Genomic DNA, 99159 nt, shown 5'->3' with positions numbered 1-99159 from the left:
AAGCTTTTTTAGCTTGAGCTTTTTGAGCAGCAGAAGCTTTAGAAGCCACAGAAGCAGCTGAAGCTTTTTTAGCTTGAGCTTTTTGAGCAGCAGAAGCTACAGAAGCCGCAGAGGCTTTCTTAGCAGGAGCAGCTACTGCGAAAACTGAAGCAGCAGCAAATACGGTAGCGATAACGCCAGCAGCGATCTTGTTCATCTTCAAAACTCCACAAAAATTCTTTTCGCGGTATTCGGCATTGAATACCTTTAACGACGCGGATTATGCGACTCGCCATCGCGGCTGGCGATGCAGGCTTGGTGTGATTGTGTAACCGAAAGTACGTAGTAAAGCTACAGTGCGCTACGAAAGGCAGCAATACAGTCCCGCTCGACTGAAAATCGATCCTTTACTCGGCCACGCGCAGCGGCGTGGGCCAGCTTAAACTCAGGCGCGCACCACCACTGGGCGCATCCAGAATACTCACCGCGCCACCATGCCCGCGCATAATCATCGCCACAATCGCCAGCCCCAAGCCAAAGCCACCGGTGGCTTTGTTGCGACTGCCTTCCAGCCGGGTAAACGGCTGCAGTAGGCGCGCGCGATCTTCTTGCGGGATCCCTTCGCCATTGTCATCGATGTGCAGCACCGCGGTGCCGTCCTGCCACAGCAACGTCAGCTCGATTTCCTTGCCGCCATAGCGGCGGGCATTCGAGAGCACATTGCCTACCGCGCGGCCGAAGTAATAACTATCAACGTCGAGCAGCGGGCTGGGGTTGCCGGTGAGGTTGTGCAATTTAGGCATCGTGCCGTCCAGCGCGTATTCAGCCAGCAAGCGCTGCAGCCACGGCATGACTTCCAGTGGCTGGACTTCCATGCGCAATTGCGGGCTATCCAGGCTCGACATTGTCAGCCATTCATCAATCAGCTGATCAATCTGCCCCAGATCACGCTCGATGGCTTCCACCTGCGAGGCGCTATTGGCGCCGGCTTTGATCGCCTCCAAGCGGTAACGCAAGCGCGCCAGTGGCGTGCGCAAATCATGCGAGACCGCATCGATCATCGCGCGGCGCGAAGCGGTGAGTTCTTCAATATCATGCGCCATGCGGTTGAAATTGGAGCCCAGCGCCGCCAGCGGCGAGCTGTCTTCCAGGCTCACCCGCACGGTAAAGTCGCCCGCCCCCAGCCGCCGGCTCTGACGAATCACCTGAATCAGGTCGCGCCAGAAAGGCCGTAGCCACAGCCAGGTCGGAATCCCCAGCGCCAGACACATCAGCACCAGCGCCACGATATCCATCCATGAAATACCTTCCAGCGATTCCAGAAATGAAATCGGCCCCAGCACCACCATTTGTTGGGTCTGGTGAATGCGGTGCAGATACAGGCCGCGGTCTTTCAACAAAATAATATCGCCGCGCTGTAGCGCGGTTTGGTTTTCTTCCGAGAGCGAATACGCATTCAGTGCTTCGATATCCACCGGCACCGGCAGCTTACCGCGCAGGCGCGAGGCTTCGTCATGCCACATAGATGGCGGTAGATCGCCCAGCTCTTTTTCGATCAGCGATACGGTCGAGAGAAACATATCGCTCAAATAGCGCTGATTGGTGCGCTCGATCATCTGCTTGTAAAACCCGCCGATCAGCAGCGAGGAGAGCAGAAAACACAACACCACCGTCAGGTAGAAGCGAATAAACACTTGGCGCATCAGCAAGCTTCCCAAACATCACCCAAGCCGGGCGAGAAAAAGGCCCAGCTGCAACAACAGTGGGCCATTTATTAGATACATCCCCGGGTATATCAGTCTTCCTGCCACCAAATATCGGCTGCGAAGAGATACCCCTTGTTGCGGATGGTTTTGATTTTTTGCGGATCCAGCGGATCATCATCCAGCTTTTTACGCAGCCGGGAAATCGCCACATCCATACTGCGATCAAGCCCATCGTATTCAATGCCGCGCAGTTTTTTCAGCAAATGATCGCGGGTGAGGATTTCGCCGGCGTGGCTCGCCAGCTCCCACAGCAAATCAAAATCCGATGTAGAGAGCCCCATCGGCGCATTACGGTATTTGGCGCTGCGATTGCGCAAATCGATCTGCAGCTTGCCAAAATTGAGTACCGATTGCTCTTTGGCCGGCGCATTGGCCAAGAGATCCGCCCCCTTTTGCCCCGCCGTGCGCAGATGGGCGCGAATGCGCGCCAGCAACACCGACGGCGGTGTGGTTTTCACCACGTAATCGGTCGCGCCGATTTCAAAGCCCAGAATCTGATTCATATCGCTATTAAGCGAGGTCAGCAAAATAATCGGGCCGGCGTAAAACTCGCGCAGCTCGCGGCACAGCGTGAGGCCATCTTTGCCGGGCAACATAATGTCGAGCAAGATCAGCTCGGGCGGATTGCTTTTCACACTGTCGATCACGCCCAGCCCATCGGCCAGGACATCTACCGTGAATTCAAACGAGCGCAAAAAGCCGCCAATCAGCTCGGCCAGATCGGCATCGTCTTCAACAAACAAAACCCGCGTGGTATTCATTGCTTGGCTAATCCTTGCAGTAATAACTGTAATTGCTGCGTCACGGCGGCCAGATCTTGGCCAGCCTGCGCAAAAGGGTAACGCATCAGGGTGTCGCCCCGGCGTAGATCAAGGCCCTGCGCATCGATCCCAACCAGCTCCGTCTCGGCAGGGCAATGCGCGGCAAAATCCTGCAGCAGGGTGGCCTCGGCTTCGAGCGGCAGCACATAGTGGCGCGCCCAATCGGCTGCTTCTACCCAGCCCATTTTACCAAAGCCGGCGATATAGCGTGCCCGCACGAACTCAAGCTGCCACAGCGCAAAATCCCCCAGTGCCAGATATTTCACCAGCCCCGGCGCATAGCGCTTCAGCCGCGCCAGCACCAAGGGCTCGGCCGCCAGCGGGCGCAACTGCCCCAGTACGGTGGCGCGCGCTTTGCTCAAGGCCATCTCGCCTTCGTGCAACAGGAAACTCACGGCTGGATGATGGCGGACATTCTGGGTGTGCTCGGCCAGCTCGCTTATCACCACAATCGGCATCCCATTGGGCGCGGGCACCAGTGGTAGCCACGACACATGTGGATAGCCGGGCATGGCATGCGAATGCGTGCCCAACGAGCCATGACGACTCTGGCGCAATAGCTGCAACAAATCGGGCAATAAATCAGGCGCAGACTCAGACACGCAACTCTCGGCTTCACAACACAATCAGCCGATTGTAACCTGAGCCAAGGGCCGCGTCAGTGGTGGATTTACCATAGCGTGGTCGAGGCTGCGCCACACTTGGCTGCGGTCGATTACGCCACCAGCGCAGCTGGCCGCTGGCGAGCGGGCAAGACAGGTTTCAGGCTTTGGGCCTGCTGCTGCATGGCCTGCAAGGTGTGATCCAGATGCAGCCAATCTTGAGTGGCCGCACGCAGCGAGCTATCGACTTTCAGTACATCGTAAATGCTGTTCAGCCCTTCGGCCTGCCCACGAAAATCGCGGAAGCACTGCCGCAAGGCCAGCCACGCCTGATCCAGCTGGCGGGCGTGTTCATGCAGCTGGGTTACTGCATGCTGCAGATTATGCAGCTGATTTTCCAGCGCATGCAGCAAGACCTGATCGGGATGCAGTGGCCACAGGATTTGATAGTGTTGCGCCAGCTGACTGCTATTGGCCGCCAGCTGCATCGCGCTGGCATTTAATTCACCCATGCTGCCCAAGCCTACCGTCGCGGCCGCGCCCAAGAGCTGCACCGGCCCTTGCTCACCGGGCAAGCTCACCAGCTGATTGATCACCAGCGCAATCACCGCGCCGCCCACCGTTAGCGACGAGCGCGCCATCGCGGCTAGATCTTGCCGGATAGCTTGCTGGCGCAAAGTGAGCTGGGCCACGGTCTGAGTCGCCAGCGGCAAGCTCACCGGCCACTGGCGCCGATATTGCGCCGCAAATTGCGCCAAGCCGGCTTGCTGATCATTCACCGCATACACATAGCCGGCCAGATATTGGGTAAAAGTCTGCACCTCGGCATGATTGGCCTGCGCCACTTGCTCCAGCTCATACAGGCAGCTTAAAAAACGGCTGCGATTTTTAGGCTGGCTCAGTAGCGTGGCCGAGCAATCGGCTAGCGTGTGCTGCTGAGCCTGAAATTGCTGGGCAAACAGGCCCACCCGCTGCAGCAGGCGCTGTAATTTGGGCTGCAAGACCTGCAGATAAATATCGGCATTACGCTGCATGGCGTTTTGCTGGTGATACAACTGCCGGCCCAGTACCGCATCGCGGCACTCGCTCCAGAGGCTGGGCTGCGCCTGTAGCTGGGTACTGTACAGCTGTAACTGCACCAAAGCGGCGAGCACCTCGGCCAAGGGCTGGCGAAAGGCATCCGGGCTCAGGGTTTCACCCAAGCTCTGTTCGGTGGACAGGTAATACAGATAATACACTTCCGACATGCAGCACCTCCGGCAAACACCCTCGCCCGGCTAGGCAAGTGGTAGTGCAGCGTACGCAAGCTGGCATGAGGGCGCTGGCTGAGTTTGGTATCAGATGCGCAGGCTAAGCTCGGCGCCGTAGCGCCGCCACGCGATGGCCGCTGGGCAATTAGCCGGCCTGCGTGCGGTTTTAAACCACCAGCTCGGCCCAGCCCCACTCTTGCGCCTGCTGCTGCGCGCGCTGCAGCAAGGCCACGCTGCCCTGCTCTGCCGCCACAGCCAGCGCTTGCCGCAAGGCAGCTTTAGCGGCAGCCGTGTCACCGCGCCGCTGGTGCAGCTGCGCTTGCCAGCGCCACGCCTCTGGCAGGTAATACACATCTTGCAACTGACCGGCGAGCGCCATCCAGCGCTGTAGCTCGAGCTCGGCGGCGCGCTCCGCCTCGGCGTGCAACAGCGCCTCGATCAGAAAGCCGGCAAATGTCGGCTCGATGCCCGACATGGCCTTGCGCGCTTCGGCAAGGCTCAAGGCCACCTGTTCCAGCGCTGCGGCATCCCCTTGCATTGCCCGCGCCCAGCCCTGCAACGCAAAGCCCGCCGCCAGCCACAATGACAAACCCTGTGGTTGCGCCAGCGCCATTAGCTCGGTACACAGCGCCTCCGTCGCGGCCGGCGCCTGCGCAAAGCGCTGCAGCATGGCGGCAAAGGTCAGCGCAAAACACTGGGTATGCGCGTGTTGCAACTCCGCCGCTTCGCGCAACGCCTGCTGCATGCAGCCCTCTGCCGCAGATGCATCACCCTGAAACCAGTGCACCCAGGCCAGAAAGGCCCGCGCCGAAATATTGGTGTCTTCGCCAAAGCGGTTGATCAGCGCAAACGGCGACAGATCTTCGCCGATTGCCAGCGCGGCCTGCAGGTGTTCGGCCGCTTCGGCATAGCGCCCCAGCCAGAAAAAATTATTGCCATAGGCATAGTGCACCTGCATGGTTTGCGCCGGATCGTCGCTCAGCGCCGCAATTTCGGCCAGCTTGTGGGCCAATTCCAGCGGCGCAGCTTCCGGCGCACTGGCGCGCCCGCCCAACCATAAGCCCCACACCACCGGGAACAAGGCCTCTTGCGCATCCAGCTGATGAATGAGGGTATAGGCCTGAGCGTAATAAGATTTAGCTTCTTCCGAGCCATACCCCTGCAGTGTTTGCAAAATCGACGCCAGTGCAGCGATTAGATTAATCTGTACCAGCTGCGCGCTCGGTGCCGCCCAATCGGCCACCGCGGCGAGCCCGGCGCGCAACAAGGCCACCGCTTCCTGATTGGCCGACTGCTCGGCCGCCAGCCGCCCCGCACGCAAAAACCCCTCGGCGGCAGCTAGCTTTTGCCCTGCCGCCAGCTGATGCTGGGCCAGCTGTTCCCATTGCGCCACGCGCCGCAAGGGCTGCGCGGCCAGCGCTTCGGCCACGCGCAAATGCCAATGCTGGGCCTCCAGCGGCGGCAGCATCTGGTAGGCGGCATCGCGCAGCAAGGCATGATGAAAGCGATATTGCCCATCGGCAGCCAACCAAATCCCCGCCTGCACCAAGGTCTGGCAGGCGGAGGCCAACACAGTGGCTTCCCCGCGCCAGACCGCCTGTAATTGCGCATGGCTAAATTGTCGCCCCAGCACCGCACCGGCCTGCAGCACTTGGCGCGCCTCGGCAAAGGGCTCTAGCCGGCTCGCCAGCAGCCCCCACAATGAAACGGGCAAGCCGGCGCGCGGGCCTTGCGCCAGCGCTTTACTCATTTCTTCCACAAACAGCGGCACGCCCTCGGCCTGCGCGAGCACCGCAGTGAGCTCATTGACGCTTAGCTCGGCCGGACTCCATTGCCGGGCCAGCGCCAGCGCTTCCACAGCCGAAAGCGGCGCGAGCGTCAAGCTCAGCAAAGTAAACGGCAACACCACCGGCGGGCGGGCACTCAGCACTAGCAAAATGGGCGTTTTGCGCAGCATGAGGAGTTTGTGCAGCACCTCAGCGGTGGATGGATCTAGCCAGTGCACATCTTCCACCACCAGCAACAAAGGCCCGCGCTGGGCCAGCATTTGCGCCAAGGCCAGCAAGGCGGCTTCGATTTCACGCCGCGCCTGCAAGGCTGGGCGGGGTACGGCCGGCGCCGGCAACAGCCCGAGTAAATCGCACAGTGCCGGTAAATGCAGCTGCAGCTGGCTGCCCGGTGGTGCCAGCCATTGACTTAGCCGCGCATATTGCACTTCTGCCGAATCACTGGCTGGCCCCAGCGCCGCCAATTGCTGCTGCAACAGCTGAATCACCGGATGGTAAGGCGCATGCACGAGCTCCTGGCTACAGCGCAATATCCGCACCTGCCCGCCGCCCTGCGCCACCTCGGCCATTAGCGCCCGGAGTAAACGCGATTTACCAATGCCCGCTTCACCCTGCACCAGCACGGCATTCACCCGGCCCGCGCTGGCCGATTGCCAATGGCGCCGCAGTGTAGCGAGCTCAACCTCCCGCCCGATCAGCGGCCCTTCCTGCCGCTGCAAGCCCAGCAGCGCCGCACTGAGCGAATAAAAACCCCGCCCGCCGCGGCTGAGGCGCGCGCTGTATAAATACGCCCCTTCCCCCTGCGCCAAGACTTGCGGCGTAAGCAAAATCTCGCCCGGCTCGGCCAACACCACGCCAGCTTCGGCTTCGCGGCTGATCTGCCCGCTGGCATCGGGCCACGGATAGCGCGGATCAGACAGCATCCAGCCCTGATGAATGGCCTGGCGCAAGGCCCAGGCCGGCTGTTGCGCCAGCCAGCTACGAATACCCAAGGCGGTATCGAGCGCTAGATCATGCATTTTCTCGCTCGCCAACGGATACCCCCAGTAGGCCAGTACCTGCCCCAAAGCGCGTGGCCAGCAATATGCGCCTTGCTGCTGCAGCCTTTCGAGTAGGTTTTCATGCAGCATCCCCAGCACATCCAGCCGCTCTGTGGCGGCCATGCCGGGGCGCAGCTCGATCTGTACGGCCAGCACATACACCGCGCGCCGCTCGGCCGGACCGGTGGCCGCGCTGGGTAAAGCGAGCGCCGGCGCTAGCTGCGGGGCGGCACTCAAGCGAGCATACAGCGCGGCTAATTCTGCACTTGGGCTTTGCCCGCATTCCTGCTGCAGGCGCAGGCATAGCTGCTCGTACAGCGTCGCCGCTTCGGCGCGACGCCCCTCGGCCAGCAAGGCGGTGAACAAGGCCGGATAGGGCCGCTCATGCAGTGGCTCTAGCGCCACCTCGGCCAAAAGGCTCTCAATCGCCGCGCTTTGCTCGCCGGCGGCCAAGTAATAATCACTGAGCTGCTGCTGCACTTGCTGGCGTTGCCGCCAGCAACGCTGGCGCCAGATTTGCAACCAGCGCTCGAACTCGGGCGCGTCGCTCAGCACCAGCCCCGCCAACAGTGGCGCCACTGGTGCGGCCAGGCGCGCGGTGGCCGCCGCCGGTAAGTCCGCCGGCAACACCGGTTGCATTAAGCGCCAGACATCGCACTCCACCGCCGCGTTGCTCGCCCAAGCCAGCTCCCGGCGGTTAATCTGCAAGCCATCGCTTAACGCTGGCCACGGCGCCAGCACCCGGCGCAAATCATGCAAGGTGCGGCGCAGATTATTGCGCGCAGTTTCGGCACTGACCTGTGGCCACAAAAGCTCGGCCAAGGCCTCGCGGGGATGGCTACGCTCACGCTCCAACAGCAGATACGCCAGCAAAGCACGCACCTTGTCATACGGAAACGGGTCTTGCGCCGGCTGCCCCGGCGCTGCCAGCCGGCAACGACCTAATAAAGACAGCTGAACAGGCGCAGCATGAACAAGCGACATCGGGGCTCCAGAGATCCTAGCGAACGATTGGCGAACGAATGCGCGTTATTATCTGGCTTGCATGGCGCCAACGCCAGCCCTACCTGATTGCTCCGCCTTACTGAATCGAGAATTGCATGTCGCAGCCAGTGCAAGAATCCAGCCCTCTCTCCGACGGTCGTGTCGTGCTCGACTCAGAGCGCCTGAAACAGCTGCGCCGGCAAAGCGGCCTCAGCCAAGAAGCCTTGGCCCAGCGCTGCTTCGAGCAACGGCTGTGTGTATCGATTGCCTCGATCAAGCGGGCAGAAACGCTCAAACCCGTGCTCTACCGCACCGCCCGGCATTTGGCGAGCTTTTACAGTGTGACGCTGGAAGAACTACTAGCCAGCCCACTTGCCCCCGCCAACGCACCCAGCTCGCACAGCCCCACAACCCGCAGCGCCCCCGAAATCGCGTTTCATGAGCAGCGCGATGTGGTCTGCCTGCAACTGAATGGCCCGCTCAGCACGGCCGAGCAGCAACAATTAACCGAGCTAGTGCAGCAATTTGGCGGCACCGCCGCCGCGCAAACCGCCAACGCCTGGCGGGCGGTATTTGGCCTGCCCTGCGCTTATCGCAGCGATGCCCAGCGCGCGGTGCGCTGCGCCGAATTGATCCAGCAGCAACTGGGCGCCCAAGTCAGCCTGCAGTTGGGGCTCACGGCCTGGCCGCTGCCCGCCGATGGCTCGCACTGGTGGCCACAGCCAGCCACCACCGCCAGTGGCATCCGCCTGAAAACAGGCCTAAGCGCCCTTTTGAGTCAGGATTACACCTTAAGCGCCGCCGAGCCCGGCTGGGAATGGCTCAACGGCTACGTCGATTCGGCCCATGAGGCCTTGCTGCCGCTGTGTGGCCGCTATCTGGAAATGCAGCAGGTGAAGTCGATTCTGGATTACACCCGTCAGGATCAGATTGGGCATATCTTGTATGTGCGCGGCGTGGCCGGCATCGGCAAAAGCCGGCTGGTGGCCGAATGTCAGGAGCTGGCAGCCAGCCAAGGCCTGCATAGCTGGCAAGGCGCGGTGCTCGATTTTGGTGATGATAGTGGCCTGAATGCACTGCGCGAACTGCTGTGCAGCTTGCTTGCGCAGGCCAGCAAAACCACGCCTTTGCCGCTGCAAATCCTCGCGCCCGAGGCCGCGCTGTGCTTGCGCATGCTGCTGGGCGAAACGCTCAGCGCCGAACAGGCCACGCTGTACAGCGCCATGACCCAAGCCAGCCGTTTGCAGCATCAGGTGGCCGGTTTGCGCGAGCTCTTGCTGCGGCAGGCCATTTTGCGCCCGCTCTTACTCACGCTTGAAGATCTGCACTGGGCCACGCCCGCGCTATTCGAGCTTTTGCTGCCGCTGCTGAATCTGGTTGATGAAGCGCCGATTATCTGGCTACTCACGTCGCGCTTCGAGCAAGACCCGCTCGAACATTACCTGCGCCCGCAGCTACTGGGCCTGCCGCTCACCCAGCTGGATTTAGCCCCGCTGCGGCCCGCCGAAGCCGCCACCATGGCGCAGCAATTCAGTCAGGTAGATGCCACCTATCGCCAGCAATGTATTAGCCAGGCGCAGGGGCATCCACTGTTTCTTAGCCTGCTGCTGCGCAGCGGCCGCAGCCGGGTGCTACCCGATAGCGTGAAACACCTGATCCAAACCAAGATGGATCAATTCACCCCCACCGATCGGCAGGCCCTGCGGGTAGCTGCCGCAGCTGGCGCGCAAATTGAATTAAGCATGCTGCGCGAGCTACTCAATGACGAGGGGTATACGCCAGAAATGCCGATCCGGCATTATCTGATGCGCACTACCTCCCCAGGGTATTTGGTGTTTATTCATGATCTGATTTTGCGCGGCATTTACGAATCGATGATCAGCGCACAGCGCGAGCATATTCATGCCCGCATCGCCGATTACTACGCCCCGCGCGATCTGGCGCTGCAAGCCCAGCACTTGCTCAAAGCCCGCCATCCACAGGCGCCGCAAGCCTTTGTGCGGGCCATTGAAGACAAACTGCAGCGCCAGCTGTATGAGCAAGCCTTCGAGCTCACCCAGCGGGCCTTGGCCATCGATTATGTCAGCCCCGATCTGTGCACACTCAATCTGCTGCGCGCCCAGGCCGCCAGCAAGCTGGGCCTCACGCAGGAAGCGCGCATCTGTTTTCAAGCGGCCAAGCAGCATGCCCAGCAGATCAGCCAAGTGCTCGAAGCCGTGGTGGGGCTCGCGCAAACGCTCAATCTACTGGATGAGCTTGCCGCCGAAGAGCAGCTGCTGGATGAATACCTGCCCGCCGCGCTCACCGCGCAGGACTATCGCCGCGCCGCAGAGCTGAGCTATCTGAAAGGCAATCTGTACTTCCCTCGTGGCGATTTCGCCCGCTGCCGCGCCCAGCATCAGGCGGCGCTGGATTTCGCCCGCCAAGCCGGCGCGCTGGCGATTGAAGCCAAGGCGCTGGGCGGCATTGGCGACTCGTATTATGTCGAAGGCTGGATGAGCAAAGCCGCCGAGGCAATCCGCGCCTGCTTGGCGCTGTGCGAGCAATATGGCTTTGCCGATACCGAAGCCGCCAATCGTTTTATGCTCGGTACGGTACGCCTGTATGCCAATGAAACCGTACCCGCGCTGGATGACGCGCTGGCCGCCGCCGAGCTGGGTCGCTCGGTGGGCAATCGCCGCGCCGAAGTCGTTTCGCGGCTCACGGCGGGCTGGGCGCTGCTGTCTTTGCTGCGGCTGAGCGAAGCCGAGCAGCAGATCGAACAAGGCCTCGCCGTGGCGCGGCAGATTGGAGCCGGCCGGTTTGAGCCGTTTTTACTGGAAAGCCTGGCCCGTATTCGCTATCTGCAAGGGCAAACCGATCAGGCCCGGCATTTGATCCAGCAAGCCTGGCAGCAGGTCGAGCGCTTTCGGCTGCAACAGTTTATTGGCCCTTGGGTCTTGGGCACCCTGGCCCTGCTGGATGAACGTGCGCTGGTGCGCGAAGACGCGCTAGCACAGGGCGAAGCGCTGCTGGCTGCCGGTTGTGTCGGCCACAATGCTTACCGTTTCCGCGTAGCCGCGGCCGAAAGCTGCATTTTGGCCGGGGAATGGGCAGCGGCACAGACGCATATCCGCGCACTGGCCATGCTGTCTAGCCGCGACCCTTGCCCGTGGGTCGATCACCATGTTGCGCTGCTCGAGGCCTATGTGCAGCACGGCGAACAAGGCCATAGCCCACAGCTGGCCAGCCTGCAGCAACGCGGCGCGCAGCTGGGGCTGGCAGGGGTGCTACCCCGCCTGCATACCGAGCTCAGCGCCGTTTAGGCGGGCGCCGCAGCCGCCTTTAGCGCAGCAGCGGGCTGAGCCACTGCGCAATTAATTCGGCCTGCGCCAAGCATTGCTCCTGCAAACCCGCCCCGTGCGTCCAGCCGCCGCTAAACAGCACTGGCACGGCGGGGCGCTGGCTATGCTCTAGCTGTGCCGCCACGCGCTGATTGTGGGCCAGCATTGCGCGCTGCGCGCGGATGCACTGAGCATCGAGCACATTGTGCTTAAAGGTGGTCCAGGCTTTTTGCTGCAAATCATTGGCCGGATCGCTAACCCGGTAGGCGCTCGGCTCCAAAATCCCTTCCAGCTGGCGGCGAGTGGCTTGCGGCAAGGCGGCCAGCATGTCGGCGGGAATCGACGCCGAATCGAGCACCCGATCGAGCATATGCTGGCGCGGAATCAGATTCAGATCGTCGACCAGTGAGACAAAAAATTGCGGCAGGCCCGCCCGATCATAGCGGGGGTTGAGCGGGTCGTTCTGGTGCAAATTGGCCACGTAATCAATCCGATACGGAAACAGCGAATCGCCGGCATCACGGACATGAATATTGTAAGTACGCCACAGCGCGCGATTAGCCGGCAAGCGCGCCGCATGGGTATGCGCCACGGCATAGCTATCGGTATAGCGCACTGAGCTAAGTATTGATTTGATTTGCTGGCCATACTGATGCAGGGTATCGCCAAAACTCAGGCCTTTTAAGGCATCATCGGCATGCGTGGCCATCACCACCCAGTCGGCGGGTATCGCCTTTTCGCCCACGTGCACCATCGCCTGCCCGGGCTGCGCCACCCGCACCGTAGCCGCCGCCCCCGTCACCAGCTCAAAGCGAAAGTGCGGGCCATTTTGCGCCAGCAAAAATGCCGCCAGCGCCTCCAGCCAGGTTTGCGAGCCATGATCAAAATAGCGCCGATCCGGAGCCTCATTACCGCCTTCCTGCACGCGGTAGTATTCAAACGGTGCTTGCAGCGGCATGCCGGCCGGGCCCTGATCGTCGGTGAAATACATCGCCGAAATACGCGGGTAGTAGATTTCATCACGCACGCGCTGCAGTCGTGCTGGCAGGACCGGGTCGGCCCAATCGAGCTTGATTTTGAGCTCTTGCGCAGCTTTACTCAGCAGCGCCTGCGGGTCATCGAGGCAATCCTGAAAAAAGCGCCCGACGGTGTAATCCAGCCGATCTTGCGCCTGCTGCTCGAATTCCGACAGCGTATTGAGCGCCGTGCGATGCACCACCTGAATCAGCTGCGCCAAGCGGCCCTGATCGGCCGCGGCGAGGTTAAAAGTGGGGTCGGTCACGCCATCGCACAGGTATTTATCGTCGGTAAGCGCCACGCGCAAATCACTACTGGCATAGCTTTCGGTGTCTTGCAGCGGCTTCATATTATCCAGAAAACCGATCTGCTCCATCACTGCCTTCAGCCGTTGATAGGCCGTGAGGTTGACATCATTTACCCCCAGATCGGCCCAGCGAAAATACGGTACCGCCTGACCCGCTCCCGTTTGCAATTCGCCCAGCTGCACCACCACGGTATCGGCATTGCCGCCCAACTGGTTTTTCTGTTCGTACAGGCGAATGTGCAATGGCCGGCCACTGCGCTGCACGGTTTGCCACAGATAGTAGGCGGCGCCCAGCCCCGATACCCCGCCCCCGATGATTGCTACTGATGTACTGTGCATGCCGCTCTCCCTGTGCTGTTGGTCTAGGTTTAGTCGTGACCTTCCGTGATCCGCGCACGCGCAGCAAGTGATCGCGCCAGCCTGATACTGAACTGATACTGATTGTCGCAGCCGGGCTGCGCAGCTGCCGCAGATCAAGATCGCCGCCCATTGGCGCGGGTATAAAGCAGCATTGTTTTGGGCGATCCATGATGCACGATTTAATACCACCCTTGCTGCACGAGCGCCGCTATCTGCCCTGGCATGATCTAGTGCGCGCCAAAGCGGGCGGACGAGTGCAAAAAATCTCGGTCGCGGCCGGCTTTAGTTGCCCCAATCGCGATGGCCGGCTCGGGATTGGGGGCTGCACATTCTGTAATAACCGTGGGTTTACCCCAGGGTATGTGACTGAACACCTTGATAATCTTCACGCGCAGATCGATACCGGGCTGGAGTTTCTGCAGCGGCGCTATCCGCGCACTCGGCAGTGGCTGGCGTATTTTCAGGCGTATAGCAACACCTACGCACCACAAGCCGCCTTGCGGGCAGCTTATCAGCATGCGCTGGCTCACCCGCGCATCAGCGGGCTGGTGATCGGCACCCGCCCCGATTGCCTACCCGACGCCACCCTAGACTTGCTGGCCGAGCTAGCACAGAGCGTGACCATCGAGCTGGAAATCGGCGTGGAATCCACTTCGGATGCGGCGTTGCGCCGCGTTAAGCGCGGGCATGATTATGCCTGCAGCGTAGATGCCATTGAGCGCGCCGCCGCACGCGGCCTCACGGTCAGCGCCCATCTGATGCTGGGGCTACCTGGCGAAAGCCGCGCCAGTATGCTGGACGGCGCTACACATTTATCGCGCCTACCCCTTGCGGCGCTGAAACTGCACCAGCTGCAGGTGGTGAAAGGAACGCAGCTGGCCAACCAATGGCGCCGCAGTCCGCTCAGCGTGCCGCTATTGGAGCAGGACGAATATTTGCAATTGCTGGTGGAATTTCTGGAGCGGATGCGCCCTGATCTGGCGCTACAGCGCTTGGGCAGCGAAGTACCGCCCCGTTTGCGCCTCGCGCCCAATTGGTCGGTTCGTCAAGAAGAGCTGGGGCGGCTACTCAGTGCGGAGCTCGTGCGGCAAAACAGCTGGCAAGGGCGCTTGTGGACGGGCTAAGGGCATACGGGCCTAAATTCGTGCGGCCCAGCAAGCTGGCAATTCAGCATAAAAAAGAGCACCCGCAGGTGCTCTTTTTTTGCGACCCAAACTTGTCGCCCGGAACCGCATTACAACCGGAAGCGGGTCACCGCCGAGCGCAGCTCGCTGGCCAATTGCTCCAGCCGGCGCACATTCTCATTGGCCGCACGGACAGATTCGGCCGATTCTTCCACCATATGCGTAATGCGCTCCACATTAACCGCCAAGCTGCTACTGGCCATACTTTGCTCGGAAGTGGCATTGGCCACATCGCGGATTTTCGCCAGCGTTTCAGAAGCGCCATTGCTAATTTCACGCAGGGTTTCGGCGCCACGATCGGCCATTTCCACACTGCGCTCCACCTGTGGTTTGGCTTCATCCATGCTCGCCACGACCGACAAAGTATCTGACTGCACCGCATGCACCATGTGGGTAATTTGCCCGGTGGCTTGCGTCGTGCGCTCTGCCAGTTTACGCACCTCATCGGCCACCACCGCAAACCCGCGGCCTTGCTCGCCGGCACGGGCAGCTTCAATCGCCGCATTCAGTGCCAGCAAATTGGTCTGGTCGGCAATTTCTTTAATCACGCTAGCGATGCTGTCGATTTCGCGCGAGCGTTCAACCAGCCCGCCAATCAGATCGGAGGCGGTGGCGATTTGCGTCGCTACGCGCTGAATTTCACCGGCGGCTTGCGATACCAGCCCTTCCCCTTCGTTGGCCAGCTGCGCCGAGCGGGAAGAATTGGCCTCGGTTTCACGCGCGCTTTGCGAAATATGATCAATGCTGACCGACATTTCCTCAATCGCCGCCGCACTCGATTGCGTGGCATCCGAAGATTGGCGTGAAGCTTGGTTGATGGATTCCATTTGCTGGGTCAGGCCACTGGCCGCGTGCTTGAGTTCTTCGGCACCACGCTGAATGCCCTGAATCATCTCCCGCAAACTGGTTTGCATACTGGAAACCGCGCCCAGCAGACTATCCGGGCGGAAATTACCCGTGACTTTGCGCCCCAGATCCCCTTGTGAAATCGCTGCCGCGACTTCGGCTGCATAATCCGGCTCGCCGCCCAACTGCACAAGTAGCTTGCGCACACTAGCCAGCAAGATCATCGCCACCACCGCCGAGATGATCAGACAGATCACCACCTGCCAGCGGGCATTGCTCCAGAAGCGTTGATCGGCCTCAGCAAAGCTCACGCCATTACCCACAATCCAGTGCCAGCGCGGAGTTTGAACTGCGACCGACAATAGATCGACCACCTTGCCTTCGCGCTCGCTAGTCCACCAGTATTCGGTCAGCGCACCGCCCGATTTTTGCAGCGCCTCGACCGCTAGCGCACCCACGCTCTTGCCTTGAGCGTCTTTAAATTCATTAAAACTGGTGCCGTGCAATTGCGGATCGAGCGGGGTGGAAACGAAGTTGAGCTTCTCATCCACAACATAAACATATTCAGACTTGTGATACTTGTTTTGCCGCAGCAGCTGGGTGGCAATCGCCTTGGCCTGCTCTTCGCTCATCTTGCCCGAAGCGGCCATGTTTTCCAGCTCAACAATCGTCAGGTAGGTACTGCGCAGCAATTGCTGAATCCGCGCTTTATTGTCTTCATTGGCGGCAGTTTTCATGGTCGACAGGCCGACCACCATGACCCCTATCAGCGCCACCATCACTACGATGGATAAGAGCCATGCTTTTGCTTTAATCGTCATTACGGCACCCTAGCGAGCAGAACAAATCGTTTTTCAGAATAGGTCGCAACTGCGGCTTATTCCAGTCAGAAAATAGTTTTTACCTAGCCATCTGCGCCACAGCCGAGCGCGGGCATCCCAAGCTGAAGCCAGATTCATCGCAGGCTTTCTCGCCACGAAATGTTACCCATCCGCAGTAGCCTTATGCAGCGTACGAGCAGCCAGCACAACTAAATTACTATTTCATTAAATTCTAACACGATGTGCAATCTCGCCCGAATTCAGTGCAGCAGTCGTGCGACAGTCTGAGCCACCATCGCGCTAAATTCGGAACACGAGAACGGAATCACTTTCATTCTCGTGCTATATTCAAAAGCCAGCACACCACAGCTTGGCAAAAAAAGCCGTATTTACCCATGAATTCAAGCAATTAATTATCTACGGTAATTTATTGTAAACAAATCTGGCAAAGCATCTCAATTTGCTAACAAACCCTCAGCAATAACCAATTCAACACCGTGTAGCTAATTGCAAATCACTACATTTCAACCGTATTTCAGCCCTTTTCATTGCTATTCGCACCTTATTGAGCCATCCAACCCGGCCAATATCGGCATTTTCCTTTCGTAAGGATTAAGCATACAGTCCTCTTTCCGGCAGGCCCTGCGCACTGGCCGTGCGGGGCGTGTCTTTTTTCCGATCGAGAGGAGTGCACACTATGCAGGCCAAACTCGCCAACAGCGAAGAATTACCCCTATTAAGCTCACTACGCGGCCTTGCGGCCATTATGGTGATGCTCTTTCATGCCCGACTGATTCTGTTTCCCCAAGCCAAAGAGCTGATCGCCAGCCATAGCTTGTTGCTGGAAAACGCGTACCTGTTTGTCGATTTATTTTTTATTCTCAGTGGCCTGGTACTGGCGCATGTGTACGCCCACAGCTTGCAAGGCCCGCGCAAAAGCGTGAGCTACTGGCAGTTTTTAGGTTTACGCCTGAGCCGGATTTACCCGCTGTTTTTGCTAACCCTGCTAATTTTGCTGGGCTGGGAAAGTATCAAGGCTTTAGCCGGGCGCGGATATTATGGCGGGCCGCTATTTGCCAGCTGGGGCATGATCGATATTCCGGCCTTTGCCGGCCCGTTTAACCGGCTGGATGCGCTGGGCTCGCAGTTTTTCCTGCTACAAAGCGTGCTCAATGACAGTCTGTCTTGGAATGTATCGTCGTGGTCGCTCAGTATTGAATGGCTGTGCTATTTGCTGTTTCCGCTCTTGTTGCCCCTGACGCGGCAGCGGGCTGGCTGGCGCTGGCTGGCTGCGGCACTGGCTTTGCTCGCGCTGGGGCTGGTGCACCACCAACTGGGCTCGCTGGATGCCACCACCGGCTGGCCCGCAGTGGCGCGTGGCCTAGCGAGTTTCACACTGGGCCTATGTCTGCTGCCTGCCGTGCGTTCGCGGGTGGCGCAGCATTGGCTGAATAATGATCCAGCACTCGGGGTTGCGCTGGCACTGCCGCTGGTACTGCTGCAATTACCAACTAGCCTCGGCATGAGCTTGGCGCTGATCGTGAGTTTTGCCGGGCTGGTTTACACCGCGGCGATTCAATCGCGCCGCAATGGTTTGCTGACTTTGCTAGATGGTCGGCTGGGGCGCTGGCTGGGTGACATCTCGTTTGCGGTGTATCTGTGGCATACCGTGCTATTGCTGGTGGGGGTGGAAGTGCTGCACTGGCTAGCGCCGGCGTTCCTGGCTAGCTGGTATAGCCAAACCAGTGCCGGCCTGCTGTTGCTGGGGATTATGCTGTTTACCTTCTTGACCTGCGCGGTGGCGACGCTGAGCTACCACGGCTTTGAGCGGCCAATGCAACGCTATCTGCGTCAGCGGCTAGCTTTGCGCCCGACACGGCATACTTCCCTTGCGGCCAACTCGCTGACCATGCCAGCGATCGAAGGCAAGAATACTTAAGGTATATCGCTGAGGAGCTTATTGAGAATAACCTTCAAGGCGATACCCACACAGGTATAACCTTGAAGCCATTCGCTGAGTTGGCCACGAGCAGCGCGATGAGGAAGCCATTGTGGTGTATCGCAATGGCATCGCTCGGGCCGCGCTGGATACCAGTCGAACCTAAGCGCTAGTGGGCACTATTACGGCGCTTAACCAACTGGCACATCAGGCGACTTCGCGCCACAAAGCCTTGCGCCACAGCCCTGCCCTAGCCCGCCATCGGCGTACATAGCTCCACCACCACGCCGAATGGGCAACGCACATAGGCCACCGTTTGTCCCCATGGCTTGCTAACGGGCGCGGCAAGCTCGCTGGCCCCTGCGGCCAGCGCCTGCGCATAGGCCGCCGCTACGTCGGCTGTGACAAATGCAATTTCAAACCCCAAGGGTTGCGCCGACTGATCGGCCGCCACATGCCCGCCGGTAAAATTAAGCTCCGCCAAGGTATGCGCGGCAAAGGCTAGCGTGGTCTCGCCGGTCGCTAATTCGCCGTAAGTTTCACTCTCATGCATAAACCGCGTGGCCAAGCCAAAGGCGCGGCTGTAAAAATCTAGTGCGGCCGGTACATCGGCCACATAAATGATCGTATAGCCCAGTTTCATGTTTTGCCTCAGCGCAATTTATTCGCCCGCCCAGCATACACCTAGCCGCTAAATCCCCGCAGCAAAATACATTTACCCAGTTGAATAAAAAGGATAATTCTCATTTACCCCGCCAAGGGGATTATTACCATTTATGAAGTTGTAATAGGGTATTTATTCAGGCCAATGAGCGGGCGTAGGATAAAAACATCGAGTTTGTGTTGTGGGAGCCCGCCATGAAAAAACCACTTTTTGCGCTATTGGCGCTGAGTATTATCAGCTGGCTGGGCAGCATTTGGCTTAATCCACCGCCGCAAATCGATGTGTGGTGGCTACGCAGCGAAGGCATGAATCTCACCGGCATCCTGTCATTTGAGCTGATGGGCCTGATTATGTTGCTGGCGGTGCGCCCGGTCTGGCTGGAAAAGCCGCTGGGCGGGCTCGACCAAATGTATCACCTGCACAAATGGGCCGGTATTTTGGCCATTAGTCTGGGCTTGCTACATTACCTGCTGAAATTATCCGGCGGGCTATTGCACCAGTTTTTTACCCGCCCACCGCGCAGCCCACGGCCGGAGTTCTGGCTGGATGCTTTGCGCCACCCCGCCAAAGACCTCGGTGAATGGGCGGTTTGGCTGCTGGGGATTATGCTGATCATCACCCTGTGGCAGCGTTTTCCGTATGTGATCTGGCGGGTGGTACACAAAATTCTGGCCGTGGTCTTTATTGTGCTGGCGCTGCACAGCCTGGTTTTGATGCCGCACAGCTACTGGCTGCAACCCGTGGGTTGGCTGCTTGCCGTCACCGCCATGATGGGTACTGCCTGCGCCATAATGTCGCTCAGCGGCCAAATCGGCCGCAAGCGCACGCACCGCGCAACCGTTAGCGCCGTAACCCCGATCAGCGCCAATACTCTGGAACTAGAATGCACAGTTAGCGGGGCTTGGCAGCATCAGCCGGGGCAATTTGCCTTTTTACGCTTGGCAGGCTGGGAAGGCGCGCACCCGTTCACGATTGCCAGCGTCCCCAATGCAGCGCAAACACTGCGCTTTTCGATCAAAGCGCTGGGCGACTTTACCCGCCAGCTGCCGCACAAAGTGCAAGTGGGTGACGTAGTTAGCATTGAGGGGCCATATGGCTGCTTTATCGGCGCGGCATGCCAGGAAACACCCCAAGTCTGGATTGCCGGCGGTATTGGCATTACGCCTTTTTTAGCGTGGCTAGAAGCGCTGGCCACCCAAGGAGCCGATGCCCCCACGGCCACGCTGCACTACTGCGTACGCGATGCACAAGATGCCATTTACGCGCCCCGCCTGCAGGCGCTGTGCGCCAAGCTGCCCTCGATCACACTCAAGGTGCATTACAGCGCCCAAGCCGGCCGCCCCACGCTGGCCAAGCTCGGCATCGCACCACAAAATGGCCAATGGCCTAGCATCTGGTTCTGCGGCCCCGACGGCCTCGCCAAGCAGCTACGCCATGAGCTCAACCAGCAAGGCATGCCGGCACAGCACTTCCACCAAGAGGCATTTCAGATGCGCTAAGTGCGTCGCATCAGCGCGCGCCTCTGTCCTACCACCTTCACCAGCCCAGCCAAAAGCGCTGGGCGAGCCAGCCTTTTAGCCGTCTGACAATACAAAAGTGGCTGGATGGGCGGGCTTGGGTACACGGCCCACTTGACTGTCATTTAGTCTGTAGCTGCACACAATTTGCAGTACCCACGCCAAGACTTCGCCTCCACCTTCACCTGAAAAGCCTTTTAAGCCAGCAGCTTAGCGCCAAGGCCAACTTCAGTTCCGGCTCTGATTGTGAATATTTACCCCCACCAATCATCGCGGTGCGCTTGCCTCGATGTAGTGAGTGGGCGCAGACTACGTCCATTACGTTTAGTAATTTGCTTGTTTTGCTAAACAATCACACAGGGGCATAGCCATGTCGGTATTGATTTTCCATGATGACTCTTACCCACAGCCCGGCGAGCAGCCGCCAGACTTGACCATGCCAGTGGGCGCGCAAGTGGTGGCGGCGCAGGCATTAAGCGCGGGGCTGGATGCGGCCACGATGCCCTGCGTGTTGCTGCATCTGCATGGCCCGTATTTTCCCAGCCCGGCGTGGCCTGCCCTGCAGCGCTTTCTGGCACGCGGCGGGCATTTAGTCAGCTTGGGCGAGCAGGCCTTTAGCGCGCCGGTCGATGAAGACGGCTACAGCCAGCCGCGCGCAGCGCTGTTTCGCCAGCTTGATATTCAGGAAATCCAAACCGTGGCGCTCGGTGCGGACTATCGGCTAGCTGCGGGCCGCCAATTTAGCTGGCTGAGCGAGCATCTGGCGTGCTTTACCGCCGCCAACATCAGGCAGACCGATAGCTTTGTGCTGATGCCAACCAAACACAAAGACCAGCCGCAAGACTCCGGCTCGGCCGGGCCGATGGATGCGCGCATTTATAGCCTGCTGCAGTGCCAGCAAGCGCATCCACAGCTTGATTTAGCGGCGCAACACAGCGCCAGCCCAGTGGTGATGATCGAGCGTTTGCGCGGCGAGATGGCCGGATCGCGGCAGATTTTTGTCAATCTGACGCCCAACGCTGCGTTCTGGCAGCACGGCGGGATGGCGATGCTGTTGCAACTGGCCCGCCATGCGCTGTGTGGCGTGACCGAATGGTGGCTCAAGCCCGATTTTGCCTGCTACGAGCCGGGCGAAATGGCCACGCTCACCTTGCAAGCCGAAGCACTGGGCGCGGCGCAAGCCGCTGTCTGGCAAGCCAAGATCAGCGTCCTTCACCATACTCAACAGGGGTATATCGCCAAAGAGATGTATCAAAATAGCGTTCAGCTTGATACCCATGATGGTGGTATTCAATCGTTACGCTTTACCCTGCCCACGCCGATTCAAGCTGGCCGCTACAGCATCACGGTCGAGCTGAGCAATGACTTGGGCGACAGCCAAACTTTGCAGCAAGGCTTTTGGGGGCGTGATCAGGCTTTGCTCGCGCGCGGCAGCCAGCTGCGCGCTGGGCGCGATTATTTTGAACGCGATGGCGAGATCATGCCGATTGTTGGCATGACGTATATGGCCAGCGATGTGCATCGCAAGTTTCTGCAGCTACCGAATGTGGCGCTGTGGCAGCAAGATATGGCCACGCTCAAAGCGATGGGCGTGAACTATATCCGCACCGGCATCTGGAGCGCTTGGCGGCAATTGATGTTTGTCGATGGTCATGCGCAAGAAGCCTTGCTGCGCGCGATTGATGCCTTCATCCATACCGCCGCCAGCCTTGATCTGGAATGCTGCTTTACCTTTTTTGCCTTTACGCCCGAGGCCTGGGAAGGCGCAAACCCCTATCTCGACCCGCGTAGCCGCGCCGCGCAAAAGCGCTTTATTCGCAGCATTGTTGCACGCCATATCGACACCAAACGCGTGCACTGGGATTTGATCAACGAGCCTTCGCTATTCGATCCAGCACGGATTTTTGTCGGCCCGCGCAGCTTGGGCGATGCGGATGAGACGCGCGCTTTTGTCGCCTATCTGCAAGGCATTAACGCCGATATTCGCCACTGGCAATCAGCGTGGGATTTAAGCCCCAGCCAGTTGCCCGACTGGTCGGCCGTACGCGCGCCGCAGCCCGACGACATTGGCATGAACACCACCGAAATCCGCCCCAAACAGCATGGTATCTGGCTTGATTACGCGCTGTTTACCCAAGCCGCGCATCGCGCATGGGCGGCCGATCTGGCCAGCAGCATCCGGCAAATCGCGCCGCATGCGATGGTGTGTGTCGGGCAGGATGAAGCGCTGGGGCAGCAGCGCCCGCACCCGTTCTTCTATGCCGATGTCGTGGATTACACCAGCGTGCATAGCTGGTGGCTGAACGACGCGCTGGCGTGGGATAGCCTGTTTAGCAAAACGCCCCAGCGGCCAAATCTGGTGCAAGAAACCGGCATCATGCACGTCGAGCGCGCCGATGGCCGCTCGCGCCGCAGCGAGGCCGAGCTGATGCAGCTGCTGGAGCGCAAATATGCCTACGCCTACAGCTATGGCAATGCCGGCGCGGTGCACTGGATCTGGAATTGCAACTATCACATGGATAATCTGAACGAGTCGCATATTGGCGCCTGCCGCGCCGATGGCTCGCAAAAACCGGAAGCCGCCATCACCGCCGCCTTTGGTGATTTCTTTGCTAAGACAGGGGTATATCTGCAAGAGCGAGAGCTAGCAGACATTGCAGTCATATACCCTTTTAATAACGATTACAGCAATCGCCGCAGCACGCTGGAGGCCACGCAAAATCTGGTGCGCCAATTTGGCTTTGAACTGGGCCACAATCTGCGCGCGGTCAGCGATCAGGATTTCAGCCATCTGCACGCCGCACCACCCAAACTGATCATCTGGCCAGCACCGCAAAATATCGCCCCGGAGAGCTGGCAAGCGCTGAGCAAATTACTGGCCGAGCAGCCGATCACCGTCTTGCTCACGGGCCCGGCCACGCTCGATCAATATTTCCGCGCCTGCCCACGGCCAGAGCTCACTGAAGCACACACTCGCAATCTCAGCCGCGAAGAGCAAATCGACATCGCTGGGCACACCTATCGCGCCAGCTTTGGCGGCGAATGTATTGCGCGGCTCGATACTGGTTGCGGCGCGGCGGCTGAAGGCGTGCACGTACAGCGCATTGCGCTCGGGCGTGGGCAAATCATCTGGAGCCCTTTGCCGCTAGAGCATAACGCGCGCCCCGAACCATTACTGGCACTGTACCAACATGTGCTGCAGCTGGCGCAAGTCACACCAGACTGGCAATGGCTGGGGGCGGCCCCGATCGGGGTGTTTTTACAAGCCCAGCATTTTGCCGCCCACACGCTGTGGATTGCCATCAATGAAAGCCAGCTTAGCCAGACCATCGCGTGGCAAGACACGCACACGCAGCAGCGCTATCAAACCCAGCTACCGGCCGGCCGCGCCCGCCTGTGGCTGACCGACGCACGAGGCGTGGTCAATCAGAGCCTGTGGCAACACCCAGTGGAGTGCATCTTATGAGCCTTAATCAACGCCCTGCCCAAGCGCAATTTAGCTCGCCCATCATCGAGGCCACACTGCGCCAGATTGCAGAGCAGATTAGCGATCCCGCGCTACGCCAGCTGTGGCTCAATTGCTACCCCAATACGCTCGACACCACGGTGTTTTACCGTGAAGACGAACAAGGCCAGCCCGATACATGGGTGATTACTGGCGACATCAATGCACTGTGGCTGCGCGATAGCAGCGCGCAGGTCTGGCCCTATCTGCCGTTTGCCCGCCATGATGCCGCGCTCGCCAAATTGATCGCCGGGCTGATCCGGCGGCAGGCGCGCTGTATTTTGCTCGACCCCTACGCCAATGCTTTTAGCTGGCCCGACGATTTTCCGCGCCCCAGCACCGTGAGCAAAATCGAGAGTGCACAAGCAGATCAAAGCGGCGAATGGCTGGGTGATCACACCACGATGTTGCCGGGCGTGCATGAGCGCAAATGGGAGCTCGATTCGCTGTGTTACCCGATCCGCTTGGCGCATGGCTATTGGCAGGCCACGCAAGACGCCAGCGTCTTTGATGCCAATTGGCTGGCAGCAATGCGCTTGGCGGTGGGCACGATGTTGGCGCAGCAACGCAAGCACGATGCCGGGCCGTACCGCTTTACCCGCACCACGCACTGGCAATCCGATACCTTGCCGTGCAATGGCAGCGGTAATCCGCTGCAAGCTGTGGGCCTGATTGCGTCGATGTTCCGCCCATCGGACGACGCCTGCATCTTGCCGTTTCTGGTGCCCAGTAATCTGTTTGCCGTGGTGAGCCTACGCCAGCTGGCTAGCTTGCTCGATATTCATTTCCCAGCGGCGCTGGCCGAGGAAAATGGGAGTGAAGACGGGGATGACATTACCTTGGCGCAGCGCTGCCGCGCGCTGGCTGATGAAGTAGAAACGGCCTTGCACCAACACGCACAAGTACAGCACCCCAAATACGGCACGATCTGGGCCTATGAAGTGGATGGCTATGGCAATGCGCTGATGATGGATGACGCCAATGTACCCAGCCTGCTTTCGCTACCGTATCTTGACGCAAGCCTCGCCAATACTGAGATCTACTCCAATACCCGTCGATTTATCTTATCCAGCGACAACTCCTGGTATTTCCACAGCGCCGATCAGCAGTTGGCGGGCGTCGGCAGCCCGCACACGCTGGCGCCGCGCATCTGGCCGATGAGCATCATTATGCAAGCGCTGACCAGCACCGATGCCAGCGAAATTCGTCGCTGTCTGGCCATGCTGTGCGCCAGCGATGGCGGTACGGCGCTGATGCATGAGTCATTCCACCCCGATGCGCCCAGCGACTTTACCCGTGGCTGGTTTGCGTGGGCGAATACCTTGTTTGGCGAGCTGATTTTGCAGCTGGCGCACCAGCACCCCGCGCTACTGGCCATGCCCGCGCAGGAGGCCGCATGAGCATTAGTTTGCGGCAACTCGCTCAGGCAGCCGGCGTTTCGGTCGGCACCGCCTCGCGGGCCTTGAAGCATCAGGGCGGGGTTTCGGAGCAGACCCGGCAACAGATCTTGCAGTTGGCGGCTGAGCTGGGCTACGAGGTTACCCGCTTACACACCAAGCCCATACAGCGGGTGTTATTTCTGGTGCACCCAGAGCACGCCACCGCGGCAGCCGCGGCATTTTACGCAGACGTCCAAGCCGGGGCGGCGGCGGCCTGTCAGCCCGCGGGGATCAACCTGCAGCCATTTAGCCTGAATCCGGCGCTGTCAGTTCGGCGGCAAATCCAGCAGCAGGAAGTCGATGCGATTCTGGTCGCCGGCTTTATCGAGCCCAGTACCCTCAGCGCGGTGCAGGCCTTGGGTAAACCGCTGGCGATGGTGGATACCGCCGCAGTCAATCTGCCCAGCGTGAACCCTGACAATCAGGCGGGCGCTTATGCGATGACGCAAGCGCTGATCGCGGCAGGCCGCCAACGTATTGCCTTTGTGTCCGGCTCGCTCGCGCATCACTCGATTAGGCTGCGCGAGCGCGGCTACCGCTTGGCGCTGTTTGATGCACAGAGCTTGGCCAACCCGCAGCTGGAAGTGTTAATTCCGGCAGGGCTGAGCTTGGCAGAAGGCGTGCAGCGGGCGCTAACGCAGCTCCTGGCGCTGCCGCAGCCACCCGATGCGATTGTGGCCTACAACGATGTGTGCGCTCTCGAGATCATGGCGCAACTGCACGCACGTGGTATCGCGATCCCAACCGAAATTGCTGTCGCCGGTTTTGACAACATCGCCGCCGCCGCGCGCCATCAACTTAGTACCGTCAGCGTGAACAAAGCCCTGCTGGGTCGGGCGGGCATTCAGCAGTTGCTCGCACACACCCAGCGTCACCCGGTGCAGGACGAACTGCACCCGGTCGAACTTATCTTGCGCCACAGCACCGCCCACTAAGGAGCTTGTTATGCATTTACCTGATTTCAAACAGCCGGCAACGCTGATCAATCATATCCGCCACACACTGGCTTTTTATCATCCGCGCGCCATCGATGCGAGCGGCGGTTTTTATCATTTTTATCGCGACGACGGCACGGTATATGACGCCAGCACCCGCCATCTGGTCAGCAGCACCCGCTTTGTTTTTAACTATGCGATGGCCTATCGGCAATTTGGCGATGCGGATTATCTGGCCGCCACGCGCCACGGGCTGGCGTTCTTGCGCGAGGCGCATCGCAACCCGCGCACCGGCGGCTACGCGTGGCAATTGCAATGGCAAAACGGCCAAGCGCAGATCGACGACGACACCAATCACTGCTACGGCTTAGCTTTTGTTTTGCTCGCCTACGCGCACGGCCTGATGGCCGGGGTCAGCGAGGCGCGCGATTGGCTGGAAGAAACCTGGCAAGTCATGGAAACACGCTTCTGGCAAGCCGAGTTTGGCCTGTATGCCGACGAGGCCAGCGCGGATTGGAGCCTAAAACCCTATCGCGGGCAAAACGCCAATATGCATGCCTGCGAAGCGATGCTGGCGGCGTTTGAAGCCACTGGCGAACTCAAATACCTCGATCGCGCTGAGCTACTGGCCGAGCACATTTGCAACCGCCAAGCGGCCCTGGCCGGCGGCCTGATCTGGGAGCATTACCACGCCGATTGGTCGGTCGATTGGGATTACAACCGCGACGATAAAACCAATATCTTCCGGCCCTGGGGTTTCCAGCCGGGCCATCTGACCGAATGGGCCAAATTACTGCTGATTTTGGAGCGCCACCGCCCCTTGCCGTGGCTGCTGCCGCGGGCTGAAACACTGTTTACCACCGCGATGCAACGCGCCTGGGATGCCGAGCACGGCGGGCTGTATTACGGCTTTGCACCCGACTTTAGCATTTGCGATAGCGATAAATATTTCTGGGTGCAGGCCGAAAGCCTCGCCGCCGCCGCCCTATTCGCCCAGCGCACTGGCCAGCCCGCCTATTGGGCTGATTATCAGCGGCTGTGGGCGTATAGCTGGCAGCATTTTGTTGACCATCAGCACGGCGGCTGGTGGCGCATCCTCACCGCCGACAATCGCAAATACAGCGATGAAAAAAGCCCAGCCGGCAAAGTGGATTACCACACGATGGGCGCCTGCTATGAAGTGCTCAATGTGCTTTAGGTAGGTATAGCTTCCAAGGTCTTAATTTGTCTTGTTTATGAAGCAATACCAATGGGGGTATTTATGTTTCCACACTTTATCGCCGCCGGTGAGGCACTCACTGATCTGCTACGGCGCGATGCGCAAAGCTGGGAAAGCAAGGTCGGCGGCGCCACTTGGAATGTAGCCCGCGTGCTGGCCAAGCTGGGTGTGCCCAGTGCCTTTGCCGGTGCGGTAAGCCAAGATTGCTTTGGCGATGCGCTGCTGCAGGCCAGCCAAGAGGCGGGGCTGGATTTGCGCTTTATGCAGCAACAGCCCTACTCGCCACTCTTGGCCATCGTGCACCAAACCCAGCCACCGGCGTATTTCTTCGTTGGCGACAATAGTGCCGATCTGCACTTCAACCCCGAAGCACTCCCCGCAGGCTGGCTCAGCGCCAGCTGCTGGCTACATTTCGGCGGCATTAGTCTGGCGCGCCCGCAATTAGCGCAGAAGTTACTGAGCATGGCCCGCCAGGCGCGCGCCGTGGGTGCGCGCATCAGTTACGACCCGAATTTTCGGCTACTGATGGATCAGCACTACGACCCGGTGTTGCACGAAATGAGCGCGCTGGCCGATGTGATCAAAGTCTCGGACGATGACCTGCGCGGCCTGTTTCGCACGGCAGATGAGGCAGACGCCCTGCAACAACTGCGGGCGCTGAATCCCAGCGCACTCATCCTCTACACCCGCGGTGCAGCAGGTGCCAGCCTGTTGCTGGACGGCGGTGCTTGGCACCTCAAACCACCCAAGCTGGCCGTGATCGATACCGTGGGCGCGGGTGATGCCAGCATGGGCGGGCTGATCTGGAGCATGTACCAGCAAGCCGACGCCCCACCGCAACAGCATCTGGCATATGCCGTCGCCGCAGGGAGCTTGGCCTGCACTGCCGCTGGGGCTCACCCTCCGGCGCTGGCAGATCTGCGGCAACTGGCGGCGCAGATGATGGCCAGCGCAAAGGCCTCGCCTGATGATTTAAACGCAACATCATAAAAACATGGAGATCATGATTTAAACGCTGCAACGTTTTAAATTTAATTGGAGTCGATTATGAAAACAGCAAAAACAACCCTCGTTCTGTGCCTGAGCAGCATGGCCATGATCAGTTTGAACGCGCAAGCCGCAACGGAAGTCGAATTCTGGTCCCACGCGCTGGGTGGCACTTACGATCAGTATCATAAAAATATCGTCGACAAATTTAATGCCTCACAAAAAGAAATTAAATTAGTACATAAAGATTTATCCTGGGGTGGCATGAAGCCAGCCGTGGTGGCCGCCATTGCCGAGGGTAAGGCGCCGGGCCTCGTGATGGTGCCGGCCGAATGGATGAATGAAATGGCGCCAAAACTGTTAACGCCCATCACCAAAGAAATAGCGCCCTTTAAAGCACAATACACCGATGCGGCACTGGAAAATGCCAGTAAAAATGGCGAGATTTATGGCTTTCCATCTTATCAAGTTACAGCCGTCATGGTTTACAACAAAGACATGCTGGCCAAGGCTGGCGTAAAACCAGAATTCAAAACCATGGATGATGTCTTTGCTGCCGCCAAAAAAATCAAAGACAAAACGGGTAAGCCGGGCTGGGCGCCCAAATTGCAGGATGGTTTTCAAACCTGGTTTATGTTCCAGAATCTGCCATTAGTCAAAGACAATAAAGCCGTCTTTAATAGCCCGGCCCACGCGGCCTTGGTACAGAAATTTGCCGACGCCTATAAAGCCGGCATTATTGTCAAAGACACCAGCCTGACTTTCGATAAACAAATTGCCGGCTTTGCCAACAATAGTATTGGGATGTTTGCGGAAGGTGGCCATGCGGTCATTAAAATCAAAGACGCCAACCCACGCGCCTACGCTGCGGCAGGGGTGACTAGCTTTCCGCTCAACGATGCGAAGACCGCTTCATTTGGGGGCTGGAGTACGATGTATGTCGTGCCCAAAGGACAGAAAAACCTGGCAGCGGTGGTCAAAGCAGGCCAATACATCACCAGTGATGAGGTGCAATATGAATTTTCAAAAGCCTCGAACACCTATGCCTCAACCAAACAGGCCAATGCCCGCCTAGCCAATGATCCTGCGATGAAAAATGCCACCGATCTGGGCAAGGTAGCATTCCGGATGGGGGCGCTAACTATTGATAAATCGCGGCATTTCATGATTCGCGATGTGCCCGATGAAGCACTCATGCATAAGCTAATGAACGATAAAATCGATGCGGCAATTCAGGGTCGAATTCCAGTGCAAAAAGCACTGGATGAGGCCGTCGCGGCGTGGAATCAACGCCTAGCCAAGCAATAAGCTCTAGCTGTAAGTCAAAAGCGCGGTTTGGCACCGCGCTTTTAATTGCCCACCGAGATGTGGTTGAAAGCTAAGGTTGAAGCGGAATGATTTGCTTGTAAATGGGGAGATGCTGACGACTATTCGCGCTGTTTCTCGCCTTGGCACACGCCAGCTGATTAAGCTGGCTGGGTGCTAATTGATTGGCCGAGAATACCGCTTGAGGAGGTCTTCGGGTTGCGGCGATCCAAACCTTTTTGCGTATCTCTAGATCCTTAGCTTGGGTCAGGCAAAAGAAGTCTTCTTTGCCGACTCGATGAATATCAAAGGTTTCCAGGATGCCATGCCACTGCTGATTGGGTAGCTGGGCAGTAAAGCGCTGCAGATAACGCTGGGTTTGTTGCGCATTCATCCGACCGGTTCCCAACCCATCTTGTACCAGCAAGATCATGCCGGTGGTGCGTAGCAGCGTGTTCATTTGCTTGGCAAAATCTGCCGGTGGGGTATGGCCACCAAAAAACGCCGAGGCATAAATTTGGGTGTTGGGCGCAATGGCTTTCAGCTCTTTGCTCAGCGCTAAAAAATGCGCTTGAAGCAGCTTTTGCCGCGCGGGAGTACGCCAATTGAGGTCGTCTATTTCTTCCGGTAAATACCATCCCGCCACGGCACGCGGTGATTGTTGCATGATTTTGCGCGCATTCTGAAGCGCGAATTGCCGACTTTGCGCCAGATACTGCGACAAGGCCTGATCTGATTGGCCCAGCTTGGCGTAATAGTCCTCACCGAGATACAGCCCAAATATGTACTGAATGGCTTTGGGACCAGGTGTTTGTACCACCCGCTGGAGCAGACTGCTCTTGTCGGCGCCCCAGAATTGGTTCTGGCCATATTGGCTCCACTGGAAAATCACATGGGTATAGCCTTGCGCACGCAGGTCTTGCCCCATTTCATTCCACGTGGCGGCGCTCACCTGCTGATGTGATAACCACGGCTGATAAAAAATAAATTTTTCTGCCGCTGGCCCAGCGGCGTGACTAGACAGGTGAACCCAAAGCAAGATACTCAAATACCATTTATTCATCGTATTAACTCGCAAATAAGCCCGTGGCATCTTCGGATACCTGCGGTAAGCGCTCGGTAATGACGGCGTTCACTGCTTCCGTTTTTTTCGCACGGTCTTCCCAGTATTCGGCCTTCTCTCTGAGCGTGAAACACCGTAATAACAGACAAAGCGCCAAAAAACTCACAAAAAAAGAGAAGCGGTTTGCACTGCGCAGCGCTTTGCTCAACTTGCGAGCCGCGCCGTACGGATGGGATTGTCTTGGCTCGGTGTATTTTTTTGCATGAGGGTCTAACATCGCTGCAAATCCTGTGCTCTTAGCGGGGAAAACTTAAAATCGCTTATTCATATTCAGAGTAAAGAAGTACAAGGACGATGATGGGTAGGCACCGCCCAACATCGCACCAGGCACCTGTGAGTCAGCAATGTGCGCATATTCAAACGCAGCACCAAAGCTAGTACTTGGGTTGAGTGCATATTGCGCGCCTACCCCAACACGGATCGTTTTCCCACCCGGCATCGTCAGTGAGGTATTACTCTGTTCACGATAAAAGCTCGAATCAAAGGCCAGACCGGTGTTGAGCCTTAATTTTTCAGAGAGTTGATACTGCACACCTAGCGCGGCATGCCAAGTATCTTGCATTTTGCCGGTGAGTGGCGCTTCTGCCTGACCGAGAAACAACTGGTTATCGTTATAGGCAGACCAATCCTGCCAGCCCAGATTGCCCAGCACAGCCCAGCGGGAGTTAAGCTGATGATATGCACTGAGCATTAACTGTTGTGGTGCAATGATTTGGCCGCGTAGCGGTACGCCCCCGTTAATCGAAGCTAGGGCATTACCATCGAATTCGTAACGCGTTCGGCTGGTATAGCCTAGGCCAATCCGGCTATCCGGGTTGAACTGATAGAGCACCCCCAACTTCATGCTGTGACTCCAGTCGGTGTCCTCTAGCTGACGCTCACCCTGAAGACTCGCCCGGCTGAGCCCAAACACACCGTAATTGGCCATCACACTAGCCCCAAGCGACCAATGCTCATCCAACTGATACGCCACGGTAGGCTGAATCGTCATGCCCAGCAGCGTGCTTTGTCGTAATGCGCGTTGCCCTGCCCAATCACCGAAATCCATTTTGAGGCCAAAATTGCCATAAATGCCCAACCCCAATTTGAGATCTTCATTCACCGAATGGCTGTAAAAAGCGCTCGCTCCAGGAAACCATCCAATCACATTGCCCGGATTCTGCCCCGCATGGTTTAGCTGATAATGGGCATCGCCATATAAGCCCTGTACACCCAGCGTGAGCACCTCACCTGACAGCAGGGTCAGGCCAGCCGGATTGGCGGCCATGACGGAGGCGTCTTGGGCTCTGGCCGCGGCACCGGCCCCGGCCAAGCCCACATCTTCGGTGCCCAGTTCGTACAAATACAGCCCTCCGGCCCGACTATAGGCTGGCAAGCCTAGCAGCAATGTCAGCATCAAAATGCTGGATATATTAAATGTCTTCATTCGTAGAGTGCGATCTGTTTGGAAGAAAAACGCCCCACCTAAAGCAGGCGGGGCGGAATGAATGCAGTCCGAACTCAATGCGCAGCAGCCTTGGTACCCGGCAAGATCTCAAAACGCGGATCGAACTTCACCTGCGTACTTTGCAGCTGTTGCAGCACATCCACCTTACCTTCCAACTTGATCTGGCCACGCTTGACCAGCTCATCAAAGGAGGCTTGGCGGGCATACACCGCCTCCAAGGCACTACGCGGCGCGGTAATGGTCAGATCAGCGTCTTTAGCCTGGAAGCCTTTAATATTGGTTAACGTCGAGTTGCTCATTTCCAGTACATACTGCTCGCCATTATCTGGCGTGAACAGATTGATCTTAAAGCGCATCCCTGCCGCTTTTTTACTGTCCATCGTAATTGCCAGATAATCCAGCATCAGCTCAGTCGACATCGCACGCAACATATCGGGCCCCGTACCGCTCGCCGATGCCCCTTGCGGAACGCCATTGCGCAACTCATAGGCACCAGCCAAGAAGCTATTGCGCAACGCCACACTTTCCTTCTGGTAGCCCAATTGCTCATACACATCAGCCAATAGGAGCTTGGCTGCTTTGTTAGCAGGCTCGGCCAAGGTCAGCTTATTCAACAGTTCAACCGCCTCAAGATATTTGCCAGCCTTGTGCAAAGATTTGGCTTTAGCCATGATTTTCTTGCTCCCGCCCATCATCTCGACGTACAGGGGCGCAGAATCGCGCGGTGATAAGGGCACTAGCGTGGCCGGGTTGGCATCCCAATAACCTAAATAGCGATTTAGCACCGCCCGGCTATTGTGTTCCTCCGACCCATGGTACGAATGAGCAGCCCAGTTTTGCTGCAACGATACCGGTGGCTTATACACATTATGGATCTCGTTAATCGTGACCCCCTGATTGGCATGGTGCAGCACATCGTTATTCAAATTGGCATAAATATCCCGCTGGGTACGTAGCACCTCCTGCACTCGCTCTTTACCCCAGCGCGGCCAGCTGTGCGACGAGAACATTACTTCGGTTTTATCGCCAAACAGATAGAGCGTTTCATTAATATTTTTTGACCACAGCAAGGCATCACGAACCAGTGCGCCACGCAAGGTATAAATATTGTGCACAGTTCCGGTCACATTTTCCGCCGCCCAGAAAGCATTAAACTGAGGGAAGTAGGTATTCATCTCGGCAGGCGCTTCAGTCCCAGGCGTATTCTGGAACACCATTTCTACGCCATCCACGGTCATGGTTTGGATATGCTTGCTGATAATTTCAGTCGGTGGAATCAGCCCCAACTCACCAGCGGCGACATTTTTACCAATGGCCTGATCGACGTGACCATGCGGGTTACGGGGTAATAAGGTCCCGTAGGCCAGAAGCATCCGGCGGGCCATCGCATTACCGGCGTATACATTTTCAGATACGGCATGCTCCATAAACCCTTCTGGCGCAATAATTTTCACCTTGCCATTTTTGACGTCATCTTCATTGACGACGCCATGTACGCCACCGAAGTGATCGCCATGCGAGTGTGAATATACGACGGCCACGACCGGGCGCTCGCCCAGCTGCTCATTCACAAAAGCCAGCGCAGCTCTGGCAGTTTCCTTGGCAGTGAGTACATCAAATAAAATCCAGCCGGTATCACCTTTAATGATGGTCATATTGGCCAGATCAAAACCACGAACTTGATAAATCTTGCCGGGTACCACTTCATATAGGCCGTAGCCCATATTCAAAATGGCCTGACGCTGCAAAGATGGATGAATACTGTCAAAGTCTTTGCCTTGCAGCAGGTAGTCATAGCTGCCGATATTCCAGGCAACATGCCCGGCATCAGCCATGATTTCGCGATAGCTGGGCGCGGCAACAAAGCCTTTGCGTGACTCTTCAAAATCGCGCTCATCATCAAATGGCAAACTGTTGCGAGCGGCCTGCTGCTTCGCAATTGTAAATTCTGAAGGCGGCTTACCCAGTGGATCAAAGTGCTTACCTTGCATCGCAGCAGGATCAGTCATCGCGCTGCCACCCGCACCGGCCGCAAACGCAGCGTTGTGCACCATTCCCAACAATGCCATCGTCAGCAGTAAAGTGCGTGGTTTGAAATTCATATCGATTCTCCAATAGATGAGGGCCGGTCGAGTTGAGGCCCGATAGTCTGGCTACACAGCGGGTGCCAATTAGTACAATTGACCTACGCAACCAAGTCTAGGACAATTGACCTATTCTGTATTGGTAAATATTTCGCACCTGCCGATCAACTGCTGCTCGCAATTGATCTAAAGCAAACGAATCGATCACCATGGCTCAAGGAGATAACATGACAACGGCAAACACAATGGACACACCAGACTCAAGCAGCGACACAAGCAATACTCGCAGCCAAATTCTGTATGCCGCCATGGCGGTATTAATTGAAGTAGGGCAAGCAGCCTTCACCACACGTCGCGTGGCTGAACGTGCGGGGATCTCGCTGGGCAATCTCACTTACCACTTCCCCAGCAAACAGCGCTTAGTGCAAGCGATGATTGGCGAGCTATTGGCGCAGTACCAGCAGCGGTTTGAGCAAATGCTGGCCTCAAAGAATGTGCAGAACAGTCTGAATGAACTAATTAATTGGCTAATGGTGGATGCAATCGACAAAAAAACCGTGCATCTTTTTCGCGAGCTTTGGTCACTATCGCTGCATGACGAGGAAATTGCTATCGCTATGGATACTTTTTACACCCAAAGCATTGCCCTTACAGCGCAGTTACTGCAGCAAAATTTCCCCAAGGCATCACCTGCGGCTGTCAATGAACTAGTGACCCTACTGGCGGTCGCGACCGAGGGATGCATCGTTTTGTATGGTAACCAGCACTCACATCGGGTTTCACATTCGCAACTGATTGCGCTTATTCAAAAATCAGCTAAAAATTTAATTCGACAATCGATTTAATCGAATTAAACAACAAAAAACAACCAACCCTGAATATAAAGCATGATTAATCAATTGCTGCAGCACGTTTTTTCAGCTGCCTAATCACATCAGGATGGGTTGAGCTGTTAATCGCAATATACAAATTGCTATCGAGTTCATCTAAAGGCAAAGCAATACTCACGCGCTCGTATTTCTCATTCAGCTGCGCCAGTTTGCTGCGCATCCCTATTTCGGTGAGAATGGCCAGATCACAGCGGCCAGCGAGTAGCTTTTTGATATTCAGTGATGAATCAGCCGCTAAATCAATCTGTGCAAACTGCTTTTGCTGCAAAAATTCGGCTCGATAATCGCCGCGCACAGCACAAACACGATATTTCTTGGCTGCCTGCAAATTATTAATGCGAATATCGCTACGTTCGGTCAGGCGATAGAAATAAACCGTTGCATTATATAGCCGGTATAAATAGGTGAGGCTAGCCTCACGCTCGGGGGTTTTGGCGATTGGGAAAATCAGCACATTGGGCTGGCTCAGCGCCTCTTTGTAAGCTCGAACCCACGGCTGTACTTTAATGTCTTTGCTTGAATAACTAATCGCCTGCAAAAAGCGCTCGAGCCGCGGCTTGGTGAGCCCCTCTAGCTGCCCCTGCTCATCGAGGGTGACGTAGGGCGGATCATTTTCGGTGTAAATCGTCAGCGCCGGCCAATTATCGGCCCACACCGTCTGGCTCGTCGTCAGCAGTACACAGGCGGCCCACCTCAGCCCCCGCCGAACCGCACCACCTCGCCATTTCTGAGCCCAAATCGCCATGTTTAGTCAGGGGTTTCGCCTGCCGATTACTTTGCGTGAACTATAGTCGCTGTGACGTGGCTTTGTGCTAGAAAACCGAGCGATCCGATGGCCTTTGATACTGTTGCGACGCAACCTCTGGTGTCAGGTGCACGCGCTTTAGAGCGCCCACACACCTTGATCAGTCAATATATTAGCCTGTGAGGCTTTATCAATCTCTATTAGCCGCCAAAGAGGCTATCCATTCACAAACCCCCTGTAGCGCTGGAGCAGGAATACACTCCGCGCCATATTGGCGTGCAGAATCGGGAATATTGGGGTCGATCATCACGATGCGCGGTAATCGTTGCATCGAGCGGATTAGCTGAATCGGGTCGACCACGTTCAGACTAGTGCCAACGACGACAAAAATATCATCCTCGGTTAAATCACTAGCAATTTGATAGAGGGTTTCGTATTGAGGGGCTGGCTCACCAAAAAAGACAATGCCCGGTTTAGTGATGCCACTACCGCAGGCGGGGCAATCATCGGCTTGGAATGCTTTATCGCCAATGTGCCAGTAATGCAGGCAGGCGGCACAGGACATTTGATCCACCCGCCCATGCAGGTGGATGACGTCTTGAGTTCCGGCTTTTTCATGCAGTAAATCAATATTGGTGGTGATCACCGTAACAGGTGTTTTCTGCTGCAACAGTGCAATGGCCGCGTAACCAGCGTGCGGTTGTGCATCGCCATACTGCCGTTTCCGCGCATTGTAAAATTCACGCGTTAGCTGACGGACACTCGCATCGAGGCGATAGCGATCGAAATTGCAGACCAGATTGATATCATGCTTTTCCCACAGGCCATCACTCGCACGAAATGTTGGCAAACCAGAATCAGCAGCCATACCTGCACCGGTAAAGAAGTAAATCATGCGCGCGCCCTATCGATTGATCACAGCATTCTAAACTGAATGGCGATCCATCCACATTGGAGTCGAAGCGATGGAAATGGAGTGCTTATTGGGTAGGCTTGCCTCGCAAAACAGCCGCTGGCTAATTTTGGACGAAAAAAAACCTAGGTTTGAAACCTAGGTTTTTTTCATTTTGGTTGCGGGAACAGGACTCGAACCTGTGACCTTCGGGTTATGAGGCCAATCCTACATACACTCTTCAAGCAACATAATAGGCAAATATTCTATATTTTACAACAGTTTTTCTACCGTAACTCGCCCTTGATCCGCCCCTTGGCGCTCCATACGGATACGTCAGTCAAACCAAAAAAGCGGTAATTTTGATGTTAAATAGAAACGCAGTTTTGACCGTTGGTGAGTTCACCAGATAAGTTGTCCTCAAACCTATGAACCGGCAAGTGCCCCTTGAACCGTCCATCCCTTTTGAGCCTGTTTTGACAATAAGTCGGCACCTGTCCTCTTGCGGAAAGGCTCATGCCCACACCTAAAACGGAAAATGGTAAACAGAACTCAACGGGGGGCTCTGCCGATTGATATATGGTTGTGCGTTGAATCGAATTACTTGGAGACCTGACAACTCCCCCCTAAGCAGCTACACTGATCATCAGCATATTTATCTATTCATTAATCTATTCAGGCCATGAGCATTCATACGGAAATTCTGAGGCACGCACTTGATCAAGGGCCTTGTACAGCACGCCAACTCGCTGAAAAGGCAGGAATAAGCCAGCCCACCGTGTCACGTGCGCTATCTAAGTTGGGTGCATCAATTGTTCGGATTGGCGCTGGTCCTTCTATTCAATACGCCATAAAAGATGAATTCCGAGGGCTTGTTGCAACGCCAATTTACCGGGTGAGTTCTGCTGGGAAAATTGAAGAGCTAGGCACTCTTGTTCCAGTACGCCCCCAAGGTTTTGTGATGCAGTACGTCACAGGAAAAACGATATACAGCGAAGGACTACCTTGGTGGTTAGTAGATATGCGACCACAAGGCTTTCTTGGGCGAGCTTATGCTTCGGTTTACGCTGCGGGTCTTCATTTGCCGCCTAACCCAGAACACTGGAATGATGCTGAAGTACTGAAGGCACTGTTAACACATGGGCATGACAACATGGGCAACCTGCTGATCGGTTCAGAGGCCCGAGATCGATTCCTTAACATGCCACGGCCTGTGCCGGTGAACCGAGCGGAAGATTACCCAGTACTTGCCAAGGCAGCGGCATTAGGCGAAGCCCCAGGCTCATCCGCCGGAGGCGAACAACCGAAATTTTGTGCTTACAGTGAACTGGGGCACGTGCTGGTTAAATTCACGGCCCCCACCGATAACCCAGTGAGTGAGCGATGGCGCGACCTGTTATTGGCTGAGCACTTGGCGCTAGAAGTACTCGGGGTCAAGACAGAGGTTTATGATTTCGGGGGGCAGCGATTTCTAGAAGTGCCTCGTTTTGACCGAGCCAGCCAACTAGGCCGAGTCGGTATCTGTTCACTACGTGCTCTGGATATGGAATTCGTGGGCGATGCACTCGCGCCATGGCCGACATTAGTCACTAAGCTTGCGGCAGTTGGGCTGCTCCAATCATCAGCAGTTTCAGAAACCGCTCGACTATGGGCCTTCGGCTGTTTGATCGGCAACACGGACATGCATGCGGGTAACTTGTCATTCATTGGCAGCGAAGGGGGTACGTACCAATTAGCACCCGCCTACGATATGTTGCCGATGGCCTTTGCTCCGCGAAGCAGTGGCTCGATCATTGATACTTTAGCGCCAGCCACATTAAGCACAGCCGTGCCAAACGAAATCTGGCGTGAAGCCTTGCAGTTAGCAGACGCATTTTTGAGGGCGATTCAAAATTGCGATGGTTTTTCTGCACGGTTTTTGCCGTGCATTGCGTCAATACGTCGACATATTGATGCTGCAGCCATCCAAATAGAGCGACTAGCTTAGGGTGGGCTCAAAAATAGCGATACTTTGAAATGCTTAGCATCCGAGAAGATGTACTTGCGACACAGCTCGGCTACGGGCATGCCGGCTTCTGCCATAGGAAGCCGATGAGTAGTTCTTCGGTGAATCGTTTCTTCATGTCCAACTCCTTGCTATGGTGGATTGGAATCTAAAGTCACGCCTTACTCAAGATGGGGTGGACGTCGACTCCCCCCATGGAGATTGACCCGCAAAAAGAGTTTTGGCGACTCGCGACAATCGATCAGAAATATCGATCTGATATGATGATGGAATACACATGTATTTATTCTGTCAGTTAAAACATCCTTACGAAGCACCTTAATGACCTTAATGACGTACCTGTGGCAGCGGAGCCGCGAACAATCTGATCATGCTGTTTATTTCTTTCTCAATAGCGATGGTGATGTTCAGTATCGACTTTCATATCTGGAGCTACATAACCAAGCTTGTGCAATCGCGCATGCGTTGCGCCAGAGATTGACACCTGGTCAGCGGTGCCTTCTTTTATTTCCTCAAGGTATAGATTTTGTCGTTGCATTCTGGGGCTGTCTTTATGCTCGTGTAGTACCTTTACCAGTTTTCCCTCCAACAAAATCACAGCAAAGCGCTAGACTGCTTGCGATTATTGGTGATTCGCAAGCTCAACTGGCGCTCACAAATGCCGCGTTCAAAGAAAAATGCCTGAAATGGCTTGGTGACTCCTCTGAAAGTCAGTTGGAGCTCTGTGTTCTCAGCGATTTACAATTAACCCAGCAAAGTGAGGATGCTTGCTCATTTATTAATGAATGGTGTGAAGAGGATCTGGCATTTATTCAGTACAGTTCGGGTTCAACAGGTACTCCAAAGGGTGTGCCTATTTATCATCGTGAGTTACTGGAAAACCTTGAGCAAATCAGACAATGCTTTCATTTAACCACAGAAACAATTGGGGCAAATTGGCTACCGCTTTATCATGACATGGGATTGGTAGGACATTTGCTTTGTCCTATTTATGTCGGATGCCAGCAATACTTCTTTGGCGCACAAGACTTCTTACGCAAGCCAAATTTATGGTTTGAAGTTATAACTCGTTACCAAGTAACGACAAGCGGAGCCCCTAACTTTGCATACCAGTACTGCATAGACCGCATAAATGATGATGACTTGATAGGGGTAGATTTAAGCCAATGGGCCCAAGCTTATTGCGGAGCAGAGCCTATTCAAGCAAACACACTACTAGACTTCTATTCCCGATTTGCTCATGTCGGTTTCCGACAGAATGCATTATTACCTTGCTATGGCATGGCTGAGACCACGCTTATCGTTAGTGGCTTTAAGCCTAAAGGGCTTGTTGCAAATACATTAGAGGTAGATAAGTCTGCACTAGAGCACGGGGTGGTTGTTACCCTACCTAATAGCGAACATCGTTTGGTTAGCTGCGGCTCTCCAAGCAATAATACCGAAATTTTTATAATTGATTCGCGCACACGTGCTTTTTTACCTGAAAATCAAATTGGTGAAATATGTGTCCGTAGTTTTTCGAATGCTCGAGGCTATTGGAAAAAGCCAGAATTGGACGACGAGCTATTCTTGAATCTAGATGACTCAGCGCCTTTGCTGCGTACAGGTGATCTTGGCTTTCTATCTCAAGGGGAACTTTATGTAACCGGACGATTGAAAGAAATGATTATCATTCGCGGTAGAAATTTATACCCCTCGGATATTGAAAACCTCGTTAGCAAGGCTCATCCAGCAATAAATTCTCAGCGAATTGTTGCCTTCGCTATCGAGGAGACACAGGGTCAATCCTTGGCTCTTGTCGCTGAGCTTGAACGAAGTCAGTTACGCAAATGTAACCCAGCCGATGTTTGGCAGGCGATAGTCAAAATTATCTCCGATGAATTATCGATCCAATTGACTGCGGGGGCACTTCTTAAACCTGGTCAGTTGCCCATTACGTCAAGTGGCAAACGTCGGCGTTTGGCATGCCGCGAATATTGGGAAAATGATCATTGGCAAAGCATATTTACTACAGGGAATAAAAGAGCTACCGACGACGTTATAGAGACGGACAAGAGTACAAGCTTGATTGAGTGGCTGCGAGAGTATCAACTTCGTCGTTTGCAATCGCAACAAATGGATGAACGTCGGAGTATCGATCCGCATTTGTTGTTGCAACTGGGTAAGCGCGGCTTTTTTGGCCTGAATATTCCTGCCCAATATGGTGGACAGGGCCTCTCGCAACAGCAGACCCTGCGGGTTATGCAGCAGTTGGGCGCGATGGATGTCAGCATAGCTGCCATGCTTGGAGTACATCTGGCTCTGGCCGTAGAGCCAATTGTCCGTCACGGCTCGAATCAGCAGAAGGTCATGCATTTGCCCTCTCTTGCCCGTGGGCAATCTCTTGCTGCTTTTGCCATAAGTGAGCCGAATGCTGGTGCGAATCCTCGTTCGCTAAAGAGCCTCGCCAAAGCAAGCTCAACTGGTTGGATGCTGTCCGGTAATAAGTGCTGGATTGGCAATGCCGGATGGGCAGATACCTTGCTTGTTATTGCAAAAAGTGAGAGCACTACTCAGCAGCCCCTTGGGTTGAGCGCCTTCTTAGTCAATACAGAACAAGAGGGAGTACACATTGGCCCAGAAGCGATGACAACAGGCATGCGCGCTATGGTGCAAAATTCGCTTTGGTTCGACAGAGTTTCATTGACGAATGAGCAAGTACTTGGTCAGGTTGGGCACGGTTTCCGTATTGCAGAAACTGCAATGCATACGGGACGACTTGGCATTATGGCTATATGTGTTGGCGCTTTACGGCGTTGTTGCCAACAACTTCTCAGACATGCGCAAGAGAGGCAAATTGCTTCGGGACGCTTAATTGATCAGAGTTTAATCCAGCTGTGGCTACGTGAGGGACTCAAAAAGGCTGACTTGATAGAGCGTTTCAGCCAGCGGATTGCATTAAAACGCGATATGGAAATTGAAGTCTCTAGCGATATTTATGCAATTGGAAAATGCCTTGCACCGGAGTGGCTTGGAGAAACGATCGATCAACTCCAGCAAGGATTAGGAGGGCGTGGTTACATCGAAGATAGTTTGGTGCCACAGCTCTGGCGAGATGCTCGACTTCTCAGAATTTTCGAGGGCCCAACTGAAACGCTGTTAAGCCACTTAGGCCAGAGATTGTGGCAACAAGAACAAGAATTAGAAAAAGCATTCACGGAATTCGAAGCAATTGCTCCATTTGAAAAACTGCGGGCTTGGAAAGAAGAGCATGCTCTGAAATCACTTCACCAAGATTGGACATATTACGTTAGCGGAGAGTTGGTTTGTTTATGTCTAATAGAAAGTTTCTGCCAGCACGAAGACGAGACCCTTTTTATCCAATCCCGCTTGCAGCAAGCCTTTGCTAAAACAAACTTATCCATCGATCGTTATCCGGAGACTGAGTTATTAGCACTTAGTGTTCAGCTAGACAGCCAAATTGGTCCGCTCGGCAGTCAAAAGGCTACCCCGCCTAATGACATTGAAGCTCGCCTATCTTGGCAAACGAATGCCGAGTTAACCGGCAATTTTAATGCATCTGATGAAGTAATTGAAAGCTCTGCAAGTGCCTCAAATACGGCGCAGCAACTTTATGAAGAATGGTTGATTAATTGGCTCCAGAAAAATGTTAAGCCGTCCACTAAGGTGGAGCGTTCCACTGCTATAAATAGCCTCGGATTAGATTCAATTATTGCAGTCGAATGCTCCGTGGCTTTCGAAGAACACTGGAACAAATCGCTGCCAGTCGAGTGGTTTTGGCAAGTCGAACGTATTGATCAAATATCAGCACTACTGTGCGAGAGCTACAGTCCAGAATCTTCCTCTGTCGAACCTGTGAACAATTCAGTATCAGAGCAAGCCTGCTCAGCAGTGGAACTGAGTGAGCCCAGTTCTCAATCTTCGCTCGGCTTAAGTCTATTCTTTTTTGGGCAAAGCGAAGCTACTCGTGATGAAAATCCATACGAATTGATTCGTGAAACTGCCGAGTTTGCTGACGTGCATGGGTTTGAGGCAATTTGGCTACCTGAGCGACACTTTCATCGGTTTGGAGCTGCATTCCCAGACCCTGCAGTTCTTGCTAGTGCACTCAGCCAAGTAACTAAGAATCTCCGATTGCGGGCGGGTAGCGTCGTACTTCCGTTGCATCATCCTGCACGTATTGCAGAACAGTGGTCTTTAGTTGACCAACTGTCTAAAGGTCGCGCAGGAATAGCGATTACGGCAGGCTGGAATCAGAATGACTTTGTATTGAGTTCGTCAGATGCCTACACCAATCGTTTTGAATCTCTTGGTAAACAAATTCAGCAACTCCGACGATTCTGGCAACAAGAGCCTGAAACTTTAATCAACCCATCTGGAGACTCCGTCTCGCTGACTACATATCCCAAACCTTTCCAGTCGTTAGCACCGTTATGGCTAACTTGCAATCGCCGGAAAGAGGGATTTATTGAGGCAGGGAGCTTAGGCGTTAATCTACTGACTGCGTTGCTAAGCCAGACGGAAGACGAGTTGGCCGAAAATATTAAATACTATCGGCAATCGTTGGTCGATTCGGGATTCTCATCTCAGCAGGGTAGAGTAACGCTGATGGTTCATTGTTTTGTACACGACAATCCTGATGAATTAAACGAGTGGGTCACACCTGCGCTGCATGAATATCTCCATAGTTCTGCAGATTTATGGCAACAAGGTAGCAAAGCATTACATGCTCAGGGAGCAGAGGAAAGGGAGAAGTTGATAAGGTTCGCGGCGATGCGCTACCGAAAAAGTCAGGCATTGATAGGCAGCACAGAAGAATGTTACGCAAAACTGGAGCGTTGGCATGAATTGGGAGTGGATGAGGTGGCTTGTCTTGTCGACTTTGGATTATCAACTCAACAAATAAAATTGGGGCTTCAATCACTTTGTAAACTCGTGCCTTCTAAGGTGAATCCGCTTGAGAATACTGTGAAGTGTTTAATTCCAAATCCCCAAGCGAAGTACAAGTTGCTTTGCCTTACGCCAGCTGGAGCATCGCCATTCTGTTATTTTGCTTTAGCGCAAGCATTATCCACAGAATGGGAGCTGTGGGTTCTAAGCTATCAAGACTACGACACTCTAGATTCGCTGCTCAATGGATTGCAGAACCAAGCTATGGCGCTAATTGATAGGCCATTTTCGATCTATGGACAGAGTTTTGGTGGCTTAATGGCATTTGAATTAGCTAGGAAACTGGAGTTGTCGGGGAATCTACCCAGCTGGGTTGCTGTTGCTGCGCAGCATAGTCCTACATTGAGCTATCCGCACAATACTCCGAGTTCAGAATCTGACTGGCAAGCTCTTGGGGTTAATAGCCCTATGCAGCGAGTTAGAATATTAGCCCAATTAGAAATTCAAGCGAAAGAGTATAAATATCAAGTAGAACCTTATTTAGTTGCACCGCTGCATCTTGTTTACGGTGAAAAAGATGAGTTATTAGAGCCTAGTCAGGTCTTAGCATGGCAGGAAGTGAAAAAGCCTGCATCCGTGAATAGTTTGGATGCAAAGCATCACTTCATATTGACTGAATCTAGCCAGCTTGCAATCTGGATAGACGCTTGGCAACGTAGTGCTACCACAAAGGATTAGAGACCATCAGATGGCTCGGATGGTCTGCTTTGGCCGAACAGCAGTCTGCTGTGTTTGATGTAGTGGCAGTTCATCGGCCAAAGGGAACTCCACGCTCTTCATCAAGAGTCAAATTCAGAGTACCACTGCAATTCAAACTCGATGAGTTGATGACAGGGTATTGATCGCTCTTGCCGCCAGTCCATGGTAGAGGTTTGCATTAAAGAATCTAGCTAGGGTGGCGACAAGAATAGAAATGACCATCGAGTGCCCGTCCGTCATTTCAATCATGATCACAGCTGCAGTAACTGGTGCCCGGGTTACCACGGCTAACATCGCAGTCATGCCTACTGCCATCAATTTTACGATCATACCCGAGGCAAAAAAGGGGGCAAACCAACTGCCAACCCCGGCGCCGAGTGCTAAAGACGGTGCGAATATACCTCTAGGCAGGCCCGTCAGAAAGGCCAAAAGAATACCCACGAATTTGATCGGCATAAAATACCAAGGGAGTGCATGTTGGTTTTCTATCTCCTCTTTCGTTACCTCGGCGCCACTACCATGAATTGGCGCAAATACACCCAAACAGGCAATCAAAGCTCCACATATGGCTACAAATGAGTATGGCTTTGCACTCTTGAAATTGATCGCAGCAGAAGAAAACCTGAATGCAAAAAATTGATTCAAGCCTGCAGATTAAAAACGCCTTAACTCAATCAATTACGACCTACCCTGCCAACGAAGGCCCCAATTATCCCACTCTCGAATCATTATCGAATGTCTCATTAACCAATACAGGGCACGAATCGACTTCGCATAAACTTCCGTGATTCAAGCCTTGGAGCAGGGGCAAATACACTAGCGCAATCATGCGCTAAATTGGCTTTCAGCCTTTGAGACATGATTTATCCGCCATTTTTGTGAAAATGAAGATCATTATTTAGCTCCGCATCGACCTGGTATGCGGAGCAAAAATCACTTTTAGCGATCAATCTTAGGCAATTAAACATAGTTCAGCGAGATGGGGGTCGGTTGCAGCATCCCCGATCTTTATGCATTAAAGCATCACGATTATTTTCATCCTGATACTGATATAGTCTGATACTCCAGCGCCAAAACCATGTTGCCGGAATTAAATGCTGAAGCGCGCTGGCAATTTCACCAAATTGCAAGGCTCGTACATCATATTCAAGAAGCCAGTGTTTGGTATCTTGTTGAGATAGAGCCAACAGACCTGGTAAAGAAAATAACGCGGCATTAACTTGCTCATAGGCAGCAGAATTAATACGCAAATTTCTTCGCTTGATCCAAGGCTCAGCCATCTTATTCTCCTTCGTCGTTGCGTTGAGTTCACAGTCTCAACGCAACGATTGCAACGCTCAGAATTTACCGTAAGGTTTCACACTGCCGTCTTTGGCAATCAGCATGACTTCAATCGTTCCCGGTTTATAGTCACCCATTCCCGGGGAATTGGCTGGCATCCCTGGCACGGCAATACCTTTTGCGGAAGGTTTTTCCTTCAGTAATTTGGTAATAGCAGCGGTAGGAACGTGACCTTCGATGGCGTAGCCCCCCATCACAATGGTGTGGCAGCTCGCCGCCTTATCAGTGCCATAGTTCTGCTTAATTTCGCTCATATTGGCTGTTGGTTGCTCTTTGATTTGAAAGCCTGCATTTCGCAGATATTTGGCATGATCACCACAGCATCCACAGTTGGGATCTTTGTACATAGTTCCCGCAGGCGCTGCAGCCAAAACGATCATTGGAGCGAAGAAGAAACTGAGAAATAGTGATTTAATTTTCATGATTTTGATTCCTTTAGATTATTTATTTAACAAGTAATTGCGCCATCATGCCCTGCCCTTCGTGCTCCAGAATGTGGCAGTGGAACATGCGCAAGCCTTTATAGTGCTGGACCATTTTGATACGCACGGTTTCATAGGGGCGCAAATTGATCGTGTCGTGCAGCGCGCGGTATTTCGCGTTTTGGCGTTTGCCGTCCAGCTTTGCATCGAGCACTAAAAACTGCGTGCCGTGGATATGGAAAGGGTGATCCATATGCGAGTTATTAAAAATCTCCCAAATTTCAACTTCATTGAGTTTGCTGGTCATATCGATACGACCCATGTCGTACACTTTGCCGTTCACCAGAAATTCCATCGTGTGAACGCCGTTGTCCATGCTCATCGTTTCGCTAAATTCCACTTTTTTCAGCGCTGTAGCGCGGCCCAAATCGTTGATTTTGCGCAGCTGCGCCGGAATTGCGGGTAGATCACCTGCGACAAAATTCAAACGCGCCAATACGCGCTCGAGTTCGGGCTCGACATTGCCCATTTTTTCGCGGTTATACGCCAAGGCTTTTAGCGCCAGCTGCGCCACTTTACCGTCACCAACTAACACTTCAATCCTTTGCCCCGGCACCAGCAAGATTTGTTCGTGAACAACCGGTTTTTCGAGCAAACCGCAGTCGGTACCGACCAAGGTCAGCTTTTGCCCAGGAATCGCCAGTTGCAAATACCGTGCGCTGCACGCGTTCCAGATGCGCAGGCGTTGGCGACCAGCAATCGTCACCACGGGCTCGCGCTGGCCATTGACCAGCACAAACTGCCCCTCGCGGCCATTCATCCAGTCGTTGGTAGTGTTATCAGGGATCAAGGCTTGTGCATCGAGTTTTAAATCTGAAATCACCAAATGCTGCTCGGCAAACGCGCGCAGCGGATCGTTTTTGCTACGCACAATAAACAGCCCAGCCAAGCCGCGATAAACCTGCTCAGGCGTGTCGCCGTGCGGATGTGGGTGATACCAGTAGGTGCCAGCGCTGTCTTTTGGCAATTTAAAGCGATAGACGCGCTCAGCACCCGCTGGCACGGCGTCTTGCGGATTGCCGTCTTCCTCCGGCGGCACCGGCAGGCCATGCCAATGTATCGTCGACGCTTGCGTCAGCTGGTTCACAAAGCGGATCGCCACTTCGTCGCCTTCATACGCCTCGATCAATGGCCCGGGAACTTGGCCGTTGTACAACCACATTGGCGTTTGCTGTCCTGCAACGAGCTCAACTTGGTGCTCGGCTGCGGTCAGCGTCGCCTCAAAGCGATTTACAGCGGTGGCCGTATTGGCCAATTTCGATAAAGCCAGATGCGCGCGTCCAGCGGCTATGCTCGTCAGCGGCAGCAAAGGCATATCGGGTACAGTTTTTAATGTCATTGCGCCAGCGCCGTGTGACGCCGTCCCAGCCAAAGCATGGCCGGAATGATCCATCGAGCCATGTGCGGAGTGATCCATAGCAGCCGCCCACGCCGCATTCGCCGAAAAGTAGCCGAGCGCACCAGCGCCGATCGACGTAGTTAAAAATTGTCGTCTATCCATTTCAAACTCCTTCATCTGGACGAGCCATGCGCCACTCGCACTTTTGCATACAGCCTCTGTGTGGCCGTATTCGGCTCAAAATAGCTAGACTGCGCAATGGACGCAGCCAGCGATTAATCTGTTAAGTCCGAAGTAAAGCCAAGCATCGTACTTTTTGCGCCATTACTTTAAGGACTACTATGGGTATTGCTCTGCGAACAAATACAACAGCAGTATGCAAAACAATACCCCAAGGGTAATTATTTCAATTCAAAGCGGAATTGCTCAGTCGCTTTGCCCGGCAAAGTCACTTTCAGCAAAGCTTTGCTGCCGGCAACGGCTTTGTACTTGCCCTGCGCCATCAATGAATTAGCGCCTGATGGCATAAATTTCACCTCTTGCTTTTCAGTGCCATTGAGCAAAGTCAGCTCGGCCACTGCGCCCTTGGTCGCAATCGCTTCGTTGCTATGGCTCGTTAAGTAGGCCATCAGCATATTGCCGGCGGTACTTAACTCAGCGCGCGTGCCCGATTTGGCCTCGCTCATCACACCACCATGGGCTGGCGTCATCACGCCATCCGCCCAAGACAAGCAGGTCGCCACAGCCAAAGTTAAACTTAGTAATACGTTTTTCATGCTTTTTTCCTTTCTAAATGGCCAATTGACCGGTTAAAACGCTTCTTTTTGCTCGCTTTGCACCAAGCGCTGCAAAGGTTTCTCGCCGTACAACCAGAACATCAGCGGCGTCAGTAACGTATCAAGCAAGGTCGAGCTAATCAGCCCGCCAAAAATCACCACCGCCACTGGGTGCAAAATCTCTTTACCCGGCGCGTCCGCGGCAAACAGCAAGGGCGTTAGCGCCAAGGCGGCGGTTAAGGCCGTCATCAACACCGGCGTTAGGCGCTCGAGTGAACCGCGCACAATCATCGCCTTGCCAAAGGTTTCGCCTTCAAACTTGCACAAATTGATGTAGTGGCTGACCTTCAAAATGCCGTTGCGTGTTGCGATACCGGTTAGCGTAATAAAGCCGACCATCGAGGCGACCGATAGCGTTATGCCTGCCAGCCACATCGCCGCGATACTGCCAATCAGCGCCATCGGGATATTGGCCATAATCATCGTTGCGAGTACGCCCGATTGATAACGCGTGTACAGCACCATAAAAATCAGCGCCAAGGACACAACTGAGAGCAAAGCAATCAAACGAGTGGCGTCTTCCTGCGCTTGAAATTGCCCCTCAAGGCTAACGAAATAGCCCTCTGGCATCTGGTTCTCATTAATCACCGTACGCATTTTGGCGATCACTTGCGCCATATCGCTGCCATCGGTATTGGCCGAAATCACAATGCGGCGGCGGCCATTTTCGCGGCCAATTTGATTGGGCCCGTCGCCCTCTTCAATGGTCGCTACTTGCGAAAGCGGCACTTTGCCGTGCGGCGTGTCGATCAAAATATTGGCCAAACCAGCGGCATCGCGTGCCGTGTCGGGCAGGCGTATCACCAAATTAAAGCGTTTATTTTGATCGACGATTTGCGCCACCGTATCACCCTCGCTCAGCGCCTCCAGCGTGCTGAGCAAAGTGCCGGGCGCTACGCCCAACTGCGCGGCGCGGTCATAATCGATTTGCACTTTGAGTTGCGGAATCAAAACCTGCTTCTCGATTTGCAAATCGGTCAACCCCGGCACGCCAGCCAATTTCTGCTGCAGGCTAGCCGCTTGCGCGCGCAGCGTGTCGAGATCGTCGCCGTAAATCTTCAAGGCGATTTGCGCGCGCACGCCGGACAAGAGGTGATCGAGTCGGTGCGAAATTGGTTGGCCCAACATCACCGTGGCTGGCAAGCCAGCCAGACTTTGGCGAATATCGGCCAGCACTTGTTCACGCGGGCGATCGGATGGTTTTAAATCGATATCCAATTCACTGGTGTGAACCCCCTCGGCGTGCTCGTCAAGCTCGGCGCGGCCAGTACGGCGACCGACGCTTTCCACTTCCGGCACTTGCTGCACCAAGGTTTCAGCCAATTGTCCAATGCGATTCGATTCCGCCAACGAGGTGCCAGGATTCAGCAATAGGCTGACCAGCAGCGTGCCTTCGTTAAACGCGGGCAAAAATGCGCGCGGCAACAATGGCATGCTCGCCATCGCCACCAGCAGCAACAACGTGCTTGCCGCCAGTAGCGATTTGGCGCGATCGAAGGTGCCTTCCAGCAAGCGTTGATCGTGGCGTTTCAGCCATTGCACCAGCTTGGAATCGCCGTGCTCGATTTGACGCATTTTCGGCAGCAAGTAGTAGCACATCACCGGCGTGACGGTCAGCGCGACCAGCAAACTGGCCAAAATCGACGTGATATAAGCCACGCCCAGCGGCACAAACAAACGCCCTTCCATGCCTGGCAAAGCGAATAGCGGCACGAACACCAGCACGACGACCATAGTCGCGACCACCACACCCGAGCGCACTTCATTACACGCGCTGGCGATGATTTTGATCGCCTCGATTTTGCCTTGCGGCCGCTTTTCTTTAAGTCGGCGCAGCACGTTTTCCACGTCCACCAGCGCGTCGTCAACCAGCTCGCCAATCGCAATCGCCAAACCGCCCAAGGTCATCACATTGACCGATAAACCCAGCGCTTGGAAAATCAAAAACGTTAGCCCCAAGGACAACGGTATCGCGGTTAGCGAAATAATCGTCGTGCGCGTGTTCATTAAAAACAGGAACAAAATCACCGCGACCATAATCGCGCCGTCGCGCAAAGCTTCTTCAACATTATTAACCGAGGCCTCAATAAAATCGGCTTGGCGGAACGAGACTTGCGGCTGACTCACGCCGGCAGGCAGCGCTTTGCTCAAGCTGGCGAGCGCGCTTTCGACTTCGCGCGTCACTTTGACCGAGTCGGCTGTCGGCTGTTTTTGCACGCCAATAATCACCGCCGCTTGGCCGTTAAAACCCGCGTCGCCGCGTTTGAACGCCGGCGCAAATTTCACTTGCGCCACTTGTTTAAGCAGCACCGGCTGGCCGTTAACGACTTTCACCGCCAGATTTTGCATATCGGCCAGCCGCGTGGTGCGGCCCATATTGCGGATCAGATACTCGCGCGCGTTCTGCTCTAAATACCCACCACTGGTATTGCTTGCAAAGCCATTTAGTGCGTTCTCAATATCCTGATACCCAACAGTTAATTGCGCCATGCGCGCCGAATCGGGCTCAACACGAAATTGCCGCACTTCGCCACCAATCGGAATCACCTGCGCCACGCCGGGAATCGACAAAAGACGTGGGCGCAGCACGAAATCAACGTACTCGCGCACCGCCATGCCTTGCTGAGGATTCGCTGAGTTATTCACAATCGGAAACGCGATCAACATAATTTCGCCCATCACCGACGAAATCGGGCCCATTTTGGGGCTAATATCGGCCGGCAATTGCTCTTTCACTTCGGCGAGCCGCTCGGCGACCAATTGCCGATTGCGATAAATATCCGAACCCCAAGCAAATTCGGCGTACACAATCGACAGCCCAACGCCCGACACCGAGCGTACGCGCGTGACGCCCGGCATGCCGTTCAGCGAAGTTTCCAGCGGAAAACTAATCAATTGCTCGACTTCTTCCGGCGCCATCCCGCCCGCCTCGGTCATAATCGTGACCGTCGGTTTGTTTAGGTCGGGAAACACATCGACCGGCATTTTGCTGGCGGTATAGCCGCCATACACCATCATAATCACCGCGATGGCGAGGACGAACAGCCGGTTTTTTAAACTGGCATTGACGATCCAACTAAACATCGCAACCCCCTTAACGAATCTGATTAATCAGGTTTGCGCCCTCAACCACCACGCGCGCGCCCTCTTTCAGCGACGGCACCAGCACCGTTTTGCCATCGAGCGGCATAGGCTGCACTGGTTGCGCGCGCAATACTTGCGCTTGCTCCAAAATCCACACCACGCTTTGATTGCTGGCGTTTTTCACCACCGCACTGGCGGGTAAAACGCTGCCTTTCACTTGCTCACGCGTGCCAACCGCCACTTTGACCACTTGGCCTAAAGCCAATGGCATCGCCTCGCTCGGGGCAAATAGCAAGGGCAAAGCGCCATCGCGCAAAGCGCTCGCGCCGCCTAAATATTTCAGCTTCACACCATTGAAAGCCGCGCTGTCGATCTGGCTAAGCAAGGCCGGATCAAAGGCGGTGGCTTCGATTAAAAAGCCTTTGGGATCAACGATTTCAAACAGCACCGTCGCGGGGTCAATCACCTGACCGTTCACCACATTGCTTGAGGCCAACACGCCATCGACGCTGGCGCGTAATACTTCACCGCTGCTGGCTTGCGACAGCGCGGCGGTGCGGGCGCGCAAGGCGCTCACTTGCGCGCTGGCGGCTTCAATGTCTTTGCGCGCCACTGAGCCCTCTAAATCACGCAGGCGATTTAGGCTTTGCTCGGCTTGCTTTAAATTGGCTTGCGCCTCGGCCAAATAGGCGCGCTGTTGCGCGAGTTCAAACGCGCTTTGCGCTGGTTGAATCACCGCCAATACCTGGCCTTTTTTCACTTTGCTACCCAAGAGCGGCAAACCTGCGCTCGGTGCGCTGAGGCGCCCGGCGGTACTGGCTTGCACGCGGGCGCTGCGGTTCGGGTCCATCACCACATGGCCGTTGAGTTCAATGGTTTTAGCTGCCGCGGTGGTTTTGGCCAATTGCGTGATCACGCCCAATTGAAACTGCGTGGCTTTTGGTACATACACCCGGCCATCGGGTAAACGTTGGGGTTTATTCAGGCTGGGGGCAACAGCGGCTTTCGGTGCGTCTTGGCTGTGGTCTTCGCCTTCGTGCGCAAAGCTGCTCACCGTCGCCAGAGCCAGACTTAAACTTAAAATAATGCGATTTAATTTCATGCTTGATTTCCCCCACGACGGCGCACGTACACGCCTGCCAGTAGCAACAGCGCTGCCGCGCCTGCGCCCCAGATCCAATTTTTATATTCAGTGGCTGCAGAGGCCGCGGCCAGCGATTCAGCAGACGACGCAACGCTTAAGCTGGCGTCAAGCAAATCGGCTTGCTCGCCAGCGAGCACGGTAATCGCCAGCGCATGCTCACCGACTTTGGCCAATGGCGCGGCGCTGACTTGATACACGCCTGAGGCGACGGGTTTGAGCTTGGCTTTGAACGCGCCGCTTTCCACTTCCAATTGCGCCTCGCTCACCGGGCGATTGTCGGCATAGCGGTTGAGATAAATCGTGAGCTGCTCGCCTTGCATCGTGGCCAGCACTTCAAAATCACTGCTGGCGCTTTCAGCGCTCGCGCCGGCTTGAAGAACTGGTTCAGGATGCGGCGCTGTGCCGTGGTCTTCATCACCGTGCGCCCAAGATACAGCACTGAGTATCAGGCCACAGATCAATACAGAAATACGCTTCATGGCAATACCCCTAGTGTTTGTAAATAGTGTGACGTAGCGCGACCCAATTCCAATTCGGCTCGCTGCACAGCAAAGCCGCGATCAAGAAAATCGCGCTGCGCGTTTAAAAAAGCTTGTAGATTGGTTTGTCCGGCGCGGTAGCTACGCTGCTGCCATTGCCACGCTTGCGCGGCTAACTGGCCATTTTGCTCGGCAAACTTCAGTGCTTGCTGGGCTTGAGTCAGCGCTTGCTGGGCGGCAAGTTGTTGCGTGCGGATGTGTTTTTCCAGCCGCTGCGCCTGCGTTTGCGCGCTCAGTAGCTCGACATTCGCACTGCTCACGCGCGCCTGAGTTCGGCCATCGGAGCCAAAAGGAATCCGCAACGATAATTTGCCCAAATGTTTGTATTCTTCATCGGGCGAGCCGCGTTCGCGCGTTAAGCTAATCGCCAACTCAGGCGTATCGCGCGTGTCGTATTGCGCTTGCGCCAAATGGGCTCGAGCCAACTCCGCCTGCGCTTGCACAGCCAATAGTTGCGGGTGAGCTGCTTCAAGTTGGCTTGGGATAACTTCAGCGTGTTGTGGCAGCTCGCTGTCGGCACCGAGCAAAGATTGGAACTGCTGCACGGTTTCGCTGGCCAATTGGCGACTTAGCGCCAGCTCTTGCTCTGCTTGCAACAATGCCTGCTGCGCTAAATTGACATCGAGCGGTGCAACTTCACCCGCTTTGAGCTGGCGGGCTAAATCATTGGCGATTTGCTCGAGCGCAGTTTTTTTCTGCTCTGCGCTGCGCTGCTCAAGCTGAGCTAAGCGCGCAGCCCATACGGCTTCGCGCACCTTGCCAGCCAATTCCCAACGGGCGAGCAATAATTGCTGTTGCTCTACTTGCGCGGCGTGTTTCACTTGCGAGAGCAAGCGCTCTTTTTGCCCCCATTGCCATAGCGGGATGCTCAGCTCAGCCTCATATTCACGCGAATCTTGCGTAGGGGCCAAATTGTCATTAAGCGAACTGGTGCCTGACAAAGTCAGCGACATCGGTTCTGGCGTTAAGGATTGCGCATTGATTAAGGCTTGCTCAGCCTTTGTGCGCTGTGCCGCATGCAGCGGTGCATCGAGCTGGGTGGCTAATTCAAACACATCTTTCATGCTTGCGGCATGAACGGGTAGCGCGATGAATACCCCGCATAAAATGGGGGTATAGAATCGGTTTAATCGCATGATGGTATACCTATCATCACTTCTAGAATGATCGGCACGCAGCAGCGTGCCACTAGAAAAGACGCATCAGTAGTCCACTTTTAATTGCAGCCAAACTGGGCTTCGCACAACCATTGCCGCAAAAAAACAGGCACGTTGACTGCACTCAAAAAGCTACAGTCTTGGAAGCCAAAGTACTAACTGCAAATGAATAAAAGTGAATGACGCGCCAGATTAGGCGCGCAATTTAGGCGGATCTTCGAGCGGATCGACGGTGACACCGGTTGGGGTGACGAGGGAAATGCCAACTAAAATCGCGGCATGAGGTAAAGGTTCGGCAAAGCTGTTAGCTACCAACATTGAGCTAGGCATCACTTGGCAGGCTTTGATGCAATCGTTTTGCTTGGCTGGCTCATGAATATGCACGCTCACTTTGCCAAACAAGCCTTTATGCAAGTGCAAGTGCTGCTCAGACTCTGCTTGTGGATAATGCGAGTGGTCCAGTGCCATTTGCTCTGCGTCACCTGCCACAGAATGCGACGCGGCGAATATTTTTGCGTGCGCAAGCGATTGCGCCAGCAAGGTATTCACCGGCAGCACAATGGCCATCACACAAAAAAGTAAGATTCGCAGCGCTTTCATCTTTTTAGCTTATCAGCAACACCATCGCTGTGTATAGCGCATGACATACAGATGGGGTACCTGTACCGACCTGAGTTTATATTGCCCACTATGCATATCAGAAAAGTTGAAACCAGTCACTGTGTAACGGAGAAGAATCAAGGCGTTTAATGTCTAATTAAAGCTCATCGTCAGCTCATGATCACACATTTTGAATCAGACATTTGCATCCCCAAGAAGTTCAGCAGCTATTGACGGCACCTGCAGCACACCCCGATTTAGGTCACAAAACAAGGTTGCACGTGACCTACCTCCTTTAGACGTTCGATTTTTTACGGGGGCTAGTTTTCGATGAAATGTGAAACGACTGCTAGTTCTGCCATTTTCTTGCCTTCAATTCTTTTTGTCTCGCCTGCGTGGCAAAGATCACCGTTGAGATTAGTAGGGGTACATCTTAGAGGAGCCAGTTCACGAGGATCAGCGCAACTCACTCAAAGGGGTTCAGCTCACAGGCGAAGTGAAAATGGTCAGTGAGCGCTATCGAAGTCGATCAAACTGGACACAGTCGCGGCATGCAACAAGACTTTCTGGGGGAGATCAAACAAAATAGTCATGCTTACTGATAGCCCGAGTTTCAATCCGGTCTGCCAGTGAGTCTCATTGTTGTGATATGGGAATCTAGGTGGATGAATCGAGAGCAACCTCGCTTGATTGAAATCAGACTTGGGCAAATTGAAGCGCCCAGAGAGCCTGCTAAACGCTACGGACATCTTCAAGCCGATCATCAACGAACGACCCGAATTCCCGTATGCAATCAGGATGAGCTTTACCTGCAGGCCTGCCTGAGTCCCATGATTGTCACAGGGGCTACTTCAAAAGCCTCTGATCAACAACGATACATTTTCATAGCTGGTTTTAGAACATTAGCGATGTGGCATGATTTCATGGATGCCAATCCGATGCACAAAACTCAAGACCGTCCACTTCCAGCCATCCTTTTCCCAAAGCCGTCTCGAGAACAGCTCAAGCAGCTCCCATTCTTCGAGACGTTTCTTAGCCCATTCACATCTCAGCTGAGCAAAGAAGATTTTGCACAGCTTTATTGGGCCCAACAAGATGAATCTCAGCCGGAAAAAAATGCGGCCAAGAAGGGGGCCATTGCGGAAATATATGGTTCGCAAAATCGCTTTTTGAAATACGCGCAGTTGACTCGCGCAACGCTAAGCCGGAAAAAGAAACTCATCAAACCGCAATCGCTTGAGACCTCCGTCATTTCAAGCGAACACCAAGGCCTCACGATGGATGATGCAACAGCGAACTTGTACGCGGCTCGAGATCTGCGGATAGACGAATGAAAGAATGGGCGCCACTTAGTCTATGCTTCCCGGATTTGGACAACGAGCATCTATTCAGCGCGTTGAGGCGAATTGATGCGCCCCCCGATCTGATGGGACTATTTCATGTGGCGGGACATGCACCGAACTTCCTGCAAACTGCACAAGATTTTGCAGAGATCAATCACAAGGCGAACTTAAATAAAGAGGAAGAAAAACCCTTTAGATATAAATTCAGTGCGGACTTTGAGCGCGACCAATTAATCTTTAAAAATCTCACTGATGCATTAAAGCAAATAAAAGCCACCAGTCCTGAAAGCCTCACCCAGTACTTCCCACTCATTTTCTTTAGTCCGAGCGATATCAATCCCAATGGCCTAGGTAGAAAAACGCTTCGACCTCATACAGAAACCCATCCTCTCTTTTGCGCACTTTGGTATGGTTGCGCATCAAGTCTGTTCAGAAAGAAGCATGAAATACTATCGGCCTTTGCCCTATTCACGCTGAACCAGCCACATTTTATTGATAAACAAAGTAAACGAGCAGATCTCGGAAGATGTTTGCGCAAGCTTGGGGAGCTTGCATCCGCAGGCCTATTGGACTCAGTACCAGAGAAGCCATGCTCTGTGGCTGAAATGTTTAATGAAATTCAAGCGGGCATAACCAATCATTCCAAGCTCGGCAGGAGCACTGATGAGCCGCTGCAATTCTTTACCCGTCGAGCATTAGAGGCATGGGGCTTATTCAATGGGGAGCTAAAGAAGCGCACGCCCGCTAAACCCAAGGGTGGAGATGGTCAGGGGGGTGGCAAGATGATCGGCCAACCTAACCGTGGAGAACTCACAGATGAATCCTTGCCCCCGGATGAATTCAAATTTGAGCACGATATCCGCATTCAGGAGATCCTGCAGAGTAAAGAAACACAGATTCCAGGCGATGCACGTCACGAATTTGGTGTAGAGACTCAGACCATTAGCATTACACCTATCACACCCACAGCGAACACCAAACGGATTGATGTGATTAGGATGCGCCGAAGCGCCAAAGGGCTACACAACGCGCTAGCTCGTCAGCGGCAGAATTTGCCATTTTCATTAAATCAGGCGACACCCACCGAGATCAAACGACTACTGCAAGCGCTTCAGAGTCGTGACTTAGATGATCCCGCTCAATGCCTACTCTGGCTAATCATCATTAGTGGGCGCACCTTTGAGGAAATTTATAGGGTGCAATTTGCAACGACGACTGGGGCTGCAGCCAAACTTAAAGCCGCCCAACTCAGCAAAGCGGGTCACGATTGGTTCCTGACGGTGCCGACTCATTCAACGCAGAGTGACAAGCTCCTGACGCCAGAGCAAAAAAGAAACTATTTTCCAGTCATTGATCGCCTTAGCCTGCCACTTCCAACCAAGCTTGGGGATGCGATCCAAAGCCTCAGGGGCGGACCTGACAACAATATTTGTTTCACGCAACATCGCGATACCTTGCAAGACAGAATCCAAGCCATCCTGAGCTCAATACATCGACCTGGAGCATACCGATGGACACTTCAACGAATTGAAGCCCTACTCTTTCATCGGCTCATCCAAATGCCGGGAGGTGATCCATCCCTAGCCAGCATCATCACAGGCCAGCAACGTGAAGTTTATTTGGTTCAACTGGCTTATACCGCCTTACCAGAAAGTTTCCTGCTTCAACGCTATCGTGAGGCATTACATTCACTGCTGACCAGTGATGGCGCGCAGCCTTTTTGGCCGGCATCTGCGCTTACAACCCTATCTCATGCCACATCCGAATTACAAAGTGAGAACACGATTGGCTCTCGTCTAAAACCATTCATGACACCGTTGAAGCAGTGCATTCTTGACCTGCAAAAGATTACTCAGGAAGGTTTGAAGTCATACCGCTTGCAGGATTTGCATAATGCATATGCGGTATACACATTATTGATACTTGGATTAGCAACCGGTGCACGCCCTACCAGTGGCGCATTCGCCAGAGATACGGATCTAGATCTTGAGCAAGGATGGTGTCTTTTGTCCGACAAGGACAGTGATGATTTCGCGCATACGCGAATTGTTTATCTGCCTAAAGTTCTTTGTGCACACATGCGAAACTTCCTCGAATATCGCAAACGACTGCTCACCCGACTGGCTTCTCACAACCCAGCGGTGTTTGCAGAACTAAACCGAAACCCCAGAAAAGGCGCAACTGCACGTAAAACAAAGAATAATGCCACGAGGAGCAATGCAGTAAGCGCATGCCCTATCGAGCAGATCCAGTCCCTGCCCCTCATCTTCTTTCTGAATCATGAGCATTCGATTATTGAGGTAAGCCCTCAAAGCTACCAAGATAAGCTTGAGTACTTTCTCAATATCCGCCCAAACAGTAATCGACATCTTTTGCGTAGCGTATTGCTAGAAAATGGGATGGGACAAACAGCATTGGCAGCGTTTATGGGCCACCATCGGTATGGCGAGGCACCGTGGTCAAATTACTCCAGCATGAATCCGCAACAGTTCAGAAAAAATATTGAATTACACCTTGCCCCGATACTTGAGGAACTCAGCATTCGAGAAATGGCATGTCCGATCCTGTAACTGATTCACTCTGGCAGGAACACCTCACCAGGCAGCCCAGCAAGGTCTCTGCGGGACATCAACGCAGGATGCATCAAGAGGCCGCCGTTTACGAGATCATTCGGACTGAGTTTCCGGATTTGCTTGATACCAACGAACTGAAGTCATTGAAAAACGAGAAGTTGCTTCAGTTATATGAAATTCTTCAAAAGGGGCTGCACCCTCGAGATAAACAATTAAGACTCGCATATATCGGGCGGGTCATAGAGGCAGTCAACATCCTCGCAGGTACTACGCTGCCTCAGCCACCTGCAATTTCCTTCAGAATTCCAGCCAAACGTTTTACCCCTGATAAATTTGCGCTCTATCAGCAATGGCAGCTGCTGCAAAAAATGTGGACTGAGCAGCTAACGTTGCGCAGTTCTGGTCCGAACTGCTTATTCACAGATGTCCAATTGGCATTTATTGGCTGGTTAGTCTGGACTGGGCACCCTCCTCCACACACCACTAAGTCGGCACGTTTAAACCTATACCTATTCGAAACACTACAAAACCAGAAGCATCCACATTGGTTGCCTCCAGAGCTAACCGCTTTAATTAAAAAGTTAAATATTCAACTTAACAAAAACCCTTTCAAAAAAAATGGCGCCATCTTTGCGGGGATCAAAGCACGTCTCAAAACTCGTTTACCATTGAATGTGAATTTCAAAGCGTTGCAAATTGGTAGGCAAACGGCACTCTCGCTGACACTCCCTCCTTATCTTTGTGATTTGCTTTACGGCGTCAACATCGCTACTCCGCTACCCACGCCAGATATTCAGCGAATTCTGATGGGAATGGTACTTCGCCCCAACCAAAGCTTGGCGGTTGAGGCTACAGATTTGCCTCCCTCGCCCAGCCTGGAATTAGCGACTGCCAGAACCTATGAACAACAGGACTTTGATCCAGCCATCCTCACGAGCCTGCGCTCAGCAATCAACACCGGAAAAAACACCTCTGATTTCAAAAATGCAATCGTCGCCTTTAAGGAAACATATCAGGCCTCATACGATTCAATGACTGGTCTAATCGTGGCTCGTGCACTTCATCTGCTTAAGCATGGAGGTCTTCAACGGAAGGTCCTTCGAGTTTCCTCCATCAGACGCTATTTGGGGTGTTTTTACAGTCGTCTTATCAAGGCCGCAAAGGGTCAAAATGTGTATGAATTTGATGAAGAGGATTGGCGACAATGCTATGAAATCGTGATGCAAAAGGCGGCACGGCGAGGGGATATTAGTTGGAATTTGAGTGAATTCCATACTTGGCTGTCCAATGAGTATGGCATTACCCCAATTGATTTTAAAACGGTTGAGGGCTTTTGCCACGCCACAAAAAAAATTCATGCCAAGCTCGTGTCACCTCTAGATGTAGATCGCGCCTGCGATTTAATCCTTAGTTCTGCAGCACAAAACGATCAGCGTTCAGCTAAGCTCGCAACCATCATCCTCAAACTCGGGTTTTATTGTGGTTTGCGGCGCAATGAAATCCTCTTTCTTCGTCGCAAGGATCTTCAGGGCACGCATGACCCTTATTTGATCATCACACCGCATAAAGCACGAAAACTTAAAACAGAAACATCGCGAAGACAGTTGCCATTGAGGGCCTTATTGCCAGCCCCACTCCTTGATGAGCTTTTGCATCTGCGAGACGAAGAAAATAAGTCGCGAGAAAAAGACTCTTTCATCTTTGCAGATGCGGACCTGACCTATGAAAGGATCAAGGCCCCTTGGCTGATCAATATTTGCCAACGCGCATTACGACTTGCGACGGGTGATGAAGAAGTAGTATTTCATAGCCTTCGGCATAGCTTTGCCAACTGGGCAATGATCCGTTTGGCGGCAGTAGAAGAGCACAGGATTCTGGACCGCGACTATCCCCTATTTGAACATCCCTTTTTTGAGAGGGATGCATTGGTGCGGTTTAGGAGTGCCTTTATGGAAGAAACATCTCAGCAAGCGGCAATCAGCCCAGATCGTCGCGGGCTGTATGCAATCAGTTCGATGATGGGACATGCTGAGCCTGGAATTACTTTAACTTCGTATATCCATCTACATGGTTGGTTGTCAGCACGTTTAATTCAGCTCAATTCCCCTCTCCTATCGCGGCATGTAGTGGCCTGGTTAGCAGATAAACACATTAGCAAGACCTACCAAGCAAATGACAATAAATCGCAGGACTATGGTGATCCCATTTCGTCACTGTTCCAGTTTTCCGCCGATAAAAATCAATTTTATGAACAAGTCACTACGCTATGTCATTACCAGAAGCCAACAATGCATTGGCCTCCTGGAAAACCTGCAATTTCAACCGAGCAAGTTGTAAACATCCTCAAGTGGCCACGTGAAAAAAACTGGGCCATAGCGCCCCTGATTGCAATGGGCTACGCTCCAGAATCTGCCGAGCGCTGGGTAAGAAATGCCAAGTGGATAGAGTCACTACAATCACAGAAAAAAAGGAAAGATGGCTCCCGCCATCGTCGCATCCCTAAAATTAAGCTCCCCCCGATGGCCCTAATCGCAACATACCGAGCTTGGTTGGCGCAGCTTCAAAAAGCCTGGAAAAGGGATCCGATACTGAGCGAGTCCATCACGAAGATAATGCTGCGACGTTTAGTCCCTCGGGAACATATTTATGAATTCCGCGAACGAGCGCAATTTTTAAGTGTCATCAATTGGTTGGTTCATGAAGTAAAAATTGAGCATGAGGCACTCGTAATCACCATTCGCACCAATCAATCCGTGACTCCAAGCACAGCCGGGATGTGGACAGATTGTTTACCCGCTGGGGTCAATCTGAATCTGTCTCACACTTCAAAGACAAGAAATACTTATGCCGAATTAAAGATTCGTGCAGCGCAAGCGATCAAGAAAAAAGACAATGGTCAGGAAACGCAAAGCACACCGCACGTAATGGCCTATCAAGTATTTGAGCAGGCTCTTGCGGCTACCGCACTTGAGTCCAGCACCCTGGCCTCAGAAGGCAGTGTGATGAATCAAAAGTGACATCACCAATCAAAGCCTCTGTTATGAATCACTGAGGCAGATACAATAAAAATCAGATCTGAATTAAATCAGGGATTGGTTAAATTAGGTTTATGTGTATGATGTAGATTAGTTGTCTGTGATGCACGCTTAGAATGTTTGCTCGGACGGACTACTGCAACACAATAAGTACCTATAGTAATTAAGGAAAACACATGCAACTTGATAACAAAACCTACGAAGAACTGAATTCATTGCTCACTCAGATTAATGCTGAGTTGGCTAGCCGGCGCTCGACCGAGATTGAAAAACTGCGCGCTGAAGTGCAACAACGTGCAGCGACTCTGGGCCTGAGCATCGCCGACCTGTTCGGCGGCAAAGCGGGCAAGAAAACCGCTAAAGCAGTTGCGGCAAAATACGCAAACCCACAAGACCCATCACAACAATGGACAGGTCGCGGCCGTAAACCTCAATGGGTTCACGATGCACTGACTGCTGGCAAAACGCTGGAAGAACTGGCGATCTAATTTGATCGACTGAGTAAGTCCCTCAAACGCAAAAGCCCCATCCAAGGATGGGGCTTTTTATTGTCTCCGTTATGGCTGCTCACACTAGAGCTTGATGTGCTCAAACCCATCAGGGTCGACCAGCTTTGACAAAGGCACACCTAGGGCTTGTGCCAGCAAGCTCATACTATCGATTGAGATATTCCGCTCCCCTCGTTCCACTTCCGACACATAGGTTCGGCTCATCCCGGCCTGCAAGGCCAGCGCTTCTTGCGAGAGGTCTTTAAGTCGACGTGCCAGCCGGACATTGTAGGCAAACACTTGGCGAGCTGTTGCGGGTTGGGTTGTATTTTTCATGCATTGCAGCATGCCCAGTTGCCGCACGCTTCACTACGCGCTATCGTTGCACATATGACAACTATCGTTGCCTTTTTGTTATGCAATAACCACGAGAAGTTGCTGATCAATGACAGCCTGTCCTGCGCGAGGCCCCGCTATGAAACGAATCCTACTCCCCCTCATTGCATTACTGTGCCTGAGCTACCCAGCCTGGTCCAAACCCAAGACTGGCGCAGAATGGGACCGCTGCGTTCAAAGTGTGCCAGAGCAGGTCTTCCGAGATAGCGGTCGCTTTGGGGTGGATGAGTGGGTGGCAAAACATTGCGGCGCCACAAAACCACTGGAGGGCGGCAAGCTGGCCAAAGCCGACTGTGATCGCTTGTTCGAAATCCAGCAGGAATGCAAACGCTTCAAGGCGGATGATCTGTGGTCACTGTCGAATGCCAGCCGGGGCAATACCAATAGCCTCTTAGCAGGACCCAAGCTGGAGCAGTTCGATCAGTTATGTGGTGCAGTCGGTCGAGGACAGGCTTTACCGACGCAGAAGGCCTTCAGCAAACAATACTGCACACAATGATGGAGTGTCAGGCTATGAATCAGACGCCCATTGAGCTCGACGAAACGAACTTCAACGCCTTTTGCCAAGCGCGTGCTTTTCGGATGCGGAATTACTTCTTTGGGAAGCGCCTCGTGGGCTTCACGAGTCTTAACGGACTCGTCCTTGCCCCTGAGCGCCGCGAACGAGAAAAAATCACCAGCCACTACGGTCAACACCCGGGGTTTGATACCCATAAGCTGTATGTAACGTCCAAGACCGAGGTTGATAGCCACTTCTGGCTGTTTGATCCTGCAGTGGGTGAAGTCGAAGTGGATTTACCTAAGTTGGATATCTCGCTACGCGAAGGACAAGTGCTGAGCCTGCTCTACGCCTCGTCTCAGTTCAAACCACTGATTGGCAAACCCGAAATCCGCACGCTGCCGATTGGCATCGTGAATCACAGTACGCAACAGCGCTATCTCTTGGCCAGCGCGAGCGATATTCGGGATGCCTTCAAATTGCGTGACTTTATGAACATCCCGACGATCTTCACCCCAATTGCGGTGCTCGGGGCCTGGCTTGCGAGTTTCGCCACCAATGACGGCAGGCTGATCATGGGTTTCGGTGGACTGGCTTTGTTGTACGCCCTGATGGCGCGCTGTTATTTGATCTTCAATATGACGGCGGCGCCCGAAGTCGGCTTTGCATTCGACTGGCCGCAATTCTGGATGGTGCACAAGCCCAACTTAGAGCGAGTCGTCAATCGTTTGCTGGAATGCCTTGCAGACCCAGAGACCGTCACGTCCGAAGAGCTGGACCCGACCCCTGAAATTTCATTCTCATACAACAAATCCTAGATTGATCATGCGACATCCACACCCGCTCACCACGAGTCTTCTGATGCTGACCACGCTACTCACCGCTTGTGGTGGGGGTGGCGGTACAGGCGCATCGACCAATACCGGTACGTCGACGAGTACCAGTACGCCTGCCCCCTTAGTGACCCCAGCACCGACAGTGGATCCATCGCAGACCACTGCGACAGCCACCGTAGCGGCGCAAGCGTATTTGAATGCCGCGCGCAATGAATGTGGGTTCGGCGCCATCACGACTTCAAGTGCCCTCAATTCAGCAGTGGTTGATGCCAATAACTACTATCTCAACCGAGTAGCCGAAAATGATCTGAGTTATGTGCATACTCAAACCGTGGGTAAGACCGGTTTTACCGGTGTTACCCCTACCCAGCGAGCCAGTTATCGCGGCTATCCCAATGCCAATAGTGCGGGTGGCATGACGGGGACTCCTCGGGTTGCAGAAACCCTCACCACCCAGAGCTTGCCGGCAGGCTATACCTTCCAGAGTTTGAATACAGCCGGCCAAGCCATGGCTCAAAGCCTATTGAATACGGTGTATCACTTGGGGGCCAATATGTTGCCGCTCAGTGACGTGGGAACATCTTTCGTCAAAGCCACCACAGCTGATGGCAGCGAGCAGTTCCGGCTGACCTTCCTACAAGGGGATTTGACCTTCGTGGATGCAGGCAAAGTAGGCCAAGATCGCGCCAGAACCTATCCTTGCCAAGGTTCCAAAGTCCCCAATGAATTCCGCCCTAATCAAGAAGTCCCGAATCCCGCACCGGATGTTGGCGCCCGCGTAGTGGGTACCCCGATCCTGATTCAGGTACCACAAGGGGTCACACCTTCAATCATCTCAGCAACGATCAAAAACACCAGAACCGGCCAATTTGTACCGGTTCGTCGCATCCAAAATGGGTGTACGAATCCAATACCTGGTGATGTAACGGGCTGTTATCAGGGTGAGTCGGGCTTTGATGCAGCCCAAGCATTCTTGCTCCCGATGGACCCGCTGGAAGCAAACATCGTGCATGAGGTGGTGATTAACCTGAACACCTTGCCGCAGATCGTGTTCAGCTTTACTCCGATCGGAGCGCTCAATCCAGTTCTGGTTAAAAAATAATCAAGGGTGGTGGAGCATCAGAGTATCCATGCCCCTCAAGGGGCACGCAAACGATAGGACTAATCATGCTTGGTTTGGCCTACTATTTTCAACTGACAGACTCGCAGCTTGCAACTCAACACGAAGCGGTTTATCTCCTGCTAGATCTATATGTACATCCCGTTGTGGGAAAGCTATCGCTATGTTGTGCTTTCTTAGAGTTGCTTCAATCATAAAGCGCAAATCACTAGCAATCTGCCGACCCGTCATGGAACCATTTAGATCAACCCAATAGTACACACCAAATACCAAGGCATCTGCAGCAAAGTCTTCAAGTAGGATTTCTTTCTTTTGATGCTGGTCGATATGCCCATGCTGCAGAAGAACGTCTTCAAGTAACCGAGCGACCAATCTCACATCACTACCGTACGCCACACCGACTTGCACACTTTGTCTCACAAGACTACTTGAGTAGGTCCAATTCGTGACGTTTTGCTCCAAAAAAGTGCTGTTGGGAACTAGAGTATCAATGCCGTTAATATCGCGCAAAACGGCAGCACGAACACTCATATCAACGATAGTGCCACGTAACCCACCAACTTCTACGGTATCTCCAGGCTTAAATGGGCGCTCTAGGAGCATCATGAGTCCACTAATGAGGTTTTTAAGAAGTGTCTGAGTACCAAAACCTAGACCAATTGCAATGGCACCACCAAGAAATGCAAACGCAGCCAACGGGATACGCACCAAAAGCAAACTATTAATCAATAGAATCAGGAATGAAAATGAAAGCAACCATCGCTTAGTAATCCGAATTGCAACTGGGGACCAGCATGAATGTTGGCGCACTTGCCGCTCAATTAAATTACCAAGCCAGATACACACAGAAAAACCGACAGTCACCAATAGAATTGCAACGATAACCTTGCCAACGGTAACACTTCTTCGAATTGAGACATTTTGTCCATCAACGTTAATATCATCGTTAACATTGAACAACTCAAAATTCCAACTATTTTCAACAAATGACAGCAATGTATCCTGCCATTGCGAATAACGGGCACCAAGGCTTTGGGTTACTTCTTTTCCTGCGAATTCATCAGCCCAGCGACTGAATAGCATCCGATTATGTGTAATCTCTGCTTTAGCTTCTGAATAGCGCGCTTCGCGGGCTTGCCATAGCTGAGCAAGATTTTGGCTATGGGGATCCTTTTCCTGAAATAGCCGAGCTGATTGGCTTTGTGCTACCAATATGGATGATTCAAGATTTTCTTCCAGACCAGATAGATGCTTAATCCAACCTAGAATTTGCTCGTGAACAACGGCAAGTTGATCACGAGCCTCACTTTGACTTATTTCAAATCTTTTCTTCCAGAATGTACTTTCAAGTGTATTTGCTAAAATACTATCAGACAGCAAACCAGCACTAATCGCATTGCTTTCTAGGCGCATCTGCAAAAGGTATTCATCCTGCATTAGCTTATTAAGCTGATAAGAAAGGAGTCTCCTTCTCTCGTCTGCCTGTACTTTATCACTTAATGGATATAGTCTTAATTCTTGCTCCAACTCCTGCCGTCTGGCAATTAAATTACCAAGACCCAGCTGTAGCTTTTTTTCCTCTCCATTCAATTGCTGTTGCTTAGTTTTAAGTTCTTTCTGGCGTTTAGAAATGCTACTCAATATGCGATCTAAGTCCTGCTTTTCGAATCTAGGTGCGGGGGAGACTTTCAAGAGGCTAGCATTCAATGCATCACGCCATTCGCGCTGTGTTTGCAACTGGGCACGTGTAAATCGTTGTCGAGCATCTTGTGCCGCCAATATTGCGGAATAAGCTTCCTGCTTCAGCTGTGCAATCTGAAGAGCCTGTAGTGCTTGAGTCTTTTTACTGGAATCGGATACATTTTTATCTAGATCTTCTGTTTTCTGACGTAACTCGACCTCACTATTGGTAAGATTGCTTCGATTCTGCTCAAGCTCTTTTTCTTGCATAGTCAAACTTGCAATTAAATTTTTTATTTCATTATCTGTTAATTGAAGTTGACTCCGCCGGTTATCAAGATCTACTATATTATCGACTGGGAATAATGGCTGAGAGATAATAGACTTACGAAGTTCGATTTGCCCAGCAAGTCCGGCAAGTGCAACTTGATTTTGCTGGTATGCATAGATTTGCAGCTCAAGCCAGATACGATTGTCGTTCTGATCGCCACTATCTGATGCATTGAGTCGATCGATAGCCTGCTGAGCTAGGGCGATTTTCTGTGCCAATCGCTGAGGATCATTCTCCGTCATGAGCTTTGTAGGCCCACTTGCGTTTTGACCATCACGCTGAATCTGGGATGGAAACAAAGCATCTAGACCTGCATTGCTATAGAACGACAATAACAATAAAAAAATCAGCACAAAGCGAAGCTGCATAACGTTCTTAGGTTGGTAGATTAGTTAACCCTCATTGTTGTGTAGCTGAGGCCTAGTTGCAAGCAAGTAGACGCCTAAAAATGATTATTTTATCTGTGCATGCTAGTCACCAAGATCCATCTTGATGTAAACCTAATGAAAAGATGATGATCTAAGATGGTTTATAATATTTGGGGGGGCTTCGTACCTCTAATGACACGTTCGAAATTAAAGGAGTCTTTGTGAGTCAATTCGTTGTTACAACCAGTAGCAAATGGGTTACTACTTTACTTAGCTCCATCATCCTCTCGTTCGTGGTTGTTGCCTTTTCCGGCTGTGCAACGCCCCAAAATCGAACCTCTCCTCTTCCGAAGGCTTTAGAGAAGCAAGCTTTTATCCCTGATATACCAGAGGCACGCTACTGGGGAGATCAAACTCCAGATGGGTTTGAACGCTGGAAAAATCTAAGTGATAGTGAATTGGAGTCGAGGTTTTCAGCGATAATGAATCGCCCTCACAATTATCTCGTTGTTTCAGGAGGGGGCGCCGATGGTGCTTTTGGGGCTGGACTTCTGGTCGGTTTATCTGCAGCAGGCAAACGCCCAGAATTTCAGATTGTTACAGGTGTAAGTACTGGAGCACTGATCGCACCTTTTGCTTTCTTAGGCTCTGAATATGATCCTCAATTAAAAGAAATATACACAAGTTACTCATCCAAGGATCTGATAGAAGTCCGAAGCATTTTATCAATTATAAGTGGTGATGCGGCTGCAGATACAGTTCGCTTGAAAACACTCATTAAAAAATACATCAATGATCAAATGATTGAGAAAATTGCGATTGAAGGCCGCAAGGGACGATCATTGTTAGTTGGCACGACGAACCTAGACGCCACGCGTCCGGTGACATGGGACATTACCAAAATAGCGGCTAGTGGCAGCCCAAATGCAAAGGAGCTTATTCACAAAGTGATTCTTGCCTCTGCATCCATCCCTGGGGCTTTCCCACCTGTGCTTATTGATGTCAATGTGGGTACTAGAGTGTACCAGGAGGTTCATGTGGATGGCGGTGTAACTTCACAACTATTTCTGTCTGCACCGGGTTTGAATTGGAAACTAATCGCACAACGACTTAAGGTTGAAGGCACCCCACAGATTTATGTAATAAGGAATTCAAAGTTGACACCGGAGTGGGACAACGTTGGACTTTCTTTAGTTCCAATTCTAAGCAAGTCGATTTCATCACTAATCCGGACCCAGGGAATAGGCGATTTAGCCAAAGTTTATATTCTTTCGCAAAGGGATGGCATCGGCTTCAATTTGTCCTGGATCCCAATGGATTTCAATGAGAAGCCAAACGACTTCTTTGATAGAGAATACATGAAAAAATTATTCTCACTAGGATATGAAAGAGCATTAAATGGAAATGCATGGCAGCATCAGGTAGCCGTAAATCACTTAGATTTACCTGAGAAGTAGTTTTACAGAAAAATTAGAAATAGACTTGAAAGCTATATCGCCACCCAACGACCTATAGCATGCTTTATTTAAGAATGCTCGTGCTGGCCTCATGTGAGGGTGTGCAGAATTTTGTGTAAATCGGCTTCGTTGATTACTGAGGAAGTCGTTCCTCAAACTGGATAGTAAACCGGGTTAGCGCCGCTTTCCAATCCCGCAGTGGCATCGTCCATTCCTGGCTGATGTTGCGCAGCGCCAAATAGAACAATTTCAGTAACGCTTCATCGCTCGGGAATGAGCCCCGGTTTTTGGTCAGCTTGCGCAGGCTCATATTCATCGACTCAATCGCGTTGGTCGTGTAAATCACTTTGCGGATTTCCGGTGGGAAGTCAAAGAAGGGAGTCAGCCGCGGCCAATTGCGCCGCCAGGATTGGCTGATCGGCAAGTATTCTTCATCCCAGCGCGCTTCAAATTCAGCTGGCCGCTGTTCGGCTTCCTCGACCATCGCCGACTGGTAAATCCGCTTCAGATATTCCGCCACCGCTTTGCGCCATTTCCACGAAACATAATGCAGGCTGTGACGCACCATATGCACGATGCATAGCTGTTTTGGGGAAGACCCTTCAATCGCTTCGGGGAAGCCTTTGAGTCCATCGACGCAGGCAATGAAGATATCCTGCACACCACGATTGCGCAGTTCGGTGACGACCTGCAGCCAGAATTTGGCGCCTTCAGTCTGAGCAATCCACATTTCTAGCACCTCCTTCTCATCCGCCATATTGACGCCCAGTGCCAAATAGACTGCTTTGACGCGCACGCTACCTTCGCGGACTTTGACGAATGCAGTCCAGATATGCAATCGGATAAACCGCGTCTAGTGGCCGAGATTGCCAAGCTTTGACTTCGTCGATGACCGCATCGGTAGCCGATGAAATCAGGCTGGGCGACACCTCGGTGCCATACATTACTTCCAGATGAGCCTGAATCTCGCGTACCGTCATGCCACGTGCGTAGAGCGAGAGGATTTTGTCATCAAAGCCAGTCCAACGGGTCTGGTGCTTGAGCAGACCCTGCTCACCGATGAGGTCTTCGGGTTTTTGGTAGTTAGCCAGCAGGTCTGTGATCAATTCATCAGGAATGGGGTGCTTTGGGCGTCATGCCGGCGAGTTCTTCGCGCAATTGCCGAACCCATTTATCCATGGTCGACTTACCTACGTTCATTGCCTGGGCGGCCTCTCGAACGGAATAGCCTTTGTTGAGCACAAGCTGCGCACATTCGAGGCGAAATTCAGGCGTGAATGTGGGTCTGGTTTTGATGTTCATGAAGTCATCTAATCACTGATGAGGTGCAGGATAACACCTCTAATCAGGTGGCCAAATTCAGTGTGCCACTACAGATTTGACCTTCGTGGATGCAGGCAAAGTAGGCCAAGATCGCGCCAGAACCTATCCCTGCCAAGGCTCCAAAGTCCCCAATGAATTCCGCCCTAATCAGGAAGTCCCGAATCCCGCACCGGATGTTGGCGCTCGTGTAGTGGGTACCCCGCTTCTGATTCAAGTGCCACAAGGGGTCACGCCTTCAATCATCTCAGCAACGATCAAAAACACCCGCACTGGCCAGTTTTTGCCGGTTCGTCGTATCCAAAATGGGTGTACCAATCCAATTCCTGGTGATCTAACGGGCTGCTATCAGGGTGAGTCGAGCTTTGATGCGGCCCAAGCATTCTTGCTCCCGATGGACCCGCTGGAAGCAAACACCGTGCATGAGGTGGTGATTAACCTGAACACCTTGCCACATATCGCGTTCAGTTTTACGCCGGCCACTGCAATTAACCCAGTAGTCATAAAAAAGTGACCACGACTTATCACGACACTTCTCTGTTAAGGGAATCCGCAGACTAGGGAGCATACGGACCAGATGGCTTGATTTAAAACGCTGGTGCCGGAACACAAGCGTGCCAATGGGCACAACCGACTGTTAGCTTTCATGGATCATTAACACGAAACGATTGAGAAGAAATAGAGAACCTGCATAACATGTTGAATCGGCTATACATTAGCCCTATTCAAAACTTCTTCAAAAGGTGCCCCACCATGAAAAGCAATCCTGTTGGCTGGTTTGAAATCTACGTTCAGGACATGCCTCGTGCTAGGGCATTTTACGAAGCGGTCTTTGATGGCACATTAGAAGAGCTAAAAAATCCTGATCCAATCGGCTTCCCAGAGATGGAGATGTGGGCATTTCCAATGTCAATGGAAGATTCAGGTGCAGCTGGAGCGCTGGTAAAACTCCCTGGCTGCCCTTCTGGAGGGAGTACATTGGTCTATTTCTCTTGCGAGGACTGTTCAGTTGAGGCTGCACGGGCGGCGGCAAATGGTGGAGAAGTTTTTAAACCTAAACTGTCTATTGGTGAACACGGTTTTATTGCGATGGTGGTCGATACTGAAGGCAATCTGATTGGCCTTCATTCAATGCAATGATGGCCTAACGATTCTTCGGGAGGAGGTCATCCACTCGAAGACCTAGCCTGCTAGGCCCGATTTCCACCCCACGCAGCACGTTGAGTGGATGTACAGCTACTTAGAGTGACTGGCTATGCATACACGTACGCTAACTTACCGATCTGAAGCGTTGAGTAGCGTCGCGAATTGAATGGCGTGATGCTCATAGACAAACCAAGCTACAGCATGTTTAACATGAGGCTCGTCTGGTGCAACGCGATGAACTGGATAGCCTGGGGACTCCTCACCCAGAATTGGGCCTGCAGATGACCACTCTCCATATTGGCCAACGATGTAACGGGTGAAAGGTTGTTTTGATGCTGAGCTCATGCAGAAAGTATCTCGACTGTTTTCGCAATCGTATCAATTTTTGAGCAAGAATTGAAAACTGTTGAGCACTAGGGAAGGTGGTGAAGCTGCTGATATTGCAGCCCTGCAAATATGGAGCTTATCCGGACAATACGGCAGTTTCCTGCCAAATAACCATTTACACAAAATTAGGACACCCTCCAGAGGTAGGTCAATTCAGCGTTCGCAAAAAATGCCCAAAGCATTAACTTCTTCGTTTAAGCTACGTTTTGGCAAAAAATATGCTGCTTAGCCTTTTCCAAGTTTTAACTTCAGTTGACTTTATGAGAACTCTAGGTCTAATTTTCCTCAGCCTAGTTGTTTCATCGCTTTGGGCTAAAGAAGTGAGAATTAGCGCCAATGTGGTGTCAACTTGCGCCACGAAATTGCCTCCTGCAAGCGCCCCGCTCGACATCACAACCACGCAGCAAGGCCCAGTTGACTGTAAACAAGGCCGACAGTGGGCCGCTATCAGCAAAAGGGAGGAACAACAATGGCAACGCGTATTTATCGACTATTAGCCACGTTCTTGCTATGCGCCCTCAGCACATTCACGCAAGCGGCGGCGACAAGCCAATTGCAGCTACAAATTACCGTGCTGGGCAGTTGTAGTTTTGTGACTGGCGAAGATTTAGTGATGGACTTTGGCGAGCTAGGCCATGGCGATCGCACACTGCAAAGCAGCGTGCCTGTCACCTGCACCAGCGGCACCGAATTCTACGTTCGGCTCAGCGATGGTTTATATCCATCGGGAACACAGCGGCAAATGGCGGCTAGAAATGGCAATGCGCGCCTACCCTACGCCATTACGGTGAGCCCTAGCTCGGGCATCAGCCAAGGCAGCGTGATTGATTTACAGCTCAAAGCCACCGTATTGGAAGCCGACTACGCCACCCGCCCAATTGGCACCTACACCGACACCGTTGTACTGAGCGTTAACCCGTAAGCTTCGATGTAATATTACACGCCGTCGCAGTGGACTACTGCGATGAAGCGCACTCCCTGCCTCATTAAACTGTGAACTAGGTTTATGCGTTTTAAACCCATTGTTTTCAAAAGAGGCATCATCATGAATAAAATTGCGACCCATCTACTTGCAGCGCTTGCGGCAGCCACTCTAGCCACGTCGGCGGTAGCGGCGAGCAAAAACGTCATTATCAATGCCAATATCGTCGGCACGTGTGCCTTTACCGATGCGTCTGACGTCACCATCAATATGGGCGACTTACGGGCAGGCCAAGGCGATGTTAGCCAACCCGCGTCAACGCAATTTTGGTGCAGTGCAGGCGTGCCATACACGATTTCGGCCGACTCTGGCCGGAATGCCGAAAACGGCAGTAATCAATTAATCAGCGGCGCGAATAAACTGCCGTATGAATTGGCACTAGACAAAGAAAGCGGCACCGGGGCAGGCATCGCCAGCCCAGAAACACTCAATTTAAGCGCCAAAATCAAAGGCAGCGATCTAGACGCCGCCGCGGTGGCCAATGGTTATACCGACACCGTCGTACTAACGCTCACGCCTTAATCCACGTATTGAGCCACTCGCCAATGCACATTGAGCTACGCTGTCGCTCGGGTACACCACTCGGTGCCCGCAAGCCCTAAAACGGCCTGCATTGGCGAGACAGGCAGCTAAACTATCAGCACACTCTTTATCCGCAAGTGGTCACACTATGCGCTTTGTTTCTGCTTTCTTCATCGGATTATGTTGTTTATCGAGCTGGGCTGGGCAATTTGCCGTTTCCCCCATTCGCGTTGAGCTGAGCCCACACGATAAATCACAGGCCATTATGGTCAGTAACCAAGGCGACAAGCCGCTGCGCTTTGCGCTAGAGCTCAAACGTTGGACGCAAGACGAGCACGGCCAAGAAACGTATACCGACGCGCCTGATGAATTGATTTTTTTTCCGCGCCAATTTGAAATTGCCCCGCAGCAAAAGCAGATTATTCGGCTCGGGCGCAAACTAGCCGCCACGGCACAAGAACGCGCTTATCGTTTATATATTAACGAGCAACCGAATACGCCGAGCGAAGAAACGCAAGGTCAGGTTGCGATGGTCGTGAGTTTTGGCGTGCCGGTTTTTGTGCGCCCCAGCCCGCGGCTGGTGCAGCTCAAGAGTAGTGTCATTGAGGTCGGTCAGCAGCAATTGCGGTTTGAGCTACACAATAACGGCAACACCACCCAGCGCCTTACGCGGGTGCGTATCGGTCATGATGGCGACGAGATCAATCAGTTCGATCAATGGTATTTGCACCCAGGCGTACGCCGCAACTACCAATTGCCCTTGCCTGCTAGCGCGTGTTCGCATAATCAAGCACAACAGATTGTGATTGAAACCGACCAACAAACCCTCAGCCAATCGATTTCAATACCTGCCTCCGCATGCAGACCCTAGTTCGCTGGCTATTACTGCTGTGTTGCAGCACCAGCGCCCACGCGCTGGAGCAAGTTTTGCTCAATCTGGTCGTAAACGGCGTGGCGCAAGGTGATGTAGAAGCCATTTACGACCAAGAGGGGTATTGGATTGCAGAGCAATCATTAAAAGGCGCCGGAATCAATACCCTTCATGGCGAACTAATTAGCCACGATCAGACACGCTATTATCGGGCCGACACCCTAGACGGGATTCAAAGCCGCATCGATACTTCAACGCTCACCGTGTACCTTGACGCCCCAGCGAGTGAATTTGGCGAAAAATCCGTCTCACTGCAGCAAACTCACACCGAGCTTTACCCTGCGGCAGCGCCTTTCTCGGGCTATGTGAGCTATCGGCTCTCCGCGCTCCACCGACAGCAAGGCGGTCTTTCGTATCAAATCAGCCCAACGCTGAATCTCAACGCGGCACATTTCAATTTTCGTAGCGAACACGATTATCTAAGCGAAAACCAGCAATGGCGACGGCTTAATACCACATTGGACTACGATCAACCCGAACTGATGTTGCGCGCAACGCTGGGCGACTTAAGCCCGCGCCAAGCTGCGCTGGGCTTTAATCAAACGATGGCGGGTATCGGCATCTCGCGCGTGTTTAGTATGCAGCCCGATTTCGAAAGCGCGCCCAGTTTTCATAGTCAGGCCGCGATCACGCAGCCGTCGACTGCCGAAGTGTATTTAAACGGCCAAAAGATTAAGACAGTTAATCTACAACCCGGCATGTACCAGTTTGGCGATTTGCAATATTTCTCGGGGCTGCAAAACGTCGATATTGTGATTAAAGATCAGTACGGTGGCGTGCAGAATATTGCCATCCCCTACTACTTTGACGACTCTCTACTCAAAGCCGGTTTAAGTGAATTTAACTACAACCTCGGGCTGGCGCGGCAAAACGGCAGTTTCGATCATTATGAAGGCTTGGCCTACGCGGCTTTTCACCGCTTTGGTCTAAGCGATTGGTTAACGGTTGGGGCGCAGGCCAGTGGTAATCCGGATGATCGCAGTTATGGTGTATTTGGCAATGTAAAATTAGGGCAGTATGGCGTGCTAGGCCTTGTAGCGTCTTGGGCTGAGCATGACACCCAACAAAATGGCCATGCCCAGAAATTTCAGTATCGCTATAGCAATGGCGACTTTAGCCTGTATGCCAATGGTCAACGGCAAAGCGCAGGCTATTGGCGCACTCATTCCGAACTCACCCCACTTACGCCTGCGGACTGGTCGGTCAATGTGGGCGCGAGCTGGGGCAACCAGCGCTTGGGCCATATCAATCTGGAATATGGCCGGCAAAGTAGTGACGACCCACTGCAAAACTTACATCGCTATACGCTGGGCTATTCGATTTCACCGTGGCGCAATGTGTCTGTAAGCAGCCAAATTCGCAAAGTCGACCATCAATTAGGCAGCGACTGGAGCGGGTACTTGAATCTATCATGGTATTTTGGCTCGGGACATAATCTCTACAGCGGGGCTCAGTACCAAAACGAGCACATGCGTTATGCCAGTACCCTGAATAAAAGCGCACCGAGCGGCGAAGGCTGGGGTTATAGCTTAAGCGCACAGCAACAAGACAATGGGACTGATTATTTAGGCTGGCTCGAAAGCAATTTGCGCTACGGGCAAGCCAGTTTCAATGTGATGCACACCGCTGGCGCACAAGGCAGCAACACCAATTGGCGCGCTAATTGGCAAGGGGCCATCGCCTCCGGCCAAGGCCGCTGGGGTGCAACGCGGTATATCCACGATAGTTTTGCTTGGGTTGATACGGGGCTGCCGAATATTGGCGTCACCCACAATAGCAGCGCCATGGGGAACACCGATGCAGATGGTTATTTATTGTTGCCCGATATTGCGAGCTTTAATTACCAGCAAATTGGCTTAAACCAAAACGATATTCCGATTGAATACAGCGTTAATTACCTGCAGTACGAAATACTGAGCGGCAATCGCGATGGCCGCGCGGTGATGTTTCGATTGCAAAAGCTCAACGCCGTTAGCGGACAATTACTTGACGAGCTGGGCGAGCCATTACGCAATGTCGTCCTAAGTAGCCAAGTAAACGGCAAGACCGTCACCATCAGCACCAGCTTGGATGGCCGTTTTTACACGGAAGAGCTTACCCCTGGAGAGTATCTCTTTGAAGCAAAAGACTGTACTGCCCGCATCAGCATTACCCCACAGAATGAAGTTGTGACTGAATTGGGCCCGATACACTGCCTGCGAAAAGGGGCGCAATAAATGAGCAAACAATGGTTCGCCCTCGCGCTAGCTTCTTGCTTGGGCTTTCCCGGTGCAAGCTGGGCGATGAGCTGCTCGATCAGCTCCTTACCCATCGGGGATATGGGGGTTTACTTCCCCGATATCGACATTACGCGCCAATATGCCATTTTTCTCACGTGTACCAGCGGCGGTGCCATCGCCAGTCTAAGCGCAGGCCCATCGCTAAACACGGGCAGCATTGAAAATCGCCGCATGAAACATGATAGCCGCAGCGATACGTTGCGCTATCAGCTGTGCTTAGATGGCGCTTGCAGCACCATCTTTGGCAATAGCGGCAATCAAATCGGCACCATTATGATTACCGATCAAAATCAGGGGCGGTTTTCGTTTTGGGTGAAAGTGTTTGGTGGTCAGCCGTTAGTGGCCGCAGGCACCTATCGCGATACGGTGACAATCACGCTAAGCCCGTAGCCTAATCTAGCGATGCCACGCGTTCTCAGTAGCAATTAGCCTCAGAGCACGTCAGACACAATACTTGATTTCTCCGCGAATGATTTGGCATAGCCCGCCAGCATGAAACTTAATCGCGTGCGGATCGATATCTAGATATGGAGTTCCCTAGGGCGTTCTTGTGTATGCCAATTTTCGTAAAATCAGCTTGCGTGTACCAAGACTGTACGTCCGCCAAGGCCGATGTGTCGATGACGAAGCTGTAAAAATGAAAGGCCGCTATCAGATTGCGGCCTTTTTTTGTTGTGCGGCATTCTTGTGCTGCTCAGCCATAGCGGACGCCAAACCATAGGTATCGACTTACCTTTCAAATTGATATTTTTGTAGAGTTTACAACCTTTCTGTTTTAAACTCTACAAATGAAACTAATTTCTCTTATCCTTACTTTGCCAACTGAGACCGCCACTGTGCGGATGCGAGCCTGGCGTACGCTTAAATCTTCCGGTGCAGCCGTTGTACGCGATGGTGTGTACTTGATGCCTGCCCTTGAAGCTTGCAGGCAAACACTGGCCTCGATTGCAACAGATGTTCAGGCCGCTGGTGGTTCAGCTTACGTGCTCGACATTGAGCAGCCTGAGGCTGATGAATTTAGCCATCTATTCGACCGTACCGCAGATTATGTGGCGCTGCTTGCCGAAATAACAAAAGTTCGAGCGAGTCTGAGCGCTGAGACGGTTCGAGAAGTGATCAAACAAGTGCGTAAACAGCGCAAAGCGTTTGCAGCACTGTGCGAGATTGATTTCTTCCCGAACGAAGCCCAAAAACAGGCCGATGCCGCATTGAAAGAGCTGGAGTTAGCTTCGGCACGAGCCTTAGCGCCGGATGAGCCCTATCCCACTGAGGGAGATGTAGCGCGACTGTTTTTGAGCGAATACCAAGGTCGAACATGGGCAACACGCCGGCGACCATGGGTGGATCGCTTGGCCAGCGCTTGGCTGATTCGCCGTTTTATTGATCCTAAAGCCAAATTACTTTGGCTGGAGTCTCCAGCGGATTGCCCTACAGATGCATTGGGATTTGATTTTGATGGCGCTCGTTTTAGCCATGTTGGGCATCGCGTGACCTTTGAAGTCCTGCTGGACAGTTTTGGGCTAGAAGCAGCAGGGCTGAAACGACTCGGTGCCTTGGTGCATTACCTCGATGTCGGTGGTATTCAACCGCCTGAATCAGTCGGCATCGAAACCGTGCTCGCAGGCCTGCGCGACGCCATCACCAACGATGATCAACTTTTACTCTCTGCCAGTGCTGTGTTTGATGGCCTGCTAAGCAGTTTTGAACAAAGAAATTCCTCATCATGAACAAACCCGAATTGCTTAAGGTTGAGCAGACCGAATTACCGCCACCGGCGGTGAGCTTTTGGCAGGCATTTTTGTTTTGGCTCAAGCTCGGTTTTATCAGCTTTGGCGGGCCAGCAGGTCAAATCTCAATCATGCACGAAGAGTTAGTTGAGCGTCGTCGCTGGATTTCTGAGAAACGGTTTTTACATGCGCTGAACTATTGCATGGTCTTGCCCGGCCCTGAAGCGCAGCAGTTGGCAACCTATATTGGTTGGCTAATGCATAAAACTCGTGGGGGTGTTGCAGCAGGCGCCTTATTTGTATTGCCCTCTCTGGCGATACTCATTGCATTATCGTGGGTTTACATTGCATTTGGCGATGTGCCACTGGTTTCTGGGTTGTTCTATGGCATTAAACCTGCAGTTACGGCCATTGTCGTCCAAGCCGCACACCGCATCGGTTCGCGAGCTCTGAAAAACAATATCCTGTGGGCAATTGCTGCAGCGTCATTTGTTGCAATTTTTGCGTTGAATGTACCATTCCCCATCATTGTGGCCGTTGCAGCATTAGTCGGTTATATCGGCGGTCGCATTGCGCCTGACCGCTTCAAAACGGGTGGAGGCCATGGCAAGGCGGATAAATCCTACGGCGCGGCGCTGATTGATGACCATACGCCAACACCAGAACACGCGCTATTTCGCTGGTCGCGTCTGGTGCAAATTATCGTCATTGGCGTACTACTGTGGGTCGTTCCAATGGGCTTGCTGACTGCCTATTTTGGCTGGGATCACACGTTGACACAGATGGGGTGGTTCTTTACCAAAGCGGCCTTACTGACTTTTGGTGGTGCCTATGCGGTGTTGCCCTATGTGTATCAAGGCGCAGTCGGCCATTACAACTGGCTCACGCCAACCCAAATGATTGACGGCTTGGCACTTGGCGAAACCACGCCTGGCCCATTGATTATGGTTGTGGCTTTTGTCGGTTTTGTTGGTGGTTATGTCAAAGCCATCTTCGGCCCTGAATCAGTTTTTCTGGCTGGTGCAGTTGCTGCCACATTGGTGACGTGGTTTACCTTTCTGCCATCCTTCATCTTTATTCTGGCTGGTGGCCCATTGATTGAAACCACGCACAATGATTTGAAATTCACCGCACCATTGACTGCCATCACAGCTGCTGTAGTCGGCGTGATTTTGAATCTGGCACTGTTTTTTGGCTATCACGTTTGGTGGCCAAAGGGCTTCGCTGGTGGAATTTTGACTTCAGTAGACTGGATCTCAGTACTGATTTCTATTGCCGCGGCCATCGCCTTGTTCAAATACAAACGCAATGTTATTCATGTTATCGCCGCAAGTGCGGTTGTTGGCTTGCTCATAAAAGCCTTGACTCTGTAAGGATGCTTGCAAGCAGTGCGTTAACGCACTACTCCCGCCCCAAATTTGATCATTTCAAATCATGGGGCGGGAAGGCCTTTCCATAAAACAGGATCCCATTTTCCTAACACACACTAAGCAATTCCTGCAGACAAGGCCACAACCTTAGGCTAATATCCTAACCCCTAGGATAGGATATAGAGTTATGGGTACGCACGCATCACATCCCGACATCATCAAGCGCTTAAAACGCGCCGCAGGCCACCTCAATAGCGTCATCGCCATGCTCGAAAACGAGCGCGGTTGTTTGGAAATTGCCCAGCAATTGCAGGCAGTTGAAAGTGCGGTGAGCAGCGCCAAAAAGACCTTGGTGCATGACCACATCGATCATTGCCTTGAACACGCAGTGCAAGATCAGAGCGCGGATGCTATCCGTGAATTTAAAGCCATTACCAAATACCTATAAGGTGGTTGCATGACAGAGTTTTCTACGCTATTACAGCAAGGTGCTGCGAATGCCTGGCTATTTATTCCAAGTGCAATTTTATTAGGTGCTTTGCATGGCTTGGAGCCAGGTCATTCCAAAACCATGATGGCGGCCTTTATTGTTGCCGTGCGTGGAACGATCACGCAGGCCATTTTGCTTGGCGTTTCAGCAACGATCTCTCACACCGCGGTAGTCTGGATTATTGCTTTAGGCGGTATGTACTTCGGCCAGCGTTGGAGTGCAGAGACCAGCGAACCTTATTTGCAGGTGGCTTCAGCGGTCATCATTATCGCTACCGCACTATGGATGGTTTGGCGCACTTGGCGCAATCAACAATTCGCCTCGCACTCTCACGACCACGACCACGACCACGACCACGACCACGACCATCATCATGGTCATGATGAAACGAAGCGAATTGATACCGGACATGGCGTGGTTCGACTTGAAATCTTTGAAGATGGCGTTCCGCCACGCTTTCAATTATTCGCCGATAGTGGTCATACATGGGCGGCAAATCAGGTCAAAATCGAAACCGAACGCGCCGATGGCAGCATTCAATCCTTCACGTTCGTACAACGTGACGGCTTTTTGGAATCTGAGCAAGAAATCCCGGAGCCGCATGAGTTTGTGGCTCGTTTAAGCCTTGGGCACGGCCATCATAGCCATGATTATGATGTGGAATATGTTGAGCACGACCATCACCATCACGCTATCACTGATTATGCTGAACTGGATATCTCTGCTCCTGGCTATCAAGACCCGCACGAATTAGCACACGCCAATGACATTCGTCGTCGCTTTGCCAATCGTGAAGTCACAACCGGTCAGATCGTCATTTTTGGTCTGACTGGCGGACTAATTCCATGCCCAGCCTCCATCACCGTACTGTTGCTCTGCCTGCAGCTGAAAGAAATTGCTTTAGGGGCAACCTTGGTGCTGTGCTTCAGTATTGGTCTGGCATTAACAATGGTTCTATCGGGTGTTCTGGCGGCCTTGAGTGTAAAACACGTTTCAACCCGCTGGAATGGCTTCGGTGAGTTTGCTCGTAAAGCGCCATATTTTTCAGGGGCATTAATCATGCTCGTGGGCTTGTACGTAGGCTATCACGGCTGGATCAATTTGCCTTAAGTTGGCAACGACACAAAGAGGTTCATTATGGCGGTATGCCCATATGGTTCGAAACTCGAATTTTAAGCTTGTTGCGCCCCAATTATTGCTGGATCACCAGCTTTAACAGCTGAAGCATTGATGCGTTCGCGCTATACCGCCTTTGTGCAACGTCAGCTCGATCATGTTGAACGCAGCCATGCACCAGAGATTCGCGATGACTTTAATCGTGCGGAAGCGGAGCGATTCAGACTGACTTTTTCAGCAAGCCACGCCAACTCCCGTCTGCTGACAGGCTATTACACTTGGGGCTGGTCAAAATCTCTTATTACTCCTGGCTTCAACTTTGAATTCGGTTAGCAATTTCGAGATCAGCGATTGCATTCGCCGTTGGCGCACCTAAAGTGAATACTGGTATTTTCCTTTAGCAGGAGCCAAGAATGCGTACTCAATGGCAAGCTTTGTCTATTCGCAACAAGGTGGTTATAGCCGCCTCTGGCATCCTAGTCATTGGCCTCTCCATCCTTGTGACGATCATCAGCAACACGATCTATCACAGCACAGAAAAAGCAGGGCTTGCTCTGTTAGAGCGTGAGGCCAAAGGCCAAGCTAAAGAAATTGAGGCGTTCTTTGATCTCGCCTATTCGGTACCACGTCAGCTCGCAACCACCATTGATGGCTTCCATAAAACGCAGATGCCTGAACGGAAGGCCATCGATCAAGTACTGATCAAGTTACTGAATGAATATCCATCGGCATCAGGTATCTGGATGCTCATGGAACCTAACGCCTTAGATGGCAAAGACAGTCAGTACCAGCAGGATTGGCCGATCCACGACCCTACTGGGCGTTACATGCCCTACATCACTCGATCAGGCGACAAGATTGCCCAAGATACGATGCTAGGGGCAGAACAACAAAAGATCGCCGAGCCATTCCGTAATAATCCTGCTGGCTACACGCCCGCCTACGAGAAGTCTGGGTGGGGGGATTTCTATTTTGTGCCAAAGCAACGGGGCCGGGATACGGTCACCGAGCCTTATGTTTATGAGGTGCAAGGTGAAAAAGTGCTGATGTCGTCGTTGACGGTCGCGATGAAAGACCCTGCGGGCAAATTTGCAGGCTTGGCGGCAATGGATATGCCGCTGGGGCAGCTGCAAAAAACACTGGGGCAATTTAAACCGTTCGGTACGGGCGCGTTAAGTTTGATTTCAGAAACAGGTTTACAGGTCGTGACCCAAGATACCGCCCAGCTTGGTAAGCCCGTTGATACGCAACTACTACCCGCAGACGTCACCGCAAAACTCAAAAATCGTGAAATGGCACGACAAGATCACGATGATCAGTTCCAAATCTGGATACCTGTGCGCATAGGCAATACAGGCCAGTACTGGACGCTTGGCCTGAATGTCCCACGCGCCACCATCATGGCAGATGCGGTTGCAGCCAAGCACAAAGCCATTCTGATTGGCGGACTAACCGGTGTTGGCTTGGTTACATTGATTGCCATTCTGCTTTCTTGGCTTTTGAAACCCTTGAATACGCTCGCCACGGCAATGACAACGCTTGCTAGTGGTACAGGGGATTTGACTCATCGCCTAGAAGTACACTCTCAAGATGAAATTGGCCGTAGCAGCGCCGCGTTCAACGAATTTATGGAACGCTTACGAAGCATGTTTATTCAAGTCCGAGAACAAAGCGGTGCCGTCAGCCAGGCCGCCCAGGATCTATCGAGCAGCGCCGCCTCGGTCAGTCAGGCATCACGGCAGCAAGCAGAGGCGGCCAGTGCAACTGCCTCAAGCGTAGAAGAAGTCACGGTAAGCATTCAGCACGTCGCTTCAACCACTGAGGATGTAAACGAACTTGCACATTCGGCCAATACCCAGATTGACGGTGGCAAACAGTTAGTAGGGCAAGTGGCTGGGGAAGTCGCAGCAGTCGACCGCAGCGTTAAAGTGCTTGGCTCAACGATCGAAGGCCTTACCGCTGAGCTGGGTAACGTGGATCGCATTGTTGGCGTCATTAAGGATATTGCTGACCAAACAAATTTACTGGCGCTGAATGCAGCCATTGAAGCCGCTCGAGCCGGTGAACAAGGTCGTGGATTTGCTGTCGTGGCCGATGAGGTCAGGAAGCTGGCCAGTAAGACAGCTGAAGCGACTGTCGAAATTGGCAACATCGTCACGCAAATCCAGAATGAAATAGGCTCTGCAGCTCGAGAAATGGGCAATACCAATCGCAATATCCGGAGCTCCGTCTCCCTTTCCGAAGAGGCTAGCCAATCCATAGACTCAGTGTTTGCTGCAAACGATGGCTTGGTATCAAGGGTCGAGATGATTGCCAGTTCTGCACGCGAACAAGCAATGGCTATTACCGAAATTGCTCAGCACGTCGAGCGAATTAGTAATATGGCTTCCAGTAACGATCAAGCGATGACAGAAGTGATGTCTTCCGTAGGAAAACTGCGCGATTTCTCTAGTAACCTGCAGGACTTGGTTGCTCGCTTCAAAACTTAAGTTTTAATAATCGTACCTCCTACAGGAGGACGGCCAACCGCTGCAAACAGCCGTCGGCGTGTAGGCGCATTAGGTCCTTTATCCGCCAAATGGGGATAAATGACTGGGTTGCAGTTGCTCAAGTCCAAGTATTCGTTGTGGCGAATCTACCGCACGGACCTAGAGTGATCCTTGGCTTATATATATAAGCATTAACTAATAATTCATGTTGTTGTCCTAACACTATGTTGTAATCATTGGGTGATCTGGCAAAAGCGTCCCATGATGAAAAACACAGGGGCAGCACTTGCTGCTGAGACCAGATCGAAGTCAGGGAAAAATGCAAAATGACAATGCTGATGAATCTGAGAGTTCGCACTCGCTTGCTAGTGCTGAGTATTTTGGCTTTGCTGGGTATGGCCTTGCTTAGTGGGTTGGATTTACTACATTTGCGGGAAAGCATGCGCGAAGAGCGCATGATGAAAGTCAAGAGCCAAGTTGAAACGGCTGCGGGTGTGATAGGACATTTTCGCACGCTGAGCCAGAAAGGCGTGCTCTCGGCTGCCGATGCTCAGAAAGCCGCCGTCGAGGCGTTGCGCAACGTCCGTTTTGACAAAACCGACTACTTTTTCATTTTCGACACAAATCAGGTCTATCGCCTAATGCCTACTAAGCCGGAGTTCGAGGGGCAGAATAAGAGTGACCTGAAAGATAGCAACGGTAAGCTGATCTTGAAGGAAATGACAGCTGCTGCGCAGCAAGGTGGAGGTTTTGTTGACTACTTCTTCACTAAGCAGGGTTCAAACACTCCAGAGCCAAAGATTTCTTACGCAATACTGATCCCCGAGTGGAACTGGGTTCTGGGCACAGGGGTGTACGTAGATGATATCGATAAAGCATTCAGAAATGCCCTGTTGCTTGGAATTGCCCAGCTGTTAGGGTTGGCCGCACTCGTTGGATTCGTGGCCTTGGCTATTGGCAAGAGCATCGTGCGACAGCTGGGCTGCGAGCCTAAGGACGGCATGGCAATTATGCAGCGAGTCGCCGAAGGTGATTTGCGAGTAGATATTCAGAATGCGCCAACTGGTAGTATATTGGCCACGCTCGGTAAAATGGCGCACGGCTTACGTGCGGTGATGAGCCAGGTCCGTGGCGATGCGGAAGTCTTGAGCCGTCAAGCAACGCTTATTGCCAACTCTAGCCGGGAAATTTCAATCGCCGCGGGGCGACAGGCCGATGCCACCACGTCGATGGCCGCAGCCATGGAGGAGCTCACCGTCAGCATCAACCATATTTCGGAGAGCTCTGGCATAACCGAACAGGCATCGCGACAGGCTACCGAGTTGGCCGAAACCGGTGTGGGCCAAGTGACTTCCGCGACCTCGACCATGGAACACATTGCTGCCAGCGTTACCCAAGCAACAGGCCAAATTCGCCAACTTGATACAAAGGCGCGGGAAATTTCTGGTATTGCAGCGGTAATCAAAGATATCGCCGGCCAGACCAATCTACTGGCACTTAACGCTGCTATTGAGGCTGCCCGTGCAGGTGAGCAGGGTCGCGGATTTGCTGTTGTTGCCGATGAAGTTCGTAAACTTGCCGAGCGTAGCGCCAGTGCCACTGTAGATATTGAACACATGCTGGCATCGATACAGGGTGAAACTGTCAGTGTCGTGGATGTGATGGACGCAGCAATTCCTCAGGTCGAGAGAGGTGTAGAGTTGGCGCGTAATGTTGCCCATTCCTTGAAGCACATTCATTCAGGAGCCGAAGACACCTTGGCCCATCTGCATGAAGTGGCTTCGGCAACCAAAGAGCAAAGTATGGCCAGCAACAGCATAGCAGCCCGGGTTGAGGATATTTCGCAGATGGTGGAGGAAACGAGCACTTCAATTCATCACGCCGCGGAAAATGCCGCTGAGGTCGAGCGAATTGCCGGCAAGCTTAACGAACTGGTTGGTCACTTCAAGGTTTAATCTTCTTGGCGGATGGCCGTTATCTACGCTATGACAAATCCGCCGATCAGGTCGAGAGCGGCTACCCCAAAGCCATTGATGACAACTCTTGGCCCGGTCTGGGCAAATACGCGCAACAAATTGCCGCTATCCTGCGCTGGACGGGGGGCAAAATGATGTTTTTCCTCAAAGATGGAAGCTACCTGCGCTATGACTTGTGGGCGAACAGTATCGATGCGGGCTATCCGCGGCTGGTTACCCCAACGACTTTGCAAGGGCTGGCAGAATAAACCGTCATAAATCGACTTCCGGTTAGCCGCTCAACAAATGATATGGCCTGATCTAATCGGATCAGGCCATTTTTATTACCAACATTCCCTTGGTCTCGACTGAACTTAAAACTCCAAGACTTCTAGGCATCGAACTAGGTAATTAAAACTCAATCCACAGGGAGCAGTGTGACTGCTGAAACAATGTGATGAGATGCTCCATGTAGTTTCGGAGCTAATAACAAGGGGCTTCAGCATGAAAACAATCCTAGCTCAAGCATTGCACGTCATCACGTGCATAAGCGTATCCATTGCGGTTGGTGGCTGTACACAGGCTATTGGCGTTGTTAAATCAATTAATGGCCCCACTACCGCTAATGCGATACAAAGTTACCGCCCCGGTACACCTGCGGTTGTTTTTGAGCATGGGGCGGATGAAGATGGCAAAGCCACCTGGAATGAATTAATCAAACAAGTCGGAGCCATTGCACCTACATACGCGTTTAGCCGTACTGGCTGGGGTGAAGAAATATTTGGAGAAGTCCCTCCGGTTCGGCTGCCAAGCAAGGCTGCCCATACATTAAGGCAAAATTTGCAAAAAGCGGGCGCCAATCCACCCTATATTTTGGTAGCTCATTCGATCGGCTCTTACTACGTCCTCAACTTTGCACAACAGTGGCCAGATGAAGTTGCCAGTATTATTTTGATTGATGGCCGAATGAAGAATTTCACTGCACTCTGCAAGCAATATGAAGGAAATTTATGCGATCCGACGGACAATCTTTTGTTGCTTGCCATGATGCCAGCAGCTGGCCGCGCAGAAGTACTTGGTGAGAAAAATGGGCGCAATGAGGTGCCCGACGCCAAGCAGCTGGCCCAAATTCCAGTCACGTTACTCTATAACAATCAGAAAGAGTTTCCGCACTCAGACGGTTTTATTCGTGCCTGGATTCAAAGTCAGCAGGACTTTAGTGCTGGACTAATCAATGGTGAGAGTATTGCGGTACCAGGGGGGCACTTCATCCATCATACGCACCCTAAACTAGTGCTCGATGTAATAAATAAACACATCAACGCAGTGCGCGACACTCAGTGATCCAGAGCACCGCACATGTTGTAAGTGCAGCCTATAGTTCGTACTCAGCGTGTACGTGCATTACACACCGTGTGGACGAATAAGAATGTTTTGTTCACTAGGGGAATTTCGTAAGCTATGCTGAAGTCGCTCAACTAAAGAAACAGTTAGACACTGTGAATACAGCTCACAGGTCAGCTTCTCAGTCTAAGCAGTCGGTCACCGCTCCGCTGTGTATGGCCGGTTCTGAATGCAAACCTGCCATATGGCCAGACGTAACATTAATTGCAAATGCCCTCCCCTAATTACCGGGAGGGCATAAGACATGTATCGCACACTTTAAGAACAGGGCTCGAACTAAAGCCAGGTTGAATACATGAACGTACTAGAAACAGTTACCAGCTGTACTTCAACGTCCCAGTCACGGTCCGGCCGTTACCAAAGTAGCAATACGTTTCGTCGTAGCAAGCGGCCACATAATCTTTATCGAACAGATTGCTAGCACTCAATTGCAAGGCTGCTCCCTTCAACGCACTGCTCCAACGCCCAAGCTCCACACTGGCTGAAAGATCCACCAAAGTAGCACTTGATACCGTCATGGTATTCGCAATATCCGCATAGTTCTTTCCGATGTGGCGAATACCGAGCCCCAAACGCGCACCTTCCAGTGGGGTGTAATTCACCCACGCTGAAGCCATTTGCTCTGGCGATTGCCGAGGCCGCTTGCCTTCAGCCTCGGGCGCGCCATTTTTGATCTTCATCTGATTCCGGGTATAGGCCGCCTGCACATACAGCGCTTTGGTGACTGACCACTGCGCTTCTAGCTCCAGACCACGCGATTGCACCGTGCCCACCGGCTCGAAATAGGATTGGCCTGGCACCATCCGACCGACGTTTTTCTGCTCCAAATCATATACTGCGGCGGTGAGCAGCAAACCCGGATGCGGTTGGTACTTAAGCCCGGCCTCATACTGCGTTCCTCGGGTAGGTTGCAGCACCTTGCCGTTAATGTCGGTATTACTGGTTGGATCGAACGACTCGCTATAACTCACATACGGCGCAATGCCATTATCAAATAAATACAAGGCACCTAAACGACGACTCCACTCCCCACCATCCCACTCGGTGGTGCTCTTGGAGTCCGGATCATGCGAAGAGGTTGTGGCCCGGTCGTAACGGAGGCCACCGGTAAAGCGCCAGCCGCCAAGCGAAACTTGGTCTTGCAGGTAATATCCAAGTTGGCTAAATTTGCGAACAAAATTGGTCTGGCCATCTTTGCTTAGTGTCGCTTGCCCATACACTGGATTAAAGGCATCAATATTCGTTGCACTCCCCCAACCCCAATAGCCTGAGTTTTCCCGCGTTTGATAATCAATCCCGGCAATCAAGTCGTGTATCAACATGCCTGTGCCAAACGAGCCTTGTACACGGGTATCTACCGCTAAGCCTTTCAAATGCTCCTCGGAGAAGGAATACCCACGCGAAAGCTCGGTATCACTCGCCCAACCGGATTGATAAACCTGCTCGAGTTTTGAGCGCCCATCGGTATATCGCAAATTCTGGCGTACTTGCCAAGCTGGCGCAAAACGGTGCTCGAACTGATACCCAAACATATTCTGACGGCGGTCAAATTGATCATTGCCCGGCTCGCCATCATAAAACTCGCGCGCAATCTGCTTTCCTGCATGCGAAGTTACCGAGCCTTCAAACGGCGTACCGCTATGAAAACCGCCCTCTGGGTCACGCTGCAGATAGGCTTGCAAAAGCAATGCGGTATCCGCATTGGGTTTCCACATCAATTGAGGCATCAAAGCCTGTCGCTCTTCTTTCGCATGGTTTTGCATGCTATCGGCAGCACGTGTCAAACCAGTGAGACGGTAACTCCACTCCGCGCTTAAGCCACCGGTGAGGTCGAAAGCAAACCCTCGCTCGTTGTTCGCTCCCACATCAAGCCGGATTTCTCGCTCAGCTTGCTGCTGAGGACGTTTACTCATCAGCGCCACCATCCCACCGGGTGCCGCGTTGCCATATAGCACGGAAATTGGACCTCGCACCAAATCAATCCGATCGATGAAATACGGATCAATCTGGAAGGCACTAAAGGCACCGGCATCCGACATCAGCCGCATTCCGTCCAATACCGTATTGGCCATACTGGTATCCACAAACCCGCGTAATGCAACATAGTCATAGCGCGTTGCGCTACCAAACAAGCCTGCATAAGCACCCGGTGCATAGTTAAGCGCCTGCGCTACCGTAACTGGACGCAATGCCTCGATCTGTTCACGTGACACGACACTCACTGACTGAGCCAGTTCATTGAGCGGTGTAGTGGTTTTGGTCGCCGCCCGACTGTCCTGAGTAGACCAATCCCCCGCGGTAGGCTCTTGGCTTGTCGCCGTTACATTCACGGTATCCAGCAGTGCGGCGTCACTGGCCTCCGTCTGTGTATGCAGCAGGATACCGGCGGCTGCTAATGCCAGGGTTAATGGCCTGATGCTAAATGCTTGCTGTCTCATTGGGCGACCTACGAAGTGAAATTGTAAAAAACGCCACAAAATAATAACGATAATGATAATGATTGTCATGTATATTTAAGTGCTGCCGTACGGCGACTTAGCATGCTTACTTAATGGTTACGTCCTCATCACTGCAACACTCATTTGATAACGATTATTATTTGCACTAAAGTATCAGCCTCGTAGTTGAACGACACAGACACTGGAGAGAAGGGATGGAAAATCGAATCTACGATCTGATAGGGATTGGCATTGGTCCATTCAATCTCGGCCTCGCCGCCCTCAGCGAGCCTCTCAAAGGAGTGAAAACGCTGTTTTTTGACATGGCCGATCATTTCAACTGGCACCCGGGCATGCTGCTAGACAGAGCAACGATGCAGACTTCGTTTATCGCCGATCTGGTCACACTAGCCGACCCGACCAGCCCGTACAGCTTTCTGAATTTCGCCAAGCAAAGCGGCCGCCTGTACGCCTTTTACATCAAGGAAGATTTCTTTCTGCTGCGGCAGGAATACAACCAGTATTGCCAGTGGGTGGCGGGTCAGTTAAGCAACCTGCGCTTTGGGCAATTTGTGCAGTTTGCGCGCTACGACGAACAACAGGCCTGCTATGTATTATCCTGCACATCAACGAGGACGGGCGCGAGCAGCCAATATCTGGCAAAAAAGCTAATACTAGGCACCGGCACCAAGCCGCAATTACCACCCTGCTGCGAGGGTGTGCCAGTGATACACAGCGGCCAGTATCTGACGTACAAAACCCAGCTGCAGCAGAAAAAACGCCTCGCCGTGGTGGGCAGCGGGCAAAGCGCAGCCGAGATTTACCTTGATCTGTTGCAGGATGCGCGCCGCTATGGCTACCAGATCGACTGGATCACCCGCTCGCCACGGTTTTTCCCGCTGGAATACACCAAGCTCACGCTGGAAATGACCTCGCCCGATTACATCGACTACTTCCACGCGCTGCCCGACCATACCCGCTTGCCACTGCTGGAATCGCAAAAAGGCCTGTACAAAGGCATTAACCGGACGCTGATCAACGCTATTTTTGACGAGCTGTATCGCCTCAAGCTCGATGGAGAGCTGCCCAGCCGCTTGCTCAGCAATGTGGAAATGCAGGCACTGACGCTGAAAAACGGCAACTACACACTCAAGCTGCATCACCATGAAACCGGCCAAGGTGAACACGCCAACTACGATGGTTTAGTGATCGCCAGCGGCTATGGTTATCAGGCACCGGCATTTATGCAGGGTGTGCAGCATCGCATCCGTTTCGATGCGCAAGGCCGTCTGGCCGTGCGCCGCAACTACAGCATTGACCTGCACGGCAACGAGATTTTTGTGCAAAACGCCGAGCTACATACGCATGGCCTGGCCGCGCCCGATCTGACCATGGCCTGCCATCGCAATTCGGTGATCCTGCGCGAAGTGCTGGGGTATTCGCCCTACCCGATCGAGCAACGCGTAGCTTTCCAGCAATTTGGCCTCAGCGCCACCGAACAGCAGGAAATGGCATGGGCTTGAAATTTTGGCTGATTGCCATGACCGCGGTGGCCGTGATCGCCGACACGATGTTGCTGCCATTTTATCCGCAGTATTTTGCCGAGCGCTTTGGCGTGAGCAATCCCGAACACATCGGCACGTATACGGCGGCAATTTGCCTCGTGGCCATGCTGGCGCTGCCTTTCTGGGCGCGCATGGTGCGCCACGGCGGTACGTTAAGGCTACTGCTGTGGACTCAGGTTGGTGCGGGCCTGCTGTGCATCGCCTGCAGTTTTACCGATAGCCTGTGGCTGTTCTGGGTCTTGTCGCTGGCGATGATTGTTTTCAAGGCCAGCTACTTATTGATTTACCCCTATCTGATGGCGGGCGAGGACGAAGCCAATCACGGCCATACCATCGGCCTCCTGTCGATTGTCGTGCACTTTGGGCATATTGCCGGTGCCGTGCTGGGTGGTTTTGCGCTGACGCACTGGCCGCTGGAGCATGCTTTCCTGCTGATGGCCGTCGGCGATATTGTGCAGATTGGCGTCTGCGCCTATCTGATTTATGCAGGGCTGGAGCAGCCTGCGCCACCGGCCGAAGACACCGCCCAGCCAATCACCACCTCGCGGGGAATTTATCCGCTGGGCGTACTGATGCTGGTGTTTTATTTCAGCGAATACCAGATCGTGCCGTTTTTTGTGCAGTACTGGCAGCCAATCGAGCCTGAACACGGCGTGCAGCTGGCGGCGTGGGTGTACGCCATACCGGCGGCGGTGGGTCTGCTGGCGCTGTGGTTCAACCAGCGCGTCGGGCTGCAAAGTCTGGCCAACCATGCGGTCTTTTGCCTGATTCTGGGCATTGCCGGTTTGCTGCTGCAAGGCTCAGGAGAAACAGGCTGGGTGCTCTTTGGCCGCGTGCTGTTTGGCTGGGCTTCATTCCAGCTCACCGTGCGCCTTGACGCGCTGATTTTCGAAAAAAGCAGCCCGGCTGCGTATGCGCACGATTACAGCAAGATCAACCTGTTTCAGAACATTGGCGTGCTGATGTCGTATTACAGCGCGGGCTGGCTGGTCAGCCTGCATGGTTTGAGCACGCCATTCTGGCTTGCTGCCGCCGGGCTCTTGCTGAGCTTGCTGCTGTATCCCTTGATCAATGCCACCCCCGCGCTGCCCACCCGGAGAACTGCCGATGTCCTGCCGTGATTTGAACGAGAACGCTGCCACACCCGAGATGGTTTTTTGCCACACCGTCAGCGGCGTGGGGCAATTTCAATTGCGGCCACTGTCCAGCGCCGACTTTGCCTTATTACACCAGTGGGTCACAGCACCGCGTGCCAGCTTCTGGGGCATGCAGCAGGCCAGCCCCGATGAAGTGGCGCAATGCTATCGCCAGCAAATCGAGTCGGTGCATTGCACGCCGTATCTGGCGTTTTACGCTGGCCAGCCTGCGTTTCTGCTTGAAACCTACGATCCGGCACACGACGAACTCGGCCAGCATTACGCCGTGCAAGCTGGCGATATCGGCATGCATTTTCTGGTCGCCCCCGCCAGTGGCCCCGCCGTGCACGGTTTTACCCGCGCGGTGATGCAAACGATTCTGTCCTTTCTATTTAGCCAGAGCCGCCATCTGCGCGTGGTCGTCGAGCCGGATGTAAACAACCAGAAGATCCACCCGATAAATCGCGACGCCGGATTTTGTTACCAGCACACCATCAAGCTCTCGTACAAAACCGCCTGGTTTGCCATCTGCGATCGCGCCTCTTTTCTGCAAGCTACCGAATTGGAGATCACTGCATGACCACTCGCCTGCCCGCCCCCACTCTGGCCGAATGCGCCCACCTGAACCCCGCCATCTGGCACAAGGTCAACCGCTTGCTGGTGCGCAAGGCCATCAGCGAATTTGCCCACGAAGGCCTGCTCACGCCGGTGCAGCAAGCCGATGGGCAATACCAGATTCACAGCGATGACGGTCAGATCAGCTATCGCTTTCGTGCCGAGCTGCTGGCTCTGAATCACTGGAGCATTCCCGCCGATTCGATCAGCAAGCACAACGGCGAGCAGCCACAGGAGCTGGACGCACTCTTGTTTATGCTCGAGCTGCGCGAGCAATTGCTGCTCAAAGAACATGTGCTGCCGGTCTATCTGGATGAAATCAGCAGCACACTCTATGGCAGCGCGTACAAACACGACCGCGCAGCGCCCAGCGCAGCCGAGCTGATTCATGCCGATTTCCAACGCGTGGAAACCGCAATGAGCGAAGGCCATCCATGCTTTGTGGCCAATAATGGCCGACTAGGTTTTGACGCCAACGATTACCGCCGCTACGCACCGGAAGCGGCGACCCCATTCCAGATTGTCTGGCTGGCGGTACATAAACAACGCGCAACTTTGTCGATCTCGGCCACGCTGGATTACGAGCAGATGATGCGTGAAGAGCTGGGCGAGGCGCAGCTTGCCCAATTCCGCCAGCGCTTACAGGCGCTGGGCCTGAACGATGGCGACTACTGGCTGATGCCCGCTCACCCGTGGCAATGGCAAAACAAACTAGCGATGGCCTTTGCCGCAGAAATTGCCCAGCAGCAGATTGTGTTTCTGGGTACGGGCGATGATTTATATCTGGCGCAGCAATCGATCCGGACTTTTTTCAATGTCAGCGACACCAGCAAACGCTATGTCAAAACCGCGCTATCGGTGCTGAATATGGGCTTTATGCGCGGCCTGTCGCCGTATTACATGCTGGCCACGCCAGCGATTAACGACTGGGTGTATGCGCTGGTCGAGGGCGATGCCTATCTGCAAAGCAAAGGCTTTCATATCCTGCGCGAAGTGGCAGCCATCGGCTATCGCAATCCGTATTACGAAGCGGCGATCAAGGAAAACAACGCCTTCAAGAAAATGCTGGCCGCGCTCTGGCGTGAAAACCCGAATACGCATCTGCAGGAAGGCGAAAAGCTGATGACGATGACGGCGCTGGCACATCTGGATAACGATGGCCGCGCGCTGATTGCCGAGCTGATCTCGGCATCGGGCATCAGCACCGATCAGTGGGTCGCCGAATATCTAGACGCCTATTTTGCGCCGCTGCTGCACTGCTTCTACCAGCATGATCTGATCTATATGCCGCACGGCGAAAACCTAATCATGATTTTAAAAAATCACCGCGTTGCGCGCGTACTGATGAAAGACATTGCCGAAGAAGTCGGCATCCTGAATCCGGCAGTCGAGTTGCCCGAAATTATGCTGCGCGTTTCCACCCATATTCCGGATGAAATGAAAACGCTCTGCCTGTTTATTGACGTATTTGACGGCTATCTGCGTCATGTCGCGGCCATCCTGCACGATCAATGCGCTTATACCGTCGAACAATTTTGGCATGCTGTGGCGCGCTGCACGCATCGCTATCAGTCAGAGCACCCGCAACTGGCCAAGCAATTTGCCCGCTACGATCTGTTTGCCGCCGACTTTGAGCATTCGTGCCTGAATCGTCTGCAAATGGCCAATAACAAGCACATGCTCAATCTGGAAGACCCGGCCAGCGGCTTGCAAATGGCCGGTCTGCTGATCAATCCGCTGGCGCGTTGGCGCGATCCGGCCAGCCTTGGCGAGGTGTAATTGCTACCGGCAGTATTGACTGAAATCGCCCGCGTTTGCCCGTATCTGCACGGGCAGGCCGGACCTGAGCGTGGCGAACAGCATTCGCTGATAGGCGAATTGTACGCACACTGGCAAAGCCGCACACCTGAGGCCGGGGTGCATTACTGGCGTGCGCGTAGCTGGGGCATGCTGATGTGGCAACCGGCGTACGCCTGTGTGCTGGCGGTGCATTGCGCCCATCGTGCGCTTGATTTGGAGCACTTCTGGCAAACGGTGTGCGCTGGCGTCACACATTCGTGGACCTTGCCCGCCGACGCGGCGAACAGCGAGGCGAGCACGCCCGTGATAACGCAGGCGGCGCAATCTCTGCTGCGCTATCACCACGCGCACTACAAGCAGCTCGTTCAGCTCAGCCGCTACTCAGCTAAGCAGGCAGCCTGCATGACCGTCGATTGCGTGCTCTCAGCGCTGCTGCTAGTGGCGCAACATTTCAAGTGGTCTGCACATCAGCTCGATGCGCAAACTGCATGTTGGCTAGATGCATTGGGGTGGCAACAACACGGCAATGTGATGCAAGTGCGGCTGCCGTCAGGTGCTTGCGTGCCGGCGTTGAATCGCCAGGGTTGTTGCCAGCATTTTCGTCTCCCAGGCCAAGAAGCCTGTAGCACCTGCCCACGTTGGCCAATGCCAATCCGCCTTGAAAAAATCCGCCGCGAACTAGAACCCACCTAGGGTATAGCCTCAAGAATCAATTAATAAAACAGCCACAGAAACATACCCACCATGTTCCAGCTTCAAAAATTAAAAATCGCCCGGCAGGGGCGAATACTGTTACAGATCGATCAGCTCAATCTGCCCCCACATGGCCTCACCGTCATTCTTGGCCACAATGGCTCTGGTAAATCCACGCTCCTTAAGGTGTTAGCGGGGCAGCTACCCAGCGATGAAGGGCAGGTTTTGCTGCAGGGTCGCCCGATCGCAACTTATGCACCGCGGGAATTAGCCAAGCAAATTGCATTCATGCCGCAGCAAATCCCACAGCCAGCCCTGATGCAAGTGCGTGAATTAGTTGAATTAGGCCGTTTCGCCTGGCGTGGCTGGCTAGCACGCTGGCAGGAAAACGATAAAGAGCGCATCACGGCCGCGATGCAGCAAGCCGATGTCAGCCATTTAGCTGAACACGCGCTGGACGAAATATCAGGTGGTGAGCGCCAACGGGCCTGGCTAGCCATGTTGCTCGCGCAAGATGCGCAGATGTTGCTCCTGGATGAACCCAGCTCGGCGCTTGATTTAGCTCACCAATATCAGTTAATGGCTTTGCTGCAGCACTTGGTGTCGACGCAAAGCTGTGCCGTCGTGGCCATCTTGCATGATTTGAATTTGGCGCTCCGCTATGCAGATCGCATCATCGCCTTGCAAGCAGGACAAATCTGGTTTGATGGTTCGCCGGCTCAATTGCTGGCTCACCCGCAGTTAGATGACTTGTATGGCATTGAGCTCGATATCCTCGCTCGCCCCGGGAAACATGCTGTGGCGGTTGTCGCATGATGCGCCCAGCTTGGTATCTACTGGCTTTAGTCACCACCCTACTCGCGGCCCTGCACATCCAAATCGGCACCCCGCTCTCGCTGGCGCAACAATGGCAAGCATTGCATGAAGTGCAATCGCTGGAGCAGCTGATTTTCGTGCACACGCATCTCCCACGCACTGCTCTCGCAGTCATTTTGGGTATGGTCATGGCGCTGGCGGGCGGCTTACTGCAATTACTGACGCAAAACCCTCTAGCTTCGCCCATGACCTTGGGCACCTCGGCTGGCGCATGGTGCGCAATTGTCCTCGCAGGCGTGCTGGCTCCAAGACTCCAATTACCACTCGAATGGCTAGCCTTAGGTGGCAGTCTATTTGCCTTAATTCTGGTTGGGGCTTTAGCCGGCTGGCGGCAGCTACACAGCCTGAATGCGCTACTGGCGGGTACCGCCTTGAACTTGCTTCTGGGAAGCGTCGCGGCAATTGCTGTCATGCTCAATGATCAATACAGCCGGACGCTCCTGGTGTGGGGGGCTGGTGATTTAGCCCAAAACGATTGGGAGTGGGTACTCTGGTTACTGCCTCGCCTCGCTCCTGCACTATTGCTCATTCCCTTACTCTGCAAACCATTGCACTTACTACAGCTGGGTAGCCAAGCCGCCGCCGCCGCCGGCTTAAATGTCATGCGTCTGGCGATCATCACTTCACTACTAGCACTCTGGCTGAATGGGCTAGCCATCGCGGCGGTGGGGATTATCGGTTTTGTGAGCCTGTTGGCCCCGGCATTAGCGCGGCTACTCGGAGCGCATAAACCGGCCGACAATCTGGGTATGGCCGCCCTACTTGGCGCGATTACTTTATTGCTGGCCGATATTGTGGCGATCTGGTTGAGCCGCCACCTTGCGGATCTGCTGCCCACGAGTGCCGCAATCGGTTTGCTAGGTGGACCAATCTTAATCTGGTTGTGTTTGAAACTCCCACTGGCCTCAAGCCTGCCCGATGCCACCGGACACCCATCCCGCCATCAGCCAGCGGCGCTGATTGGGTTGTGTCTATTGGCCGCTTTAATCTTGCTACTTTGCGCCATCAGCGGCAAAGATGCGGCTGGCCACTGGTTGATCAGTTGGCCCGATGCAGGCTTATGGGCACTACGCTGGCCCCGCATGATGGCGGCCTGCGCCGCAGGGATGGGCCTCGCTATTGCGGGACTGATTTTGCAGCGCTTACTCAATAATCCTCTCGCCAGCCCAGATCTACTGGGAATCTCTGCGGGTGCAAGCCTCGGGATGTTAATTGGCCTTGGGATTGGCACCAGCCTCTCACTCTGGCTCTTTTCCAGTAGCGGCGCCGTAGTGGTGCTCCTGGCTTTATGCTGGCTCGCCCCACGCCAAAGCCCCGCACGCTTGATTCTCCTGGGTATTGGCCTGTCCTCTTTATTAGAAGCGGCTTTGCAGCTAGTACTGGCCCAGGGTAACCAAGACAGCTTTCAATTATTGAATTGGCTCGCGGGCTCCACCTATCACACCACCCCCACGCAAGCGATTGCCTTACTGGGCGCAGTACTGATTTTGGGTGGAATAAGTTTAGTGTTTACGCGTGTGTTATTGCTATTTGGCCTTGGAGAAACACTCGCCCAAGCGGTCGGTTTAGCAGTGCCGCAAGCACGCGTACTGCTGCTACTGCTTGCAGGCCTGCTCAGTCTTGCCATCAGCAGTCAATTCGGTCCGCTGGCCTTTATCGGCTTGGTGTTACCCCAGCTGGCGATTCAGCTTGGCGCGCGCACGATTAAAGATCAGCTTTGGCTCGCCAGCCTGATTGGCGCAGCTCTACTCGGGTTGGCGGATCTGGCCAGTCGAACAGTTTTTTTCCCAAGCCAAATCCCGGTCGGTGCACTGGCATCATGGACCTGCGGGAGCCTGTTGGTCATTGGTTTACTCTGCCGACGTAGGAGGATCGCATGAAGATATATTGGATTTTGCTTGGTATGTTGCTGAGTAGTTTGCTTCAGGCCGCACCCAAGAAAGTCATCGCCTTGAGTTGGGAAGCCACCGAGTACTTACTTGCCTTGGGCGTCACCCCATTGGCCGTCGCAGACCGCCAAGACTACCAACAATGGGTAGTAGAGCCTCGCCTACACGCACAAGTATTGGATGCCGGCAGCCGATTGGAACCGAATCTGGAACGCATTTACGCGCTCAAGCCTGATCTGATCATTATTAATCCTGCGCTGGCCGGCATGCAGGCGAATCTGCAAAAAATCGCGCCGACATTGCTGCTCGATTCTTTTCGGGTCGATCATGACAACGTTAATGCTGCCGAGCAACTCCAGCGGCAACTGGCCATTCAACTCAATCGCCTCGCCGCTCACGAGGCATTCCTGCAACGACAAAAAACAGAATTAAAACGATTACGCGACGCAGTGAATCAGCGCTTCAAAGGGCAACCACCGGCTGTTTGCATCGTGCGCTTTGCTTCACCAACCCGCTACTGGGCGTATGGAGACAACTCGATGCCCGAAGCCGCAATGGCCGCGCTCGGCATTAAAAATGCCTGCCCACAGCCACGGAGCGCATGGGGTACGCATTTACGCCAACTGCCAGAACTGGCTCGTTTAGAGTCAGGCCTATTGCTGCATATAGCGCCCTTTAATCGCCAAGCGGATCTGGAGCGCAGCGCATTATGGCAAGCGCTGCCAGTGGTCCGTACTCAGCGAGTACGCGCATTACCCGCCGTTTGGACAAATGGGGGCGTCACTTCCATAACACGAACTGCACAGGTCATCGCGAAGGCGCTGAACTAAAGAAACAGTTAGACACTGTGAATGCAGCTCACAGGTCAGTTTATCGGCGAGGCTGTGTAAAAACAAATGGGATCATTATCAACAAAAGCGCAATTACAGCTATTTTTTGACTTTGTTGC

Annotated in this window: 73 protein-coding genes and 3 pseudogenes; 45 read left to right on the top strand and 31 right to left on the bottom strand. The window is 53.4% G+C overall.

Features of this window, described 5'->3' with window-relative positions:
- From L991_RS17160 to L991_RS02090, 6 genes are all read right to left on the bottom strand, one after another.
- Positions 1-196: hypothetical protein (locus tag L991_RS17160; protein WP_197053768.1), on the bottom strand; the 196-nt coding region annotated here is incomplete at its 3' end.
- A gap of 190 nt (positions 197-386) precedes the next feature.
- Positions 387-1682 (bottom strand): ATP-binding protein, encoded by a 1296-nt coding sequence (locus L991_RS02110; RefSeq protein WP_047391673.1) that lies wholly within the window; start codon positions 1680-1682, stop codon positions 387-389.
- A 92-nt stretch (positions 1683-1774) separates the two neighbouring features.
- Complete coding sequence (gene rstA / locus L991_RS02105; RefSeq protein WP_028450080.1) at positions 1775-2506, bottom strand: two-component system response regulator RstA; 732 nt, start codon at positions 2504-2506, stop codon at positions 1775-1777.
- Positions 2503-3168, bottom strand: coding sequence for a HugZ family protein (locus tag L991_RS16250; RefSeq protein WP_052190512.1), 666 nt, complete (start codon positions 3166-3168; stop codon positions 2503-2505). Before L991_RS16250 ends, rstA begins: the two co-directional genes overlap by 4 nt.
- Positions 3169-3281: 113 nt before the next feature.
- Complete coding sequence (locus L991_RS02095; RefSeq protein WP_047391670.1) at positions 3282-4415, bottom strand: HBL/NHE enterotoxin family protein; 1134 nt, start codon at positions 4413-4415, stop codon at positions 3282-3284.
- A 169-nt stretch (positions 4416-4584) separates the two neighbouring features.
- The gene (locus L991_RS02090) at positions 4585-8229 is read right to left on the bottom strand and encodes an AAA family ATPase (protein WP_047391668.1); all 3645 of its coding nucleotides are present in this window, start codon (positions 8227-8229) and stop codon (positions 4585-4587) included.
- A 116-nt stretch (positions 8230-8345) separates the two neighbouring features.
- Here L991_RS02090 and L991_RS02085 point away from each other — a divergent pair, with 116 nt between their 5' ends.
- Positions 8346-11534, top strand: a complete 3189-nt coding sequence (locus L991_RS02085; RefSeq protein WP_047391665.1) for an AAA family ATPase — start codon at positions 8346-8348, stop codon at positions 11532-11534.
- A gap of 19 nt (positions 11535-11553) precedes the next feature.
- Here L991_RS02085 and L991_RS02080 read toward each other — a convergent pair whose 3' ends face one another.
- Positions 11554-13215: an NAD(P)-binding protein gene (locus L991_RS02080; RefSeq protein ID WP_052190511.1), complete on the bottom strand. Its 1662-nt coding sequence runs from the start codon at positions 13213-13215 to the stop codon at positions 11554-11556.
- Between the two features lie 191 nt (positions 13216-13406).
- Here L991_RS02080 and L991_RS02075 point away from each other — a divergent pair, with 191 nt between their 5' ends.
- Positions 13407-14360: a TIGR01212 family radical SAM protein gene (locus tag L991_RS02075; protein ID WP_047391664.1), complete on the top strand. Its 954-nt coding sequence runs from the start codon at positions 13407-13409 to the stop codon at positions 14358-14360.
- Positions 14361-14470: 110 nt separating this feature from the next.
- Here L991_RS02075 and L991_RS02070 read toward each other — a convergent pair whose 3' ends face one another.
- The gene (locus L991_RS02070) at positions 14471-16087 is read right to left on the bottom strand and encodes a methyl-accepting chemotaxis protein (protein WP_052190510.1); all 1617 of its coding nucleotides are present in this window, start codon (positions 16085-16087) and stop codon (positions 14471-14473) included.
- Positions 16088-16784: 697 nt separating this feature from the next.
- On the opposite strand from L991_RS02070, the gene L991_RS02065 reads away from it, so the two are divergent.
- Positions 16785-18026: an acyltransferase gene (locus L991_RS02065; protein WP_047391662.1), complete on the top strand. Its 1242-nt coding sequence runs from the start codon at positions 16785-16787 to the stop codon at positions 18024-18026.
- A 250-nt stretch (positions 18027-18276) separates the two neighbouring features.
- On the opposite strand, the gene L991_RS02060 is transcribed toward L991_RS02065, so the two are convergent.
- Positions 18277-18669, bottom strand: coding sequence for a VOC family protein (locus tag L991_RS02060; RefSeq protein WP_047391658.1), 393 nt, complete (start codon positions 18667-18669; stop codon positions 18277-18279).
- A gap of 215 nt (positions 18670-18884) precedes the next feature.
- Here L991_RS02060 and L991_RS02055 point away from each other — a divergent pair, with 215 nt between their 5' ends.
- The 7 genes from L991_RS02055 (at position 18885) to L991_RS02025 (ending at position 29600) form a co-directional block, all read left to right on the top strand.
- Positions 18885-20189 (top strand): ferric reductase-like transmembrane domain-containing protein, encoded by a 1305-nt coding sequence (locus L991_RS02055; RefSeq protein WP_047391655.1) that lies wholly within the window; start codon positions 18885-18887, stop codon positions 20187-20189.
- A gap of 388 nt (positions 20190-20577) precedes the next feature.
- Positions 20578-23673: a hypothetical protein gene (locus L991_RS02050; RefSeq protein WP_047391653.1), complete on the top strand. Its 3096-nt coding sequence runs from the start codon at positions 20578-20580 to the stop codon at positions 23671-23673.
- Positions 23670-25112 carry a glycoside hydrolase family 125 protein gene (locus L991_RS02045; RefSeq protein WP_047391651.1) on the top strand — a complete coding sequence of 481 codons (1443 nt, stop codon included), beginning with the start codon at positions 23670-23672 and terminating at the stop codon, positions 25110-25112. The genes L991_RS02050 and L991_RS02045 overlap by 4 nt, the downstream gene beginning before the upstream one ends.
- Entirely contained in the window at positions 25109-26086 is a 978-nt protein-coding gene (locus L991_RS02040) for a LacI family DNA-binding transcriptional regulator (RefSeq protein ID WP_047391647.1), read from the top strand. The genes L991_RS02045 and L991_RS02040 overlap by 4 nt, the downstream gene beginning before the upstream one ends.
- Positions 26087-26096: 10 nt before the next feature.
- Positions 26097-27284, top strand: a complete 1188-nt coding sequence (locus L991_RS02035) for an AGE family epimerase/isomerase (RefSeq protein WP_047391644.1) — start codon at positions 26097-26099, stop codon at positions 27282-27284.
- Positions 27285-27347: 63 nt separating this feature from the next.
- Positions 27348-28295, top strand: a complete 948-nt coding sequence (locus L991_RS02030; RefSeq protein ID WP_231550465.1) for a carbohydrate kinase — start codon at positions 27348-27350, stop codon at positions 28293-28295.
- Between the two features lie 57 nt (positions 28296-28352).
- Positions 28353-29600, top strand: a complete 1248-nt coding sequence (locus tag L991_RS02025; protein WP_081986432.1) for an ABC transporter substrate-binding protein — start codon at positions 28353-28355, stop codon at positions 29598-29600.
- Between the two features lie 70 nt (positions 29601-29670).
- Here the strand turns inward: L991_RS02025 and L991_RS02020 are convergent, their stop codons facing one another.
- From L991_RS02020 to L991_RS02005, 4 genes are all read right to left on the bottom strand, one after another.
- Positions 29671-30660, bottom strand: coding sequence for a DUF4434 domain-containing protein (locus L991_RS02020; protein ID WP_047391638.1), 990 nt, complete (start codon positions 30658-30660; stop codon positions 29671-29673).
- A 4-nt stretch (positions 30661-30664) separates the two neighbouring features.
- Positions 30665-30937: a hypothetical protein gene (locus L991_RS02015; protein WP_156128954.1), complete on the bottom strand. Its 273-nt coding sequence runs from the start codon at positions 30935-30937 to the stop codon at positions 30665-30667.
- Positions 30938-30970: 33 nt separating this feature from the next.
- Complete coding sequence (locus tag L991_RS02010; protein ID WP_047391632.1) at positions 30971-32116, bottom strand: OmpP1/FadL family transporter; 1146 nt, start codon at positions 32114-32116, stop codon at positions 30971-30973.
- Positions 32117-32220: 104 nt separating this feature from the next.
- Positions 32221-34269 (bottom strand): alkyl/aryl-sulfatase, encoded by a 2049-nt coding sequence (locus L991_RS02005; RefSeq protein WP_047391630.1) that lies wholly within the window; start codon positions 34267-34269, stop codon positions 32221-32223.
- A 209-nt stretch (positions 34270-34478) separates the two neighbouring features.
- Between L991_RS02005 and L991_RS02000 the strand changes: the two genes are divergently transcribed.
- Positions 34479-35096, top strand: a complete 618-nt coding sequence (locus tag L991_RS02000) for a TetR/AcrR family transcriptional regulator (protein ID WP_197053767.1) — start codon at positions 34479-34481, stop codon at positions 35094-35096.
- Positions 35097-35142: 46 nt separating this feature from the next.
- Here L991_RS02000 and L991_RS01995 read toward each other — a convergent pair whose 3' ends face one another.
- Complete coding sequence (locus L991_RS01995) at positions 35143-35796, bottom strand: ABC transporter substrate-binding protein (RefSeq protein ID WP_047391624.1); 654 nt, start codon at positions 35794-35796, stop codon at positions 35143-35145.
- 280 nt (positions 35797-36076) lie between these two features.
- Complete coding sequence (locus tag L991_RS01990; protein ID WP_047391620.1) at positions 36077-36781, bottom strand: Sir2 family NAD-dependent protein deacetylase; 705 nt, start codon at positions 36779-36781, stop codon at positions 36077-36079.
- A 679-nt stretch (positions 36782-37460) separates the two neighbouring features.
- Between L991_RS01990 and yjjJ the strand changes: the two genes are divergently transcribed.
- Positions 37461-38765 (top strand): type II toxin-antitoxin system HipA family toxin YjjJ, encoded by a 1305-nt coding sequence (gene yjjJ / locus L991_RS01985; RefSeq protein WP_047391617.1) that lies wholly within the window; start codon positions 37461-37463, stop codon positions 38763-38765.
- 26 nt (positions 38766-38791) lie between these two features.
- On the opposite strand, the pseudogene L991_RS17970 reads toward yjjJ, so the two are convergent.
- Positions 38792-38901, bottom strand: a pseudogene (locus tag L991_RS17970) (IS3 family transposase); the annotation flags it as partial.
- A gap of 203 nt (positions 38902-39104) precedes the next feature.
- Between L991_RS17970 and L991_RS01980 the strand changes: the two are divergent.
- Complete coding sequence (locus tag L991_RS01980; protein ID WP_081986421.1) at positions 39105-44411, top strand: MupA/Atu3671 family FMN-dependent luciferase-like monooxygenase; 5307 nt, start codon at positions 39105-39107, stop codon at positions 44409-44411.
- Positions 44412-44543: 132 nt separating this feature from the next.
- Here the strand turns inward: L991_RS01980 and L991_RS16810 are convergent, their stop codons facing one another.
- The 10 genes from L991_RS16810 to L991_RS01935 form a co-directional block, all read right to left on the bottom strand.
- On the bottom strand, positions 44544-45077 hold the full coding sequence (locus L991_RS16810; RefSeq protein WP_081986419.1) for a chloride channel protein: 534 nt from the start codon (positions 45075-45077) through the stop codon (positions 44544-44546).
- A gap of 326 nt (positions 45078-45403) precedes the next feature.
- Positions 45404-45712 carry a hypothetical protein gene (locus tag L991_RS17150; protein ID WP_156128953.1) on the bottom strand — a complete coding sequence of 103 codons (309 nt, stop codon included), beginning with the start codon at positions 45710-45712 and terminating at the stop codon, positions 45404-45406.
- A gap of 57 nt (positions 45713-45769) precedes the next feature.
- Positions 45770-46195, bottom strand: a complete 426-nt coding sequence (locus tag L991_RS01970) for a DUF411 domain-containing protein (RefSeq protein WP_047391612.1) — start codon at positions 46193-46195, stop codon at positions 45770-45772.
- Between the two features lie 22 nt (positions 46196-46217).
- Entirely contained in the window at positions 46218-47756 is a 1539-nt protein-coding gene (locus tag L991_RS01965) for a multicopper oxidase family protein (protein ID WP_047391609.1), read from the bottom strand.
- A gap of 239 nt (positions 47757-47995) precedes the next feature.
- Complete coding sequence (locus tag L991_RS01960; protein ID WP_047391607.1) at positions 47996-48370, bottom strand: hypothetical protein; 375 nt, start codon at positions 48368-48370, stop codon at positions 47996-47998.
- Between the two features lie 33 nt (positions 48371-48403).
- Positions 48404-51514 (bottom strand): efflux RND transporter permease subunit, encoded by a 3111-nt coding sequence (locus tag L991_RS01955; protein WP_047391604.1) that lies wholly within the window; start codon positions 51512-51514, stop codon positions 48404-48406.
- Between the two features lie 10 nt (positions 51515-51524).
- Complete coding sequence (locus tag L991_RS01950) at positions 51525-52616, bottom strand: efflux RND transporter periplasmic adaptor subunit (protein WP_047391601.1); 1092 nt, start codon at positions 52614-52616, stop codon at positions 51525-51527.
- Complete coding sequence (locus L991_RS01945) at positions 52613-53137, bottom strand: hypothetical protein (RefSeq protein ID WP_052190507.1); 525 nt, start codon at positions 53135-53137, stop codon at positions 52613-52615. Before L991_RS01945 ends, L991_RS01950 begins: the two co-directional genes overlap by 4 nt.
- On the bottom strand, positions 53134-54333 hold the full coding sequence (locus tag L991_RS01940; RefSeq protein WP_081986417.1) for a TolC family protein: 1200 nt from the start codon (positions 54331-54333) through the stop codon (positions 53134-53136). Before L991_RS01940 ends, L991_RS01945 begins: the two co-directional genes overlap by 4 nt.
- Positions 54334-54546: 213 nt before the next feature.
- A complete protein-coding gene (locus L991_RS01935; protein WP_156128952.1) occupies positions 54547-54903 on the bottom strand; it encodes a hypothetical protein in 357 nt (118 codons plus the stop codon).
- Between the two features lie 716 nt (positions 54904-55619).
- On the opposite strand from L991_RS01935, the gene L991_RS01925 reads away from it, so the two are divergent.
- The 4 genes from L991_RS01925 (at position 55620) to L991_RS01910 (ending at position 62393) form a co-directional block, all read left to right on the top strand.
- On the top strand, positions 55620-56288 hold the full coding sequence (locus L991_RS01925) for a hypothetical protein (RefSeq protein ID WP_156128951.1): 669 nt from the start codon (positions 55620-55622) through the stop codon (positions 56286-56288).
- A complete protein-coding gene (locus tag L991_RS01920) occupies positions 56285-58867 on the top strand; it encodes a hypothetical protein (RefSeq protein WP_047391589.1) in 2583 nt (860 codons plus the stop codon). The genes L991_RS01925 and L991_RS01920 overlap by 4 nt, the downstream gene beginning before the upstream one ends.
- Entirely contained in the window at positions 58852-61887 is a 3036-nt protein-coding gene (locus tag L991_RS01915; RefSeq protein WP_047391587.1) for a site-specific integrase, read from the top strand. The genes L991_RS01920 and L991_RS01915 overlap by 16 nt, the downstream gene beginning before the upstream one ends.
- Before the next feature lie 194 nt (positions 61888-62081).
- Positions 62082-62393: an H-NS family nucleoid-associated regulatory protein gene (locus L991_RS01910; protein WP_028450099.1), complete on the top strand. Its 312-nt coding sequence runs from the start codon at positions 62082-62084 to the stop codon at positions 62391-62393.
- An 84-nt stretch (positions 62394-62477) separates the two neighbouring features.
- Here L991_RS01910 and L991_RS01905 read toward each other — a convergent pair whose 3' ends face one another.
- A complete protein-coding gene (locus tag L991_RS01905) occupies positions 62478-62729 on the bottom strand; it encodes a helix-turn-helix domain-containing protein (RefSeq protein WP_028450100.1) in 252 nt (83 codons plus the stop codon).
- A gap of 139 nt (positions 62730-62868) precedes the next feature.
- On the opposite strand from L991_RS01905, the gene L991_RS01900 reads away from it, so the two are divergent.
- Genes L991_RS01900 through L991_RS16240 form a run of 3 tightly spaced genes read left to right on the top strand, consistent with a single transcriptional unit; the run spans position 62869 to position 65226 of the window.
- The gene (locus tag L991_RS01900) at positions 62869-63288 is read left to right on the top strand and encodes a hypothetical protein (protein WP_047391583.1); all 420 of its coding nucleotides are present in this window, start codon (positions 62869-62871) and stop codon (positions 63286-63288) included.
- 14 nt (positions 63289-63302) lie between these two features.
- The gene (locus tag L991_RS01895) at positions 63303-64106 is read left to right on the top strand and encodes a hypothetical protein (RefSeq protein ID WP_156128950.1); all 804 of its coding nucleotides are present in this window, start codon (positions 63303-63305) and stop codon (positions 64104-64106) included.
- A 43-nt stretch (positions 64107-64149) separates the two neighbouring features.
- On the top strand, positions 64150-65226 hold the full coding sequence (locus L991_RS16240) for a hypothetical protein (RefSeq protein ID WP_156128949.1): 1077 nt from the start codon (positions 64150-64152) through the stop codon (positions 65224-65226).
- A gap of 63 nt (positions 65227-65289) precedes the next feature.
- Here L991_RS16240 and L991_RS16235 read toward each other — a convergent pair whose 3' ends face one another.
- Entirely contained in the window at positions 65290-67623 is a 2334-nt protein-coding gene (locus tag L991_RS16235) for a mechanosensitive ion channel domain-containing protein (RefSeq protein WP_052190505.1), read from the bottom strand.
- A 221-nt stretch (positions 67624-67844) separates the two neighbouring features.
- On the opposite strand from L991_RS16235, the gene L991_RS01880 reads away from it, so the two are divergent.
- A complete protein-coding gene (locus tag L991_RS01880) occupies positions 67845-69080 on the top strand; it encodes a patatin-like phospholipase family protein (RefSeq protein WP_156128948.1) in 1236 nt (411 codons plus the stop codon).
- Between the two features lie 133 nt (positions 69081-69213).
- Here L991_RS01880 and L991_RS01875 read toward each other — a convergent pair.
- Both L991_RS01875 and L991_RS01870 read right to left on the bottom strand, forming a co-directional pair.
- Positions 69214-70198, bottom strand: a pseudogene (locus tag L991_RS01875) (IS256 family transposase).
- A gap of 4 nt (positions 70199-70202) precedes the next feature.
- A pseudogene (locus L991_RS01870) lies at positions 70203-70382 on the bottom strand (transposase); the annotation flags it as partial.
- An 85-nt stretch (positions 70383-70467) separates the two neighbouring features.
- Here L991_RS01870 and L991_RS01865 point away from each other — a divergent pair.
- The 16 genes from L991_RS01865 to L991_RS01795 all read left to right on the top strand — a co-directional run bounded on the left by L991_RS01865 (position 70468) and on the right by L991_RS01795 (position 87138).
- Entirely contained in the window at positions 70468-70914 is a 447-nt protein-coding gene (locus tag L991_RS01865; RefSeq protein ID WP_028450105.1) for a hypothetical protein, read from the top strand.
- Positions 70915-71153: 239 nt separating this feature from the next.
- Positions 71154-71540 carry a VOC family protein gene (locus L991_RS01860; protein WP_028450106.1) on the top strand — a complete coding sequence of 129 codons (387 nt, stop codon included), beginning with the start codon at positions 71154-71156 and terminating at the stop codon, positions 71538-71540.
- Between the two features lie 862 nt (positions 71541-72402).
- A complete protein-coding gene (locus L991_RS01855) occupies positions 72403-72855 on the top strand; it encodes a spore coat protein U domain-containing protein (RefSeq protein ID WP_034619523.1) in 453 nt (150 codons plus the stop codon).
- A gap of 123 nt (positions 72856-72978) precedes the next feature.
- The gene (locus L991_RS01850; RefSeq protein ID WP_028450108.1) at positions 72979-73437 is read left to right on the top strand and encodes a spore coat protein U domain-containing protein; all 459 of its coding nucleotides are present in this window, start codon (positions 72979-72981) and stop codon (positions 73435-73437) included.
- Between the two features lie 148 nt (positions 73438-73585).
- Entirely contained in the window at positions 73586-74308 is a 723-nt protein-coding gene (locus tag L991_RS01845; protein WP_028450109.1) for a molecular chaperone, read from the top strand.
- Positions 74296-76584: a hypothetical protein gene (locus L991_RS01840; RefSeq protein ID WP_047391577.1), complete on the top strand. Its 2289-nt coding sequence runs from the start codon at positions 74296-74298 to the stop codon at positions 76582-76584. The genes L991_RS01845 and L991_RS01840 overlap by 13 nt, the downstream gene beginning before the upstream one ends.
- Positions 76585-77037 (top strand): spore coat U domain-containing protein, encoded by a 453-nt coding sequence (locus L991_RS01835; RefSeq protein WP_047391574.1) that lies wholly within the window; start codon positions 76585-76587, stop codon positions 77035-77037.
- A 398-nt stretch (positions 77038-77435) separates the two neighbouring features.
- Positions 77436-78374, top strand: a complete 939-nt coding sequence (locus tag L991_RS01830; protein ID WP_047391570.1) for a chromate resistance protein ChrB domain-containing protein — start codon at positions 77436-77438, stop codon at positions 78372-78374.
- Positions 78371-79747 (top strand): chromate efflux transporter, encoded by a 1377-nt coding sequence (gene chrA / locus L991_RS01825; RefSeq protein WP_156128947.1) that lies wholly within the window; start codon positions 78371-78373, stop codon positions 79745-79747. The genes L991_RS01830 and chrA overlap by 4 nt, the downstream gene beginning before the upstream one ends.
- A 184-nt stretch (positions 79748-79931) precedes the next feature.
- The gene (locus tag L991_RS01820; protein ID WP_028450114.1) at positions 79932-80192 is read left to right on the top strand and encodes a metal-sensing transcriptional repressor; all 261 of its coding nucleotides are present in this window, start codon (positions 79932-79934) and stop codon (positions 80190-80192) included.
- Between the two features lie 9 nt (positions 80193-80201).
- Positions 80202-81344 carry a nickel/cobalt efflux protein RcnA gene (locus L991_RS01815; protein WP_047391565.1) on the top strand — a complete coding sequence of 381 codons (1143 nt, stop codon included), beginning with the start codon at positions 80202-80204 and terminating at the stop codon, positions 81342-81344.
- A gap of 117 nt (positions 81345-81461) precedes the next feature.
- The gene (locus L991_RS17145) at positions 81462-81683 is read left to right on the top strand and encodes a YchJ family metal-binding protein (RefSeq protein WP_255350766.1); all 222 of its coding nucleotides are present in this window, start codon (positions 81462-81464) and stop codon (positions 81681-81683) included.
- An 80-nt stretch (positions 81684-81763) separates the two neighbouring features.
- Positions 81764-83839 (top strand): methyl-accepting chemotaxis protein, encoded by a 2076-nt coding sequence (locus L991_RS01810; protein WP_047391562.1) that lies wholly within the window; start codon positions 81764-81766, stop codon positions 83837-83839.
- 332 nt (positions 83840-84171) lie between these two features.
- The gene (locus tag L991_RS01805; RefSeq protein ID WP_047391687.1) at positions 84172-85794 is read left to right on the top strand and encodes a methyl-accepting chemotaxis protein; all 1623 of its coding nucleotides are present in this window, start codon (positions 84172-84174) and stop codon (positions 85792-85794) included.
- Positions 85795-85799: 5 nt separating this feature from the next.
- On the top strand, positions 85800-86063 hold the full coding sequence (locus L991_RS01800; protein WP_047391559.1) for a hemopexin repeat-containing protein: 264 nt from the start codon (positions 85800-85802) through the stop codon (positions 86061-86063).
- Positions 86064-86298: 235 nt separating this feature from the next.
- Positions 86299-87138 (top strand): alpha/beta fold hydrolase, encoded by an 840-nt coding sequence (locus L991_RS01795; protein ID WP_197053766.1) that lies wholly within the window; start codon positions 86299-86301, stop codon positions 87136-87138.
- A gap of 374 nt (positions 87139-87512) precedes the next feature.
- On the opposite strand, the gene L991_RS01790 is transcribed toward L991_RS01795, so the two are convergent.
- Complete coding sequence (locus L991_RS01790) at positions 87513-89636, bottom strand: TonB-dependent siderophore receptor (protein WP_197053765.1); 2124 nt, start codon at positions 89634-89636, stop codon at positions 87513-87515.
- A gap of 215 nt (positions 89637-89851) precedes the next feature.
- Between L991_RS01790 and L991_RS01785 the strand changes: the two genes are divergently transcribed.
- From L991_RS01785 to L991_RS01750, 8 genes are read left to right on the top strand one after another with little or no spacing between them, the layout of a single operon-like run.
- A complete protein-coding gene (locus L991_RS01785; RefSeq protein WP_047391555.1) occupies positions 89852-91159 on the top strand; it encodes a lysine N(6)-hydroxylase/L-ornithine N(5)-oxygenase family protein in 1308 nt (435 codons plus the stop codon).
- Positions 91150-92322, top strand: coding sequence for an MFS transporter (locus tag L991_RS01780; protein WP_047391552.1), 1173 nt, complete (start codon positions 91150-91152; stop codon positions 92320-92322). Before L991_RS01785 ends, L991_RS01780 begins: the two co-directional genes overlap by 10 nt.
- Positions 92309-92917, top strand: coding sequence for a GNAT family N-acetyltransferase (locus L991_RS01775; RefSeq protein ID WP_052190502.1), 609 nt, complete (start codon positions 92309-92311; stop codon positions 92915-92917). Before L991_RS01780 ends, L991_RS01775 begins: the two co-directional genes overlap by 14 nt.
- Positions 92914-94731: an IucA/IucC family siderophore biosynthesis protein gene (locus L991_RS01770; RefSeq protein ID WP_052190501.1), complete on the top strand. Its 1818-nt coding sequence runs from the start codon at positions 92914-92916 to the stop codon at positions 94729-94731. Before L991_RS01775 ends, L991_RS01770 begins: the two co-directional genes overlap by 4 nt.
- Positions 94732-95445, top strand: a complete 714-nt coding sequence (locus L991_RS01765; protein ID WP_052190500.1) for a siderophore ferric iron reductase — start codon at positions 94732-94734, stop codon at positions 95443-95445. It begins immediately after the preceding gene.
- A 51-nt stretch (positions 95446-95496) separates the two neighbouring features.
- The gene (locus L991_RS01760; protein WP_047391548.1) at positions 95497-96261 is read left to right on the top strand and encodes an ABC transporter ATP-binding protein; all 765 of its coding nucleotides are present in this window, start codon (positions 95497-95499) and stop codon (positions 96259-96261) included.
- Positions 96258-98201 carry a Fe(3+)-hydroxamate ABC transporter permease FhuB gene (gene fhuB / locus L991_RS01755; protein WP_047391544.1) on the top strand — a complete coding sequence of 648 codons (1944 nt, stop codon included), beginning with the start codon at positions 96258-96260 and terminating at the stop codon, positions 98199-98201. The genes L991_RS01760 and fhuB overlap by 4 nt, the downstream gene beginning before the upstream one ends.
- A 23-nt stretch (positions 98202-98224) precedes the next feature.
- A complete protein-coding gene (locus L991_RS01750; protein WP_197053764.1) occupies positions 98225-99040 on the top strand; it encodes an ABC transporter substrate-binding protein in 816 nt (271 codons plus the stop codon).
- Positions 99041-99159: the final 119 nt, after the last annotated feature.

The sequence above is a fragment of the Chitinibacter sp. ZOR0017 genome (assembly GCF_000799095.1).
GTDB classification, from domain to species: domain Bacteria; phylum Pseudomonadota; class Gammaproteobacteria; order Burkholderiales; family Chitinibacteraceae; genus Chitinibacter; species Chitinibacter tainanensis.
The sequence above is the reverse complement of the archived record's forward strand: the minus strand, read 5'-3'. Positions and strand labels throughout refer to the sequence as shown.

Bases quoted from the DNA above. Each gene is read 5' to 3' on its own strand.
- L991_RS02110 (WP_047391673.1), bottom strand. From the start codon at position 1,682: ATGCGCCAAGTGTTTATTCGCTTCTACCTGACGGTGGTGTTGTGTTTT.
- rstA (WP_028450080.1), bottom strand. From the start codon at position 2,506: ATGAATACCACGCGGGTTTTGTTTGTTGAAGACGATGCCGATCTGGCC.
- L991_RS02095 (WP_047391670.1), bottom strand. From the start codon at position 4,415: ATGTCGGAAGTGTATTATCTGTATTACCTGTCCACCGAACAGAGCTTG.
- L991_RS02090 (WP_047391668.1), bottom strand. From the start codon at position 8,229: ATGTCGCTTGTTCATGCTGCGCCTGTTCAGCTGTCTTTATTAGGTCGT.
- L991_RS02085 (WP_047391665.1), top strand. From the start codon at position 8,346: ATGTCGCAGCCAGTGCAAGAATCCAGCCCTCTCTCCGACGGTCGTGTC.
- L991_RS02080 (WP_052190511.1), bottom strand. From the start codon at position 13,215: ATGCACAGTACATCAGTAGCAATCATCGGGGGCGGGGTATCGGGGCTG.
- L991_RS02075 (WP_047391664.1), top strand. From the start codon at position 13,407: ATGCACGATTTAATACCACCCTTGCTGCACGAGCGCCGCTATCTGCCC.
- L991_RS02070 (WP_052190510.1), bottom strand. From the start codon at position 16,087: ATGACGATTAAAGCAAAAGCATGGCTCTTATCCATCGTAGTGATGGTG.
- L991_RS02065 (WP_047391662.1), top strand. From the start codon at position 16,785: ATGCAGGCCAAACTCGCCAACAGCGAAGAATTACCCCTATTAAGCTCA.
- L991_RS02060 (WP_047391658.1), bottom strand. From the start codon at position 18,669: ATGAAACTGGGCTATACGATCATTTATGTGGCCGATGTACCGGCCGCA.
- L991_RS02055 (WP_047391655.1), top strand. From the start codon at position 18,885: ATGAAAAAACCACTTTTTGCGCTATTGGCGCTGAGTATTATCAGCTGG.
- L991_RS02050 (WP_047391653.1), top strand. From the start codon at position 20,578: ATGTCGGTATTGATTTTCCATGATGACTCTTACCCACAGCCCGGCGAG.
- L991_RS02045 (WP_047391651.1), top strand. From the start codon at position 23,670: ATGAGCCTTAATCAACGCCCTGCCCAAGCGCAATTTAGCTCGCCCATC.
- L991_RS02040 (WP_047391647.1), top strand. From the start codon at position 25,109: ATGAGCATTAGTTTGCGGCAACTCGCTCAGGCAGCCGGCGTTTCGGTC.
- L991_RS02035 (WP_047391644.1), top strand. From the start codon at position 26,097: ATGCATTTACCTGATTTCAAACAGCCGGCAACGCTGATCAATCATATC.
- L991_RS02030 (WP_231550465.1), top strand. From the start codon at position 27,348: ATGTTTCCACACTTTATCGCCGCCGGTGAGGCACTCACTGATCTGCTA.
- L991_RS02025 (WP_081986432.1), top strand. From the start codon at position 28,353: ATGAAAACAGCAAAAACAACCCTCGTTCTGTGCCTGAGCAGCATGGCC.
- L991_RS02020 (WP_047391638.1), bottom strand. From the start codon at position 30,660: ATGAATAAATGGTATTTGAGTATCTTGCTTTGGGTTCACCTGTCTAGT.
- L991_RS02015 (WP_156128954.1), bottom strand. From the start codon at position 30,937: ATGTTAGACCCTCATGCAAAAAAATACACCGAGCCAAGACAATCCCAT.
- L991_RS02010 (WP_047391632.1), bottom strand. From the start codon at position 32,116: ATGCTGACATTGCTGCTAGGCTTGCCAGCCTATAGTCGGGCCGGAGGG.
- L991_RS02005 (WP_047391630.1), bottom strand. From the start codon at position 34,269: ATGAATTTCAAACCACGCACTTTACTGCTGACGATGGCATTGTTGGGA.
- L991_RS02000 (WP_197053767.1), top strand. From the start codon at position 34,479: ATGACAACGGCAAACACAATGGACACACCAGACTCAAGCAGCGACACA.
- L991_RS01990 (WP_047391620.1), bottom strand. From the start codon at position 36,781: ATGATTTACTTCTTTACCGGTGCAGGTATGGCTGCTGATTCTGGTTTG.
- yjjJ (WP_047391617.1), top strand. From the start codon at position 37,461: ATGAGCATTCATACGGAAATTCTGAGGCACGCACTTGATCAAGGGCCT.
- L991_RS01980 (WP_081986421.1), top strand. From the start codon at position 39,105: ATGACCTTAATGACGTACCTGTGGCAGCGGAGCCGCGAACAATCTGAT.
- L991_RS17150 (WP_156128953.1), bottom strand. From the start codon at position 45,712: ATGGCTGAGCCTTGGATCAAGCGAAGAAATTTGCGTATTAATTCTGCT.
- L991_RS01970 (WP_047391612.1), bottom strand. From the start codon at position 46,195: ATGAAAATTAAATCACTATTTCTCAGTTTCTTCTTCGCTCCAATGATC.
- L991_RS01965 (WP_047391609.1), bottom strand. From the start codon at position 47,756: ATGGATAGACGACAATTTTTAACTACGTCGATCGGCGCTGGTGCGCTC.
- L991_RS01960 (WP_047391607.1), bottom strand. From the start codon at position 48,370: ATGAAAAACGTATTACTAAGTTTAACTTTGGCTGTGGCGACCTGCTTG.
- L991_RS01955 (WP_047391604.1), bottom strand. From the start codon at position 51,514: ATGTTTAGTTGGATCGTCAATGCCAGTTTAAAAAACCGGCTGTTCGTC.
- L991_RS01950 (WP_047391601.1), bottom strand. From the start codon at position 52,616: ATGAAATTAAATCGCATTATTTTAAGTTTAAGTCTGGCTCTGGCGACG.
- L991_RS01945 (WP_052190507.1), bottom strand. From the start codon at position 53,137: ATGAAGCGTATTTCTGTATTGATCTGTGGCCTGATACTCAGTGCTGTA.
- L991_RS01940 (WP_081986417.1), bottom strand. From the start codon at position 54,333: ATGCGATTAAACCGATTCTATACCCCCATTTTATGCGGGGTATTCATC.
- L991_RS01925 (WP_156128951.1), top strand. From the start codon at position 55,620: ATGAATCGAGAGCAACCTCGCTTGATTGAAATCAGACTTGGGCAAATT.
- L991_RS01920 (WP_047391589.1), top strand. From the start codon at position 56,285: ATGAAAGAATGGGCGCCACTTAGTCTATGCTTCCCGGATTTGGACAAC.
- L991_RS01915 (WP_047391587.1), top strand. From the start codon at position 58,852: ATGTCCGATCCTGTAACTGATTCACTCTGGCAGGAACACCTCACCAGG.
- L991_RS01910 (WP_028450099.1), top strand. From the start codon at position 62,082: ATGCAACTTGATAACAAAACCTACGAAGAACTGAATTCATTGCTCACT.
- L991_RS01905 (WP_028450100.1), bottom strand. From the start codon at position 62,729: ATGAAAAATACAACCCAACCCGCAACAGCTCGCCAAGTGTTTGCCTAC.
- L991_RS01900 (WP_047391583.1), top strand. From the start codon at position 62,869: ATGAAACGAATCCTACTCCCCCTCATTGCATTACTGTGCCTGAGCTAC.
- L991_RS01895 (WP_156128950.1), top strand. From the start codon at position 63,303: ATGAATCAGACGCCCATTGAGCTCGACGAAACGAACTTCAACGCCTTT.
- L991_RS16240 (WP_156128949.1), top strand. From the start codon at position 64,150: ATGCTGACCACGCTACTCACCGCTTGTGGTGGGGGTGGCGGTACAGGC.
- L991_RS16235 (WP_052190505.1), bottom strand. From the start codon at position 67,623: ATGCAGCTTCGCTTTGTGCTGATTTTTTTATTGTTATTGTCGTTCTAT.
- L991_RS01860 (WP_028450106.1), top strand. From the start codon at position 71,154: ATGAAAAGCAATCCTGTTGGCTGGTTTGAAATCTACGTTCAGGACATG.
- L991_RS01855 (WP_034619523.1), top strand. From the start codon at position 72,403: ATGGCAACGCGTATTTATCGACTATTAGCCACGTTCTTGCTATGCGCC.
- L991_RS01850 (WP_028450108.1), top strand. From the start codon at position 72,979: ATGAATAAAATTGCGACCCATCTACTTGCAGCGCTTGCGGCAGCCACT.
- L991_RS01845 (WP_028450109.1), top strand. From the start codon at position 73,586: ATGCGCTTTGTTTCTGCTTTCTTCATCGGATTATGTTGTTTATCGAGC.
- L991_RS01840 (WP_047391577.1), top strand. From the start codon at position 74,296: ATGCAGACCCTAGTTCGCTGGCTATTACTGCTGTGTTGCAGCACCAGC.
- L991_RS01835 (WP_047391574.1), top strand. From the start codon at position 76,585: ATGAGCAAACAATGGTTCGCCCTCGCGCTAGCTTCTTGCTTGGGCTTT.
- L991_RS01830 (WP_047391570.1), top strand. From the start codon at position 77,436: ATGAAACTAATTTCTCTTATCCTTACTTTGCCAACTGAGACCGCCACT.
- chrA (WP_156128947.1), top strand. From the start codon at position 78,371: ATGAACAAACCCGAATTGCTTAAGGTTGAGCAGACCGAATTACCGCCA.
- L991_RS01820 (WP_028450114.1), top strand. From the start codon at position 79,932: ATGGGTACGCACGCATCACATCCCGACATCATCAAGCGCTTAAAACGC.
- L991_RS01815 (WP_047391565.1), top strand. From the start codon at position 80,202: ATGACAGAGTTTTCTACGCTATTACAGCAAGGTGCTGCGAATGCCTGG.
- L991_RS01810 (WP_047391562.1), top strand. From the start codon at position 81,764: ATGCGTACTCAATGGCAAGCTTTGTCTATTCGCAACAAGGTGGTTATA.
- L991_RS01805 (WP_047391687.1), top strand. From the start codon at position 84,172: ATGCTGATGAATCTGAGAGTTCGCACTCGCTTGCTAGTGCTGAGTATT.
- L991_RS01795 (WP_197053766.1), top strand. From the start codon at position 86,299: ATGAAAACAATCCTAGCTCAAGCATTGCACGTCATCACGTGCATAAGC.
- L991_RS01790 (WP_197053765.1), bottom strand. From the start codon at position 89,636: ATGAGACAGCAAGCATTTAGCATCAGGCCATTAACCCTGGCATTAGCA.
- L991_RS01785 (WP_047391555.1), top strand. From the start codon at position 89,852: ATGGAAAATCGAATCTACGATCTGATAGGGATTGGCATTGGTCCATTC.
- L991_RS01780 (WP_047391552.1), top strand. From the start codon at position 91,150: ATGGGCTTGAAATTTTGGCTGATTGCCATGACCGCGGTGGCCGTGATC.
- L991_RS01775 (WP_052190502.1), top strand. From the start codon at position 92,309: ATGTCCTGCCGTGATTTGAACGAGAACGCTGCCACACCCGAGATGGTT.
- L991_RS01770 (WP_052190501.1), top strand. From the start codon at position 92,914: ATGACCACTCGCCTGCCCGCCCCCACTCTGGCCGAATGCGCCCACCTG.
- L991_RS01760 (WP_047391548.1), top strand. From the start codon at position 95,497: ATGTTCCAGCTTCAAAAATTAAAAATCGCCCGGCAGGGGCGAATACTG.
- fhuB (WP_047391544.1), top strand. From the start codon at position 96,258: ATGATGCGCCCAGCTTGGTATCTACTGGCTTTAGTCACCACCCTACTC.
- L991_RS01750 (WP_197053764.1), top strand. From the start codon at position 98,225: ATGTTGCTGAGTAGTTTGCTTCAGGCCGCACCCAAGAAAGTCATCGCC.